The sequence below is a fragment of the Candidatus Vicinibacter affinis genome (assembly GCA_016714365.1).
In the GTDB taxonomy this organism is placed as follows: domain Bacteria; phylum Bacteroidota; class Bacteroidia; order Chitinophagales; family Saprospiraceae; genus Vicinibacter; species Vicinibacter affinis.
In genome coordinates this window covers 570,172-685,514 of the sequence record JADJNH010000005.1, presented here as the reverse complement: position 1 = coordinate 685,514, position 115,343 = coordinate 570,172, and the positions used below count along the sequence as shown (strand labels likewise).

General features: G+C 36.8%; 93 protein-coding genes (1 of these 93 running past the window's edge). 44 read left to right on the top strand and 49 right to left on the bottom strand.

Translation table 11 applies throughout. The features are described from left to right. The 3 genes from serS to frr all read left to right on the top strand — a co-directional run. Positions 1 to 1,156, top strand: the 3' portion of a protein-coding gene (gene serS / locus IPJ53_03055; GenBank protein MBK7798069.1) for a serine--tRNA ligase. Its footprint begins 125 nt before the window's first position; 1,156 of the gene's 1,281 nt are visible here — the last part of the coding sequence; its start codon lies beyond the left edge, outside the window; it ends in the stop codon at positions 1,154 to 1,156. A gap of 153 nt (positions 1,157 to 1,309) precedes the next feature. After that, on the top strand, positions 1,310 to 1,990 hold the full coding sequence (locus IPJ53_03050; GenBank protein MBK7798068.1) for a zinc metallopeptidase: 681 nt from the start codon (positions 1,310 to 1,312) through the stop codon (positions 1,988 to 1,990). 75 nt (positions 1,991 to 2,065) lie between these two features. Beyond that, positions 2,066 to 2,629, top strand: coding sequence for a ribosome recycling factor (gene frr, locus IPJ53_03045; GenBank protein MBK7798067.1), 564 nt, complete (start codon positions 2,066 to 2,068; stop codon positions 2,627 to 2,629). A gap of 108 nt (positions 2,630 to 2,737) precedes the next feature. On the opposite strand, the gene IPJ53_03040 is transcribed toward frr, so the two are convergent. Next, positions 2,738 to 4,153 carry a redoxin domain-containing protein gene (locus IPJ53_03040; protein ID MBK7798066.1) on the bottom strand — a complete coding sequence of 472 codons (1,416 nt, stop codon included), beginning with the start codon at positions 4,151 to 4,153 and terminating at the stop codon, positions 2,738 to 2,740. Between the two features lie 276 nt (positions 4,154 to 4,429). Here IPJ53_03040 and IPJ53_03035 point away from each other — a divergent pair, with 276 nt between their 5' ends. Beyond that, positions 4,430 to 5,296 (top strand): mechanosensitive ion channel, encoded by an 867-nt coding sequence (locus IPJ53_03035; GenBank protein ID MBK7798065.1) that lies wholly within the window; start codon positions 4,430 to 4,432, stop codon positions 5,294 to 5,296. Between the two features lie 50 nt (positions 5,297 to 5,346). Next, positions 5,347 to 6,057, top strand: coding sequence for a lipoprotein signal peptidase (locus IPJ53_03030; GenBank protein ID MBK7798064.1), 711 nt, complete (start codon positions 5,347 to 5,349; stop codon positions 6,055 to 6,057). A 27-nt stretch (positions 6,058 to 6,084) separates the two neighbouring features. On the opposite strand, the gene IPJ53_03025 is transcribed toward IPJ53_03030, so the two are convergent. The 4 genes from IPJ53_03025 to IPJ53_03010 form a co-directional block, all read right to left on the bottom strand. Continuing rightward, the gene (locus IPJ53_03025; GenBank protein MBK7798063.1) at positions 6,085 to 6,405 is read right to left on the bottom strand and encodes a helix-turn-helix transcriptional regulator; all 321 of its coding nucleotides are present in this window, start codon (positions 6,403 to 6,405) and stop codon (positions 6,085 to 6,087) included. 182 nt (positions 6,406 to 6,587) lie between these two features. Further along, positions 6,588 to 6,926, bottom strand: coding sequence for a helix-turn-helix transcriptional regulator (locus IPJ53_03020; GenBank protein ID MBK7798062.1), 339 nt, complete (start codon positions 6,924 to 6,926; stop codon positions 6,588 to 6,590). Between the two features lie 140 nt (positions 6,927 to 7,066). Further along, positions 7,067 to 7,765, bottom strand: a complete 699-nt coding sequence (tsaB, locus tag IPJ53_03015) for a tRNA (adenosine(37)-N6)-threonylcarbamoyltransferase complex dimerization subunit type 1 TsaB (GenBank protein ID MBK7798061.1) — start codon at positions 7,763 to 7,765, stop codon at positions 7,067 to 7,069. 1 nt (position 7,766) lies between these two features. Beyond that, the gene (locus IPJ53_03010; GenBank protein ID MBK7798060.1) at positions 7,767 to 9,395 is read right to left on the bottom strand and encodes a S41 family peptidase; all 1,629 of its coding nucleotides are present in this window, start codon (positions 9,393 to 9,395) and stop codon (positions 7,767 to 7,769) included. 346 nt (positions 9,396 to 9,741) lie between these two features. Here IPJ53_03010 and IPJ53_03005 point away from each other — a divergent pair, with 346 nt between their 5' ends. Both IPJ53_03005 and IPJ53_03000 read left to right on the top strand, forming a co-directional pair. Then, positions 9,742 to 11,871, top strand: coding sequence for an elongation factor G (locus tag IPJ53_03005; GenBank protein ID MBK7798059.1), 2,130 nt, complete (start codon positions 9,742 to 9,744; stop codon positions 11,869 to 11,871). Positions 11,872 to 11,975: 104 nt separating this feature from the next. Beyond that, a complete protein-coding gene (locus IPJ53_03000) occupies positions 11,976 to 13,034 on the top strand; it encodes a glycosyltransferase family 4 protein (GenBank protein MBK7798058.1) in 1,059 nt (352 codons plus the stop codon). An 878-nt stretch (positions 13,035 to 13,912) separates the two neighbouring features. On the opposite strand, the gene IPJ53_02995 is transcribed toward IPJ53_03000, so the two are convergent. Next, a complete protein-coding gene (locus IPJ53_02995; GenBank protein ID MBK7798057.1) occupies positions 13,913 to 16,159 on the bottom strand; it encodes a sodium-translocating pyrophosphatase in 2,247 nt (748 codons plus the stop codon). Positions 16,160 to 16,401: 242 nt separating this feature from the next. On the opposite strand from IPJ53_02995, the gene IPJ53_02990 reads away from it, so the two are divergent. Beyond that, positions 16,402 to 17,337, top strand: a complete 936-nt coding sequence (locus tag IPJ53_02990) for a substrate-binding domain-containing protein (protein MBK7798056.1) — start codon at positions 16,402 to 16,404, stop codon at positions 17,335 to 17,337. 134 nt (positions 17,338 to 17,471) lie between these two features. Beyond that, the gene (locus IPJ53_02985; protein ID MBK7798055.1) at positions 17,472 to 19,070 is read left to right on the top strand and encodes a tetratricopeptide repeat protein; all 1,599 of its coding nucleotides are present in this window, start codon (positions 17,472 to 17,474) and stop codon (positions 19,068 to 19,070) included. Positions 19,071 to 19,112: 42 nt separating this feature from the next. Here the strand turns inward: IPJ53_02985 and IPJ53_02980 are convergent, their stop codons facing one another. Both IPJ53_02980 and mqnC read right to left on the bottom strand, forming a co-directional pair. Next, a complete protein-coding gene (locus IPJ53_02980) occupies positions 19,113 to 19,943 on the bottom strand; it encodes a purine-nucleoside phosphorylase (GenBank protein MBK7798054.1) in 831 nt (276 codons plus the stop codon). 2 nt (positions 19,944 to 19,945) lie between these two features. Then, on the bottom strand, positions 19,946 to 21,088 hold the full coding sequence (mqnC, locus tag IPJ53_02975) for a dehypoxanthine futalosine cyclase (protein ID MBK7798053.1): 1,143 nt from the start codon (positions 21,086 to 21,088) through the stop codon (positions 19,946 to 19,948). Positions 21,089 to 21,106: 18 nt separating this feature from the next. Between mqnC and rimP the strand changes: the two genes are divergently transcribed. Genes rimP through infB form a run of 3 tightly spaced genes read left to right on the top strand, consistent with a single transcriptional unit; the run spans position 21,107 to position 25,602 of the window. Beyond that, a complete protein-coding gene (gene rimP / locus IPJ53_02970; GenBank protein MBK7798052.1) occupies positions 21,107 to 21,646 on the top strand; it encodes a ribosome assembly cofactor RimP in 540 nt (179 codons plus the stop codon). After that, positions 21,643 to 22,878 (top strand): transcription termination/antitermination protein NusA, encoded by a 1,236-nt coding sequence (gene nusA, locus IPJ53_02965; GenBank protein MBK7798051.1) that lies wholly within the window; start codon positions 21,643 to 21,645, stop codon positions 22,876 to 22,878. The genes rimP and nusA overlap by 4 nt, the downstream gene beginning before the upstream one ends. Positions 22,879 to 22,929: 51 nt before the next feature. Further along, on the top strand, positions 22,930 to 25,602 hold the full coding sequence (gene infB / locus IPJ53_02960) for a translation initiation factor IF-2 (protein MBK7798050.1): 2,673 nt from the start codon (positions 22,930 to 22,932) through the stop codon (positions 25,600 to 25,602). A 105-nt stretch (positions 25,603 to 25,707) separates the two neighbouring features. Here the strand turns inward: infB and IPJ53_02955 are convergent, their stop codons facing one another. From IPJ53_02955 to cphA, 3 genes are all read right to left on the bottom strand, one after another. Then, positions 25,708 to 26,163: a hypothetical protein gene (locus IPJ53_02955; GenBank protein MBK7798049.1), complete on the bottom strand. Its 456-nt coding sequence runs from the start codon at positions 26,161 to 26,163 to the stop codon at positions 25,708 to 25,710. A gap of 72 nt (positions 26,164 to 26,235) precedes the next feature. Continuing rightward, positions 26,236 to 27,696 carry a vanadium-dependent haloperoxidase gene (locus IPJ53_02950; GenBank protein MBK7798048.1) on the bottom strand — a complete coding sequence of 487 codons (1,461 nt, stop codon included), beginning with the start codon at positions 27,694 to 27,696 and terminating at the stop codon, positions 26,236 to 26,238. A 229-nt stretch (positions 27,697 to 27,925) separates the two neighbouring features. Beyond that, entirely contained in the window at positions 27,926 to 30,580 is a 2,655-nt protein-coding gene (cphA, locus tag IPJ53_02945; protein ID MBK7798047.1) for a cyanophycin synthetase, read from the bottom strand. 84 nt (positions 30,581 to 30,664) lie between these two features. Here cphA and IPJ53_02940 point away from each other — a divergent pair, with 84 nt between their 5' ends. Next, positions 30,665 to 31,555: a cyanophycinase gene (locus IPJ53_02940; protein MBK7798046.1), complete on the top strand. Its 891-nt coding sequence runs from the start codon at positions 30,665 to 30,667 to the stop codon at positions 31,553 to 31,555. Between the two features lie 2 nt (positions 31,556 to 31,557). Here the strand turns inward: IPJ53_02940 and IPJ53_02935 are convergent, their stop codons facing one another. Next, the gene (locus IPJ53_02935; GenBank protein ID MBK7798045.1) at positions 31,558 to 31,941 is read right to left on the bottom strand and encodes a DUF4783 domain-containing protein; all 384 of its coding nucleotides are present in this window, start codon (positions 31,939 to 31,941) and stop codon (positions 31,558 to 31,560) included. A 121-nt stretch (positions 31,942 to 32,062) separates the two neighbouring features. Here IPJ53_02935 and IPJ53_02930 point away from each other — a divergent pair, with 121 nt between their 5' ends. The 5 genes from IPJ53_02930 to pdxA all read left to right on the top strand — a co-directional run bounded on the left by IPJ53_02930 (position 32,063) and on the right by pdxA (position 37,960). Further along, the gene (locus IPJ53_02930) at positions 32,063 to 33,565 is read left to right on the top strand and encodes a 2,3-bisphosphoglycerate-independent phosphoglycerate mutase (GenBank protein ID MBK7798044.1); all 1,503 of its coding nucleotides are present in this window, start codon (positions 32,063 to 32,065) and stop codon (positions 33,563 to 33,565) included. 15 nt (positions 33,566 to 33,580) lie between these two features. Next, complete coding sequence (locus IPJ53_02925; protein ID MBK7798043.1) at positions 33,581 to 35,158, top strand: Ig-like domain-containing protein; 1,578 nt, start codon at positions 33,581 to 33,583, stop codon at positions 35,156 to 35,158. After that, positions 35,158 to 35,907, top strand: a complete 750-nt coding sequence (lptB, locus tag IPJ53_02920; protein ID MBK7798042.1) for an LPS export ABC transporter ATP-binding protein — start codon at positions 35,158 to 35,160, stop codon at positions 35,905 to 35,907. The genes IPJ53_02925 and lptB overlap by 1 nt, the downstream gene beginning before the upstream one ends. A gap of 222 nt (positions 35,908 to 36,129) precedes the next feature. Continuing rightward, positions 36,130 to 36,471, top strand: coding sequence for a hypothetical protein (locus IPJ53_02915; protein ID MBK7798041.1), 342 nt, complete (start codon positions 36,130 to 36,132; stop codon positions 36,469 to 36,471). A 430-nt stretch (positions 36,472 to 36,901) separates the two neighbouring features. Then, positions 36,902 to 37,960 (top strand): 4-hydroxythreonine-4-phosphate dehydrogenase PdxA, encoded by a 1,059-nt coding sequence (pdxA, locus tag IPJ53_02910; protein MBK7798040.1) that lies wholly within the window; start codon positions 36,902 to 36,904, stop codon positions 37,958 to 37,960. Positions 37,961 to 38,064: 104 nt separating this feature from the next. On the opposite strand, the gene IPJ53_02905 is transcribed toward pdxA, so the two are convergent. The 3 genes from IPJ53_02905 to IPJ53_02895 all read right to left on the bottom strand — a co-directional run bounded on the left by IPJ53_02905 (position 38,065) and on the right by IPJ53_02895 (position 42,558). Continuing rightward, the gene (locus tag IPJ53_02905) at positions 38,065 to 38,739 is read right to left on the bottom strand and encodes a glucosaminidase domain-containing protein (GenBank protein MBK7798039.1); all 675 of its coding nucleotides are present in this window, start codon (positions 38,737 to 38,739) and stop codon (positions 38,065 to 38,067) included. A gap of 172 nt (positions 38,740 to 38,911) precedes the next feature. Beyond that, positions 38,912 to 42,061, bottom strand: coding sequence for a M4 family metallopeptidase (locus tag IPJ53_02900; GenBank protein MBK7798038.1), 3,150 nt, complete (start codon positions 42,059 to 42,061; stop codon positions 38,912 to 38,914). Between the two features lie 113 nt (positions 42,062 to 42,174). Then, positions 42,175 to 42,558 carry a dihydroneopterin aldolase gene (locus IPJ53_02895; GenBank protein ID MBK7798037.1) on the bottom strand — a complete coding sequence of 128 codons (384 nt, stop codon included), beginning with the start codon at positions 42,556 to 42,558 and terminating at the stop codon, positions 42,175 to 42,177. A gap of 131 nt (positions 42,559 to 42,689) precedes the next feature. On the opposite strand from IPJ53_02895, the gene IPJ53_02890 reads away from it, so the two are divergent. After that, positions 42,690 to 44,600 carry a type IIA DNA topoisomerase subunit B gene (locus IPJ53_02890; GenBank protein ID MBK7798036.1) on the top strand — a complete coding sequence of 637 codons (1,911 nt, stop codon included), beginning with the start codon at positions 42,690 to 42,692 and terminating at the stop codon, positions 44,598 to 44,600. 78 nt (positions 44,601 to 44,678) lie between these two features. After that, a complete protein-coding gene (locus IPJ53_02885) occupies positions 44,679 to 46,169 on the top strand; it encodes an aminotransferase class V-fold PLP-dependent enzyme (GenBank protein MBK7798035.1) in 1,491 nt (496 codons plus the stop codon). A gap of 1 nt (position 46,170) precedes the next feature. Here the strand turns inward: IPJ53_02885 and IPJ53_02880 are convergent, their stop codons facing one another. The 11 genes from IPJ53_02880 to miaB all read right to left on the bottom strand — a co-directional run bounded on the left by IPJ53_02880 (position 46,171) and on the right by miaB (position 61,712). Continuing rightward, positions 46,171 to 46,581: an HIT family protein gene (locus IPJ53_02880; protein ID MBK7798034.1), complete on the bottom strand. Its 411-nt coding sequence runs from the start codon at positions 46,579 to 46,581 to the stop codon at positions 46,171 to 46,173. Next, positions 46,581 to 47,054, bottom strand: coding sequence for a transcription elongation factor GreA (gene greA, locus IPJ53_02875; GenBank protein ID MBK7798033.1), 474 nt, complete (start codon positions 47,052 to 47,054; stop codon positions 46,581 to 46,583). Before greA ends, IPJ53_02880 begins: the two co-directional genes overlap by 1 nt. A gap of 120 nt (positions 47,055 to 47,174) precedes the next feature. Continuing rightward, positions 47,175 to 48,215, bottom strand: coding sequence for a PorV/PorQ family protein (locus tag IPJ53_02870; GenBank protein MBK7798032.1), 1,041 nt, complete (start codon positions 48,213 to 48,215; stop codon positions 47,175 to 47,177). 66 nt (positions 48,216 to 48,281) lie between these two features. Then, positions 48,282 to 52,340: a hypothetical protein gene (locus IPJ53_02865; protein MBK7798031.1), complete on the bottom strand. Its 4,059-nt coding sequence runs from the start codon at positions 52,338 to 52,340 to the stop codon at positions 48,282 to 48,284. Between the two features lie 26 nt (positions 52,341 to 52,366). Continuing rightward, complete coding sequence (locus tag IPJ53_02860; protein MBK7798030.1) at positions 52,367 to 56,191, bottom strand: TonB-dependent receptor; 3,825 nt, start codon at positions 56,189 to 56,191, stop codon at positions 52,367 to 52,369. 176 nt (positions 56,192 to 56,367) lie between these two features. Next, the gene (locus IPJ53_02855) at positions 56,368 to 57,291 is read right to left on the bottom strand and encodes a phosphoglycerate dehydrogenase (protein ID MBK7798029.1); all 924 of its coding nucleotides are present in this window, start codon (positions 57,289 to 57,291) and stop codon (positions 56,368 to 56,370) included. A gap of 100 nt (positions 57,292 to 57,391) precedes the next feature. Beyond that, positions 57,392 to 57,667, bottom strand: coding sequence for a preprotein translocase subunit SecG (gene secG, locus IPJ53_02850; GenBank protein MBK7798028.1), 276 nt, complete (start codon positions 57,665 to 57,667; stop codon positions 57,392 to 57,394). A gap of 3 nt (positions 57,668 to 57,670) precedes the next feature. Further along, positions 57,671 to 58,555 (bottom strand): hypothetical protein, encoded by an 885-nt coding sequence (locus IPJ53_02845; protein MBK7798027.1) that lies wholly within the window; start codon positions 58,553 to 58,555, stop codon positions 57,671 to 57,673. 8 nt (positions 58,556 to 58,563) lie between these two features. Then, positions 58,564 to 59,049, bottom strand: a complete 486-nt coding sequence (locus IPJ53_02840) for a hypothetical protein (GenBank protein ID MBK7798026.1) — start codon at positions 59,047 to 59,049, stop codon at positions 58,564 to 58,566. Continuing rightward, positions 59,046 to 60,287 carry a sigma-54-dependent Fis family transcriptional regulator gene (locus IPJ53_02835; GenBank protein MBK7798025.1) on the bottom strand — a complete coding sequence of 414 codons (1,242 nt, stop codon included), beginning with the start codon at positions 60,285 to 60,287 and terminating at the stop codon, positions 59,046 to 59,048. The genes IPJ53_02840 and IPJ53_02835 overlap by 4 nt, the downstream gene beginning before the upstream one ends. A 6-nt stretch (positions 60,288 to 60,293) precedes the next feature. Then, a complete protein-coding gene (gene miaB / locus IPJ53_02830) occupies positions 60,294 to 61,712 on the bottom strand; it encodes a tRNA (N6-isopentenyl adenosine(37)-C2)-methylthiotransferase MiaB (protein ID MBK7798024.1) in 1,419 nt (472 codons plus the stop codon). A 343-nt stretch (positions 61,713 to 62,055) separates the two neighbouring features. Here miaB and IPJ53_02825 point away from each other — a divergent pair, with 343 nt between their 5' ends. Then, positions 62,056 to 63,246: a proline dehydrogenase family protein gene (locus IPJ53_02825; GenBank protein MBK7798023.1), complete on the top strand. Its 1,191-nt coding sequence runs from the start codon at positions 62,056 to 62,058 to the stop codon at positions 63,244 to 63,246. Between the two features lie 62 nt (positions 63,247 to 63,308). Further along, on the top strand, positions 63,309 to 64,031 hold the full coding sequence (gene recO, locus IPJ53_02820; protein MBK7798022.1) for a DNA repair protein RecO: 723 nt from the start codon (positions 63,309 to 63,311) through the stop codon (positions 64,029 to 64,031). A 10-nt stretch (positions 64,032 to 64,041) separates the two neighbouring features. Here recO and IPJ53_02815 read toward each other — a convergent pair whose 3' ends face one another. The 3 genes from IPJ53_02815 to carB all read right to left on the bottom strand — a co-directional run bounded on the left by IPJ53_02815 (position 64,042) and on the right by carB (position 68,838). After that, the gene (locus tag IPJ53_02815; protein ID MBK7798021.1) at positions 64,042 to 65,313 is read right to left on the bottom strand and encodes an ABC transporter permease; all 1,272 of its coding nucleotides are present in this window, start codon (positions 65,311 to 65,313) and stop codon (positions 64,042 to 64,044) included. After that, positions 65,310 to 65,945, bottom strand: a complete 636-nt coding sequence (locus tag IPJ53_02810; GenBank protein ID MBK7798020.1) for an ATP-binding cassette domain-containing protein — start codon at positions 65,943 to 65,945, stop codon at positions 65,310 to 65,312. Before IPJ53_02810 ends, IPJ53_02815 begins: the two co-directional genes overlap by 4 nt. Before the next feature lie 73 nt (positions 65,946 to 66,018). Continuing rightward, positions 66,019 to 68,838, bottom strand: a complete 2,820-nt coding sequence (gene carB / locus IPJ53_02805; GenBank protein MBK7798019.1) for a carbamoyl-phosphate synthase large subunit — start codon at positions 68,836 to 68,838, stop codon at positions 66,019 to 66,021. Positions 68,839 to 69,137: 299 nt separating this feature from the next. On the opposite strand from carB, the gene IPJ53_02800 reads away from it, so the two are divergent. Both IPJ53_02800 and groL read left to right on the top strand, forming a co-directional pair. Continuing rightward, positions 69,138 to 69,404 (top strand): co-chaperone GroES, encoded by a 267-nt coding sequence (locus IPJ53_02800; protein ID MBK7798018.1) that lies wholly within the window; start codon positions 69,138 to 69,140, stop codon positions 69,402 to 69,404. Between the two features lie 40 nt (positions 69,405 to 69,444). Further along, positions 69,445 to 71,079 (top strand): chaperonin GroEL, encoded by a 1,635-nt coding sequence (gene groL, locus IPJ53_02795; GenBank protein MBK7798017.1) that lies wholly within the window; start codon positions 69,445 to 69,447, stop codon positions 71,077 to 71,079. Between the two features lie 68 nt (positions 71,080 to 71,147). On the opposite strand, the gene IPJ53_02790 is transcribed toward groL, so the two are convergent. Beyond that, positions 71,148 to 72,038, bottom strand: coding sequence for a DUF3667 domain-containing protein (locus IPJ53_02790; protein MBK7798016.1), 891 nt, complete (start codon positions 72,036 to 72,038; stop codon positions 71,148 to 71,150). A gap of 436 nt (positions 72,039 to 72,474) precedes the next feature. Continuing rightward, positions 72,475 to 72,786, bottom strand: coding sequence for a hypothetical protein (locus tag IPJ53_02785; protein ID MBK7798015.1), 312 nt, complete (start codon positions 72,784 to 72,786; stop codon positions 72,475 to 72,477). A gap of 296 nt (positions 72,787 to 73,082) precedes the next feature. On the opposite strand from IPJ53_02785, the gene IPJ53_02780 reads away from it, so the two are divergent. Genes IPJ53_02780 through IPJ53_02760 form a run of 5 tightly spaced genes read left to right on the top strand, consistent with a single transcriptional unit; the run spans position 73,083 to position 76,304 of the window. After that, positions 73,083 to 73,715: a 4'-phosphopantetheinyl transferase superfamily protein gene (locus IPJ53_02780; protein ID MBK7798014.1), complete on the top strand. Its 633-nt coding sequence runs from the start codon at positions 73,083 to 73,085 to the stop codon at positions 73,713 to 73,715. A gap of 28 nt (positions 73,716 to 73,743) precedes the next feature. Then, the gene (locus tag IPJ53_02775) at positions 73,744 to 74,175 is read left to right on the top strand and encodes a hypothetical protein (protein ID MBK7798013.1); all 432 of its coding nucleotides are present in this window, start codon (positions 73,744 to 73,746) and stop codon (positions 74,173 to 74,175) included. 53 nt (positions 74,176 to 74,228) lie between these two features. Further along, positions 74,229 to 74,759 carry a 3-hydroxyanthranilate 3,4-dioxygenase gene (locus tag IPJ53_02770; protein MBK7798012.1) on the top strand — a complete coding sequence of 177 codons (531 nt, stop codon included), beginning with the start codon at positions 74,229 to 74,231 and terminating at the stop codon, positions 74,757 to 74,759. A 17-nt stretch (positions 74,760 to 74,776) separates the two neighbouring features. Further along, positions 74,777 to 75,538 carry a UDP-2,3-diacylglucosamine diphosphatase gene (locus tag IPJ53_02765; GenBank protein ID MBK7798011.1) on the top strand — a complete coding sequence of 254 codons (762 nt, stop codon included), beginning with the start codon at positions 74,777 to 74,779 and terminating at the stop codon, positions 75,536 to 75,538. Then, positions 75,513 to 76,304, top strand: a complete 792-nt coding sequence (locus tag IPJ53_02760; protein MBK7798010.1) for a hypothetical protein — start codon at positions 75,513 to 75,515, stop codon at positions 76,302 to 76,304. The genes IPJ53_02765 and IPJ53_02760 overlap by 26 nt, the downstream gene beginning before the upstream one ends. An 87-nt stretch (positions 76,305 to 76,391) precedes the next feature. On the opposite strand, the gene IPJ53_02755 is transcribed toward IPJ53_02760, so the two are convergent. Further along, on the bottom strand, positions 76,392 to 77,180 hold the full coding sequence (locus IPJ53_02755; protein MBK7798009.1) for a T9SS type A sorting domain-containing protein: 789 nt from the start codon (positions 77,178 to 77,180) through the stop codon (positions 76,392 to 76,394). Between the two features lie 352 nt (positions 77,181 to 77,532). Here IPJ53_02755 and IPJ53_02750 point away from each other — a divergent pair, with 352 nt between their 5' ends. Both IPJ53_02750 and IPJ53_02745 read left to right on the top strand, forming a co-directional pair. Continuing rightward, a complete protein-coding gene (locus IPJ53_02750; GenBank protein ID MBK7798008.1) occupies positions 77,533 to 80,886 on the top strand; it encodes a DUF4175 domain-containing protein in 3,354 nt (1,117 codons plus the stop codon). Further along, positions 80,883 to 81,269: an ATP-binding protein gene (locus IPJ53_02745; protein MBK7798007.1), complete on the top strand. Its 387-nt coding sequence runs from the start codon at positions 80,883 to 80,885 to the stop codon at positions 81,267 to 81,269. The genes IPJ53_02750 and IPJ53_02745 overlap by 4 nt, the downstream gene beginning before the upstream one ends. Positions 81,270 to 81,326: 57 nt before the next feature. Here the strand turns inward: IPJ53_02745 and IPJ53_02740 are convergent, their stop codons facing one another. The 3 genes from IPJ53_02740 to IPJ53_02730 all read right to left on the bottom strand — a co-directional run bounded on the left by IPJ53_02740 (position 81,327) and on the right by IPJ53_02730 (position 83,791). Further along, the gene (locus tag IPJ53_02740; protein MBK7798006.1) at positions 81,327 to 82,781 is read right to left on the bottom strand and encodes a M48 family metalloprotease; all 1,455 of its coding nucleotides are present in this window, start codon (positions 82,779 to 82,781) and stop codon (positions 81,327 to 81,329) included. Positions 82,782 to 82,898: 117 nt separating this feature from the next. Then, the gene (locus tag IPJ53_02735) at positions 82,899 to 83,129 is read right to left on the bottom strand and encodes a hypothetical protein (protein ID MBK7798005.1); all 231 of its coding nucleotides are present in this window, start codon (positions 83,127 to 83,129) and stop codon (positions 82,899 to 82,901) included. 68 nt (positions 83,130 to 83,197) lie between these two features. Next, a complete protein-coding gene (locus IPJ53_02730; GenBank protein ID MBK7798004.1) occupies positions 83,198 to 83,791 on the bottom strand; it encodes a sigma-70 family RNA polymerase sigma factor in 594 nt (197 codons plus the stop codon). 102 nt (positions 83,792 to 83,893) lie between these two features. On the opposite strand from IPJ53_02730, the gene IPJ53_02725 reads away from it, so the two are divergent. After that, positions 83,894 to 84,913, top strand: coding sequence for a peptide-methionine (S)-S-oxide reductase (locus IPJ53_02725; protein ID MBK7798003.1), 1,020 nt, complete (start codon positions 83,894 to 83,896; stop codon positions 84,911 to 84,913). A gap of 13 nt (positions 84,914 to 84,926) precedes the next feature. Further along, entirely contained in the window at positions 84,927 to 85,718 is a 792-nt protein-coding gene (locus IPJ53_02720) for an FkbM family methyltransferase (protein ID MBK7798002.1), read from the top strand. A 54-nt stretch (positions 85,719 to 85,772) separates the two neighbouring features. Here IPJ53_02720 and IPJ53_02715 read toward each other — a convergent pair whose 3' ends face one another. The 3 genes from IPJ53_02715 to IPJ53_02705 form a co-directional block, all read right to left on the bottom strand. Beyond that, a complete protein-coding gene (locus IPJ53_02715) occupies positions 85,773 to 85,937 on the bottom strand; it encodes a hypothetical protein (protein ID MBK7798001.1) in 165 nt (54 codons plus the stop codon). 121 nt (positions 85,938 to 86,058) lie between these two features. Then, a complete protein-coding gene (locus IPJ53_02710) occupies positions 86,059 to 86,490 on the bottom strand; it encodes a DUF2147 domain-containing protein (protein ID MBK7798000.1) in 432 nt (143 codons plus the stop codon). A gap of 66 nt (positions 86,491 to 86,556) precedes the next feature. Further along, positions 86,557 to 86,973 carry an MGMT family protein gene (locus IPJ53_02705; protein MBK7797999.1) on the bottom strand — a complete coding sequence of 139 codons (417 nt, stop codon included), beginning with the start codon at positions 86,971 to 86,973 and terminating at the stop codon, positions 86,557 to 86,559. A gap of 500 nt (positions 86,974 to 87,473) precedes the next feature. Between IPJ53_02705 and IPJ53_02700 the strand changes: the two genes are divergently transcribed. Continuing rightward, positions 87,474 to 88,016 carry a hypothetical protein gene (locus IPJ53_02700; GenBank protein MBK7797998.1) on the top strand — a complete coding sequence of 181 codons (543 nt, stop codon included), beginning with the start codon at positions 87,474 to 87,476 and terminating at the stop codon, positions 88,014 to 88,016. A gap of 25 nt (positions 88,017 to 88,041) precedes the next feature. Here the strand turns inward: IPJ53_02700 and IPJ53_02695 are convergent, their stop codons facing one another. Beyond that, positions 88,042 to 89,487 carry a polysaccharide biosynthesis C-terminal domain-containing protein gene (locus IPJ53_02695; GenBank protein MBK7797997.1) on the bottom strand — a complete coding sequence of 482 codons (1,446 nt, stop codon included), beginning with the start codon at positions 89,485 to 89,487 and terminating at the stop codon, positions 88,042 to 88,044. Between the two features lie 105 nt (positions 89,488 to 89,592). On the opposite strand from IPJ53_02695, the gene IPJ53_02690 reads away from it, so the two are divergent. Beyond that, positions 89,593 to 92,163: a gliding motility-associated C-terminal domain-containing protein gene (locus IPJ53_02690; GenBank protein MBK7797996.1), complete on the top strand. Its 2,571-nt coding sequence runs from the start codon at positions 89,593 to 89,595 to the stop codon at positions 92,161 to 92,163. Positions 92,164 to 92,195: 32 nt separating this feature from the next. On the opposite strand, the gene IPJ53_02685 is transcribed toward IPJ53_02690, so the two are convergent. The 9 genes from IPJ53_02685 to IPJ53_02645 form a co-directional block, all read right to left on the bottom strand. Then, entirely contained in the window at positions 92,196 to 93,314 is a 1,119-nt protein-coding gene (locus tag IPJ53_02685; GenBank protein ID MBK7797995.1) for an ABC transporter permease, read from the bottom strand. Further along, positions 93,311 to 94,417, bottom strand: a complete 1,107-nt coding sequence (locus IPJ53_02680; GenBank protein ID MBK7797994.1) for an ABC transporter permease — start codon at positions 94,415 to 94,417, stop codon at positions 93,311 to 93,313. Before IPJ53_02680 ends, IPJ53_02685 begins: the two co-directional genes overlap by 4 nt. A gap of 15 nt (positions 94,418 to 94,432) precedes the next feature. Continuing rightward, positions 94,433 to 95,185: an ABC transporter ATP-binding protein gene (locus IPJ53_02675; protein MBK7797993.1), complete on the bottom strand. Its 753-nt coding sequence runs from the start codon at positions 95,183 to 95,185 to the stop codon at positions 94,433 to 94,435. Beyond that, positions 95,175 to 96,104, bottom strand: coding sequence for an ABC transporter ATP-binding protein (locus IPJ53_02670; protein MBK7797992.1), 930 nt, complete (start codon positions 96,102 to 96,104; stop codon positions 95,175 to 95,177). The genes IPJ53_02675 and IPJ53_02670 overlap by 11 nt, the downstream gene beginning before the upstream one ends. Continuing rightward, the gene (locus IPJ53_02665) at positions 96,101 to 97,045 is read right to left on the bottom strand and encodes an HlyD family efflux transporter periplasmic adaptor subunit (protein MBK7797991.1); all 945 of its coding nucleotides are present in this window, start codon (positions 97,043 to 97,045) and stop codon (positions 96,101 to 96,103) included. Before IPJ53_02665 ends, IPJ53_02670 begins: the two co-directional genes overlap by 4 nt. A 1-nt stretch (position 97,046) precedes the next feature. Next, positions 97,047 to 98,321 carry a TolC family protein gene (locus IPJ53_02660; protein MBK7797990.1) on the bottom strand — a complete coding sequence of 425 codons (1,275 nt, stop codon included), beginning with the start codon at positions 98,319 to 98,321 and terminating at the stop codon, positions 97,047 to 97,049. Between the two features lie 10 nt (positions 98,322 to 98,331). Continuing rightward, positions 98,332 to 98,952, bottom strand: coding sequence for a TetR/AcrR family transcriptional regulator (locus IPJ53_02655; protein MBK7797989.1), 621 nt, complete (start codon positions 98,950 to 98,952; stop codon positions 98,332 to 98,334). A 174-nt stretch (positions 98,953 to 99,126) separates the two neighbouring features. After that, a complete protein-coding gene (locus tag IPJ53_02650; protein ID MBK7797988.1) occupies positions 99,127 to 100,440 on the bottom strand; it encodes an amidohydrolase family protein in 1,314 nt (437 codons plus the stop codon). Beyond that, positions 100,433 to 103,447, bottom strand: a complete 3,015-nt coding sequence (locus IPJ53_02645; GenBank protein ID MBK7797987.1) for an amidohydrolase family protein — start codon at positions 103,445 to 103,447, stop codon at positions 100,433 to 100,435. The genes IPJ53_02650 and IPJ53_02645 overlap by 8 nt, the downstream gene beginning before the upstream one ends. Before the next feature lie 117 nt (positions 103,448 to 103,564). On the opposite strand from IPJ53_02645, the gene IPJ53_02640 reads away from it, so the two are divergent. The 8 genes from IPJ53_02640 (at position 103,565) to IPJ53_02605 (ending at position 112,323) form a co-directional block, all read left to right on the top strand. Continuing rightward, positions 103,565 to 104,407, top strand: coding sequence for a transketolase (locus IPJ53_02640; GenBank protein ID MBK7797986.1), 843 nt, complete (start codon positions 103,565 to 103,567; stop codon positions 104,405 to 104,407). 2 nt (positions 104,408 to 104,409) lie between these two features. Continuing rightward, positions 104,410 to 105,366, top strand: coding sequence for a transketolase family protein (locus IPJ53_02635; GenBank protein ID MBK7797985.1), 957 nt, complete (start codon positions 104,410 to 104,412; stop codon positions 105,364 to 105,366). A gap of 45 nt (positions 105,367 to 105,411) precedes the next feature. Further along, positions 105,412 to 106,551, top strand: a complete 1,140-nt coding sequence (locus IPJ53_02630) for a cystathionine gamma-synthase (GenBank protein ID MBK7797984.1) — start codon at positions 105,412 to 105,414, stop codon at positions 106,549 to 106,551. Positions 106,552 to 106,576: 25 nt separating this feature from the next. Beyond that, positions 106,577 to 108,133, top strand: a complete 1,557-nt coding sequence (locus IPJ53_02625; GenBank protein ID MBK7797983.1) for a T9SS type A sorting domain-containing protein — start codon at positions 106,577 to 106,579, stop codon at positions 108,131 to 108,133. A gap of 11 nt (positions 108,134 to 108,144) precedes the next feature. Next, entirely contained in the window at positions 108,145 to 108,840 is a 696-nt protein-coding gene (gene radC, locus IPJ53_02620) for a DNA repair protein RadC (GenBank protein MBK7797982.1), read from the top strand. A gap of 25 nt (positions 108,841 to 108,865) precedes the next feature. Next, positions 108,866 to 110,617: an ABC transporter ATP-binding protein gene (locus tag IPJ53_02615; GenBank protein ID MBK7797981.1), complete on the top strand. Its 1,752-nt coding sequence runs from the start codon at positions 108,866 to 108,868 to the stop codon at positions 110,615 to 110,617. Positions 110,618 to 110,691: 74 nt separating this feature from the next. Continuing rightward, a complete protein-coding gene (locus IPJ53_02610) occupies positions 110,692 to 111,171 on the top strand; it encodes a hypothetical protein (protein MBK7797980.1) in 480 nt (159 codons plus the stop codon). A gap of 9 nt (positions 111,172 to 111,180) precedes the next feature. Continuing rightward, positions 111,181 to 112,323 carry a glycosyltransferase gene (locus IPJ53_02605; protein MBK7797979.1) on the top strand — a complete coding sequence of 381 codons (1,143 nt, stop codon included), beginning with the start codon at positions 111,181 to 111,183 and terminating at the stop codon, positions 112,321 to 112,323. On the opposite strand, the gene uvrB is transcribed toward IPJ53_02605, so the two are convergent. Further along, positions 112,320 to 114,347, bottom strand: a complete 2,028-nt coding sequence (gene uvrB, locus IPJ53_02600) for an excinuclease ABC subunit UvrB (GenBank protein ID MBK7797978.1) — start codon at positions 114,345 to 114,347, stop codon at positions 112,320 to 112,322. The two genes, IPJ53_02605 and uvrB, sit on opposite strands and share 4 nt — an antisense overlap. A gap of 27 nt (positions 114,348 to 114,374) precedes the next feature. Between uvrB and IPJ53_02595 the strand changes: the two genes are divergently transcribed. Then, positions 114,375 to 115,157: an alpha/beta fold hydrolase gene (locus IPJ53_02595; GenBank protein MBK7797977.1), complete on the top strand. Its 783-nt coding sequence runs from the start codon at positions 114,375 to 114,377 to the stop codon at positions 115,155 to 115,157. The last annotated feature ends 186 nt before the right edge of the window (positions 115,158 to 115,343 follow it).

Here is a 115,343-nt window from a genome sequence, read left to right as displayed (position 1 = left end):
ATTATCCCAAGCCAACATGGATCAAAGGCTTTCCCAAATTAACCAATTGTCCAAAGAAATTGGTTTGGCTATGAAATCAAATGATTCTGTGTCAGCCGAAAAAAACAAACTGGAAGTCTCCAGATTAAAAGAAGAAAACAAAGAATTCGAAGAATTGCTTGCCTCCAGCCTTCTCCTAATTGAAGAAAAGCTCATACAGTTACCAAACATTCCACATATTTCAGTCCCGGAAGGAAAATCAGCGGATGACAACCTAGTCTTTAAAGATTGGAATTCCGCCCTACCGGAATTACCTGAAGATGCCTTACCGCACTGGGAATTAGCAAAGAAATATAAGGTCTTTGATATGGAATTGGGTGTCAAAATAACGGGTTCAGGTTTCATATTATATCGTAATAATGGAGCCAAACTTCAAAGAGCGCTTATTAACTTTTTCTTAGATGAGGCAAGTAAATCAGGTTACGAAGAAATTCAGGCTCCATTAATGGTAAATGCTGAATCTGCAAGAGCCACCGGCCAACTCCCAGATAAGGAGGCACAGATGTATTATGTGGAAAAAGATGACCTCTACTTGATTCCAACTGCTGAAGTACCTGTCACCAACATTTACAGGGATGTGATTCTAAAGGAATCTGACTTTCCTATACTTTTAACCGGCTATACCCCCTGCTTTAGGAGGGAAGCTGGATCATATGGAGCTCATGTAAAAGGACTTAATCGGGTCCATCAATTTGATAAAGTAGAAATTGTAAGAATAGAACATCCAGAAAAATCTTATGCAGCGCTTGAACTGATGCTAAATCATGTTGAAAATCTATTGCAAAAGCTTGAACTACCTTATCGTATCCTGAGATTGTGTGGGGGTGATATGGGATTCGCTTCTGCAATTACCTATGATTTTGAAGTTTATTCCGCCGCTCAGAAGAGATGGCTTGAAGTAAGTTCAGTCTCCAATTTTGAAACTTTTCAGACCAACCGCATGAAACTCCGATTCAAAAACGAAAAGGGAGAGACTCAATTTGCTCACTCTTTAAATGGCAGCGCCCTTGCATTGGCTAGAATTGTTGCCGCTATACTTGAAAACCACCAAACTTCATCCGGTATAAAAATCCCTAAAGCTCTCCAAAGCTATTTTGGAAAGGAGTGGATTTCTTAGGTCTAAAATGGAAAGCAACAAGTACTTCTTTAATACTCCATTCAAATCACTATAATTTTTTAGTGTTTTGAAATCTTTTAGTAGTAAAATTGTTATTACTTCTGATAATTTACCTTAATCAATAATTTACATATGTTTTTCAATTCCGATTATATGATTTTTAATGTTCTGGCAATGGTAATGTCAGGAATTGGTTATTTGGTTCATACCAGGCTAAAATCAAAATTTGAATATTATGGTCAAATTGCCATCAAATCAGGGAAATCCGGCAAAGAGGTAGCTGAGCAAATGCTTTCTCATTACGGTATTTATGACGTGAAGGTTCTAGAATCAGAGGGAATGCTTTCAGATCATTACAATCCTGTCAACAAAACTGTCAATTTGAGCCCGGAAGTTTATCATGGTCATTCAATTGCATCCGCTGCTGTTTCCGCCCACGAATGTGGCCATGCAGTGCAACACGACACGGCTTATGCAATGCTGCAATTGCGTTCAAAAATAGTCCCTGTAGTTAAAATAGCCTCTCTCGCTCAACAGTTTCTTCTCGTTTTTGCATTTATGCTGGCAAATACATTTCCAACTTTATTATTGGTTACAATTGTAGCCTTTATGATCACCACCTTATTCAGTCTAATTACACTTCCTGTTGAATTTGATGCAAGCAAAAGAGCTCTTGTATGGTTGGATGAAACGGGCATTACTAAAGGACAGGAATATGAAGGGGCAAAGGATGCACTGAAATGGGCAGCTATGACTTATGTTGCTGCAGCCCTTTCTTCTCTGGTAATGCTTGTATTTCTAATTTTAAGATACATGTCTTCCAATAGGGAATAAGCTTTTTTTATATTTTTGAGCTTTAATTCAAACCAGTATAAATCAAATCTGGAATTTTATAAAAAAATCATCATTATGTCTGCAGAATTAGATTCACACATCATACAAACAAAGGCCGAATTTGAAAAAGCTATTGAGCACCTTCAGAAAGAACTAACCAGAGTGCGCACCGGGAAAGCATCCACAAATATTTTGGATGGGATCCTTGTAAACTATTATGGATCTCCCACCCCGCTCACTCAGGTGGCTAACCTAAGTCTGGCAGATTCCAGGACCATTGCAATTCAACCTTGGGAGAAAAAAATTATCGGTGATATTGAACAAGCCATATTTGCTGCAAACCTGGGATTCACTCCGCAAAATGATGGAGAAATGATCCGCATTGCGATCCCGCCTCTGACAGAAGAAAGAAGGAAAGAATTTGTCAAACAGGTGAAGCATTTTGGTGAAGAAGCAAAAGTGAGTATTCGCTCCAGTCGTCATAAAATTTTGGATTTTATTAAAAAGGAACAGAAAAATGGCCTTGCAGAAGATATTGCAAAAACAAAAGAACAATTAATTCAAAATTCTGTCACAGATTATTCTGCTAAAGTGGATAAAATCATTGAATTAAAAGAAAAGGAAATAATGACGGTATAATATGCTCAAAAGAGCTGACATCTTTTGTTGAGTAAATATTTGCAAAACCCATTTTTTTAAAATTTAAATTGCCAATATTTATTTAACTGAAAAATTTGTCGCCAAAATTTAATTTGTAATTCCCATATCCCTGTCAAGGATTATTTTTAGCTGTTCTACCTTTAGGTTTTTGCCAATAATTTTTCGGTCTTTATTCAAAACATACATTTCAGGTGTGATGTCTACATAGTATTTTGCATAAATGGAAGCATTTGTCGGATCATGCACATTAATCCAATTTTGTATCTGGTATTTTTTAATAAAATCTCTCCATTCCTGATCTTTCGCATTTAAGACAATTGCAAAAACTTCGACACCTTTATTCTTCCATTCCTCATAAAATTGTTTAAGCTTGGGTGTCTCTTCCTGACAATGTTCACATTTAGGATCGTACATGAATACAATGATATAAGGTTTCTTAATTCCGTAAATTGACTTAGTTTGTCCATTTGGATCTACTGAAACTACATCGGGACCTACTTTATTCAGTAGACTTGCACTCATTTCCCAAGCCTTTTTTCTTAAATCAGCCAACTCTTTCTCAGTTAACCAAAAGGCGCGATCCTTGGTAAAATATTTATCAATGATATGTACATAAACAGCTTCTCCATCCATAACTTTTGTCTTGGAAGGTTGATACTTCAAGGCAATATAATTTGTAAAGAATTGAAACATTTCGGGATTCTCCAGTGATTTTTGTATGACAAAATCAGCTTGACGTATAATGGAATCCGGATGTTGTACCGTGAGATCTGTGATAAAACGATTGAGTTTATTTACGATGACTGGTGTGGCCAATAATCTGTTATCCATCAAGTCTACATCATTCCAAAAATTAAGTCTGAAAAATTCTAGTTTTCTACTGATGTCAGGTTCCCCATTAGGTTTTCGAAAATCAGGTACTTCCGGATTCTGTCCAGCAATTTTAAATTTTGTAAAAAATACATTCGGATACTTTTGCTCCAAATTCTTTATGTATTCCTTTCTTTCATTGTTGATTAAATCTAGTTCTTTCTCGATTCTTTTAAGCTCATCTTGATTACCGGCATATTTAGATTTTTGTGAATTGAGTGAATCGAATTTTTTTTCATGCATGCTTTGGAGAATCATAGATTGATACAGAAGCTCATTGTCTATGGATCCGGATATCTTCATGGTGTTGATGTATTCCCCTTTATTGGACTCCATGGTAAAAAATTGTTCATCATTTATCATGATGTGAAAACTGGAGTAATCCGGAAGAATAACATAAAAATAGCCTGGTTTGAAAGGAGACTTTCTTCTAAATTCAAATTCTCCTGATTCATTCATAAAGGTGCTGTCTGCAATGTAGTTTTGATCTGCATATACACCTATCAGTTTAATCTTTCCCCCTGTAAAACCATTCACCTTAAACTTTAAATGACAACTGTCTGATTGTGCATAAAGTCCTGAAACCGAAATTCCAAAAATTATAAGATTTATCAAAAGACAAATTTGTTTCATGCGGATGTATTAAAACTACAATAAATAAATTAACTTAAAAGTGCTTTCAAACATTAACCAAAATTTTACGGGTTAGTTTAATCAACAAAAATAGTTAAATCAAGATAAAATCAATTGGCATAAAAAAAGAAATTCCAAGGGGCTAAAACGCAGATTCCAGTCAAATATTTCATAGGTAAATAAATTGATCAGACAACACTTAGAGCCTTGATTCATTTTCGATTCCTTCAAAAACTACTTTCATCGTACTTTTGGATTCGTTTAATAAATCGACTCATGCTTATATTGTTAAATCAAGCTATCAGCGGCTATACTGATTTTGCCACTCACATAGTAGCCCTTGTAGTGGATTTTATGCCCAGACTACTGGGAGCTATTTTAGCATTTATTATAGGGACAATACTTATAAGATGGATTTCAACTGTTGTTAGGCGTACATTGATGGCCAGGGATTTCGACCCTTCCTTACAATCTTTTTTAGCTTCCCTTATACGAATGTCCCTGATTCTTTTATTACTGCTGTTTGTATTTAGTATTTTAGGTGTAAACATGACTTCCTTTGCAGCTATACTTGCGGGATTAGCTGTTGGAATAGGTGCCGCACTGAATGGAACTTTAGGCAATTTTGCCGGAGGGGTGATGATGTTGATTTTTAAACCCTTCAAACTCGGAGACCACATCGAAGCTCAGGGATTTAACGGCAGGGTCATTGAACAGGGTATATTCAATACGTATTTGCTGAGTAGTGAAAACAAAACAATTATCTTGGCTAATGGGGCTCTCTCTACTGGAACAATTGTGAACCTGTCTGCATTTGGGAATATGAGGGTTGAAATATTAATGCCTTTGGATCTAAATAATGATTTTGATAAAGCTAAAGAAATTGCGCTTTCAACCGTCAGGAAAGTGGAACATGTATTGCCTGAACCTCCCCCTGAATTTCAAATTATAAAATTCACAGAAACCATGGCCACAATTGCCATCAGACCTTTTTGTAATGAAGAAGATTATTGGCAAGTATACTTTGAAACTCAGGAAAAGGTAAAACTTGCCTTTGATAAAAACCAGATCTATTTCCCTTCAGCTGAAAATAAAATTCATGTTTTGCCTGTTCCGGATAGCAATTCAAAAGATTTAGGCTAACCTAATACTCCATATTTGATATTACCTTCTTTTTCTACCTTTGCTAACATATGAAACCACGAAGCGCATATATTCTCTCCTTAGTTGTTATTTTGTTTATTTTATTCTTGGATCAAAGCAGTAAGATTTGGGTTAAAACCCATATGCACCAAGGTCAAGAAATTCTGATATTGGGACAATCCTGGGCCAGAATTCATTTTGTTGAAAATGAAGGTATGGCTTTTGGTCTAAGCTTTGGGGGGGCTGCAGGTAAGTTGGCATTGAGCATTTTTAGGATATTGGCGGTATTTTTCTTATTCTATTTATTAGGTAGACTGATTAAATCTAAAGAGAATCCTGCATTGGTGCTGGCATTTTCTATGATTTTAGCAGGAGCCCTAGGGAATATTATTGATTCTGCCTTCTACGGCATGCTATTTTCTTATTCACCTTTCCATGGAGGGGTTGCTCAACTTTTACCTCCCGAAGGAGGATATGCGCCTTTTTTGATGGGGAGAGTGGTGGACATGTTCTATTTCCCCCTAATTCAATCCACTTTCCCAACTTGGGTACCGATTTGGGGTGGTCAGGAATTTGAATTTTTTAGACCTGTTTTCAATTTTGCAGATTCCTCAATATTTGTAGGAATTTCTTTGTTTCTTATTTTTTATCGGAAATTATCTTCTGAAAATATTCACCACAACATAAAAGAAAATACTGATAATCAATTAGATATAAATAAAAAAGCTTCCGAAACTGAAGTTCCGGAAGCTGCCGAATAAAAAATTTGCCTTTTGTAAAATTTGACCTTAGGCAGATTTTTTACTGGTTCCTATAAAATTTTTGACTGCTTGTTGTGCTCGGTACACACACTCGTAATTGATTTTACAGTGCACATACTTTCCAACTTTTTCAGTCTGCAATACACCCGCAAGCTTAAGAATACTAAGATGCTGTGAAGTCACAGATTGCTCAATTTTCAAAGCATTGTAAATCTTGTTAACATTTACAATTCCTTGCTTGTCAATAAATTGCAGAATTTGCAGGCGCAGTGGATGGGCTAACGCCCTCATCAGCTCGCAGGAATAGTCGAGCTTAACTGCATTGAAAGATACCTTAGTCTTCTTCATTGAAGTTTCTTATTTTGATTTTCGTAGTTATGACCTTGACAGCACAAATATCTAAAGATATTTCTAATTTCAAAACAAAATATTAAAAAAATTTAATATTTGTTGTGTGGTCATTTAAAACAAGTAACGTAAGGTATTTGCTTTAATCAAAAAAAAAAAGACTTTACTCGGTTTTACATTTGCTATCCCGCTAGTTCTTCAACTAGTTTAGATATTTGGTTCAAACGATCACGATCCAGAGAATAGTAAATAAATTTACCCTGCCTGTCTGTTGCAACCACACCTGCCCTACGCAAAATGGCAAGATGTTGAGAGGCTACTGATTGCTCTAACCTTAGCTTAATGTAAATGTCAGTCACAGTGAGCTTGTCTTGCTCCTCCAATAGGTCAATCACCCTCTGCCTAAGCTTGTGGTTGACAGCGCGCAAAACCAATACGGCCTTCCTGAGGTCCGCATAATCGAGCTGAATTTCTTTGCCGCCCTTTTTCAGTGTAATCGTTTCGTTTTTTTTATTCCTCATGTCACAGAATTTAATAAAATGTGCAATAACGAATAAGGATTATCCAAAAATGTGCCAATTTTGGAATAACTGGGATTTATTTTAGTAGGCGAATTTTGATATGCCGGTTTATTATATACATTAATAGCTCTTATACTGTTTTAGTTCAATGAGTTAGGCAACTTTTCCTTTGGTGTTGTGATGTTTGGGTCCATCAAATATTCTGGAACTGAGTTTTGAATCGATTCAAATTGACCCATTCGAAAACAGCTGAATGCCAATTCAATTTGATGACTTGCCAATGGAATAATATTCTTCACAACACATTGAATATCTGAGATTTGAAAGCTATCTTCTACTATATTCGTTCCAACTATTAATGCCTTTTCAGGTACAATATTGTGCACCCTAAAGAATACTTCGTCGATCTTACTGGTGTGTATCTCCTGCATGTTAGAGCCATCCCTTTTATAGAGACAAACAAAATACTGATCCTTCCGCAGAGGCTTCAGCACAATAATAGTCTGAATCTCCGCAACCAAAGAGGTTTTTGCAGCTTCTGCAAGAAGCCTCATCCCATTTAACTGAATAAGAGGTTTACTTAACCCCACACACAATCCTTTGATGGTCGCAAGTCCTGCCCTAAGCGATGTATAAGCTCCAGGACCAATGTTTATACTGATCGCCTCAATTTGTTCCAACCTGAGATTAGATCCTTTCAGACAATCTCTGATACAGGAATTCAGAAATCTTACAGGGTCAGAAGCTTCCTTATTAATCTCATGAATGAGATTCCCATTATTGGAAACTGCTACTGAACAGGTCCTTCCCGAAGTCTCTACATGTAAAAGGTGATTCAAGCTATTTGGACTTTCTATTTAGGATGACATCATAATGATTTTGGTCAGCCAGGATTTTTATTCCCTCTTTGACCAAAGGATCATGCTGCAACCTGTTGAGTAACTTGCCACTTTCATAAAATTTCCTCGCAACCAACTCTTCTCCAATAACAAATCCAATGAGGTCTTTGTGCTTCTCAATTTGATTCCATTGATCTTCGTCTAGCTCCTTTTTGATATGTCCAAGTTCCTCAGTCAGGCCTTTCGAAGCATTGTCTGACGCCAATTCCAGCAATTCTTTCAGTTTTTGCTCTAAAACTGATCGGTCATCAAACTTGTTAACTCTCAGATAGTCAATAAATTCATTGATCTTTTCAAATTTATAACTTTTTGCATCTACGGGAGCTGGATTCTTCAAAAGATAATCTGTACAATAATTAAAAATCCAACTATCGTCTATTAATTTTTGAACAATCAAAGGGTAATCAGCTTCTTTTAGTTCAATATCCGGTCTGACTCCTCCCCCATCAAGTACATTTCTTCCATTTTTTGTTTTGAAGGTGGACCTTAGTGAATCTGGTAAATGAACTTTAAGGCCATTGTCATACCTGACACTTTGAATACAACGGCCAGAAGGTATATAATACTTAGAAATAGTTAACTTTACCTTGGCATTATAGCCTACATCCTTGGTATTCTGTACCAATCCCTTACCATAAGAGATTTGCCCAATAATAACACCACGATCCAGATCTTGTATGGCCCCACTAACTATTTCAGAGGCAGAGGCAGAATTCTTATTGATTAATACAACCAATGGTATATTTTCATCTACAGCGCCCGCCATGGTACTGTAATTCTGGTCGGTTTCCTTTAATTTACTCCTGGTACTTGCAATCAGTTGTCCCTGTGGAAGAAAAGTGTTACAAACATTTACAGCTTCATGCAATAACCCACCTCCATTTTCTCTAAGGTCCAAAATGACACCTTTCAGTCCCGGATTATCCTTTTTAAGCTTAACAACAGCTTCCTGAACATTTCTGCCGGCATTTTCAGTGAAGGTCGTTAAAATTAAATACCCAACTTGATCATTAACCATTCCTGAATAGGGCACATTGGGTATATTAACTTCATCTCTTACTAATTTTAATACTCGGGTTTCTTTTTCTCCAGGCCGTTGAATCTTTACGTCAACTTCTGACTTTGGAACACCTCGCATGATTTGGTACAGATCTTCACTTTCCTTGCCCTTCGCATCAAGTCCATTAACTTCCAGGACTTTGTCTCCAATCTGTAAACCAGCCTTAAAGGCTGGAAAATCTTTATAAATTTCTGTAATGGTAACATAATCGCCTATTTTTTTTGCCTTGGCACCAATCCCATTATAGCGCCCCTCCAACGCAAGGCGGTAATTTTCAATCTGGGCCTCTGAGATATAATTTGTAAATGGGTCAAGGGTATTTAGCATTGCGTCAATTCCAGCCTTCATCAATTTGGAAGGATCTGTCTCGTCTACATAGTTTGCGTTGATTTCCTTATATACATTTGCAAATATTTCAATGTTCTTGGTAATTTCGAAGTACTTGTTGTAATTCCATGCTGCCCCTAAGCACAAAATAAAAACAAATAACAATCCCAAAGGCCATTTCATTTTCTCCATTCTAACCATACCTTGTCTTTTCAATCTAAAGTACAAACGCCAAATGAAAAGGTTTAGTGCCAAATTTTCAATCCACCCCTATATTCTTTTGGGGTTTGTCAAAAAATATATAATTGGGTTCAACTTGGCAAACTTGTTTCATCATACTTTTCATTCAGACAAAATTTTATTCTTTCATGTTGCAATTAATTAGCCGCAAAGAAATTATTGTAAAATATAATAGAGAAATATAAAATTTTATACCAAATATTATTTTATCAACTAGTTTTCACATTATATTTCATAGAGAATTTCATACCTTACAACATTCAATTAAATCACATAAAACAAATCGAAAATGAGTACTGATCCCAAACACATCAGAAATGTTGTTTTGCTGGGCCACTCACATTGTGGCAAAACCAGCATGATTGAAGCAATGCTCTATGAATCCAAAGCCATCACCCGCAGAGGAACCGTGGAAGCTGGAAATACGGTTTCCGATTTTAGTGACATCGAACAAGAAAGAAGGGGTAGCTTATTCAGCAAACTCATGCATGTAAATTGGAAAGAATCTAAAATCAACATCGTGGACACCCCCGGGTCAGATGATTTTGTTGGTGAGATATTATCCTCTATGAAAGTCTCGGACCTTGGAATAATGGTCCTCAATGCCGCCCATGGTGTAGAGGTTGGAACCGAACTGATATGGGAATACAAAGAAAAGTTTCAACTCCCAGGAATGTTTGTTATCAATCAGTGTGACCATGAAAAAGCTGATTTTGACAGTACTCTTGAACAAGCCATCTCCAGATTTGGCCCAAAATTAATTCCTTTTCAATATCCCCTGAATCCAGGGAAAGGATTCAATTCAATTATTGACGCTTTAAGAATGGTAATGTATGAATTTGGTCCTGATGGTGGCAAACCCATAAAAAAAGATATTCCTGCCTCAGAATTAGATCGTGCTAATAAAATGCACAATGCCATCGTGGAGGCGGCTGCCGAAAATGATGATACCTTGATGGAACATTTCTTTGAAACTGGAAATTTGGAAGAATCTGAACTTGCGGAAGGTCTCCGAAAAGGGATCGCAAAACAGCATTTGTTTCCGGTTTTTTGTGCCTCCTCTATTAAAAATATGGGGACAGGCAGAATCATGGGATTTATCAACGATGTCTGTCCTTCTCCTGCTGACAGGCCTCTCACGAAGCTGACCAAAGGCGAATTGGCGATTTCTACTTCAGGGCCTGCCACAATTTTTATTTATAAAACCTTTAGTGAACCAAAAGTTGGAAGAATTTCATACTTCAAAGTTTATTCCGGAAAAGTAAAGGCTGGAGATGAGCTCATTAATAATTCAAATAGGGGCCACGAAAGGATCAATCAAATCTTTGTTTCCAATGGAAAAAATCGTGAATCAGTAAGTGAATTGGTCGCAGGGGATTTAGGTGCTCTGGTAAAATTAAAAGATAGCCACACGAATAATACACTCAGCGTAAAAGGTAATGACATTGAAGTTGAACCTATTCCATTTCCTGAACCAAGAATCAGGACTGCCATTCACACAGAAAATAAAAATGATTTAGAAAAACTTGTGAAGGCAATTCACGAAATTCAAGAGGAAGACCCAACACTCATTTTTGAACAATCCATGAGGCTTAAACAAAATCTTTTACATGGTCAGGGACAAATGCATCTCGATCTCGTAAAATACAGAATTGAAAAATTGCACGGGCTGCACATGGATTTTGTTAAGCCGAGAATTCCATATCTTGAAACCATTACCAAATCTTCAGATACTTCTTATCGGCATAAAAAACAATCCGGGGGATCTGGTCAGTTTGCTGAAGTCCACATGAGGGTGGAGCCTTTTTTTGATAACATGCCGGAACCTGCTGGGCTGACAGTTAGAAACAAAGAGGTCGAAGAATTGGATTGGGGTGGAAAATTTGCTTTCTATTGGTGCATCGTTGGAGGATCCATTGATGCAAAATTTTCAAACGCTATTAAGAAAGGCATTATGAATAAGATGATAGAAGGTCCTCTCACTGGTTCGTATTGTACCAATATCAGAGTATCCGTTTATGATGGAAAGATGCATCCTGTGGATTCAAACGATATGGCATTCCAGATTGCTGGCACCATGGCTTTTAAAGAGGCGTTCCAACATGCCGGGGCTCAAATAATGGAACCAGTTTATGACTTGGAAATCCTGTGCTCGGATGAAGTGATGGGAGACATTATGGGTGACTTGCAAACACGTAGGGCAATCATCATGGGTATGGATTCCGATGGCCATTACCAGAAGGTCAAAGCAAAGGTACCCTTGTCTGAAATGCATAATTATTCATCATCGCTTAGGTCGCTCTCCCAAGGTAAGGCTAAATTTTCCATGAAGATTGCAGAATATGCACCGGTATCTCCTGATATTCAGCAAAAATTATTGCAAGAGTATCAAGCTTTGCATAAAGAAGCTGAAGAATAGCCTACTTTTGTTTTAACCTTAGGAATTAACTTAGGGATTATAATAAGCATTAATCATTGGAGATATTCTTTGATGCAAAAAGGCTTTTCTACAACAAAACCGGCTTGGGTAATTATGCAAGATGGTTAATTAAATCATACTTGGAGCATCATCCGGAAGATTTTTTGTATCTCCTAAAACCGGGTCATAAATCCTCTCCTTGGCAAAAGGACTTTGAAATGGATGGGATTAAAAGTATTGAGTATTCAAATCCTTTAGGACTGACAAGAATTTTTGGATTGTCTAATATCATTTCCCAGGGCAGTATATTTCACGGGCTTAGCGGGGAGATACCTCGTCTAGATAATAAGAAATGTATAAAATCAATAGTGACCATTCACGATGTAATTTTTCGTAGCCGAAAAAATGATTATTCCATGATAGATCGCAATATCTATCACCTTAAAACCAAATATGCTGTAAATCATGCTTCTCATATCATCTCAATAAGTCAAAAAACTAAATCGGAGTTAATTAGATTTTACGACGTTGATCCAAATAATATAAGTGTGGTTTACCAAAATTGTGCATCACAGTTTTATGAACCCATTGATGCAGATTTAAGATCTCGCTTTTGCAAACAATATGGGCTGCCGTCTACATACTTTATTTCAGTCGGTAGCTTTAATCCGAGAAAAAATCAAAGGAGCATTTTAGAAGCTTTAAAAAAAACTAAGATATTAAATCGCATACCGGTTGTATTTATTGGAGAGGGTTCCATGAAAAAAGAATTCAAAGAGACTGTTTTAAAAATGGAATTAGATAAATGGTGCTTCTTTCCGGAAAAAGTTAGTACAAAAGAATTATGCGCTGCATATGCAAATGCAGTAGCATTAATTTATCCTTCATTAAATGAAGGCTTTGGAATTCCTGCAGTGGAGGCTTTAGCAATTGGAATACCTGTAATTGGACATGAACAAACAGCAGTTGAAGAAGCGGCTGGCATGGGAGGGGTTTTTATAAACACAACAGAACCTGAATTATTCGCTCAAAAATTAAATGAATTAGCTCACAATTCTGAGCTAAGAAGGGATCTTATTGCCAAAGGAAAAGCCCATATTAAAAATTTTAGTGAAAAAATAACCATGAATCAACAAAAATTTATATACGAAAACCTAAGGTAATATTTTACGTATTAATTTGTTTTTGAGTAAATTATGGATTTACATACATTATATACAATTAAAAAAAATATTATTTTTATAGAATTGGTACGGTTTTTACATAATACCTAACAGATTTCATTCTTAAAATTTTAGGTTTCATTCTCATTCATTCAGCGGCGCTAGATAAACGATTTAGCGCCGTTTTTTAGTTGTGTGAAATTTGTTATTGCATCAGTCATTAATAATAATTCAACTGTTAAAAAAAGTGCGACGCTCAACCCATTGTAAAATAGAGCACCCTACAAACACCGATGGTAAAAGTGAAATTCAATATTATAACATTAATAATTTAACGGAAAAAATATATCATTTGGTTGAATGAAAATTTACCTGTGACAATTATGGTTAATAAAATTTTCATTAATTCAACTAAGTAAGTAATCAAACAAATAAAATGTTGGAACTAATAAATATCCAATAATTCTCGAATTCATTATTCGAAACTTCTAGGCGTTCAGCAAAAAAAAATCAAATGTCAAATTAAAAATTCCACCACATTCGTCCTCCCTTAAAAATTACACATGTAGTGTTCAAAATTTACAGCAGGACACAATTTGTCAAAATAACACTGGAGTAAGTGGATCTTAAATTTACAGTAAGATAAATCAAATACCTTCGGAGTAAATTAAATTTATTAAAAATATTATATCTCTGGATATTGCCAATTCAAATAAATAAAATTATACCCAACTTATTGTTGGAAGATGTAAAATCACCAACATTGCATTTTATTGATAATAGTGAGATTTAATTTACCTAAATGTGTGTATATGTAAGGTAAATTAAATATTTGCACATTTAAAAATCAACGCCTTTCCCTAATTTATAATCAGTAATTACTTCTTTCCGTAATGCATGCCTATTTCTGTTTTTTCAGGGGTTGATAACCCAGCATGACCTTTACCGTACATCTTTCCTAAAATTGGAGCAATGGTCAAACCAACTAGACAAGTCAGCTTTATTAATATATTCATGGAAGGGCCAGATGTATCTTTGAATGGATCCCCAACTGTATCTCCAATTACCGCAGCTTTATGTGGCTCAGATCCTTTGTAATAAGTTACACCATCTATCACAACACCTGCCTCAAAAGATTTTTTGGCATTGTCCCAAGCGCCTCCTGCATTGTTTTGAAAGATAGCCCAAACTACTCCGCTGACACAAACTCCTGCCATGTATGCACCCAATGGCTCAGGTCCCATAAAGAATCCAATCAAAACAGGGACTACAATTGTGATAAGCCCCGGCAACATCATCTCACGCAAAGCTGCTTTGGTTGATATTGCTACACACTTAGCATATTCAGGTTTTCCAGTACCTTCCATAATTCCTGGAATCTCTCTAAATTGTCTCCTAACTTCGTTTACCATTTCCATCGCCGCCTTCCCCACTGATCTCATTGCCAATGCAGAAAATACAACGGGTATCATACCTCCGACAAACAAAGCCGCTAGGGCATCTGCTTTAAATATATTGATACCATCAATTCCTGTAAAGGTGACATACGCTGCAAATAAACCAAGGGCAGTTAAAGCAGCAGAGGCAATTGCAAAGCCTTTTCCAATAGCTGCAGTTGTATTGCCTACTGAATCAAGTATGTCAGTCTTCGTTCTAACCTCCTTTGGTAATTCACTCATTTCAGCAATTCCGCCTGCATTATCAGCAATTGGACCAAATGCGTCAATGGCCAATTGCATCGCTGTGGTTGCCATCATCGCGGAAGCCGCTATTGCTACTCCATAAAATCCAGCAAATGAATAAGCTCCCCAAATAGCCGCTGCAAATAGTAAAACAGGGCCGGCAGTACTGAGCATTCCTGAACTTAAACCTCCAATAATATTTGTGGCTGCTCCGGTTCCAGATTTTCTGACTATATCAAGTACAGGTCCTTTTCCTAAACCAGTGAATAATTCTGTCAACCAGGATATTGCACCCCCTACAAAAAGACCAATTAAAACGGCATAAAAAACTTCATTTGGACTGACACTTACATCCCCCTTGCCAAAGAATTTCATGGTCATGGTTTCTGGAAGCATCCATTGAATTAAAAAATAAGAAGCTACAGCAGTCAAAGCTATTGAGCTCCAGTTTCCAAGATTCAAAGCAGATTGAACCTCCTGCTCTCTTGCCTGGTCATTTTTTACTTTAACTAAAAAGGAACCTAAAATTGAAAATATTATTCCCAATCCTGCCAACAACATAGGCAATAGAATAGGACCCAATCCACCAAAATTATCCGTAGCTGTAATGTTGCCCCCCATATCCCTTATTACATAATTTCCCAAAACCATGGCAGCAAGAACTGTAGCAACGTAGGATCCAAAAAGATCTGCACCCATACCTGCCACATCTCCTACGTTGTCTCCAACATTATCCGCAATGGTTGCAGGATTTCTAGGATCATCTTCGGGAATTCCGGCTTCCACCTTACCAACTAAATCTGCTCCCACATCCGCCGCTTTAGTATAAATTCCTCCTCCTACTCTGGCAAAAAGGGCAATTGATTCAGCTCCAACTGAAAACCCAGCTAAGACTTCAAGAATAATACTCATCGCTTCAACCGGTTGGCGACTGATGCCTTTTATAGTAGCTACTTCCCAAATACCTCCCATAAAATACATAAAAAACAAAGCGAATAATCCACAGAGCCCCAACACTGCAAGTCCGGCAACACCCAAACCCATTACAGTTCCTCCTTTAAAAGAAACCTGTAAGGCCTTTCCGAGGCTGGTTCTGGCTGCTTGGGTGGTTCTGACGTTTGCCTTTGTTGCAATCTTCATACCTATATACCCTGCACTTACAGAAAAAATAGCTCCCAATACAAAAGCTACTACAATAAGCCAGTGGGTAGTATCTACCAGACTACTTAAAACTCCTAGCAATGATCCGGCAATTACTACAAAAATGGCTAAAACTCTATATTCAGCCTTTAAAAAAGCCATTGCACCTTCCGCTATATGGTCTGAAATGCCTTTCATTTTGGCATCTCCTGGATCTTGTTTTGAGACCCAATTGTATAAGTAGGCCATATATATTAAGCCAAGAATACCAAATAGAGGTATGAGGTAAACAAGATTTTCCATGGTTTTAACGTTTTTTGAGCCGCAAAGATAACGGAATTATCAAAAATCCCAACTTAAGCCGCTAATGGGTCGATCTCAACGTTCATAATAAAACTAACAATTGCTAAATTGGTCTGTTGTATTAAAAATAAAACCTAATTAACATTCTGATGGAAAGGTCAAATTGAAAATATCTATTCAATATTTATGTTAATAATTATTCATTTTCATTTCAATCAGAAAATTCAAAATTACTTTACGATATGATTTCAAAACTAAGCACAACGGTCAGTTTAATTTTCTCTGTTCTATTTATTTTATGCTCCTGCAAAAATGATACACAAAAAGAAAGTTCCCCTACATTAGGTGAGGTGAAGGTTAGTTGTGATAAGAGTTTAAAAGATCTCATTTTACAACAAGAAAATATCTTTGAAAGGGATTATCCATATGCAAAAGTGGAATTAGATTTTCTAAATGAAAATGACTTGTTCAATAAATTTTTTATTGACTCTGTTCAAACCATCATCACATGTAGAAAACTTTCAGATTCTGAAAAGGATTTCTTACATAAAAAACAAAACATTCATCCACGGGAATTCCCCTTCGCCACAAGTGCGCTCGCCTTCATTTCTTCACAAGCCAGCAGAGACAGCAACATAACTTATGAAGATATTATTAAGCTTGTAAAGGGAATAGAAAGCGACGGCTTTTTTAAAAGTCTCGTCATCGAGGATAAGCAATCTGGATTGGCAATGGATCTGTTGATTAGAGCAAATGTTACTAACCCTTCGGCACAAATGTTTGCATTGAACTCTAAAGAAGAAATATTGAATTATCTTTCAACTCATCCTCATTCACTTGGTGTGGTTGACTGGAGCGAGTGGAGTGATTCAGATGACATAAATGCCAAAAATAAAATCAAAAACTTTAAAATCATCAAGATCAGTAGACCTATAGATTCTATACAAAATGGATTCCTGGCCCCATTTCAGTATATGCTCAGTCAGGGAAATTATCCCTTTACAAGAGATCTTTTTGTGATTAGCAGATCCGGAAAGTCTGATCTAGGCTTAGGCTTTGCTTCATTTATTGCAGGCGAAATTGGTCAAAAAATTATACTGAAGGCTGGGTTGTTACCTAAGTACCAATCTGACCGTTGGATTGAACTAAAAAACTCGGACCCGAAGGTTGTAGAGTGATTTAATTTAAATTTAACATTGAATTCCGAACGATTAAGTTGTTTTTAGTGTCAAATGGTTAAATGGCAACTCGCCTGAATTCTAAATAAATTACCATGAAAACTTTTAATTTTGCCAGCTTTAAAATCAACCAAATGAATAAGAACAGAATCCTGATTTTGTCTATATTGCTGTTTTTCAATGCTTTAATATCAAATTCTCAATCTCTCCAAGATGGAATTAAACAATTGGAAAACGAAAATTATTCTGCTGCATTGAATACTTTTACCAAATTGAATGTCTCAGATCCAAAAAACCCGCTCTATGCTTATTACATTGGGGAGGTGCATTATGCGTTGGAAAACTATGAAGCCGCAAAAACAGCTTACCAAATTGGTTTAAATACAAGTTCTAAATGCGATGAATGTCGAATTGGACTTGGAAAACTTGAGTTGGACAATGCAAGAGTTTCTGAGGCCAGGAAATTATTTGATGGTGCGCTGAAGGGAAATAATAAAAATCATCAAATAATTGGACTTGTCGGAGATGCCTTCCTTTACAGCAAAAAACCAATGCCAGATGAGGCTTTAGAATATTTAACCAAAGCAAGAGACCTTGACCCTAAAATTGCCAGATATTGGATTCATTTAGGTGACGCGCAATTGGCCAAATCAGATTTGGGTGCTGCTATGACCTCGTATGAGACTGCTGTGGAAAAAGACAAAAGTAATCCTGAGACTTATGTAAAGATGGCCAGGATCTGGAGTGCCAGCAAAAAATATGATCTTGGTATTGAAAAACTAGAAGCTGCGATCGTCATTAAACCGGACTATGCAATTGCCTACAAAGAACTTTATGAGCAATACATAAAAAACAAAAATTATAGCAAAGTCCTTCCAATTTTAGAAAAATATGTTTCACTTTCCGGTGATGATGTTGGTGCAAAAGTCAGATTGGTAAAGTTCCTTTGTTTTCAGGCAAAGGATTATGAAAGAGCCATTATAGAAGGAAATAAAATAATTGCTACCAACCCTGAACAATATACTATTTATAGGTGGTTGGCCTGGTCATACAGTGAGCTTGACAAAGCTGAGGAATCATTTATCGCCAGCGAAAAGTTATTTTCAGCCGTAAGTGAGGATACAGCAAGAAAAACTTTTCCTTCTGATTATGAATATTTTGCCAAAGCCTCAGCAAAGCTTAAAAAAATGGAAATTGCTGAAAAAAACTATTTGAAAGTACTTGAACTTGATCCGTCAAGATCAAACGAAATTTATGGACTCTTAGCAAAAGCATACTATGACCAAAAGATGTACGACCGATCAGCAGACTGGTATGCAAAAAAGGAAAGTATTCAACCTCTGAACAATACTGACCAATACTATTTAGGACTTGCACTTTTCAATCAGGGCTATTATGATAAAGCAGATTCAAGTTTTGCCAAGGTATTAACTGTTACTCCAAATTATGCGAATGGATGGTTGATGAGAGCAAAATGTAACATAGAATTAGATTCAAATCAAATAAATTCTCTTGCAAAACCATTTTATGAAAAGTATATTGAGTTTGCTGTTGTTGATAAAGAAAAGATCAGTGTTAAAAAGAACCTTATAAATGCTTATAATTATTTAGGTTATAGTTCTGTACGCGATGAAAACTATGCAATGGCCAAAACATATTTCGAATTGACAACCTCTCTAGACCCTGCAGATGAAAGAGCTCTTGAAGCCCTTAAAATTCTAAATAAAAAATAAATTCTGTTGCCACATTGAAAAAACTTGACTGAATAAAATCAGTCAAGTTTTTTCATGCAACATCTGCTCAAAAACATCAAATAATTTTTCAGACGAATTTCTAATTGTTTCAATCACGCTTTCTAATGTGGTAACTTCATGCAATCCCGTTTCAGGTGATGAATTTGAAACTATCGAAGCACCCAATATTTTCATTCCACATTGATGCGCAACAATAACTTCAGGCACAGTCGACATCCCCACTATATCTGCGCCTAAAAGCTTAATCATTCTGTATTCAGCAGGAGTCTCTAGACTAGGACCTTGAAGTCCAAAATAGATCCCTTTCTTAAATTCTATTTTCAATTTTTCACAAGACCTTTTAGCGATCGCTAATTCTTCAGGGGCATAAGTGGAAGACATATCAGGAAAACGAATACCTAATCTGGGATCATAAGCCCCTCTAAGAGGATTTTCAGGATGAAAATTAATATGATCATCAATGAATACAATTTCTCCGGCATTCAAATGTGGATTCACCGACCCGCTGGCATTTGTAAGCCAAATTCTATTTACACCCAGTTCATGAAGAACGCGAATCGGATAGGTAACTTCTTGAATGGAGTAACCTTCATAATAATGAAGTCTTCCTGATAACAAAAGCAATTCAACTCCTTTCCATTTTGCAAGAATTAATTTTCCTGAATGGCTTTCTACAGTGGTTGGAACAAAATTTGGTATTACTTTATAACTAATCTCCTTTATAACTTCTAACCTGTTCACTAAATTGCCAAGGCCTGTTCCCAGGACAATAACATGTTTAGGAATGGTACTAAATCTTTCTTTAATAAATACAGAACTTTGTTGAATTTCATCAAAAAGACTTACGCTCATTCTTAATCAATTATCATCGTTTGAGGATCAAGTACCTGTTGTTCAAGTATTTTAGGAAGAGGTAAAAACTCATATTGTTGATTTCGCAATTGTGGGATAAAACCTGCCTCTTTGATTGCATCCTGAATCCCCTTTGCAGTAAACCTTTGCTGCGCTCCCGCGGCAGAGACTACATTTTCTTCTATCATAATACTTCCAAAATCATCAGCTCCTGAATGGAGACAAATTTGGGCAGTAGTCTTCCCAACTGTAAGCCAGGAGGCTTGAATATGAATGATGTTTGGAAGCATAATTCTGCTCATTGCTATCATTCGGATGTATTCATCCTGTGTGCATGCATTTCTGGCTCTTTTGAGCTTTCTTAACATGGTGCCTTCATCTTGAAAAGGCCATGGAATAAAAGCTAAAAACCCGTTTGCATCCTTAGGCTTTTCTGTCTGAACCTCTCTCAATAGAACCAAATGTTCCATTCTCTCAAGATTGGTTTCAACGTGACCAAACATCATGGTAGCGGAAGTGGTAAGCCCCAACTGGTGAGCTGCCCTCATGACATCAAGCCATTCCTTTGCACCACATTTTCCCTTAGATACTAATCGTCTAACACGGTCATTTAATATCTCAGCACCTGCTCCTGGTAAAGAATCAAGACCCGCTTTAATTAATGCTGATAAAACTTCAGTATGGTTGGTTTTTTCAAGTTTAGCTATGTGTGCAATTTCAGGAGGCCCTAATGCATGCAACTTTAAATTAGGATATAGAGATTTTAACTCTTTAAATAAATCTACATAATAACTCAAGCCCAAATCTGGATGATGCCCTCCTTGCAAAAGCAACTGCTCTCCACCAAGTTTAAACATTTCCTCGATTTTGAATTTGTATTCATCGATATTGGTTATGTAGGATTCTTTATGCCCCGGTGGACGGTAAAAATTGCAGAATTTACAGTTCGCTACACATACGTTGGTGGTGTTGGAATTTCGATCAATAATCCAGGTGACCTTATTACCCGGATTCTGCTCTTGTCTTAATTGGTTTCCCACCCACATAAGTTCAGGGGTGGAGGCATTTTCAAAAAGGAACAATCCCTCAGCGGCAGAGAGATATTCTTTATTGAGGGCCCTATATAAAAGCTGCTCTTTTTGCATACAATATTGGCCAAAAATATGTATATTTGCACTGGTTTTACAGAAAGGGAACAGAAAGTTCCCTTTTTTGTTGCCTGTAAGCAAGAAATGTATACAGAAGAAGTACATAATCTTTTATTGGAAAAGTTCAAAGAAGAAAACTTTCAAGATTGTTTTCTGGTTGCTCTTGAACAAAAAGGTAAAAATGTAGGTGTTTTCCTGGATAGTGACAGTGGAATCCAATTGGAAACCTGTCGCCAAATTAGTCGCTTCCTTGAAGAACACTTTGACCAAAATAAGTGGTTTGGTGAAGATTACGTTTTAGAGGTTTCTTCTGCCGGATTAAGCAGGCCATTAAAATTTCCTAGGCAATATGTTAAAAATATTGGCCGTGAATTAAAAATGGTTCAAATAGATGGATCCCAACTTCAAGGAAAACTAATACAAGCAGACCTTGAAAAAATTACCCTTGAGTGGGAAGAAATACGGAAAGAGAATAAAAAGAAAATTAAAGAAATAAAACAGATTCTGGTACCTTATCAACAAATTAAAGAAGCTAAAATTATTGTCAAAATATGAAATTAGTTGAAACTTTTGCTGAATTCAAAGCAGGTAAAAATATAGACCGTCCAACAATGATGAGAGTCCTTGAGGATGTGTTCCGTTCATTGATCAAAAAGAAATATGGATCAGATGATAATTTTAACGTCATCGTTAATGCCCAAAAGGGGGATCTTGAAATCTGGAGGATTAGATCGATTGTCCCAGACGGTGAGGTAACAGACGATTTAAAAGAAATAGCAATTTCCGAGGCTCTTGTAATTGATGAAGATTATGAGGTTGGTGCAGAATGCTATGAGCAAGTAAACTTGGATGATTTTGGTAGGAGGGCCATCATGGCCGCACGACAAACTTTAGTTTCGAGGGTTATGGAACTCGAAAAAGATGATGTCTTTAAAAGGTATTCTGAACGGGAAGGTGAGTTGGTTATTGGTGAAGTGAATCAGGTCCTTAAAAGAGAACTTTTAATAATTGATGATGCAACAAATAATGAATTAATTCTTCCAAGAACTGAAATGATTAAAGGTGACCATTTCAGAAAAGGAGATATCGTTAGGGCTGTAATTAAAAAGGTTGAAATGAAAAACAGTCTTCCTGTTATTCACCTCAGCAGGACAGACTCCACCTTCCTTCAAAGACTAATGGAACAAGAAGTGCCAGAAATTGAAGATGGATTGATTGCAATACGAAAAATCGTTCGAATTCCGGGAGAAAGGGCAAAAGTTGCGGTAGAATCTTTTGATGATAGAGTGGATCCTGTGGGTGCATGTGTTGGTATGAAAGGTTCCAGGATTCATGGAATCGTGAGAGAATTAAGAAATGAAAACATAGACATCGTTAATTTTACAAATAATCTTAATTTATATATTCAAAGATCCTTGACTCCTGCAAAAGTGAACAGTATTGAAATAGATGAAAAAAATAAAAAAGCCAGTGTCTATTTAAATGCCGATCAACTGTCTTTGGCAATCGGAAGAGGTGGGTCAAACATAAAGCTAGCATCTAAGCTGACCGGTTATGAAATTGATGTTTACCGTGATCAGGTGGAAGGTGAAGTGGATGATGTGGATTTGGACGAATTTAAAGATGAGATTGAAGAATGGATTATTGATGCCTTGAAAAACATAGGTTGTGATACTGCCAGAAGTGTACTTAATCTTAGTGCGGAAGAATTAATTAGAAGGACAGATTTGGAAGAAGAGACCGTTAAAGAAGTACTGGATATCCTGGCAAAAGAATTTGAAGATTAATTATCATGCTAAAAGCAGCAGATTAAAGAAGAATAAAGGTAAAAATTAAGGATGACCAAAATATTAATAAAAGTAGCCACTGAATTTAACATAGGGTTGAGTACAATAGTCGATTACCTTCAGTTGAAAGGATTTGACATTGACAACAAACCTACAGCCAAGGTTACAGATGAAATGTATAATGAGCTCCTAAAGGAGTTTCAAGGGTCTATTACTGAGAAAGAGCAAGCTGCGCAATTACAAAAAACTGTGGTGGCCCCGGTTAAGGAAAAGGTATTACCTAAACCAGAAATAAATTTGTTTGGCACCCCATCAGCACCTCCTCCTGCCCCTCCTGCTCCTAAAATAAAAAGTGAAAAAGAATCTGAAGAAATCTTCAAAGCTAAATTGGATGAGGCTGATATGCCTAAGCTAAAGGTTATTGGAAAAATTGAACTCGAAAAACCTGAACCGGAGGTAAAAGAAGTTGAAATACCTCAGCCGGAGCCGGAGGTAATTCCTCCAATTGAAGGAGAGAACGAAATTACCAGAGTAGAAACGCCTACTTTGAAAGGTTTGAAAATCCTTGGTAAAATTGATACCAACAAATTTAAAGAACCTTCAAAAAAGAAAGAAGAGCCGAAAAAAACTACAGATACTTCTGTCAAACCATCTGAATCTGCTAAAAAAGAAAGCGAGGAAGATGCCAAAAAAAGAAAGCGGAAACGCAAAAAAGTCAGTCCAACTGACTTTGGTTCAGAAAATAGAAATACGCAAACCAATAGAGGTCGAAATACTCAGGATGCTCCGGAAGTTAAGGAGGTCTCTAAAAAAGAGGTGGAAGATAAAATCAAGGCCACAATGGCTCGCCTTAATTTTAGTGGAAAAAATAAAAGGCAGAAAATCAGAAGAGACAAAAGGGATGAAATGCGTGAAAAAGCAGAATTGGCAGAATCAAATGCCCATACTGACGTCATACATCTCACCGAATTTGTAACAGTGTCTGAGATAGCCAGTTTGATGGATATACCTGTTACTGATGTCATCATGACATGCATGAATATGGGTATTATCGTGTCTATTAATCAACGATTGGATGCAGAAGTTATCGAAATTCTCGCGGAGGAATTCGATAAAAAAATTGAATTTATTTCTGCTGAAGAAACTACGGAAATAGAATCCGATGATGAAGACGCACCTGAGGATCTGATTCCAAGAGCACCTATTGTAACTGTGATGGGACATGTCGATCATGGAAAGACGTCTCTCTTAGACTACATCAGAAAAACAAATGTAGTTTCTGGTGAGGCTGGCGGAATTACCCAACATATTGGTGCTTATGAAGTAAAGGTTGGGCCGGATCAGAAGAAAATTACCTTCCTCGATACTCCCGGACACGAAGCGTTCACCGCTATGAGGGCTAGAGGGGCAAAAATCACTGATGTCGCTGTTATTATTGTGGCTGCAGATGATAGAATTATGCCGCAAACTAAGGAAGCTATTGCCCATGCTCAGGCAGCAAACGTGCCTATAGTGTTCGCAATAAACAAAATAGACAAACCAGGGGCTGATCCTGAACGAATAAAAAATGAACTGTCCCAAATGAATTTCCTTGTGGATTCCTGGGGAGGAAAATATTCTTCTCAAGAAATTTCAGCAAAAACTGGACTTGGGATTGAATCTTTATTGGAAAAAATAATTCTGGAAGCAGAAGTCCTTGACCTAAAGGCAAATCCGGATAGATTAGCTTCTGGAACAGTGGTGGAAGCATCTTTGGACAAGGGTCGCGGTTATGTGGCAAAATTACTTGTTCAAAATGGAACGCTGGAAGTGGGTGATGTAGTCATTGCTGGAGAAAACGCTGGTAAAATTAAGGCCATGTTCAATGAACGTGGACAAAAACTTAAATCAGCCGGACCTTCTTCCCCGGTCATGGTATTGGGTTTAACCGGAGCTCCAACTGCAGGAGAAAAATTCAAGGTTATGGAAGATGAGTCTGAAGCCAGACTTATTGCAACCAAAAGAGCGCAAATTAGCAGAGAGCAAGCCAATAGAGCCTCCAAGAGGATATCTTTGGATGAAATTGGGAGACGTTTGGCTTTGGGTAATTTTAAAGAATTGCGCCTGATTATTAAAGGAGACGTGGATGGATCTGTTGAAGCGCTTTCCGACAGTTTGATCAAACTTTCAGTTGAAAGTATAAAAGTATCGGTACTTCATAAAGCGGTAGGTCAAATTATTGAATCCGACATATTATTAGCATCTGCTTCAGATGCTATTGTTATAGGATTCCAGGTTAGACCTTCTCCGGCAGCAAGGACTTTGGCAGAAAAAGAAGGGGTGGAAATAAAAACCTATTCTATAATCTATGAAGCCATTGAAGAAATTAAAGCTGCAATGGAAGGTATGCTTGAGCCAACCAAAGAAGAAAAAATTGTCGGTCAGGTAGAAGTCCGGGATGTATTTAAAATCACTAAAGTTGGAACCGTTGCCGGTGGAATCGTGATAGATGGTAAAATAGCCAGGAATAATCCAATCAGGGTGATAAGGAATGGAATAGTTATTTACCCAAACAAAGAAGGGGGAATGGCCGAACTGCAATCGCTCAAGCGTTTTAAAGATGATGTTAAGGAAGTCAAAGAAAATATGGAATGCGGTATAGCCATCAAGAATTTCAATGACATCAAAGTTGGGGACATTGTGGAAGCCTACGAAATCACTGAAGTTAAGCAAACACTTAAGTAAGTTATTTCTCTATAGAATTAATCTTCCTCAAGTATCAAAAACCTGTTTCCCATTTGATACATGGGTTTTGTAGATATTCTAAAAACAAATTACCAGAGAATCATTTTATTTCTCCGTGGCCGTTTTGTATAACAGTAAGGTATCGTTTCTAAACATTGTTTCAAGTTCCATACTGTCTTTATGCTCTGACCACCTTTGAAAAGGACCAGTCTTAAGGTTTTTTACAAATTGGGCGGTAAATTTCTTGTTACCGTTTTTATAGAACAAGGTGTCTCCACCCTCCTGTAAACCATCAACAAAATACTGTACCTCCTCAAGCTCGCCCGTTTTATAAAAGTTCAAAGCTCTTCCATGCTGTTTCCCATCTTTAAATAGCCTTATTTTTTTTAATTCTCCGGTATTGTAATAATCGAACATCGTATCCTGGAACGACCCATTAACTTTATAATAGGTTCTTTTTATTTGTCCATTCTCATATTTTTCTTCATGGAAAATCCGCTTGTTTTTATCCGTACAAGCAATAAAAAATACTGCAAAAAGAAGCAATGTATACAGTTTCATAGGCAAAATTTAAAAAAAAAACCAGCTAAAATAGCTGGTCTTTTAATTTATAAGTTTATAATAAATTGTTCATTACTTTCTCCATGGAAGTGCAGAAACACGAGCTCCAACCTCTCTGCCTAATCTAACACCTTCCACACAATCAATTCGAATGTGAACACCTAAAGGTATTCTCGACAATGCATCTTCAAGCCCCAAATCACTAAAGTTATAGAAAGTTCTTGGAGATCCAATGAACTCAGTGCGATTTTCGTGACATCTATCAGTTAAGGTATAATGATCTCCCCAAACTGCGGCCAAGGCAAATGCTCCCCCACCTCCAAATGTCGAATGACCTGATGGATAGGCAGGAAAAGCAGGTGTTACCCCTTTCTGTCCGGTATAAGGGTGATCCAGTTGAGATTCCCAGGAAGGATCAATTTGATCTTTTATAAAATGCTCTGGTCTTTCGGTATTATAATACCACTTTGAATTCCAACAAACCACTGCACAGTCATTCAAAGTAATACCCATCAATGCATTGGCATATACGGCTTCTTCCAAAGTTGAATTTTGCTTCACAAAAACCTGATCCATAACAGCGACCATTCTTGGAGGAGGCGCAAAAGTTAGACCAAAGAGATCGTCAGACCAGAATTCTGCAACCCACTCGTCTTCATAACTGGCTTTGGGTGTGGTGGCTGCATAAACTTCTAAGTTATTTGCATACCATTGAGAACTTTTAGCTTCACTATAAGGCAATGGAGGTCTCGAAATTTTTTGAGAATTATTGGTAGCAAAGGTGCGAACCTGCCCCCAAAAAGGAAACATCCCCCCATCCGGGTTGTCATTTGTCGGCGCCCATTTCCCTGGGATTCTATTTCCGGATGCATCCAAACTTTTTTCCTTCCAATTGTGATATGGTGTCTTAGTTGGATCGTTGCTTAGTGGATTAAGATAAGCCTCATGACCAATTTTATCTGTTGTAGACCATTCCCAAATTGCTCTGGCAACATCCTCGCCCCAAGCCTTTGAATTAATGTACTTAGTGTTATTTATTTGGCTCTTGTATTCATTTTCAAGACTTAGTCTTAAATTCTCAATCATTTGCTGAGCTTCAGCATTATTTGCAATATGGCTTCCGGTACCGGATTGGAAAAAACTTACCTTTTCAAACATTTTACTCATCAAGAAGGCATAAGCTGCATTAACCGCTGAAGGGTAATGTAAATCTTTAGATCCGGTGAGTTCAGGAATTTTTGCTCCCTGAAAGTTAGGCAGATTTTTTAATGAATTGTACTTTGGCATCCCAGGTACGCATACCTCATAGGCGGCTATTGACATGTAAGCTAAAGCCCTTGGACCAGGTCCTGGTCTGAAACCTAAGGCATCCTTATCTATATTTAAAAATAATTCATTCCACGAATGGACAACTTTATAGTCAAAACTTGCAGCATTATTAAATTCGGTCTGGGTCTCGCTTTTTCGACAAGAAGGCATCATGAGTACTACGAAGAGAAGTAATGCGCCTAATTTTATAAAATTTGATTTCATAATTGAAAATAGGTTGATAATTCAGAATTGCTTGGTCAGTTCAGTTTAACGTGTGCAAAATTATAGATTTCGACGTGATTTTGTTAACCAAAATTGATTTTCCTTAAAAAAATATTTTATATATATAAATTTTTTTTATAGGTTGAAGATTCCACTGATGAATTGTAAAAATAGAAAAATTTTATATTAAATAATAAAATAATACGTAATTTGACATTATTATAATACTTTAGCTTCTATTTGGAATATCATTTTTGTTAAATTCATAGTATTTACTGGCTTCTTCTTCTTTGTATTTTTGAACTTGTAGGAGAGAGTCTGTGACGGAATCACTGCAAATAACGATTAATGATCCTTGTTTTGCATTCTCAATGGCGTATGAAATTGCCTCTTTTTCATTTGAGATAATGGTGATTTTTTTCTCAGGATCATATTGTTTAATACCCCTTACCATCATTTCAACAATTTCCTGCTCTGATCTTCCTCTCAGATGTTTATCCTGTCTGATAATCAGTTCATCAAAAATAGAAGCTGCTACAGATCCAATTGCTTCATTGTCTTCCTTGCGACGGTCACCTATACCGGCAATAATTCCAACTTTTGGGCTTCCATCCATTTTCTCAACTAGCTTTTTGAGGGCATTAAGTCCAGCTGCATTATGAGCATAGTCAAGAATAACATCAAAATTCTTAAAATTAAATAAATTAAGTCTACCTGGAGTTTGCGCAGGTGAAGGAATAAAACTTTCTAAACTTGAACTGAGGTCACCGAGTTCGAAACCATGTATATAACCTGCCAAAGTAGCTGGTAGTACATTCTGGATCATAAAACTTGCTTTTCCACCAAATGTTAAAGGAACGTTTACCGCTTTGGTTACCCTGAGTTTCCATTCCCCTTTGCATATAGTGATAAATCCGTTCTCATAGATGGCACATAATCCACCCTCTCTCATGTGTTTTTTAATCTTTCTGTTGTTTTCGTCCATAGAAAACAAGGCGATTTTACAATTTGCTTTTTCTCTCATAGCATAAACCAGGTCGTCATCTGCATTGAGAATGGCATATCCGTCTGGTTTAACAGACTCCACAACCACAGCCTTTACCTTGGCTAATTGTTCCAAAGTATGAATTCCTTTTAGTCCAAGATGGTCTGGTGCAATATTGGTGACAATACAAGTATCACAATTTTTAAACCCTAAACCTGCTCTAAGGATACCTCCTCTTGCAGTTTCGAAAACAGCAAAATTTACCGTTGGATCCCTTAATACAAATTCCGCACTGCCAGGTCCGGAGCAGTCTCCACTCATCATCATATGGTTTTGAACATATATTCCATCCGTAGTGGTATAACCTACCGTATATCCCTTCATTTTCACCATGTGTGCCATCAGCCTGGTGGTAGTAGTCTTCCCATTGGTTCCTGTTACTGCAACAATTGGAATTCTTGAAGGTGAACCCGGCGGATATAACATGTCAATAACCGGTGCGGCAACATTTCTTGGTAACCCCTCAGCAGGTGCTAGATGCATTCGGAATCCTGGCCCGGCATTTACTTCAAGCACTGCACCTCGTGTTTCATAAACTGGGGAACTGATATCATTTGTCATAAAATCAATTCCACAAATATCCAGATCTACTACTCTGGAAATCCTTTCTGCCATAAATACTATAGACGGGTGGACAATATCTGTTACATCCACAGAGGTTCCACCAGTAGAAAGGTTTGCAGTATCTTTTACAACTAAAATTTCTCCTTTTGAAATTATGGTGTCCAGTGTATATCCTTTCAGTTCCAGTAACTTCAAGGTAATTTCATCAATCGAAATACTTGTCAACACTTTTTCATGTCCATATCCTCTTCTGGGATCAGCATTTACCAGGTCAATTAATTGTTGAACTGTATGTTTCCCGTCGCCTATTATCCTTGCAGGCAATCTTTTAGCGGCAGCTACCATCTTGTGATTTATGACCAAAATACGGTAATCTTCACCGGTAATAAATTGTTCGACGATAACTGAAGTGGAGACCCTCTTCGCGTTGTGCAAAGCATTCACTGCCTGATCCCAACTCTGTATATTGGTAGTGATACCTCTACCATGATTTCCATTAATTGGCTTTATGACCAATGGATATTTAAGATAATTTATAGCATCCTTAAGCCCGGCCTCAGTCCGGACTATTTCACCTTTGGGGACTGGTATTTCGGCTTGATTTAACAGGTATTTAGTCTCCTCTTTGTCTTTTGCAATCTCGACACCTATGTTAGAGGTCTTATTTGTAACAGTAGCCTGAATCCTCCGTTGATTCCTTCCATAACCTAATTGACAGAGGCTATATTTATTCAATCTTATCCACGGAATTCCTCTGGCTTGAGCCTCTTCAATAATCGATCCTGTACTCGGGCCAAGGCGATTGCTTTCCCTTAATTCCCTCATTTCCTGAAGATCTGGAGACAGATCGTAGGAATTCCCTTCAACCAAAGCTTCGGCAATCCTTACAGATGCCTTGGCTGCGTAAACGCCAACTTTTTCCTCCAGATAGTCAAATACAACATGATAAACACCTTCTTCCCCGTATGTTCTGGTACGCCCAAAACCAACATCCATACCTGCCATTGTTTGAATTTCCAAAGCAATGTGCTCCACAACATGACCCATCCAGGTACCTTCCTCAATTCGTTGATAGAACCCGCCCTCGTTACCCACAGAACAACGGTGACCGTATAAACCTGGGAGCAAATCCTTTAAACGATCAAGAAATCCTGGAATATGATTGGTAGGTTTTTGTTCCAAATCTTCAAGATCCAAAACCATTACAATCAGTTTATGCCTTCGGATACTCCAATAATTGGGTCCTTTCATGACGTTTATTTCTCTTATTCGCATATTTTCATTCTGTTTTTATATTGGCCAATATTAAGAAATAAGTTTGTATTCAAAAGAGTATATTTAGTTTTGCATCGCTTAATTATGGAGAAATTAGAATTTAAAGGTACACTTATCCCAATCGGAGGAAATGAAGACAAGGGAAGTGGACCTAATGAGATGTACACCCATGACTTTATTCAACAGGGCATTTTGGCAAATGTGGTTAAAGAAAGTGGTGGGAATAAGGCTCAGATAGTGGTGATTACAACGGCCTCAAGGATTCCAATTGAGGTAGGAGATAACTATTTACAGGCTTTTGGAACCCTCGGGTGTGAATCAATTCACATAATGGACATCAGATCGAGAGATGAAGCCCAAACAAGTAATAATCTGAAGCTAATCGAAAATGCTGATTGCCTCATGTTTTCCGGAGGCGACCAAAGTGAAATCGTAAAGCAAATAGGACAAACTAAAATGCATGAACTGCTTTTTAGAAAATTATATGAAAGTAATTTTGTTTTGGCGGGAACAAGTGCCGGAGCAATGTGCATGAGCCATGAGATGATATCTGGGGGATCCAGCCCCGATGCTTTGAGAAAAGGAAATCTAAAAATGAAAACTGGAATGGGATTTGTCACTCATGCGGTGATTGATTCACATTTTATCCAGCGGGGTCGATTTGGAAGATTAGCTGAAGCCATGGCCCAGTTCCCAAATTTGCTTGGTATAGGTTTGGCTGAAGATACCGCCATTATTATAAAAAAATCAAATGAGTGCCGGGTAATTGGCTCCGGAATGGTTATCCTTTTTGATGCAAAAAAACTTACTCACAATAAATTCAATATCCTGAAAAACGACACCCCCCTTTCCATTGCTAATTTAACGACTCATATTTTAGCAACCGGAGATCGTTTTAACCTGGGTGATGGATCAATTCAAATACTTACCCAGGAGGAAGCGCTTATGTTGGAATCAAAGGGAAACCTGACCTAAGGCTATTGCGCATCAATCTTTAATTCTTGTATGTATCTGCCGTTTGTGTTTTCTTCAGCATATAAAAAGACCCTGAAATTTCGTCCGTTGGTACTTGAGAATTGTGCAATTAAATAATTTGACTCATTTCCTTTGGAAACTCCTTTATGGAGTGGAGTACATGATTTTGGGGGATTTGCATCTAAAAATGACTTTAAGGCCTTTACTACATCTGTCTTGTCGAGATAGGATATTTTTCCATTCATACAAAATTCAACCCGCTCGTCCAACTGGGCTCCCAGAGCCACCAAATCACCACGCCCTAAAGCATCGAATGCAGGATGCTTTGTCTGAGCATGGACACTCATCACACATACCAACAAAATGACAGAAATTAAGTATTTCATATTGAGAGATTTACATTGAAAACATACCTGAAGAACTGATGGTTCCACTTCTTGGTTAAATTTATGGCTATTTCTATAAATAACATGCAACTTTAACTTTTAAAATGCTGTTTTGAAAAATATGAAAAAAGCAATGCTCATGATTCTTGATGGATGGGGAATTGGCCAAAATGACTTGGCAGATGCAATCCACGCAGCTCGTACCCCATACTATGATTTGCTGATTGATAAGTATCCCAACAGTAGTCTTGTCACCTATGGACCGGAAGTTGGTCTTCCGGATGGCCAATTTGGAAATTCTGAAGTTGGGCACTTAAATTTGGGAGCAGGAAGAGTTGTATATCAGGATTTAGGTTTGATTGACAAGGCCTTCAAATCAGGAGAAATGTCGACTAATTCTGAATTCTTGGATTTAATTTCCTATTGTGAAAAACATGACAAACCTTTACATATTATTGGATTGGTCTCTGATGGTGGAGTCCATAGTCATATAAATCATCTGTTTGGATTAATAGATTTGCTGGAGGCCACAAAGGTTAAGACAATTTCAATTCATGCGATTCTTGATGGAAGGGATACTGATCCTCATTCCGGAATTCACTTTATCGAAAAAACCACAAACTATTTACAAGGAAAAAGGTCAAGAATTGTAAGCATCATTGGAAGGTATTTTGCTATGGACCGAGACAAACGTTGGGAAAGAACGAAAAAAGCATATGATCTATATATTCATGGAATTGGGAAAAAGACCAATGATTTTTGCAAAGCCATCATTGCCAGTTACGAAACGGGTACTACAGATGAATTTCTCGATGCATATTGCTCAATAAATCCTGTGAAAATAAATAACGAAGACGCAGTATTGTGTTTTAACTTCAGGACAGACAGATTGCGGCAATTAACAGAAGCTTTGACACAAAATGATTTTCCTGAATTTGATATGTCTGCGCATTCTTTGCATTATGTCACCATGACTAACTACAAAGAAGAATATAAAAATATTAGAGTTCTCTTTGGAAAACAAGATATTTTAGAGACATTGGGTGAAACACTTTCAAGATATGGATTAACGCAATTGCGGATTGCAGAAACTGAAAAATATCCGCATGTCAGCTTCTTTTTTAATGGTGGTAAAGAAAGCAAATTTGTGGGTGAGAGGAGGATCCTGATCCCTTCACCCAAAGTAGCTACCTATGATCTTCAACCTGAGATGTCAGCATCTACCTTAACCCAATCCTTATTGGAAGACATTCAAAATAATCATCCTGATTTTATTTGTATTAATTTTGCCAACGCTGATATGGTAGGACATACAGGGGTTTATAATGCGGTTGTCAAGGCAATTGAATCAGTTGACAGTTGCCTTGAAAAAATTATACCTTTTGCTCAATTAAATAATTATGAAATTATCATACTGGCCGATCACGGAAATGCTGAGTTTATGATTAATACAGATGGGAGTCCAAACACCGCCCACACCATGAATCCTGTACCTTGCATATTAATTAGTAATAATAAAACTTTAAAATTAAAAAATGGAAAATTGGCTGATATTGCCCCTACTTTGTTAAATCTAATGGAACTCCCTGTTCCGGAAAAAATGACCGGTAATTCGCTAATTTAATTAAAGAAGATCTTCATGTTTTCAATATCCAGAAAACTTTATTATATACTGTATGTCTCCGTACTTTTTGGGGGCTCTTGTGCAAATATCAAAAATATTTCCGGTGGACCGGATGATAAAATTCCTCCGAAAATTTTAATTGAAAAGTCAACACCGAATTATAGCAAAAATTTCAATAGTAAAAAAATAATCATAACATTTGACGAGTGGATCACTCTAAACAACCCAACTCAAAATATCATTATCTCACCTCCAACGACATTTCCTCTAAAATACAAGTTAAATAAAAAATCTTTAGTAATAGAGCTAAATGAAAATGAAGTGTTGAAAGATTCAACTACCTACTCGATAAACCTTGGGGAAGCAATTAAAGACCTAACTGCCCAAAATCCTGCAACGAATATTAAATATGTATTTTCCACAGGAAATGTTATAGATTCTCTCCAAATTAAAGGTAGCGTACGCGACCCTAGAACTTCAAAGGGCCAGGATAAAGCCTTGGTTTTACTTCATAGCAATTTAAATGATTCTGCAGTAAGTAAACTTAAACCGGATTACTTCAGTTGGACAGATAAAGATGGAAATTTTACTTTAGATCATATTCGACATGGAACTTATAAGATCTTCACACTCCTGGACAAGAATCAAAATTATATTTATGACCAAACTGCTGAGTCTATTGGCTTCTTGAATGAGAATTTGCAACTAAGTGATACTTCAAATAATAATATCTTACTCTGGATCTCTCAAGAAAAATTACCCCTGACTATTAAAGATTTTAGAACGAGCCAAGGGAAAGGCGTATATATTTTTAACCGAAGTTCCGGTGATCTTAAGTTAAATATAAAAAACGTATCAAATAAATTTATATGGAATGCAAAAGACAGTCTGGTATTCTGGTATGAATCTGATACCAGTTCAATTGCAATCCTTCAATATGAAAACAAATTTGATACTGCAATTCTTAAATCTAGTTTGCAAAACCAAACAAAACTGCAAAAGGAAATACTTATTCCAACATCCCGCTTCATAAAACCAGGTCAGCCTTTAAGACTCTTAAGTAAGGAGGCCATAATTTATATTGACTCTTCAAAAATTAAAACACTACCTCCATCTAACTATACAATGACCTCAAATAAGGATGATCCACGAATTGTTGAAATAAATTTCAATTTCCACAACTTGACTGAGAATACAGTTGTACTGGATTCATTTCTTACAAGGAGCATAAATGGGTTATATAATTCAGCCGATACAATAAAATTAAATCTAATTAGTGAAAGTAGTTTGTCCAAAATAAAAGTTACATTAGAAAATTTGACTAAAAGCTCACAATACATTTTCCAGATTTTGGATAAAGAAAAAGTTCTTGCTGAACGTATCTTTGTAGCTGGGAATGAAAATGAAATTATAAATTTCAAATCTGTTGACCCAGGAAAGTATAATGCCAGGTTGATACTGGACTCCAATAATAACCAGGAGTGGGATCCGGTAAATTACATCAATAAAACGTACCCGGAAAAAATCTGGAACTGGCCATTGGAAGAGCTCAGACCTGACTGGGAAATTGAAGTTACATTTAATATTAAATAATGATTTTACGAACTGAAAACTTAATCAAGAAATATGGTAACCGGACCGTTGTCAATGGTGTAAACATTAATGTCCAACAGGGAGAAATTGTTGGCTTGCTTGGTCCAAATGGTGCAGGAAAAACCACCACATTTTATATGATTGTTGGATTCATCACACCTGATGTTGGAAAAGTGTTCCTGGATGATATGGATGTTACCAAGGAAGCAATGTATATAAGAGCTAGAAAAGGTCTTGGTTATCTGCCTCAGGAACCATCTGTATTTAGAAAATTAAGTGTAGAAAACAATATAAAAGCGATACTTGAGATGGGTAATCTATCTAAAGAAGAGCAACGTTCAAAATTGGAGAGTCTCATTGATGAATTTCAATTATCGAAAGTTAGAAAAAATCCCGGGGATTCCCTTTCAGGTGGTGAAAGACGTAGAACAGAAATTGCCAGAGCTCTTGCTTCAGATCCAAGTTTTATCCTTCTGGATGAACCATTTGCAGGAATTGATCCAATTGCCGTAGAAGATATACAAAGCATCGTCGCCACTCTGAAGGGAAAAAATATTGGTATCCTGATTACAGATCATAATGTTCAGGAAACTTTGTCTATAACAGATCGAGCATATCTTATTTTTGAAGGTAGAATTTTAAAAAGCGGTACCGCCGAAGAATTGGCCGCAGATGAAAATGTGCGAAGAGTTTATTTGGGGCAAAATTTTGAACTTAAAAAAAGAAAACCAGAACGTGAAGTACTTTAGTTTTTTTATAATCTTATTTTATTTATGTGCTTGTTCAGATGTAAATTCTGAATTAGAAAATCGTTCCTTTCATTTGGCCGATAGTATTTTTAATGCCCAAAATTTGGCTTATAATCAAGAAGCTGATTCTTTGTGTAAAATTTTAGAGGAAAAGGAACTGTCTTTTTTAGTGGACAGTATTATTGAAGTACGTCGGGTTGAAATAAAGTTATTGAGAAAACTATGAAGTACTTATTATTAACAATTCTAATTTTATTAAATTTCTCCTGCCAAAATCCAGATGGCAATAAACTCGATTCTTTGGTTCAATCAAAATTAAATGAAAGAAAAGAAAAATATTTCAAAGAAAAGTTAGATGTATGTAGAAGAAATTTGATGAGTATTAGTCAATCAAAAGTTGATTCGATTTTGAAAATGGAATCAAAAAAATCAAAATTTGACAGTATTTCTGTTCCCTACGATACTTTCAGACCCATCAAACCTGAAATTTCATTTCCTAAATTTAATAAACCGAATCGACCAAAAGGAGACACTCTGCTGCCTCCAGGCCAACAAGTTAACTAATGGATTTAAAACGATATTCCCGTTTAGTTTAGGCCAAACTTATTTTTATTCTTAGTGTTAATAATTGCCTCTAATTGCATTGTTTCAATTTTATAGATTTAAAACAATTGCATTATTAAAAATTCTTCTGCCTACTTAAAAAAGATTTTACTTTACTATGATGATAAATAAACATCAAATTAATTTTGAATAAAATTTTGAATTAGTCTAGGTGACAGACTTAATAAAAATTGGACATTGACTCCTTTTAGAATGCGGTATTGTTGGAACCAATATGGCTATAATATTGCCAAATATTGTTCTTTTACTTTACTTGTGAATTATTCAACCTGATTCTAATTCATGCTCAAGATCAACCTTCGACCCTTCTTTGATGCCTCGATTTAAGTAAATGGAGTGTATATTTGCTTTCTTGATTAAAAATTGCCCAATGGAAAAAATAAAAATAGGTATTACAAGTGGTGACATAAATAGTGTTAGTCTGGAGGTTATCTTAAAATCACTTTCTCAGGAAAGCATTTTTCAATATATAACGCCCGTAATTTACGGAAATATTAAAATTGCCTCTTATCATAAAAATATTGTCAATCTGGAAAACCTTTCCCTTAATGTGATTAATCCTGGAGAAAAACCGAAATCCGGAAGAATTAATGTAGTTAATAGTTGGACCGATAACGTTACCATTAACTTAGGAAAACCTTCAGTGGAAGGAGGTAAATTTGCAATGATGGCTTTAGATAATGCCCTGGAGGATTTGAAAAACGGAACTCTTGATGCATTGGTAACCGGCCCTATTCATAAATATTCAATGAAATTAGCTGGGTTTCCTTTTACAGGACATACAGATTATTTAAAAGATAAAACCAACTCAAAGGAGGTATTAATGATGATGGTCAGTGAAAAGCTTAAAGTAGGCCTTGTTACAGATCATCTTCCATTAAGCCAGGTCACCTCACAGATCACAAAGGAATTAATTAGTCGTAAAATCCAAATAATGGAGCAATCGCTGATTAAGGATTTTGGTATTGAAAAACCACATATTGCAGTTTTGGGACTTAATCCACATGCCGGTGAAGAAGGTATGTTGGGTTCTGAAGAGGAGGAAATAATCAGACCTGCAATTATTGAAGCTAAGAAGAGTGGTGTTTTTGTGGCCGGTCCATATTCTGCAGATGGATTTTTTGGGTCCGGGCATTTTGCAAAATTTGATGGCATACTTGCAATGTATCATGATCAGGGATTGATACCATTTAAAACTCTTTCTTTCCATGAGGGCGTAAATTTTACGGCTGGACTGCCCTTTGTAAGAACCTCTCCAGACCATGGAACTGCTTTTGATATTGCTGGCCGAAACGAGGCTGATTTCAAATCAATGTTTCATGCCATTGTAAAGGCTAAAGACATTGTGGCTTTAAGAAAGGGATATGTTGAAATGAGGCAGAATGTGTTAAGAAAAAGGCCAAAGCTGTCAGAAGAAATGAGCGAGTAGGTTAGTTCACTCTATTAACATTCGTCTAGGTTTGAGATTGGTTTACTTCGACCCCGACAACCTTGGCTTCGCAAAGATAAACACATATTTCTCATATTTAGTTTTTACCTATATATCTTTTTTCTTTTCAACTTGCCATTTTTGCTTGCTGACTTTTTAGTTTGGATTTCTTTCATGGTCGGTTTTACAGGCTCTTGAACAGTTAACTTTTCTTCAATGGGTATATATTCTTGGCCTTCAGCTTGAATGACTTCTTTGTCCAGCATATACAAATCATATTTTTCTATAGTTTGTATAAGTTTGACGGGATATGATGGATCTGTTGCATATCCACACTTTTTCAAACCATATGCCCAAGAATAGTAATCACTTTTTGATAGGCTGAAAAGACATTTATATCTGGATCTTTTGGTAAGAAATTCAGTATGGTCTTTGTAAGAATCTTCCGGAGATGGATACATTCTGAAACAAGAATGAGTTAAATTTCCAAGTGAATCACGATCATCATCTACATGTAAATAAGTCTCCCCATCCCAATTGGCTTTGCATTTTATTCCAAAATGATTGTTGGCATTTTTTGCCAATTCACTTCTACCAGATTGGGATTCCATAATTCCTTGTGCCATTTTTATAGAGGCCGGAATTCCACTTCTCTTCATCTCACTCATTGCCATGTCCTTATATTGATCCATATACCGCTCTTGAACACTAATGGGACGTGTATTTAAAAACAACAAGGACTGGATCAACACAACTAGTAAAAGACCAATACGATTCATAATCTGATTTTATCAAATGGTATCGGTTCTGGTAACACAAAAATAATACCAATTTTACAAATCAGAAGGGGGGTTTAATATATATAGTCTTTATTTATCAGCTAATTACAGGTTAAATAAATATTTAATGTATATTCGATTACCCTCTAAATGTTTAGCAAAATACCCGCATTTAAATTTTGGTAAATTTCTTTAAACCTTGCTTCCCGTTACTAAGGAAATATTTTAATAGATATTGGCCTGAGGCTAAATTAACTGGTAAGTGGATTTCCTCTCTCCTTGAATTCCGAATGAATGAGCTCACGACCATTCTACCCAAAGGATCCAAAATCTGATATTGAACAATTTCTGAATCATCAAGGGACTGATTGAAAAGTACCATAGCACCGTTGGTCGGGTTGGGGACTAATAAAAGGTCTGCTACCTGTGGATCTTCAACTGAGGTTATTAACTCATCAATCACTACATCATCTAGGACCACAATATCATTCTCTAATGATATTTCTCCACTAACCGGATCAATAGCCCCATTTAAGCAAAGATTGGTTATCTCAATTTGATGCGTACCAATTGGTATTTCCACCTGTATTTGATTTACATTTTGCACCTTCTCGGCTAATTGATAAAACACTACTCCAAGTGGTCCACCAGATCTGTCCTTGAAACTTACTCTTGTAAATGCTGCTAATTTTGGATTAAGACCCATTGAATCATAATTAACTGTACCTAATTTCTGAATTAGTTTAAACCTGAGAATTGGTTTGACAAGGGCGCCAATATCTGCACATAAATAGAGAGTTGATGTAAACTTTGGGTTCACTCGAATAAAAGTATTTGGATCAGTTGCACTTACCGGGATAAAATTACCTACTGAATTGAATACATCTGATCCGGTGGTTACAAAGGCCGATGAATTTAATACAGTTTGGGTATTTATGCCCACTCTTGAAAAGGAATCTGAAAAAATCTGCACTCGCGTTGAATCATACTTGCCATTAGAGAAACTTTCAACCTCGCCTTTACCTGTATAATCAATAAATACTATTTGAAAGTTGGTCTTATTATTAGTTAATACGGTGTCTTTTTGCCAAATCAATCTTGCTTCAACTTTTTTAATTCCAAGAAAATTTCTAGGAATAACCAATCCCTGATCCCGTAGAGTGCCATTTGGGTAAACTGAAGTTCGGTTTTTAAAATTATAAGCGACCAAACTATCACCAAACTTCAATTCAAGCATAAAGTCACTAAAGGCAGGCACCACTGAACAACCGGTGTAATTTGCAATGAGTGATCCGGTATAGCGAAGGTCACCTGTTGGACAAGCTGAACCAATAAGGCTGAGACGGTTGATGGAGAAGTCATGATCCGAATTATTTGGACTTCGTGAAACCAAGATATTGTATTTGTTGTTGCTTGTGTCACTGTCATTAAGGAGGTTGATAGAAACGGCTATTCTTGAGTTTCCTGGTTTGGTGATGACCGGATTCTGTGAAAAAGTATATACAATGTGGTCTCCCGGATTTAAATCCTGATTTAGTTTTAAAATTTCTTTTACCTCAGGTAAATTTTCCAACTTATAACTCAGTTCCAGTTCTTCCCCGGCAAGAATTTTTTGTGTACAGCTGTTGTTAACAATCCGTGACTCCAGCGTAAAGAGTCCGTCCTTGCAGGCCAATAACCCATTCCGGTCATTAAATATCTGAAGGTCATTATCAAGCGGACTGTTACCCAGTCCTACTGCTTTCCAGGCTTCTGCCACATTATTATACGCCGGCGAACAAATACCCCACCATGACGCTACCATTTTCATACATGCCTCTTTTGCTTCAAGGTAGGTAGACGTAGGAGTTAAATAATTGGTTAACAGGTTATATGCGACAATAATAGAGGTATCAAAACCCATTTTCTCTACAGCAAAATCTTTATTTAATTCATTCTTACCTGTTCCTCCATTACTCAATAGGTAAAACCAATAATTTAATACTCCGCTATTAGAATGTACGCCGCCGTTATCTGAAGAACCCGTAACCCAAAAACGCCCTTTATACAATTTTGGGTTGCTAAAACGGTTTGGATCTTCCATACTTCTCAATGCAGAATTAGGATTTACGGTGACTTTACCCCCTATTAGCCAATTAAAACTTTGTTGATCATAATAATACTCAACGGATTTACCAAAAATATCGCTAAAGGCTTCATTCATTGCACCTGACTCATAGAGGTACTCTAAACCTGCGGAAAATTGGGTAACGCCATGCGTTAATTCATGACCCACAACATCTAGTGCGGTAAAAGTTTTAAAGGTTTTGTTATCCCCTAATCCAAAATTTATTGTTCTAATGGTTCCATCCCAAAAAGCATTGTTATAGGCTCCTGAATCCAACAAGATTGCATTGATCTGCATATCATTTCCATCTACGCTGGCTCGGGACAACTTACTTTTATAAAAGTCATAAGTGCTTTGAGCGCCCCAGAATAAATCGAAAGCACCATTCTTTTGCTCTACAGACCCTGCTTCCCAAATGTTATCAGAATCTGAATATACTTTACCATTTACACTTTTAACTATAATCCCTTTCCCTCTAGATAGGTCCTTGGTTACAAAGTTATCTCCTTCTTTTTCGGTAAGTACTTCTCTTGAGCCGTGATACAATGTTTCCATGGTACCCTTTTCTCCAAAACAAGTCATTAATGTATTGAATTCATGGATTACTTCACCTGTATGAGCGTCGATGAAAAACTTCTTAAATTCCAATGGCTCGTAAGAATGAAGTTCAACCAGATAAGCCAATTTCATATCACCACCTGCAAACGGATAAAGAGAATTGATCACGACAAGTTGATTTATTGAATTCTCAGATTTATGTCCATCATTATGCAAATTAGCCAACGCTCCATTTGACATCTTGCCATGGGCTATTTTTGTTGCTTCAATACTAGAAATTGCTACCAACGGATTGAAATCAATTTCTGGAATTATAAGCCCTTGTGCATGGTCAATTTTATCTTTCTTCCCATGAAGGATATAATCTGCTCCATAGACCGGATAACCTTTGTAATATTGTTTATACCTGAAGTGACTCATTCCATATTGATCCCTTGTTTCTGCACTTAATTTCATAGTAGACTCCTGATTTAGGCCAAGGGTTTTTTCAAATATTTGAAAAAAATACTTTTGCTCAATATCATCACCTTGTGGTACCGTTATAGAGGACAAATAACCGTTTGTTGGGTTTCTGGCTATAATTGTGTTGGATGACTGAGCTTCTAACCCAAAAAACAAGAACATTGATAAACAAGAAAAAAATAATTTATTTGCCATTTTATAATTTTTTACAAAAATATAACTTTTATTGGGCTATTTGGTTTAATCTTAATTCCGGACTTTGGCAATTAACCAACTAATAATTCTATTTTAAAATTTGTCCAAAGCCCTTAAATTTCATTGCCGTTAAAATTTCTTTTCTGGCTAAGACATAATGCCACAGAACCCCGTCCTCCCAATTGGGGAAATTTTTCTATCCTGCAACTGCATGAAAGGACTGGTTTGAATCTATCAAAAATGGCATCCAAAATTTTCAAGATTAGATTTTCCAATAGTTCTTCCGGAATTTCCATAATTTCTGCAACCACCGAATAGACTTTTGTGTAATCAACCGTTTCATTAAGAGTTACTCTTTGTTTTGCTGGAAGCTCAATTGTTAATTTTAAATCAACTTTAAAAGTTTGTCTTACTTCTTTCTCCAAAGGGTAAACACCATGTCTGACATAAAATTCGAGTTGATTCAACTCAATAACAGAATCTATTGATTTAGCCATAGATCAAAAGTACATGGTCAAGTAATTAGGTTCTGCAATTTCATCCAATTATTTTATAAAACTACCAAACTGATTTCAAATTAAATAATATTATAATATGTACTATATTTACAGTTTTAATTGTAAGTAATATGGCACTGCAAAACAGTTATACCGAAGAAAACATCCGATCACTTGATTGGAAAGAACATATAAGACTTAGACCCGGGATGTACATCGGTAAGCTCGGAGATGGCAGTAGTATTGATGATGGAATTTACATCCTCTTAAAAGAAGTTATCGACAACTGCATTGATGAGTATGTTATGGGTTTTGGCAGGGAAGTAGACATTGAGATTACTGATGGTTTAGTGACCGTTAGAGACTATGGAAGAGGTATTCCATTAGGGAAAGTGATCGAATGCGTTTCACAAATAAATACCGGAGGAAAATACGATTCTAAAGCTTTTAAAAAATCCGTTGGATTAAACGGAGTTGGAACGAAAGCAGTTAATGCACTGTCTTCCTATTTTAAGGTTCAATCTGTTAGAGAAGGGAAATGTAAAGCAGCTGAATTTAGTTATGGTAATCTTACTAAAGATTATAATCTTAAATCAGTGGATGAGCCCAACGGAACAACCATTATTTTCAGACCTGATGAAAAAATTTTCACAAAATTCAGATTTATTCATGAATTCATTGAAAGCAGAATTTGGCATTATGCCTATTTGAATGCAGGATTGAGAATACATTATCTCAATAAAACATACGTTTCCAAAAACGGACTAAAGGATATGCTCGAGCGAAGAACAGATGGGGAAACTATCCACTATCCGTTGATTCACTTAAAAGGGGATGACATTGAAGTGGTTATTACACATGGGCTTCAATACGGTGAACAGTATTACAGCTTTGTGAATGGTCAGTATACTTCCCAGGGTGGTACTCACTTAAATTATTTTCGAGAAGCAATCGTTAAAACGGTTCGGGAATTTTATAAAAAAGATTTTGATGTTAAAGACATACATACAGGAATCATTGGAGCTGTTTCTGTTCGTATTGAGGAACCCGTTTTTGAATCTCAGACCAAAACAAAATTGGGATCTACGACCATTTCACCTGAAGGTGCATCCTTAAGGTCATTTATCATGGATTTCATCAGCAAGGAATTAAACAACTATCTGCATAAAACTCCAGATACTGCTAAAGAAATGCTGAGTAGAATTCTTCAATCCGAACGTGAACGAAAAGAAATAGCAGGAATTAAAAAACTGGCAAATCAAAGAGCCAAAAAAGCAAATCTTCACAATAAAAAACTTAGAGACTGCAGAGTACACCTCACAGATGCTAAAATGAAATCAGAAATCAGAGACAATTCCACCCTCTTTATCACAGAAGGTGATTCCGCAAGTGGATCTATTACAAAATCAAGAAACGTAGAATCTCAAGCGGTTTTTTCATTGCGAGGGAAACCTTTGAATTGTTTTGGAATGACAAAGAAAATTGTCTACGAAAATGAAGAACTTAATCTTCTGCAACATGCCTTGGACATAGAAGATGGTATAGAAAACTTAAGATTTAACAAAGTGGTGATTGCAACAGATGCAGACGTAGATGGAATGCATATTCGACTACTTTTACTGACCTTTTTTCTGCAGTTCTTTCCAGAGTTAGTAAGAAATGGACATCTGTTTATATTGGAAACTCCCCTTTTCAGGGTAAGAGATAAAAGACAAACATTTTATTGCTACTCAGAAAAAGAGAAGCAAGAGGCGATAAAAAACTTACGTGGAAAAGCAGAAATTACCCGATTTAAAGGATTAGGTGAAATTAGTCCGGAAGAGTTTGGAAACTTCATAGGGCCGGATATAAGATTGGAACCGGTTATCTTAAATGAGGACAGTCATATCGAAACCATTTTGGGATATTATATGGGGAAAAACACTCCGGAACGTCAGGATTTCATTATCGGAAATCTCAGGGTAGATATCGACCAGTTAAAACCGGATGAGATGGACACCTTAAATGTGGGTGCTGAAATCCAGGAAGAATTAGTCTCATAAAAAATCCAGTACATTTAATCTTAAAATTTACGTACTCGAAGTCATAAACCTGAATTTAATTCTCCTTAGCTTTGTCTGATGGAGGAGTATTTTAAACAATTCAGAAAAGGAATAATTGGAATTAATCAAATTATTCAGAGTCCTTTTTCAAACGAATTAAAACTATTATATGCAGATTGGACTGCAAGTGGCAGAATGTACAGTCCAATTGAAGAACATCTGAAGGAAAATATCTATCCTTTTGTAGCCAACACACATACTGAAACAAACAGTACCGGCAAAGCAATGACCGAAGCCTACCATCAAGCTTTACACATTATTAAAAAACATGTAAATGCATCATCAGAAGATTTGATTATTTCTTCATACTCCGGGATGACAGGGGTAGTGAACAAATTTCAACGGATACTAGGACTAAGGTTGCATGAAAAATTTAAAGACCAAATAAATTTAACTGAATCAGAAAGACCTGTTGTATTCATTACCCATATGGAACATCATTCCAATCAAACCAGTTGGTTAGAGACCATTGCGGATGTTGAAATAATCCAACCAGATTCAAATGGTTTAGTTGATCTTGAGTATTTCCAATTGCTTTTAGACAAATATAAATCCCGGAAAGTAAAATTTGCTGCCGTTACATCGTGCTCTAATGTTACTGGAATCTTTACTCCTTATCACAAAATAGCAGCTATGATCCATGCTGCCGGCGGTTATTGTTTTGTAGATTTTGCTTGCAGTGCCCCCTATGTTGAAATCAATATGCATCCCATTGAACCTGATGAATATCTTGATGCAATTTATTTCTCCCCGCATAAATTCTTGGGTGGCCCCGGATCAACAGGGATTATAATTTTCAATAAGAAATTATATCAAAATAAAATCCCCGATAACCCTGGAGGAGGAACGGTTGATTGGACCAATCCTTGGGGAGAGCATAAATATCTTGATGACATTGAATCAAGAGAAGATGGGGGAACACCTGCATTTCTTCAAACAATCAGAACCGCTTTATGCATTAAGCTAAAGGAAGAAATGGGTGTTCAAAACATAAAGAAAAGAGAACAGGAAATTGTAGATATGTTGTGGTCTGAATTAAATGGGATTGAAGGCTTCAATATTCTAGAAGCCAAACATAAAGATAGACTTTGTGTAGTCTCATTTTACATTGAAGGGCTTCATTACAACCTTGGGGTTAAAATGCTAAATGATCGATTCGGAATTCAAGTGAGGGGAGGTTGTTCCTGTGCAGGAACCTATGGCCATTATATTTTGAACATTGATAAGGAATATTCCAAAATAGTTACAGAAATGATCAACGCTGGTGACTATTCTTCTAAGGCTGGATGGATCAGATTATCTCTTCATCCCACTAATACAAATGAGGAAGTTAAATTCGTTATCAAATGTCTTAAAGAATTAAGTCAGCATCATTTAGAGTGGGCAAAAGATTATACACTTGATTTAAAACGAAATGAAATTTCATTTAAAGACCCAACTGAAGATCAATGGATAGGCCAAAAAGTGAAGGATTGGTTTAATCCAAAACACCTGTATTCAAAACAATGAATTAGTTTTTAGTATTATTCGCATATGCCATCGCAATAGCGGTAGCAGTTGAAATCATTTCTTCTTGATTGATTTCAACTCTTGGATTGCTAAAATTTAAATCACTGATTTTATTTAATGGGACCAAATGAATATGAGCGTGAGCAACCTCCAGCCCAATCACAGCTACACCAACTTTAATACATGGGACTACTGAAGCGATGGACTTTGCCAAATCCTTTGCAAAAAGATTCATTTCAATAAAAAGCCCTTCTTCGATATCAAAATAATAATCAATTTCAGTTTTTGGAACTACCAAAACATGGCCTTTTGTAAGAGGTTTCACATCAAGAAATGCAAAACAATTTTTAGTTTCAGCAACCTTGTAGCAGGGAATTTCACCAGCTATAATTCTTGAAAATATACTGGACATCAGGCAGTAATTTCCAAAATTTCTAAAACCATGGTTCCTCCGGGAGTTTCGATAGAAGCCTTGTCTCCCACCTTCTTCCCTAACAATCCTTGCCCTATGGGTGAGCTTGCAGATATCTTACTTGCTTTAATGTCGGACTCGGCCTCAGAAACTATTTTGTAAATAATTTCTTTATTCACTTTATGATTTAGTAAACGCACATTGGTCATTAAAACCACTTTTGATGTGTCTATAGAACTTTCGTCGATGATTCTCACATTCATCAACTTCTTTTCAAGCTCGTTGATTTTCAACTCAAGCATTCCTTGGGCATCCTTTGCAGCATGGTATTCTGCATTTTCAGATAAATCCCCTTTTTCCCTGGCTTCAGAAATCGCTTTTGCGACATCTTGCCGGCCAACGGTTTTAAGATGATCCAATTCAATCTTCATTCTATCGTACCCTTCCTGAGTTAAATAATTCAATGTTGTCATGAGGATTTTGTTTGCTAAATAAAAAACGAAAGAACGCCCCTCGTATAAGGAAACGTTCTTTAGCTGTATAAATAAGTTATTAGATAACGATTTAAAGTCTCGTTAAGTTTCCAATTAGATTTAAAAATTCAAGCCAAGCCCAATATTATGCGTCCCGGAAAACGGATTGGTTGGTCGGTAACCATAATCAACTGCAAGTATATTATTACCCTTCTTGTCCATAGGTATATTTATACTTACACCAGCGCCTAAACCCGTATAAGCACCATCTCCGGCGCCAGCGGCATCACCAATTTCATAAACATAGGAAGCCCTTACTCCAAAAATATCTTTTATCGTCAATTCAGCACCCGCACCAATAACATCCCGACCAAAAGAGTTTGAAGTAAAATTAGCCACAGGACTGACAGTCAATAGATTACTGAAAATAAAATCGTAAGACAAACCTAAGTGTAACAAAGATGGGAGCTCAAAATTTGACAATCGAACATCATAAGTCAAAGCAGTATTTTCAGGGCTTGTCAATTGCGTGGACAATCCTTCACCACCGAATCTCATTGGACTTCCAACATTTCGAATGGCAATTCCCAGGTGAAAATTATTTTCCGGACCGGTTACATATTGCACTCCACCATCAATGGCAAAGCCAAATGCACTTAGATCTTGAATACTTTCAGATACACCTCGCACTAAAATACCAACAGACACCTTCTCGCCAAAATTATGCGAATAACCAACTCCTAAGTTGAAAAAATTAGGGCTGTATGTAGCTCCTGTACCCTCTGGGGCTGTAGTGGTCGTCACTTTTATGTCACCAAAACTCAATGACATAAGCTCAATCCCTATGGCACCATTTTTTCCCACTTTAGTGGCATAACCAAATGAATTAACGGTCACCCCACTTGGAACAAGCCATCTGGTATGCCCGGCAAGAGCTTGAGAGTGTTTTATTCTTCCAAGTCCCGAGACATTTACCCTCAAAGCTTCAACACCCTTTACATAAGAAGCATTGAGACTATTCATGGCAGATCCTCTTGCCCATGGATTAATTAATAGTTCATAAGCACCTGCTTCTCCCTGCCTGTCAGGATTTCCGGCAAAAAGAACTTCCACCGTTAAAACAAGGAAGCTTAAAATCACATATGGTAAAAATTTATTCATATCGCTTTCTTTTTAATATTTATGAAGGCGAGAGTCTGCCTTTCAACAGACTCTCACTTAAAAATTTTATAATCCAGATGGGTCAAATTTTCTCGCTACACCAAACCATTTCACAATCCTCTCAGCACCCGTATCAGGTTGCCTGATGTAAATCAGATAAGCACCACTACTCACCGGAATACCTCTGAAATTAGTCAAATCCCACTCAATATCTGGCCCAATTTGTCTTTCTGTTATTCCTCTGCCACTTACAATTTTAACCGGCTTTTCATCACGGTTGTATTCTTTGATGAACTTCCCATCAATAGAATAAATGGTAACCTGACACTTCGGAGGAACGTTGGTTATTTTGACTACATTACTAAATTGTCCAGACTCGTAATTAGAGAATCCGTAGTAAGGATTCGGTACAACGTTAACGTCGTCCAAAGCATTTTCATATGCTTCTTTTGTTGAAACCAAATCAGCTTGTTTTCCTTCAATCTTAAACCGATATAAATTGTGACCAAAATTCTCATTGGTTCCATAAGAAACCTGGTATGGATTATCCACTCTTAATCTAAAAGTAACATCGTTTGGAATTAATCCTGTGGCTTCTTTACCTAACGGAAGTAAACTTGTCTTTTCAAACATTAAAGGCATGGTACACCAGGTAATTTCCCGGATGGCGAAACTCATGTTTGTATTTGTAGGATTAGATAATCTATTTCTAAGCGCAGTACATGAATCGTATTTTTGCTTGGTCACATAAATGTAATGGTGACCCCCAAATACAAGATTTAAGAATCCTTGAAGTCCACAATTGGCTTCTCTACTGTTGGCAAAAATTTGATCAGTAGGATTCCACATCAAGTCATTACCCACCCCTTTCTGATTTTTTAAACAAGGCTGAACCAGGGCATTTTCGTTGGAATAGAAAGAATTTTCTGCAAAGAAAATATTCAATCTTTTGCCGGTTTCTACATCCAAAGCATATCCCGGAAACCAACCCATACCTGTAAGTGGTTTTCCTGCATTGTCCAAAGCTCCATCCGGATCAGCATAACCATCACCGTCTGCATCATTTTTACCAACGGAAGGAAGCTGCTTTACCGCAAAGTTTTTAAGTCCGAAGGTGGGCTCAGTTTCTGAACCATTGTTAGAGTTCCAGGATTCAATGACCACACATCTAGACCACTTTGACTTGTCGGAAGTAAATACTATGTCCACATTATTTAAAGAATCTAACTTCATAATGGATGATACAATTGTCTTGTTGAATCCTCCCATCCAGGCAGGGGTAAAATTCAGCGTATCTCCCGTTACCATTCTATAAGGATACCAAGCCCCATTGATATTTCCATCTCCAAGATTTGAAAATTTTTCCTGGGGATCAAGATTATACAATGAATTAGGGCCTAAGGCAGTTTTGATGAAATCGGTAAATGGTCCATTGTTATCAGGTTGGGCTAAAAACCAAATAGTACCATTTGGATCCTTATATTCTTGCTCTAACCCCGACTCAATAATTCCATTCGTTCCAAGCGGATCACTGCCTGCATCACCGGTTTGAACGATACCAACAGAAATTCCAAGCTCTGCGATAATCTGCTCATTGAATTTTGTGATGGAGGAATTTGACTCTATAACTTTGGCAGGATCTGCCACATTTTTTAAACTCCAGGTTACAGGCTCGTCCAACTTTCCATTATTTGGAGAAGCGTCCACAAATTTTATTTCATACTCACCATTTTGTACTTTAATTGGATTAACCACTTTTATCTCTATTGGTCCGGAACCAGCCTGATATTCAATAACTCCATTGAAACTACCATTAAGAATTTTATCATGCATTCCGTCTGCCAATCTTAAAAAATTATTTCCTGTACCATGGCCGTCCAATCGTGTGATTGGTAATCCATCACCGTAAGTTGATTTTACCAATTCGTAAATTTGAGGTCTTGGTGTAGCTCCATAAGGTTTACCATCGCCGTTAGGTCCAACATTTAATCGGCCAAGACAATATTGAACTCTTTGACCGGTATTTTCTTTTGGATTAAAATCCTCATAATTATTATAACTGTAAGCAACTACAAGGAAGTAATACTTTTTGTGGTTGATCAAAGAATTATTTATTCCGGTAGCAAATGCATCATCCTTAACACTGAAACTGTGCCTTACCCCTTCATCCAATCCGGAAACTTTTTCCACCGGATAATAAACAATCGGGTGGGTAGTACTTGGATTTGGATTTTTTATTCCATCCCAGTTATAAACCTTTTTAATTTTATTCTTAACGTCTACAGTAAATATCTCTCTGACCAAAGATGGATCGTTCAACGATTTATCTGAAAGAGAAACATCCGGACCGGACATTTGAAAAACCCTGTATCCTTCAAACCTGTACAACCCATCTCTCCCCGGTGGAACACCAAAACCGGCTTCTTCGTGGGCTTCGTTAAAATTATTAGAACTTGGATCATTGCTTAACAGAATGATAATCTCCTGATCCAATTCCACAAAGTCAACATCAGGTGCTGTAGGACCATCTTTTAACTTAAAGCAATTATCAAAAAGATCCTGGCATAATTGGTCTGCTTTCAATAATTCATCCAGACTTGGACAAGGATAAACCTGATCAGGGACCCAAGGGACCCCAATAATCAATTCATTTACAGCACCAGTTTGTAACACAAGCGGACCGGATGCCTGAATGGTACGTCGATCGCCTTCTCCGGCACCGCTACCTCCATTTGTGGTACACATACTCCAGCCAGATTGATTACTTGGTGCTCCTGGGAAGGCATATCGGGTTGAATTAGTACTTCCGGGATTGTATCCATTCCCTCCTACAGTGAGGGGAGAGCCATCTTTCCACCTTCCAGTAATATAATTGTAATATTCCTGAGAAGTGGTCGGATCAGTTGTATTAGGTGGCGGATTCCCTCCCAAGCCTAGACCATTGTAATACATAAAATAGGACATCCCTAACTCGTTACCATTTTCATCCAAAGGGCCTCTAAAATAATCTACCCCAAGAATTGGAATGTTGTTACAATAAGTATTTACATTTTGATCACAGGTACATCCATTGCTTCCATCGGATGCATCAATGTTATAGATATACATGAGGTCTCTTTGTCTGAAGGCAGAATCCTTGGCTCTGAATACTAAAGTAGTATCACATCCAACATAATCATCGCTGTAACAACCGAGATCCGGATCTATCCACATCGCAAAATAACAATCTCTTATATCCTGTGGTGCTCGATTGATCAATTTATACCTTTGGAAGGTCATATCATTCAATTCGTCTGCAGTTCTAAAGGCAAATGTCTGTACCTGAACCTCCATGCGTATAGGATCTCCCTGGGTATTGGTGTGAATACCGCCTGCATCGTTGTAAATCCAAAATATCATTTCGTCAGGAAAAATTCCAAGTGGACATCCTCGAATGTCAATGATTGGATATTCACCCATTTGCGGATCATAGGTCCCACTGGAATTCAGGTCATCAAACAAAGCAAGGCCCTGTCTGGCATCCGGTAATTTAAAGCCATATCTTGCTTCAAAGTAGGGATTTCCCTTTGCAGGCCAATAAAGTATATCAAGTGGAATTTCTGAACGATTTAACTCAGACCTTCCTTCCTTTTTGGCAGTTGCCCATGCCTTCTTCAGCTTAGTTATATTATCCCCTGAAACTTTAAAAAACTGATCCCAATTTTTGCAATCTTCCGTACAGGTTTCACCACTTTCCATCAATGGTCCTGGCCAGCAATCATTTTGGGTTGCCCTACGATAAGTTTGACCCATGAATTTCAATGCACCTGCCGGATCGTATCCTCCGACCCAAACTCCCCCTGCAAATATGGAAGAAACTTCAAGCTTGCCAGATCCTGCTTCGATCTTGGGAACGATGTATCTTCCTCTAGTCAAATCCCACCATACATCCCCGCCATTTAGTAGCCTGGCGCGCACGTTGTTGATCTCCTGATCAATTTGTTTAGTTGCGGGTGCGCAGGAACCATTTCTGGTTTGAAGAGATTTACTCTTCAAAGGTGGTTTTTGCAAATTTTTAGGGATGTGCGCAAAAACCTGGACGCTAAGCAAGAGCGATATTATAGAAATTAAAAATTTATTATTCATGTCGAATGATTTCAATAATGATTAAATTAAAATTCAAAAATGGCTCCTATATAAATCCTCCTAGGCAAAGTATAAAAGTCAGGATTCAATAAAGCCCAATTGTAGGAATCAATAAAATACTGAAGATTTTCCTGGCCATAAGTTTGTACAGCAGAATTAATGTCATTAGCACCCCTGCCGGAAGATAAATATCCATCATCAGCTGCATCAGAAGATCCCCGGTACAAACCAATCACATTTTTTGTGTTCAACAAGTTTTGAACTCTGCAGTAAACATTTAAAAATAACGGATGTTTGGCATCAGTCTTAGTCAATTGAATGTATTTATCTGCACGAAAATCTATGTTGAAATTCCAAGGTAATCTGGCACCATTTATAGAACCTCTGTACCCAGAGCCGTCATATCTTACCACATTCAAACCCGGTGAATAAGGTCTTCCTGAAGCGGTAACCAAAAGTAGGTTAACCCCTGTATTGGCTAGGATATCAAGACCACCGATTCTGGGACCGTTGTACTGTTTGCCGGAAGCATACCTGTAATCCGCACTAAATGAGAATCGATGTCTCTCATCGTAATTAAAAGGAAATATATTTCTGATATTGATACCTTTTCCGGTCAAACCTTCCTGAGATCGTGCATCAGATCCTGTTCCGTCTGCAAATTGCAAAGTATAAGCCGCATTGAATTCAAAATTATTAACTCTTCTTAAATCATAAGTGAAATTGAATCCTTTCACTGTTCCAAAGTCGAGATTTCTAAATGTGTTATAGGTTCCTACTGTAGCAACTTTACTCAGCGTAGTAATCTGAATCATATCCCTCAACTCGTTGTAGTAAGCTGAAAACACCACAGAGGATGAATTGGTAATTTTTTGTTGAAATCCAACTTCATAGTCCACTTTTCTCGATGGTCTAAGATTTCCATTGGCACTTGGAGTTCTTCCGTTTATATCCCAGTAGTAATAAGAAAGAGGAGATACAAAATTATCGGAAGTAGGTCTTTGAACCAAGATATCATAATGAGCAAAAAAGTTGGCATCATCTGAAATTGGGAAAGAGAATGCGATACGAGGCATCCAGTTGATCTGTGGCTTATAATCTTCAAAGGATTCATCGACCTTAAAATACTGACCACGTATGTCTCTGAGAGTGTCTGCAGGTTGAATATAAGCCGGATAGACAAGGTTGTTATCTCCGAAAATGGCCAAAGAGTTATTTGCCGGGGTACCATTGGCAAAATACCACTGGTCACCATCACGATAGGCCTTTACATCAGGGGCACCTTGGTCAACCAGGTAAACACTGAACTCATCTCCAATAGTGGAAGGTTTTGGTGAGCCCTTCTGATCGTGAAAGGATTTTGCACCAAGGATTCCATAAAGACTGTATGGGTCTTTTAAGACTTTGGTGTTGGCATCATAGTAATCTACTCGACCTCCAACCCTGAAGATAATATCCTTGTAAGTAAATTTATCCTGAAGATAGCCTGCTGCATATATTGGAGAAAATGGAGCAACGGCAAATGACTGCCTTCCATTAGCGTCCCGTTTAAAGAAGTCTTCAAACTTCACATTCCCTTTTAATTTGTTGCCCAGATAATCAAAGCCACTGAATCCAACAGCACTTTGCTCCGTCAATTCCGCGGCTGAAAACATATCCAGGGATAAATCTGAAGGTCTAAACCGATCCACATCCGCAAATAGATATTGAGATGAATCTAATGAGATGTTGGCAAATTGAAGTGCCCTGATTGATTTATAAAACTTCGACTCATCCTTAAGTTCGATTAATGTTCTAAAATAAGGAACTTCAACAGAATCTTGAATCTGTGGGTTAAATACTTTTGTATACCCTATAATTACATTACTATCTACACCACTTTTAATGTGACCATTCTGCAATAATCGTGCATATCTCCAGAGATTATAAGGTATCACAGTGTAGTTTCTGTTTATGCTTTGTTCCAACAGTATTCCGAACTGAATGTTATGTCTTCCTTTTTTAGAACCACCCGGTATAAAATCAAAACCACTGGTTATTTGTGCAGAATAAAGGTCGTTGTCAAATTTACTGTATCGATTGTAAACGCTGCCCACATTGGTGTGAATCCCACCCCAAGTATCATAAAAAGATGAACTTACATTTCCATTAAATGCTGGATAAGACTGAATATTAGCAGTATCCCGAATAGGTATTTTATTATAATTAGCAAATGCTGAATTGATTTCACCAGGCGTATACTTAACCACTCTATCGAGGTATCCATCATTTATCAAATTGTCATTAAATGTCGGTATCCATTCTCGTTGAAACTGACCCACGAAGCCATAATCAAAGAAATTATCCTTGTGGCGAAAATCCTGACTTAGCCCGGTTCTGTTCTGATACCCTAATTGAATGGTATAGTAAGCATTTTGTATGACGGATATTTTCTTGTTTTGCTCAGCATTGGCAAGTGCCTCAGGAGATAAGTCAGCCAATCTTCCTAATCGGTGTCTAAATCTTAAGTTAGCTCTGTAGGTATTATTTTGATTGGTAGGATTATTCACCCAATTCAGCAAGCGCCAGTTACCACCTCCTATGATATCGTCTCCAGGAACAAAACGATCACTCACATCTGAATAAGTTCCTGAAAGGGTTAAATCAATGTTCTGACTAGGCTTAATATCCAGTTTTCCTGTTACATCATAAGCAGTATTCTCATCATTCAGATTGTACTTCTTAAATTCAACATCATCTCCTTCTTTCAAAAAGAAGGCATTGGTTACAGGATTTCCCTTAAAAGAAATGACAGGATCCTGAGAGAGTCGATCAATCGTACTTTCTTTTGCAAAATAATCGCCAAACGCAGGAGGATCATCATCTTTCAATCTGGTATATTGACCAGACAAGCGAAAACCAAGAATGGAGCGATTGTTCTTTTTATAAATTGGACCGCTGATGTTTCCACTTAAAAATGTGTAACCATATGGGTCAAGGTAGTTAGAAGTTTCTCCTTCAATAGATCCGGCAAATTCTGAAGATGGGCCTTTTGTTGTCAAAGCAATAATCCCACCGGTAACATCCCCGTATTGCGGTTCAAGTCCCCCTTTAATAACCGTTACTTGTTCAATATCAACAGCGGATGGCGCTCTTCCTGTGATCCTAACCCCATCCAAAAAATAAACTGTTCCATCTGTTCGGGCTCCTCTGATCGATACATCTCCTCCATCCACACTGGATACACCTGATACAGTAGAGGCAATGGCATTAATGTTACGTGTCCCAAGCGTTTTGATGTCTTCCGCAGTGATGGTTTGATCACTGGTAGTTTTGTCTGTTTCAATAATTGGCACTTTATAGGCCTTTACTTCTACAGCTTCCAATTGAACTCCAGAAGCAATGCTAAAATCCAGCTTGTTAACTTTTCCACTATTTACCTGGACTCTTTCAATTTTTTGGGTGTTTCCCGCGTAGCTTGCTTCCACGTTATAGTTGCCGGGATCTAAGATTATACTGTAGTTCCCGTCAAAATCGGTTATTACACCCTGGTAAAGGTCCTTTCCCTTAAATACCTTAACAGCTGCATTAATTAGGGGTTCTCCTGTTTCTCTGTCTTTGACTGTTCCTTCAAGTTTGGTTTGGGCCATAAGTACTGGACCTAACGCGAAGAATGTCAGTAAAATGAATAGTAGTCTTAGCTTCATGTGGTTAGAAGTTGTTTTGTTTGTACAAAAAGTCTGCAATGTTAAGTATTTCTTAAGTTTTTTCAAAAGAACCCATTTTAACAAGGGGTCCTGAAAATATAAGAAATACCCACAGAAGTAACCATCATCGGAGCATATCTTATTGTTAGTTAATATTTTACGCATGATGTAAAATTTTAAGTGTTAGTGAATTAATTTCCATCAAAAGTGAATTTTTATTAAATAAATGTGGGTTTTGCCATTCTATTATGGATTTTCTTCCTATTGGCAAAACGCCCACCTGAACAAAGTGCTGCCCTCAGCAGCCAAATCAGGTGAACTTTAACATTTAAGGCCAGAAACTAGGTCGGCCATTTACTCAATACAGCTTGCGCAATCTTTAGCTTTGACTCAAACGTCCAACCTGCAATGTGGGGTGTGAGAATTACATTTTTACGAGAATATAGGCTAGTGTACAGTTTGTGCTCAGCTTCACTGAATGTTGATGTTTTTTCATTTTCAAAAACGTCCAGGCAAGCACCTAAAATTTTGCCTGATTGAAGTCCTTCTTCAACGTCTATTATTTTTACAACTGCCCCTCTGGAAGTATTTATTAAATAAAAAGGGCGCTTCATATCTTCGACAAATTTTTGATTAATGAGATGTCTGGTCGAAGAATTTAAATCAACGTGGAGACTGATGACTGAGCAATCAAGCAATTCATCCATGTTTTTGGCTATCACTACATTGTCATCTTCAAATGAAAGCACTTTGTTTGGATCAAAAACAATAATCCGACATCCAAAGGGTTTTAACAGGCGGATAAACGCTTGTCCGGTATGCCCGCAGCCAATAATGCCAAAGCACATGGATCCAAGTTCAAAACCTCTGTTTAGCTCTCTGTGCCAGCTAAAATTTCTCACTTCCTGATCCGCTCGAAGAATGTTGCGGGCCAAAGCAAGGAAGCTGGCAAGAGCGTGTTCTCCAACTGCCTGACAATTTGCTTCAGGTGTGTTAAAATAATAAATTCCTTTTTGGTTGAGATAGAGTGTATCCAAAGTATCCAGGCCAGACCCAAGTCTAGCAACACATTTTAGATGAATAGCTTTGTCAATCAATGCCTTATCCATTATGACCTTGGTATTCACTACAATTCCGTCATAACTTCCTATTATGTCATGCACTTCATTCAAAGTGATGGCTGGAGAGTATTCAACAAAATAACCTTTTATATTGAAACCACTAATCAGGCAGGGATGAACATCATCTGTTATCAGAATCCTCATACACTTCAATTTACATGAAGCAAGTTAGGAATAAATGCAACTTATCCTGAATTTGAAATTAGATTTTAAAAGAAGTAGCTAGAAATTTGGCAGATTCCGACTATTGAGGAGGAGGAATTGGAACTGAAGGAGCCACTTCAGCGCCAGACCCGGCCATAATAGCTACCAAAATGCACAATGCAAAAAGAATTGCAGCTAAATACCAGGTAAGTTTTTCAATAAAATCAGCTGATCTTGCAGCCCCAAACATTTGATTAGCACTTTGTCCGCCAAAAGTAGAATCTACACCTCCTCCCTTAGGATTCTGGATCAATACAACGCCAATTAAAAGTACACAATCAATGGCTATCAGTATGGTTATCAGCGTAATAAGCATGGATCAGGATTTTAGTTTTTTAATAAGGATTGCAAAGGTAGCACTTTTATCGGGAAACTTAATGGACAATTTTTCATACATTTTAATGGCTTCTTCCTTATGGCCCTGTTTATCAAGAAGTTGGGCCAATGTCTCGGAAACTACCTCCTCTTTTAGGTGTTGACTTTCTTCAACAAGCAATTGAATCTTTTCTAATCCTTTAGAGGTCTTCCTAACTTTGGTGGTTGGGTTAGATTGCTTCTGAACTTTGGTTCTTTTTGGATTCATTTCTTCCAGTAAGCTCAGCCAGGAATAAAAGCTGTCTGTGCTCTTTTCAGAACTGTTTTCAGACAATCCACTATCCGAATTACCAATTTGGCCTGCCTTTTTAGATGGTTGGGCTTGCTTTTGTGAAAGAGACTTATTGATTTTGGGCTTCTTAGATCTGGTTATAATGGTTTTTTTGGATTCCTCAACTTCAGAAGAATGTGCTTCTGATTGATCATCGTTTCGAGATTCTATTGGCTGAGCTGAATTTTCAGGGATAGACTGAATTTTCAAACCAGTTTCCATTACAGGTTCTGGTTTAAGTTCGGTCTGGACTTCAAAATCCTGTATAGTCTCTGCCGATTCAGAAATTTCAGGCTCTTCTGTACGCTCGACAATTACTGATGTCAAAACATTCTTTTTTTCTTCAGAATCTGACACATTTTGTAGATCGGGTTTACTTTGATCTGAAAATTTATTCCAATTTAAAGAATTACGGTAGAGCGTATTTTGAAAATTAAAATCTGCAGCTTCCAAATTATTTTGATCCAGATGAATAAAAAAATTATTGGCCAAAGGGTATCTACTTTTTAAGATTTCGATATCCTGAAGGTCTTCTTTTTTAATATTAATTTCTTCCATAAAAAGTATTACCAATTGGAAAATGCTTTATTAAAAATATCTTCCAGCAAGAGTTTATTGATGTTGGTTAAAAGCCTGTTTTCTTCTGTGTTCAAATTGAGAGATGCATCAAAATCCTCAAATCTAGAAAAGTTTGCATTCCAATTTGACTTTTCGTTCTTGGTGTTTTCACAAACGACTTCAAGAGTAACAGTGAGTCTGTTAATGGAGGTAAAGGATCCGGCTATAGGAGCTTGAGAGCTGACTGAGTATTGAGTAATCTTGATTTTGAATACAATGTCAGGATTGGCTGCGTTAAAAACTAACCTGGATTCTCTACGAATTTTATTGTTTAGAGCTTCAGCAAAATCATTTGGATAATAACCGGGTGCAGAAGCAGATATGTCTTTAATAGGTTCAACATTGAAGAATTGAATTTCCGGATCTATACTGGTTCCTTTAAAGGAATAGCACCCATAAAACAAACAACAAACAAGCAATATACAATGCTTCATATTTCGATGGAAAATTGCTTAATTTTTCGATACAAAGTTCGTTCCGAGATCCCTAATTCATCCGCTGCATCCTTCCTTTTTCCATTAAATTTTTTGAGCGCTTTCAGGATCATATCCTTTTCCATATCGTCCAAAGATAAATGTTCTTCTACCAATTCCACATTCTCAAATTCGTCCTTATTCTTTTGGATAATGATCGGTCTTTCGGTATGGCTTGTACTTGTATAAGATGGCCATGCAGGAGAAGAATTATTGGGAATGACTGTGATACCTTTATCCATTGATGGTGGCATTTCTAAATCATTGGCTTGTACCATTTGGACAAACATGGTTTTTAATTGGTTCAAGTCCTGCTTCATGTCAAAAAGCAGTTTATATAAAATTTCACGTTCATGGTAACCAGTAGCTTCTCCAGCCTGATCGTTACTGCCAATGGAGGGTAAGTTAGTCTGATGAATATCAGGAATGATTCGGAGTAAATCATTCGGACTTATATTTTTTCGATCTGATAGCACGGATAATTGCTCAACAGCATTGCGGAGTTCCCTTATGTTTCCGGGCCATGCATAATTTTCTATTAAAGACTCAGAGGCATCCTCCAGTTCTATCGGACTGGTCCGGTATTTTTCAGCAAAATCCTGTGCAAATTTCCTAAAGAATATTAGTATGTCCTCTCTTCTTTCCTTTAGCGAAGGCACCCTTATAGGAACTGTATTTAATCGATAATAAAGATCTTCTCTGAATTTACCACGTCGCACTTTTTCTAAAAGGTTAACATTGGTAGCGGCAATCACCCTGACGTTTGTTTTGAGTGTTTTAGAAGAACCAACACGTATGAATTCGCCGGATTCTAACACTCTCAGTAAAAAGGCCTGAGTATCTTGGGGCATTTCTCCTATCTCATCCAGGAAAATAGTTCCCCCATCAACCGTTTCAAAGTAGCCTTTTCGATCTGAAGTAGCTCCGGTAAAAGATCCTTTTTCGTGGCCAAAAAGTTCAGAGTTAATCGTACCCGCAGGAATCGCACCACAGTTCACAGCGATAAACTGATTGTGTTTTCTAGGGCTCAGGTTATGGATTACTTTTGAAAACACCTCTTTTCCTGTACCACTTTCTCCAAAAATCAAAACAGTAAGATCAGTCGTTGCTACACGAATGGCAGTGTCAAGAGCCTGATTAAGCTTATCAGATCTCCCATAAATTCCGTATCGTTGTTTAACTGCCTGAACACTTTCCATATATTTCTAGACTATCACACCGTTAAGTGTAGCACTTGATGCGGATTCAACTCTAACTGAAACATAATCCCCAACCTGAAGTCCAGCCTTTTTGGGAAATACAATCATTTTATTTTGTGAATTCCTGCCTTTAAACATTTGATCGGATCGCTTTGAATCACCTTCTATCAGAACATTGAAAATGTTACCAACATCTCTTTGATTATGCTGATAGCTTAATTGATTCTGAAGTCTGATAATTTCACTAAGCCTTCTTTTTTTAACATCCAACGAAACATCATCCTTTAATTTTTTGGCAGCAGGAGTCCCTGGTCTTTCTGAATAATGGAACATGTAAGACATACTGTAGTCTGACCATTTCATGATTGAAAGTGTATCCTGATGATCCTCTTCAGTCTCACTGCAAAATCCTGTAATTACATCAGAGGACACGGCACATTCAGGTATTATATTTTTTATAGAAGCGATACGGTTTAAATACCATTCTCGATCATAGGTTCGGTTCATCAATTTAAGGATCCTGCTGGATCCTGATTGAACAGGAAGGTGAATATATTTACAAATATTATCAAATTTTGAAATGGTATGCAACACCTCATCTGTAATGTCTTTCGGATGTGAAGTTGAAAATCTTACCCTGAGCAATGGATTTATCTCTGCAATCATTTCAAGGAGATTAGCAAAATTAATTAGTTGCCCTGTCTCCGGGTTTTCCCATTTATAGCTATCCACATTTTGTCCTAGCAAGGTTACCTCTCTAAATCCTTTGGAAAAGAGATCCTCTGCCTCAGCCATAATTGTAAAAGCACTTCTGCTTCTTTCCCTTCCACGAGTGTATGGAACCACACAAAAGGAGCACATATTATCGCATCCTCTCATAATTGAAATAAATGCAGTAATCCCATTACTGTCCAATCTCAATGGAGCTATATCTGCATAAGTTTCTTCCCTGGATAAAAAGACATTGATGGCTTTATCACCATCCATAGCTTGATTCACCAAACGTGGTAAATCTCGGTAGGCATCAGGTCCAACCACTATGTCGACAAGTTTTTCGTCTTCAAGAAATTTTGATTTCAGACGTTCTGCCATACAACCCAACACTCCAATAAGTAACTCCGGCTTACTCTTTTTGAGTTTGGCAAAGTCTTTAAGACGCTTGCGGACTGTTTCTTCAGCCTTTTCTCTGATGGAGCAAGTATTAAGCAGAATAAGCTCGGCAAGTTGAAAGTCCTTGGTGGATTGCAAGCCTTCATCTGAAAGGATGGATGCGACAATCTCAGAATCACTAAAATTCATTTGGCAGCCATAACTCTCTATATAAAAATACCGGGAGTTAGTTTGCTCACTTTCCCTTTTGTAAGCAAGAGCTTCCCCTTGGCGATTTTCTTCCAATATAGAATGGTTAGAATCTTGATGGTACATCATTTGATTTCAAAAAAAGAGGACAAATATAACTCTTTTGCAAGGAAATGACAAATTGTCAGAAACACCTAAAAGACTTGTAGGATATTTAAACATATATATATAATTAAATATCAAATACTTAAAGTTAAAAACCTAGTTTAATGGTGATTCTAAAATGTCAAGCAATTTGCATTTAACGTCATCATTCATTAAGCACCTAATTGTCAAAATTCAGATTTGAAAATAATTTTATAGGTTCTTTCAATTTGTTACAAAAGGGTGGCAAAAAAAGGCTATTTTTGAATGGTTTTTTGATTCTTAATTACATTTCATTTAACAAAATAACTGTTCAAATATATTTATGTCAGATTCTGGAGACCCGAAACTCGATTTCAACAATACGGAAATTGCATTTTCCTATAAATCAAATAAGGAGCTTATAAAAACTTACAGATTATTTCAGCTGATGAATAATCCTACTTTAGTTAAACTGGGTTCCCTCTTTGGTAACCTGGCTGCTAAGATGCCATTTGGAATAGGAGACCCTTTTATCAGAGAAACGATATTTTTTCAGTTTTGTGGTGGGACAAATCTTTTTGAATGTCAAAAAGTGGTCGACCGTCTGAATTTTAGAAACACACTTACGATTCTGGACTTTGGAGTAGAGGCTAAAGAGAAAGAAGAAGATTTTGAACATACCTTGGCGGAAAATATCAAAGCAATAGAATTTGCCTGCAGCAATCCCAATGTTCCAGTGATTTCAACAAAACTAACAGGCTATGTTTCAGTAAACTTACTTGAAAAAATACAATCAGGAGAAAATCTGAGTGAATTAGAAAAAAATCAATTTCAAAGGCTTGAAAATCGTTTTGCCCAGTTGTGTAAGAAGGCTCATGAAATGGGTGTTTCAATATTTGTTGATGCAGAAGAAAGTTGGATTCAAGATCCAATTGATCAGTTGGTTTTAAAATATATGGCCATCTATAATAAAGAGAAGCCGATTTTGTACAATACATATCAGCTGTATCGAAAGGACAGACTTAATTACCTGAAGGATAATCTAAAATTGGCAAAGGAAAATAATTTTATTTTAGGTGTTAAAATTGTCCGAGGAGCCTATATGGAGAAAGAACGGAAGAGAGCTGAGGATAAAGGGTATCCAGATCCAATTCAGCCTGATAAATCCTCAACCGATGGTGATTATAATGATGCACTTAGATTTTGCATTGATAACATTGATCAAATTAGCTTATGTAATTCCAGTCACAATTGGGAAAGTAACTTGTTGCAAGTGGACCTCATGACGCAAAATCAGATTTCAAGAGATCATCCACACATGAATTTCTGCCAATTGTATGGGATGAGTGATAATATTACATTCAATCTTTCAGCTCAGGGATATAATGTTGCAAAATATGTACCTTATGGTCCTATCAGAGAAGTTACTCCCTATCTTACAAGAAGGGCACAGGAAAACACCAGCGTTACCGGTGACATGAGCCGGGAATTAAACTTGTTGACCAAGGAAATGAAAAGAAGAGGTTTACTTTAGTAGTGTAATGATACTCCCTTACCTAATATTTTTACAGTAATGAATTTCTTACTGTCTTAAAGATGATCCGCACCAAGGGAATTGTACTTAAAGCTTTAAAATATAAGGAATCTAGCCTAATTCTTGATATTTTTACTGAAGACCAGGGATTACATTCATTCCTCATCAACAGTGTTTACAAAAAAGGAGATCAAAGGCTAGCGGCTATTCTAAGTGCAGGAAACATTATTGAATTAATTGCATATTTTAACGAACAAAAAAATCTTCATCGCTTAAAAGAAGTGCAATATGCCTATATTTATCAGGACATTAATTTCAATTTGGTAAAATCAGCAATTTCTACTTTTATATTGGAAATTTGTCGCAAAACAATAAAAGACAACCACCCTAATCCAGAGCTGTTTCAATTCATCCAAAGATGCTTAATTATTTTGGATAAACAAGAAATTGCGGATCCTGATTTTCATTTAAAATTTTTAATCAGATTAACAAAAATTCTTGGCTTCCAGCCTGCAAATAATTATTCTGGAACAGACAATTCTTTTGATTTGGAAAATGGTCAATTTTGTTCCTACATGATTCAAAGTCCTTACCACCTTGAGCCTGTTTTAAGTCAATACTTGCATGGCTTATTAAGTGAGACGGATTCCCAACAAACCATTCCAATTAAATTAAATAAATTGGATCGAAGGAAAATGTTGGACAGTCTTGCCCTGTACTACAGAATTCATATTGAAAATTTCGGGTTACTCAATTCACCTGATATTTTTAGATCTATTCTCTGAAAGTTTATACCTAATTCATCGAAGAAATAACTTTATGAATATCCTGTTTGTAAGCTTTGACAGCTGGCCATGCAGCTGAAAAGGCTCCAATTAAAAGTCCTCCAATTATAATCTTGACTTCGTCTTTTGAAAAATATCTGCCAGAAATATTAAACTTCTCTCCCAAATTAAAATACCCAGATGCAATTTCCAAACTGCCATGTGCTATAATAATTGCAATCAAAATTCCTATAATGCTGATCATCAATCCTTCGATCATCATTAAGACAAACAAATACATTTTTCCTGCTCCCCCCAATCTCATTATGGCCATCTCTATCTTTCTTTCTTCAAATGCTTGAAATAAATTGATGATGATTGCAAAAGTGGCTAACACACCAAGAATCAGTCCTATAATATTAAACAACTCGCTGGCAGAACCACTTATTTCATATAATCTGCTGATTTCTATTGCCGGATTAACTGCCATAAGTCCTGTGTTCTGATTAATATTTCTTCCAAAATTTAGAGTTTGGATATTATTGCCTTTGAACTTTAACAATAAGGCAGTTATAGCTCCACCTTTGGAATTATTCAAATCCTCCTTTGAATTAACAGTATGCTGTAGGCTATCATTCTCTGAATGAGGATGTATTTCCTGTTCCTCTTCGGCAACTTCATCATGATGCATGGACCAATAAGTGGAAATATTGGTAAAAATTAATCTGTCTTTTATAGTTCCGCTTGATTCCAAAATTCCTTTGATAGTCAGAGCCTGATCATGTTTATGCAATGCATCCTCTTTTACCAAACCATGGTTTGATTGAATTTTATCCCCAACTTTTAAATGTTGAGCTTTGGCCACTTCTGAACCAAGCACTGCATCAAAATCATTTTCAAAAAAAACTCCTTCTCCTATTTTCAGTTGCATAAATGGAAAATATTCAAAGGTGGTTCCGATAATTCTATAATCTTCATAACTATCCCCACTGGATATTGGAATACTTTGTTCGATTAATGGATGCTTAGGATTTAAAAATGGCTTTAACTCATTTGTAGAAATATTTCCAGTAGGTGCATCTACATACATAACATTGCACATAACAGATTGTAATGGGCTTCCTTTACTACATAATATGAGGTCGATGTGTTCACTACTTTTGCCCAAATGTTGACTAAATTGCTCATTCACCAAAAGGATTAATAAACCCAAACTTGCCGCAATGCTCATGAGCAATACCACAAACAGAAACCTGGCGGGTCTGAGCATTAGATTTTTCCAAGCCAGATAAAATAGATTCATCGCAAAGAGATTTGGTTAGAAAACTTTGACTTTAACCTTGCATCATGACTGACGACAACCAAAGTGGCTTTTTGATCATGGCAACTATTTAATAAGACATCGGCAATCAATTCTGCATTGACATCATCCAGTGAAGAGGTTGGCTCATCTGCAAGAATCAAATCAGGTTCTGTCACCAAAGCCCTTATAAACATAAGACGTTGTTGCTCACCAAGTGACAACGAAAATGTTTTGCGGTTTTTTAAATTAATTAAATTAAATTTCTCTAACCAATTGATTACTATTTTATGGTCGCTTACTCTTTTCTTGGCCAAATGTCTTGCTAAAATAAGATTCTCCAGAACGGTCAAGGATTTAATAAAAATAGGCCTTTGTAGACAAATTCCAATGTGCTGACCTCTGAAAAAATCCAATTCAGACTTTGATAATTTTTGGATATTTTGATTCAATATTTTTACCTCTCCGAATGAAGGATTCATAAGTCCACAGATCATGTGCAACAGACTGGTTTTTCCACTGCCTGACGGACCATGAATTAAAAGTGTTTCGCCACTTACCAAACTCAAATCTGGAAATTTCAAGGATTTCCCATTCTTAAAATCAATTCCCAATCCATGGGTATGAAGTGTCATGGCTCAAAATAATTTATTATTGATAATAAAATTGAAAATACTAAATCAACATCAACCGAATTGATAAATATTTTTATCGGGTTAGATACATATATCGTTTGGAATCTAAATCTCTAAAGAATGGGTCATGCAAATCTTTTATGTAGTAAATTGCCTCACCTGTAGATTTCATTTCTGGACCGAGACTAATATCAACACCAGGAAACTTATTAAATGAAAATACAGGAACTTTAATAGCGTACCCCTTTAATTTATGAGTGATTGAAAAATCCTTTAACTTATGCGTACCCAACATTACTTTTGTAGCAATATTCAAATAAGGCACTTCATAAGCCTTTGCTATAAATGGGGTAGTTCTTGAAGCCCTGGGATTTGCCTCAATTACATAAACCTGTTCACCTTTAATGGCAAATTGAATATTGATCAAACCTTTGATTTCTAGCTTGAAGGCAATCCTTTTTGCATATTCGATCATGGTCTCAATACTCTTTTCAGAGAGGCTGTAGGTAGGTAAAACTGCAGAACTATCACCTGAATGTATTCCAGCAGGTTCTATATGTTCCATAATTCCCATAATATGAACTTCATCTCCATCACATATTGCATCGATCTCTGCTTCCTTTGCTCGTTCAAGAAATTGATCAATGAGCACTTTATTGTCAGGCATATGTTTGAAAATAGACAGCACATGCCTTTCCAACTCTTCATCGTTAATAACAATACGCATTCTTTGTCCTCCAAGTACATATGAAGGTCTTACCAAAACAGGATAAGATATTTTACGTGCAACTTCCAGCGCTTCATCAGCATCTGTTGCAACTCCATAAATTGGATAAGGAATTTCCATTTCTTTTAGCAAGTCTGAAAATCTACCGCGATCCTCTGCTATATCCATACTGTTAAAACTTGTGCCTACCAAACGAATTCCTTTGTTGTGAATCCGCTCAGCCAGTTTTAAAGCCGTTTGCCCGCCCAATTGAACAATGATACCATCTGGTTTTTCGTGATCAATGATTTCTTCAATGTGCTCCCAATAAATTGGTTCAAAGTATAATTTGTCTGCCAGATCAAAATCTGTTGATACCGTTTCGGGATTGCAATTCACCATGATGGCTTCCATCCCCGTTTCTTTAATAGCCATCACCCCATGAACACAACAATAATCAAATTCAATACCCTGTCCTATCCTATTCGGGCCTGATCCTAAAACAATAATTTTCTTCTTATCTGTAGTAACGATGCTTTCATTTTCCTGATCATAACAGGAATAGAAATAAGGCGTTTTAGCCGGAAATTCGGCTGCACAAGTATCAACCGTTTTATAGATTCTGTGTAATCCTATTTTTTTGCGAAATTTGGTTACATCCTTATCTTCCACACGTAATATCCATGCAATTTGGGAATCAGAATAACCATTTTTCTTTAATTCAAGAAAAAAGTCCGCAGGAATATCTTCTGGAAGGTTGTACTTTAACAATTGCTCCTCCATTTGGACCAACTTTTTAATTTCCCGAATAAACCAGGGATCAATTCCCGTCAACTTTTGGACAGTTTTTTCCGGTACTCCCAGACGAAGTGCATCTTTTAGTCTGTAAATCCGGTCATCACTTACTTTTTCCAATCTTTCCAAAATATCCTGAGTATTGAACCACTCTTTTTTATCTGCTCCCAGGCCATGACGGTCATTTTCTTGACTTTGACAGGCTTTCTGGAGTGCTTCATTAAAACAACGCCCTATTGCCATGACTTCTCCTACAGATTTCATCTGCAACCCTAACCTTGAATCAGCTCCCCAGAATTTTTCAAAATTCCATCTTGGCATTTTGACAATTACATAATCTAGAGAGGGTTCGAACAATGCACTTGTTGTTCCGGTAATTTGGTTTGGTAATTCATCCAATGTATAACCCAATGAAAGTTTTGCCGCAATTTTAGCTATTGGATAACCCGTAGCCTTACTCGCCAAAGCACTTGAACGACTTACTCTCGGATTAATTTCTACTGCAATTAATTCCTCATTAGCGGGATTTTGAGCAAACTGTACATTACAGCCTCCAGAAAAATTGCCCAACGATCTCATCATAGTGATGGCATAATCTCTCATCATTTGAAATCCTGTATCAGATAAGGTCATGGCAGGTGCGACTGTAATCGAATCACCTGTATGGATGCCCATTGGGTCAAGATTTTCGACCGTACAAATGATCACAACATTATCCTTTTGATCCCTCAGTAACTCTAATTCAAATTCCTTCCATCCTAAAACAGCCTTCTCAATTAATACTTCGTGTGTTGGAGAAGCGTCCAATCCACGGCGCAAGGCGTCATCAAACTGATCTTGCTTATGTACGAAACTACCCCCTGTGCCGCCAAGTGTAAAAGAAGGCCGAATTACAAGAGGAAAACCTATGTGCTGGGCGGCCTCTTTTCCTTCAAGAAACGAATTTGCAATTTGGGATGGAGCTACTCCGATACCTAATTTTACCATGTGGGCTCTAAACTTCTCACGGTCTTCTGTAAGTTCGATGGCTTCTATATCGACTCCAATCATTCTTACATTGTATTTTTTCCAAACGTTCTGTTTATCCGCCTCTATAGCAAGATTTAAGGCCGTTTGTCCACCCATGGTTGGTAAAACAGCATCGATCTGTCTTTCCTCCAGAATCTTAATAATACTTTCAACCGTAAGTGGCCATAAATAAATGTGATCAGCCATTACTGGATCTGTCATAATGGTTGCAGGATTGGAATTAATCAAACTGACTTCAATCCCCTCTTCTCTCAAAGACCTGGCAGCCTGAGTACCTGAATAATCAAATTCGCAGGCTTGTCCTATGATGATGGGCCCGCTCCCTATGATCAGGACGGATTTAATTGAACTATCCTTGGGCATATAAAAATTTGCGCAAAGATAAGTTCTCAAGGGCATTACATATTTAAAAAATCAAATACCAAAAAATCATTTTTTGAGGCTGTTTTTTAGCAAAAAATTCTGTTTTTATAGAAACATGACAAAATGTAAGTCTATTTTTTGTTAATTATTTGCAAATAAATTAAATTTTGGATAAAAACTCTTGTTTTGACAGAAAAATCTGACAGATTTTCAACTTTATCTGATTGGCACAGTTTTAATGACTTGAGTATGTCCACCAGGGACATTTTTTGTATAACTTTTTAATAAATCTATATTTTATGAAACCAATTAATGATAGAGTGATCGTAAAACCGGCAGCGGCCGATGAAAAAACAAAAGGGGGAATAATTATTCCGGATACTGCAAAGGAAAAACCTCAGAGAGGTGAAGTTATTGCTGTTGGTCCGGGTAAGGAGGGTAATATGATGACTGTAACCAAAGGGGATGTTGTATTGTATGGAAAATATGCCGGACAGGAATTTTCCTATAAAGGTGTCGACTATCTGATTATGAGAGAAGATGACATTTTAGTGATCATAGAGTAATTTTTAAATCATTTAAACATATTATTAAATTTTATATATTATGGCAAAAGACATTAATTTCAATAGTGAAGCCAGAGAAAAGTTAAAGAGCGGAATTGACAAGCTGGCGAATGCGGTTAAAGTAACACTTGGACCTAAAGGACGAAATGTGGTGATCCAGAAATCATTTGGTGCACCTCAAATTACAAAAGACGGGGTCACAGTTGCAAAGGAAGTTGAACTTGAAGATGCAGTAGAAAACATGGGTGCACAAATGATTAAAGAAGTGGCATCTAAAACTGCTGACATTGCTGGTGATGGTACTACAACAGCAACTGTATTGGCTCAATCTATGGTAAATGCAGGTCTTAAATATGTTACCGGTGGTTCAAATCCAATGGATTTGAAAAGGGGAATTGACAAAGCTGTATTGGCCATCACTGCTGATTTAAAAAAGCAGTCAGAACAAATTGGAAACGACTTTAATAAAATTAAACAAGTTGGTTCTATTTCTGCAAACAATGATGAGGAAATCGGAGGTCTGATAGCAGATGCGATGAAAAGAGTCACTAAGGATGGTGTAATTACCGTAGAAGAAGCCAAAGGAACGCATACTTATGTTGATGAAGTAATTGGAATGCAGTTTGACAGAGGGTATCTTTCACCGTACTTCATAACGAATGCTGAGAAAATGATCGCTGAATATGATAATCCATATATTCTGATTACTGATAAAAAAATCTCCAATATGCAGGAGATCGTTCCCATTCTTGAGAAAGTAGTTTCATCAGGAAGACCTTTATTAATCGTAGCTGAGGACGTAGACAGTCAAGCACTGGGCGTTCTTGTTGTCAATAGACTTCGCGCAAATCTAAAAGTAGTAGCAGTAAAAGCTCCTGGTTTTGGAGATCGCAGAAAAGCTATGCTGGAGGATATAGCAGTTCTAACCAATGGTACTGTTATTTCAGATGAAAAAGGATATAAGCTTGAGAGTACAGAATTAGAGCACCTTGGCCAGGCTGAAAAAATCGAGGTGGATAAAGATAATACTACCCTTGTAAATGGAAAGGGCACCAAAAAAATGATTGAAGCAAGAATCAATCAAATCAAACAACAGATAGAAGGGACTACTTCAGATTATGATAAAGAAAAACTTCAGGAAAGATTAGCAAAACTTGCTGGTGGAGTTGCTGTATTATACGTTGGGGCCGCTACAGAAGTTGAAATGAAAGAGAAGAAAGATCGTGTCGATGATGCTTTGCATGCAACTCGGGCAGCAGTAGAAGAAGGAATTGTTGCCGGGGGTGGAGTAGCATTGGTGAGAGCAATTGATGCTTTGGAAAAAATCAAGAATGTAGTTAATGAAGATGAGAAATTCGGTATTGACATTGTTAGAAAAGCGTTGGAAGCACCGCTCAGAGTCATTGCAGAAAACTCAGGAGACGAAGCTTCCGTAGTGGTTATGCACGTGAAGGCTAAAAAGGGAGCTTATGGATACAATGCCCGTACGGGACAATATGAGGATCTTAAAAAAGCAGGTGTAATTGATCCTACTAAAGTTACTCGTATTGCTCTTGAAAATGCAGCTTCCATAGCCGCTATGTTATTAATGACTGAGTGTGTTATCAGTGACAAACCAAAAGAAGATAAAGGTCATGCACATGCACATCCGGGAGGGATGGATGGAATGATGTAATCTTTTATAAATTGAAGAATTCAAGTAACGGGTAGACAAAATGTTTACCCGTTTTTTTTTATTGAACTTTACACCAAAAATGCTCCTAAAAGAATAGAGATAATGAGTCCAAAAAACAATACAATAGAATAAGTTAATACTGCAACAAGAGTTTTTAAAACAGTGGTTGGAATTCTTTGATTATGCAAACACTTAAGTGCAAAATATAGATATAAAAGAAATCCCCAAAATAAATAACCGTAAACCCAATCCATACTAAAAAAAACATCCAAAATAAAAACAACAATTAAATATGTAAATACGGCTGTGTGAAAATGAATGGAAAAAATCAAGTATTCAAAATAATTTTTCCCCTTTCCCAGATACAGTAGAAATAGAATCAATCCAAAAAATGGCATTAGAAAAAACATTGCCATTGTGGTATTTTTCACGAATGTATGTATAAGATTAATTCCAAAAGTCCTGCTGTCTTTTTTTGCTTTTATGTATTGCTTCAAAAATTGTCTGTAAATAAAATTATTAGGAATTTTCTTTTCTAAAAGGATGGAATCATATTTAATTTCTTTAATGGGAAGTTTTACCAGTTCATCCAATTCATCCTCAGAAATTCTAAACTGTTGACTTAGTCCAAAATTAATATCCCCTGATTTTTCCTTATTCTTAACAGTCAATGGTGTCTGGATATAATCCGCGCTCTTAACGCTGTCCATATTTTGAATTTTAACCGAGTCTACCTCAACAACACTCGAATCGATTGACTGATTTGGCTGCTTATCCTTAAATTCAACCAATCCAGAATTACCATTATCTGCAATATCTTCGGTTACCTGGTTTGAGAATCTGTTGATGAAAATGAAAAAAATAACACTTATAAAAATATATAATCTGATTGGAGGCACAAACCGGGCGCGTTTGTTCTCAAGAAATTCACGGGTCATCCTGCCTGGATAAAACAACAAGTATTTTAGGCTTAGGAAAATTTTAGTGTCGAAATGAAATAACGACTCGAAGAACTCTAATAATAAATGCTTAAATGGCTGATTTGGAGCATGATTCTCTTGCCCACATGAAGGACAATAATTTTCTCCATGAATAAAATTATACCCACAATTGGAACAATTAATTGTTTTTATTCTTTTTCTTGCCATTTGCCCTTTACCAGCAAAATTAGGAATTAAGAATTTACTGCATGCGAAAAATATTACAAATTGAACAAGTGTGCAAGTGGAAATGAAAAATATCCCCTGGTTGCACTTACCGAATGCTTTAAAGCATGCCGAAAACCAGGGGATCAATTAGACTACTTCATCTTTATTTCATCGGCTCTCTTTAAAAAAATTCAATTGCAGTCTACAACAATATATGGCTAAAAACCACTTATGATCTTACATTTCTCTAAAAAATCTGGATTAAATCATCACTCCAGAAAGGAGTTGGCCACTTAAAGACGCTCCTTTCCGGGTCATGATTACCATCCTTAAAGATGCTATTCTGATTAAATTGTCGGCTCACAAAACTTCGCTCAGTCATGTCGCAGGCGATGGTAAACTCCTCGCTGTTATTTGGGCATAAGGATGGAGATAAAAAAACTACTCCACCACCTGCGGCATGCAAATATCCAGGTCCAGATATCTGAGCGAACGAAAAATCTAATACAAAAACTACATTTAAATAGAAGACAAAAATTAATATTTTATAGATCGGCATAATCAAATTAAATGAATGATAAAAATTTGGGTAGTGATGATATGCCGAAAGGATGTCACAATGATATGGGCATTTTGCAAACTGTGCAAATAAAAATGTACATTTAACTGAAAAATCAGGGAAAACCCATATAAAATGTTTTTTTCTTATCAGGGTAAACCCTGAGTTTTTTTCTAAATTGCGTCAAATTAGAAATTTATTTACTTGCCCTAGTTTTGGATTATTTACAAATGTTATGAATAAAACATCGGTTTGTTACTTAAAATAGTATGCCAATATTCATTCAAAAGAAAATCATGTCAGATATAAATTTCTTAATCTGGCAAATCAAAGAACCCGAAAATTTTTTTCGATCGTCTTTCCCTTGGACAGAAACTGAACTGGCCCAATTAATTGAAGTTCATCCTAAGAGAAGATTGGAATATCTGGCTTCCAGATACGTGTTGTACACTCAAACCGGAACCTCCGGGAGTCCGGAATTTATTAAAAATGAGTTTGGTAAACTAAAATTTAAAGAAGAAGGTAGCTTTCTTTCCATTTCCCATTCTGGAGAATACACCGGCTATGTAATCGGACCGAATGAGGTAGGGCTAGACATACAGATCTTTGACTTCAAGGTGATTCGCATCCTTCATAAGTATTTGAGCACAGATGAACTTGAATTTTTGAATTTGAATTTTATTAATCAGGAGGATCTTAAGGTGGCTGCAACATTGTGCTGGTGTGCCAAAGAAGCAGTTTACAAAGCTCATGGAAAGAGAGGAATTCAATTTAACAAACAAATTAACCTTGAATTACGTATGGAACAAAACCAATTGGTGATTCATTCAGCATCCTTATATTTGGGCAATGATATTATCCTGCATTATGCGATTTACCACCAAGTTGAGGCAAACTTCTGTTATCTGGTGGCCGCTAAAGACTGCTAAACTCGTTTGTTTAGGAATTTTGATAAGTTTGCCTGCCTGCCGTAATAATTCCTCAGGCACCACAGTCGGACTTGATCAAAATCTTAAGGGAAACAGTTATGAATCGCTTCCTGAGGATTTCAGGATGTTTTATGACCAGTTTCATTTAGACAGTAATTATCAAATCAACCATATTTTTTTTCCATTGGAAGGGCTTCCTAATCATGCTGATCCAGCATTTATTGGAAATGAAAAGTTTTTCTGGTCTGCAGACCAATGGATTTTCCAAAAATCAGGCTTTAAGGAGGATAATAGGTTTGAATCCAATTATCTAAATCTAAATGATGTTCTTATTGAAGAAAAAATCAAAGACATCCACAATGGACTTGTCCTGATCCGTAGATTTGCAAAGACTGGCGATGGATGGAGACTGATATATTATGCAGGAATGAATAAGTATACTAAAGTTGAAATAAGATAGAAACTATTGATCAGCCTATTTGAATAACGTATCTTTATTAAAATTTTATTTTTATGTCTATCAAAAGACCTTTCAACCTACACCAATGGATCGAAGAACACCGACATGAATTAAAACCACCGGTGGGAAACAGGAACCTATATCAGGAAGCTGGGGATTTTATTGTGATGATTGTGGCTGGACCAAATGCCAGAAAAGACTATCATTATAATGAAACTGAAGAGTGGTATTATCAAATTGAAGGAGATGTAACGGTCAGAATTCAGGAGAATGGAAAACCTGTGGATATTCCTATAAAACAAGGAGAAATGTTTTTATTGCCAGCAAACACACCCCATTCACCCATGAGACCAGAAGGCACTATTGGTTTGGTAATAGAATGCAAGCGCAAACCTGGAGAAAACGATGGGTTGCTGTGGTTTTGTGAAAAATGCAATGAAAAATTGCATGAAAGCTATTTTCCGCTGGAAAATATAGAGAAAGATTTTATTCCAAGATTTAAAGAATACTATGCCTCAGAATCTATGAGAACGTGTAAAAAATGTGGCGCAATTATGGAAACTGATCCACGATTTGTGAGCTGATTAATAAATATATTTTGATTAAAGCTTACTTCACATCCGATTTTCACCTTGGAGTTTCTGCAAAAACCCCTTCCCTGAACAGAGAAGCATTAATTGTAGAATGGATGGATTTTATATCAAAAGATGCAACCCATCTTTTTCTTGTTGGCGATGTATTTGACTTTTGGTTTGACTATAAAAGGGTAGTACCCAGAGGTTATATCAGAATTCTAGGAAAAATTGCCGAATTGAAAGATAAAGGAATTGATATTCGTTTTTTTACCGGCAATCATGACCTTTGGATGAAGGATTATTTGTGGTTGGAACTTGGAATTCCAATCTACCAAAAACCAATTCAGGAAAATTTAGGGAATAAAAAATTTTTTATTGGACACGGGGACGGCTTAGGTCCTGGCGACCATGGATATAAAAGACTTAAAAAGTTGTTTAAAAATCCATTTGCACAATGGCTATTTAAATGGATTCATCCGGATGTAGGTATTGACCTGGCCAATTACTTTTCAGGTAAAAGTAGAGAAGCACAGGCGCCCGTTCAGAATTTTTTAGGCCCAGACAAAGAATGGCTAATTCAATATGTTCATAAAAAGCATCCGGAAGTTCAAGCAGATTATTATGTATTCGGGCACCGTCACCTTCCTATAGATTACAATATCAATGGAACACAATCTCGTTATATCAATTTAGGAGATTGGTTGAATTTTCAATCATACGCAGAATTTGACGGAGAATCTCTACAATTGAAATTTTATAAAAATGATAAAGGAGTGGTTTATTCATAGCTGTGTGTTTTTTTCGCTAACCAACATCGGGATATCCCAAAAATATCTATTTCAGGACTCATTTTTACTCAATGCTTCGACCATCTATATAGACAAATTAAATCAAATATATGCTTTAGATAAAAGCAATGCTCACTTATTAAAGCTTAATGAAGATTGGTCAACCAATCAAGAGCTTTCAAGTCCATTTCTCAATGAATATGTAACACTGGATGTGAGTGATCCAATGAAAATTATTTTATTCTTTCCTTCCTATTCGAGTGTTCAAATTCTGGACGAAAGTCTAGGTACACTTTCGGATGAGCATTATTCTAATTTTAACACAGAAAGTGCCATTTGTTTTTTTAGCACAACGCAATATTGTTTTTTTGCTGAGGGTAAAATTCATTTAAAGAATATACTGGATCAAAGAATTGTCAACAGTGAGTCCATTTATTATGAGCGGGACAATGAAATTACATCCACTGTATTAAAATCAAGTGGTAAAGAAATTTTTCTGTTACTTCCCGGAATAGGACTATGGCAATTTTCCGGATTCCTTAATGAAGAATTCTCAGTAGAAGACAGCCAGATAAAATCAATTGACTTAAAAGACAACCAATTATTCTATTTGAAGGAAAATCAAATTTATCAATGGGAAAAAGGATCCAAGCCTTCTGAGCCCATCTACAAAAGTAATTTCAAAATCAATTCTTTTGCTGTAAATTCAAAGTATTTAATAATTGCTGAAAATAATCAGATCAGGAGATTTCGCTGGTTAAACTAACTTTTACTCCATCTGATCAAAAATCAGTGCTTGGCAAATAATCATTAAAGTGTCAAAACTCTAGTAAGTTAGATTAACTATTAGGAATTATTTCTTAAGAAAAGATTTTATCTGATTCCCGGAAGAAAATTTCAAAATCAAATGATAAATTCCTTGATCTAAATTTGAAACATCCACTTTATTGCCGTTGGAAATGAAACCATGTAAAACTTCTTGTCCAATAAGATCGATTATTTGATACCTTATAGGTTCTACAATATCAGACTTTAGATAGAAATAGTTTGAAACAGGGTTTGGACTTAGTGTGATGGAATTCATCAATTGCTCTTGCGATGAAGAAAGTACATTTTGAAAAAATACACTTTTAGTTCCTCTTAAAACATTGTCAAATGTATTTTTACCATTATCATTGGCCGCCATGCCCACAAAATAAAATTTAATGCTATCCCCGTTCAGGCTTGTTGGCGCCTTCCAACTGAATGAATAAACAGATTCCCCGTTGGTTAATGCTCTTGCACTTATCTGTCTGATGTATTGCCTGTTAAAAGTCCTGCCAATTGCTACACCAGAACCTGCTCCTGCTACAAATGTTCCAGATCTCATATTCAGAGCATCGAGACTTGTAATCTCAAAACCTGAGGTCAATGCATTACTCTTCTGAACAAAATTTAAATTATAAGTCTGACCTGGCTGGATGGTATCCGGGAGTCCCTCAAGATTTACTGTACCAACAAAGCTTCCACCACTATGACAATTTGATTTAGCGCAAGTTAATTCGCCGGGGGCTCCTGTGACTTCCAATTCCGGATTCCGAGGCTCCATGACCGATTGTACAAATAGAAAAACAATAAATGAGGAATAAACAATAAATTTCATATGGTCTTGAAGTTTCGAAATGAAGCGCAAATCTAATTATTTGTACTTGAATCTAATTGTTAAAATTGGAAATTACATAATCAAAGCAATTTATTAATGAATATTAAGAAATTATATTCTGTAAATTGCTTATTTAGTGTATAATATTTTAATTAGTAGTCGTTTTTTCGAGTATTACAAAATTTTTAATAAAATCAAATGATTGATTAAGACCCCATAATATCAAATATAAACTCAGTAACTTATAAACCTAAAAGAAATATAAATTGTTAATATTCGCTGGGATGTATCAATTCCTAATAAGTGAAATTATTTTTGCAAAATAAGCGTTGTTACTAATTATATCTAGGGTATGGGATGGAATCAAAGTTATTATGATTTGCTGATTTTTAAATTAGATCAGTTTACGAGGAAGTTCTACCTTAATAAGCTATTGCGGGGTTCTATTTACTTTATAGGAATGCTTACATTGGCATTTATCCTGGTTGCTCTCCTTGAGCATCAATTTTATTTTAGTAAAATTACCCGAAAGATACTTTTCTATTCATTTCTTGGTTTGACAGGTTTTGCTTTCTTCAGTTGGATTGTAAGTCCACTTCTTCATTACATGAGGTTAGGAAAAATGATCAGTCATGAGGAGGCCTCTCGTATCATCGGTACTCATTTTAAAGATGTGAAGGACAAACTGTTAAATGTACTTCAACTCAAATCCCAATCTATTAATTTTAGTGATAAGAGTCTAATCGAGGCCAGTATAAACCAAAAGGCATCAGAATTGAAACCCATACCTTTTGTAGCTGCAATAGATTTAAATAAAAACAGAAAATATCTGCGCTATGCGTTAATTCCCGTTTCGCTGTTAATGGGTATCATTTTTCTAGCGCCTAGTTTAATTAAGGATTCTACCACTCGTTTAATTCAGAACAATAAAGATTTTGCGAAAGCCGCTCCCTTTAGTTTTGGTCTTATTAATCAAAAACTTGAGGCAATACAAAATGAAGATTTCAATTTAGAAGTGTTGGTTTCGGGTAACTTTTTACCATCCGAAGCATATATTGAATACGACAATTTTCAATACCGACTCAGGCCAGGTGAAGATCCCGGGACCTATACTTATACATTTGGAAATGTCCAAAAAGATACAAAGTTCAGGATTTATTCGGGTGAGATCAAGTCAGAAGAATTTACTCTTGAAGTGATTTTAAAACCTGTCATTTCAGATTTTGAGGTCAGACTCGAATATCCTTCCTATACAGGAAGGAAAAATGAGAGTTTCAAAAATACAGGGGGATTGATTGTTCCGGTAGGCACTAAAGTTAGTTGGAATATCAACACAGAAAATACAGATCTTTTAGAATACAGGCTTTCTGAATCAAACCAGAAATCAGAAGGCAGCAGGCGTTCAGAAAATGAGTTTCAATTTTCGACCAGGATCATGAAAGACCAGAGCTACACTCTGTATTTGAACAATAATAAATTATCTAAGCCTGATACCATTCAATATCAGATAACCGCCATTGCTGATCAGTACCCATTGATAAATGCCGAATCATTTGAAGACAGCACACAGGCAGGTATTGTGTATTTCGGCGGGGAACTTTCAGATGATTATGGTTTGAAAGATCTGACTTTCAATTATCAGATAAAAAATAAATCCGGTAAAACTCTACCGGAGAAATCAGTTAAGGTAAATTTAACCAATGGCAAGGCCTCAACTTTCCGTCACGTTTTGGACATGGAAGCCTTAGGATTATTACCCGGCGATCATATTTCATATTACTTTGAGGTTTGGGACAATGATGGTGTAAACGGAAGTAAGTCCACCAGAAGTACGATTATGGAGCATCATCTTGCCAGCCAGGAAGAACTGGCGCAAAAAGAAGAAGCTAACAGTGAAGATATTAAAAAAAATCTGGAAGAGGCAGTTAAAGAAGCGCAAAAACTTCAGGACAAACTAAATGAATATCGCAATAAGTTGCGTCAGAAGAAAGACCTGGAATGGCAGAATAAAAAGGATTTTGAAAAACTTATCAAGCAACAAGAAGATATTCAGCAAAAGTTTGAAAAAGCTCAGAAAAAATTTGAAGAGAATCTTAAAAAACAGGAACAACACAGCAATCCGGATGAAAAACTTCAGGAAAAACAACAACAACTGCAGCAACATTTTAATGAGAGCATGAATAAAGAGATGCAGCAATTGATGAATCAAATCCAACAATTGATGCAAGAATTGCAAAAGGATCAAGCTATTCAAATGACTGAACAATTTCAGAATAAGAGTGAGGACATGAAAAAAGAAATGGATCGCTTGTTGGAGTTGTTTAAGCAATTGGAGCTTGAAAAAAACATTAAAGACCAAATAGATAAGTTAAGGGAATTGGCTAATGAGCAAATGGAACTTAAGGAGAAAACTGAGAAGAAATCAGAAGACGCAGCTGATCTTAAAAAACAACAGGAGGAAATAAATAAAAAATTTGAAGACCTCAAGAAAAAGCAAGACGAGATACAGAAAAAGAATCAAGAGCTTGAACAACCTAAAAAAATAGAAGATCAAAAGAAGAATGCTGAGGAGGCTAAAAAAAGTTTAGAAAATGCCAAGGATAAATTAGAAAAAAAACAAAATGATGGTGCTTCCAAAGATCAAAAAGAGGGTGCGGACAAGATGAATGAAATGGCAGACCAAATGGAAAGCCAAATGGAACAAAATGAAAAGGAGCAACAAGAAGAAGATATAAGAGTACTCAGACAGTTATTGGAAAATCTTGTAGGGCTCTCTTTCGAACAGGAACTTTTATCAAAAACATTTGAACAGACCCAAGTTCAATCGCCAAAATATGTAACCTTGGTGCAAGAACAATTTAAATTAAAAACGAATTTTAAATTAATTCAGGACACTCTTGAAGCCTTAAGTAAAAGAGTGGTTGAAATTGAGTCTTTTGTTGGAGAGAAAGTTTCAGAAATCAATGAGAATTTTGGAAAAACCATTGAAAAACTTGAAGATAGACAAATCCAAATGGCGAATACTCATCAAGGTAAGATAATGAAAAATGTAAATGATCTTGCCGTGATGTTATCCGAAACCATGAATAATAAACAAAAGGAACAAAATTCCTCTTGCAATAAGCCCGGAAGCAAATCTTGTAAAAAGCCAGGTAAAAGCAAATCCCCAAAAGGAAAAAAAGGGAAAGTGCCAATGGATAAAATTGTTGAAGGACAACAAAAGGTAGGTGAGGAAATGAAAAAGCTGGGAGAAAAAAACAAAAAGGGGGAAGGGAAACTCAGCAAAGAATTTGCGGAAATGGCTGCCGAACAAGCCAAGTTAAGGAAAATGCTTGAGGACTTTGAGAAAGAGAAAAAAGAACAAGGTTTGGGCTCACAGGAAATGAAGGAGGCTATCGAGCAAATGAATAAAACTGAGAAGGAGCTGGTGAATAAACAACTCACAAATGAGACCCTCAAACGGCAACAAGAAATAACTACACGATTGCTAGAAGCAGAACGGGCAGAGCGTGAAAGGGAGTATAAAGAAGAGCGTAAATCAGAAACTGGTACGAAAATTGAACGTAGCTTTCCTGCCGGGCTTGAAGAATATCTAAAACAGCGCCAGGCAGAAACAGAATGGTTCCAGCACGTATCTCCGGATTTGAGACCGTTTTACAAAAAACTGGTCGAAGAATATTTCAATCGTACGAAGAAGCAAGGATGATTAGAATTGCTTCCATACCGAATAATATTGTAATGATTGAAAAATACCTTATAGGTATTTTTGATGAATACAAGATTGATCAGAAGCATTATCACAATGTATTCATTTCCATCACTGAGGCGGTAAACAATGCCATAATTCATGGGAATGGAGAAGACGCAAATAAATTTGTTCACATCAACAGTGAGAAAAAAAATCGCTGTATTTCTTTTAAGATTTCAGATGAAGGACATGGATTTGACCCAAAAACTATTCCGGATCCAACTCTCCCCGAAAATTTAGAGAGATGTGGAGGCAGAGGGGTATTTTTAATGCATAAACTCTCTAACAGAGTGGTATTTTCTGATAATGGGAGGACTGTTGAAATTGAATTCGAGATTTAAGTTTAATTAATATTAATCAGCCTTTTCTTGCTCATAAATTCCTATTTTATGGTAGGCTTATTTATTAACTGTTTTAATTAAAGTTCCAACCTCTAGGACGTCAGTTTGCTTAAGACCATTAAGAATGGCTAATTCTTCATAACGTTTAGCATCCTGATTATAAAATTTCAATGCCTCCTTTAGTGTCATTCTATTTGAAATACTTTTAATGGCAAGACGATCAGGCTTTACATTGATTTTTGTCTGATCCGTTAAAGTTTTGAAACCATTCATACTTTGAATAAAATAAGATTCATAGTTTCCAAAATCATTAGGAGCAGCGGCTCCAATAAAGTTATAAATTAAGTTATCGTATTTGATTAAAGTACTGACCACTCTAAGAGTACTGGAATTTGCTGTCTGCCCCTGCGAATTTTGTTCAGGGACTTGCTCAGCTAAAAACCTGATGGCGGACATTCCATTAACTTGAATGTTTTCCTGACTGATCAAATTTAAATTATAGTTTTTGAGATTTGTCTTCACAGCTGAGGCCAAATCCTTATCCGAGGCCAATGTAAAAATCATGACTGCTTTTTGATCTTTAGACGCAAATTGAACTTGCGCTGGAGAATTTTGGTAGGTCCATTCCCTTGGCGTAGGGTATTGAAATTTTAACTCAGGATGATAAAAAATATCATTCTCTTTATAACCTTGTCTTGGATCCGCTCCATAAACCATTCCTTCCAATCGTTTGAGATAACTGTTTCTTTCCACTTTTGTGGCAGAAGTGAATTGCTTTTGAACTTCAGTAGCCAGGGCATTCACTTTTGAAAAACGATTTCCCGGATCGGGGTGGGTGGATAGAAATGATGGAATCCTTGCACCTGCAGCATCGGACACTCTTCCGAGTGTTTGAAAGAAATCTGCCATATGATGAGCATCATATCCTACTTTAGATGAGTATTCCACTCCAAGCTTATCAGATTGTGTTTCATTGTCCCTGCTAAATTTCAGAAACATCAATTGTATACCTGTATTCGCAAGATTGCCAAATTGTCTAAACTGAGGGGATAATATCATCCCTGCTGCAAATCCAATCTGAGCAAGTGTTTGCTTTGTATATTGTTCGTTGGCATGCTTAGCCGTTATGTGACCTATTTCATGTCCTAAAACTCCCATTAACTGGGCTTCATCATTAAAATGTGCCAATATTCCACGGGTGAAATATACATATCCCCCTGGTACAGCAAATGCATTTACCACCTCTGAATCAATAACTCTGAATTGAAATCCCAAAGTAGGGCGATGAGAAATTTTGGCCATAGCCTGACCTTTTTCACGAAGAAACCTTTGCCAACTTGAATCGGCATACATTCCAAACTCAGCTTGTATCTGAGGGTCAGATTCAAGCCCTAAAGCTTTCTCCTGAGATTCAGACATTAAAGAGAGTTCTTTTTTCCCTGTGACCGGGTTACGCGAACATGTGGTTAACACAAGACCTAATAGAATGAGATACAAAATTCTAAATTGCATAGTATCAGAGATAAAACTCTCAAATCGAGAGCATAGAAATTAAAAATAACTCACAAGAGTCAACACTACCAAAAACTTAACATGCAAACATTCAAAGATCCATTTTGGATATAAGAATCATCTTACAATCTTGTTTTTAATTCGATCAACTAGCCCCGGAGATAGGTGGGGACGGTGAATGTTTTCTCTTATTTTAGAACGAATCAGGCGCTCCCTAATAAGTTCATTCTGACTGTTGGGATCTTTTTGAATCTGAGTAAGAAAGCTATCCTGATCTTCGGGGCTCATGTCGTGATCTAAAAATGAGGTAATCTTTTTTCTGATTTCAGTAAAGTTAAATTGGTCCATACAAAATCGTTTATCCGACAAAAAAGCTATTATACTACTGCTCAGAAATATATCTGTGCAGCCAAATTTTATTCACTTATTTCCTGATCATCATGCCCGCCCCTATGATCCTTGTAACCCATGGTTTTAGCATAATTATTCAATTTCTCTTTCAGCATATTTCTAGCCCTGAAAAGCCTACTTCTGACTGTACCTATCGGAACATCGATGATTTTTGAGATTTCCTCGTAGCTGAAATCTTCAATATCACAGAGCAAAATGACCGTCCTAAAGTCCTCCGGCAATGAATTGATTGCTGCCGTAACCTCGTCACCCATCATGTGATCGAAAAGCTCCTCTCTCAGGTCAAAATAACTTGCCAAAGGTGCGTCATCACCATCGTGATACCCTGACACCTCTTCATAATCAACTTGAATCGGACGTTTATTCCTCTTCCGATAGTCGTTAATATATGCATTCTTCAGAATCTTAAACAACCAAGCCTTAGCATTAGTTCCCTCTTCATACTTATCTATAAATTTAAAGGCTTTAAGGTAAGTCTCCTGAACAAGGTCTGCTGCGTTCTCTTCGTTATAGGTTAGGTGGAAAGCGAAAGTATTTAAAGCCTCAATATGAGGTAAAAACTCAAGCTCAAAACGTTCATGTGGGCTAAGCTTTTTCAAATCCTAATTTTGTCCTGCAAAGAAAGTGATTTTTATCCGAAATCCTTGAATGATATCGCCAATGGGCCTTAATTTTAGGGTTACTATCAAATAAATGTTACAATGTTAAAAAGTCTGTTCATTATTTTGAGTTTTATACCCTTTGCTTCTTGCATTTTTGCCGAAAAGAACCCGGAGGAATTGGGTAAGGTTCAATGGAATAGAACCCTTGAAGAAGCTCAAAAAATGGCAATCCGGGATAAAAAACCTATTTTTATACTTTTCCAGGAAATTCCAGGGTGTGGTACATGCAAAAATTATGGTACAGAGGTTTTGTCCCATCCCTTAATTGCAGAGGCCATTGAAACCTTCTTTATTCCTTTAGCTATTCATAATAATAAAAATGGTAGTGACAAGAAAACATTAGATTATTTTGAAGAACCCTCCTGGAACAATCCAGTTGTGAGGATTGTCAAACCGGACTTAAGTCCTCTGGTAACACGGTTGAGTGGAAACTATACAGCCTTTGGATTGGTTTCAAAAATCAATGCCGCTTTATTGAAAAATGGTCAAAAAATTCCTGAATATCTTAAGTTATTGGAAGAAGAACTTTTGGCCAGAGCTGTGGGGACTGAAAAAGCTACTCTTGGGATGTACTGCTTTTGGAGTGGGGAAAAAAATTATGCTCAGTTAGATGGTGTAATAGGCACACGAGCTGGCTATGTAAAAGGCTCAGAAGTTGTAGAAGTGGAATATAACCCAAATAAAATTAGTTTGGAACAATTAGTTTCTTTTGGAGCAAAATCAAAAAATGCAGACAAAATTTACATGGTTAATGAAAATGTTTCAGGTTCAAAAAAAATAAATATACCTCATGTGAAATTGGACAACTTCAGGGTAGACCCTGAATCAAAATATTACTTGTATAAAACAACTTACAAATATGTTCCTATGAGCTCTCTCCAAGCTACCAAAATAAACAGTCTCCTGAGTGAAAATATAAATCCAGATTTTTTACTTTCCCCCAACCAGAAAAAAATCTTGGAACAAGTAAAAACCAAATCACTAAAAAAAATGCAAAACCTGATAGGATTAGATATCTATACAGCATATCAGATTTCAGAAATACAATTAAGCAAATGATAAAATATTCAAGTTGTTGTTAAGTAGATACAGGCAATTTCAAAAATATGCGGAGCCTGGTCAGTCATTCTTCGGTTTTATTATTAAATCTTTTTGGATTAATTTAATTAAAAAAAGGGTTTTCATAAATTGGGAAGATCACATCAAGTGGGTGGTGGATTCACGATTTCAGTCATCGAAAAATCCTTATTATTACAAACATCCTGAGAAAGCCGAGTTTGAAATGCTCACTAAACTTTTAAATAAAGGAGATGTCTTTTATGATATTGGTTCAAATGTAGGATTGTACAGTATATATCTGGCAGTCAAATGTAATATTAAATGCTATGCTTTTGAACCAGATGAACAGGCGGCTACCATAAACAGGCTTAATCAAGAACTTAATTCAGTAAGACACTTAGTAGAGATATTTCCATTTGCCATTAGTGATGTGAATGGTTTTTCTCAATTCACTTCAGGATTAGACATCAACAACAAAATTGATTCAATCCACGGAGTCAAAATAATCCAAACCAAGAACCTGGATTCGTTCGTTCACTTACCTAAACCTCATGCCATAAAAATAGATACGGAAGGTCATGAACTTATGATTATACGTGGGGCATCATCAATTTTAGAAAATGGGAATTTGAGATTGATAATATTAGAGTATAATCATTTAGATATCCAAGATATAATAAAAATTATGTGTAATTATCAATTTGTTCCGGTTACATTAGTTCATGGAAATATGAAATTAAATACAAATTTGCCACCCACGATTTCCGGTAATTTATTTTTTGTGAGAAGTGAACTAATTGCATAAAAAAAGCCCTGAAGTTAAATACTTAAAGGCTTTTGAAGAGCAAATTTAGCTGAGCTACTTTGCTCTTTGACTGTAGTCCCTAATTCTGTCAATGGTAACTGATTTTGGGTAGAAAAGAACATCGGGAAGAAAGCTTTTAGCCTTCTTTATGAAATTCATTTCCTCTTTAAGACCCCTATCAACCTCAGCTAGCTCTTCCAAAAGAACCTTTTCTTCCAAAGAACATTCATGATAAGAATACCGGACTAAAGAATGAAGTGTAAAGGTATCGACCATAGGCGATAATTGGTGGTTTGACTTTATAACAGTCTCTCTCACTCCTTTATTGTATAAACTTAAATTATTTTACTCTCTCCCAGGTCTGAGTGCGCCCAAAAAGGGAAATCCCCAGGTAGCCTCTTACCTTGAGATTATTTGATCCCTCCAGACTTAAAGTACAAGAATATATCTTCCCGTTTTTTGGATCTAATATTTGACCTCCCTCCCAAATGTCACCACTGGACACCATGTTCCAAATAATGTCCATACCAATAAGCGATTTTCCATTTTTCTCACCTGGGCAATTGTTGCATACTTTAGTGGTTGCAGCAGGAAGTAATTGTATCACTTTTGCAAAAAGTTTTCCAGACTTCATATATAGCTCAACATGCGATTTATCTTGATGGGTTTCATCATCAATTGTTTTCCAAACCCCCAAAATGGCACTATTTTGTCCACATACTGAATCCATCAGAAAAAAGGTACTTGCCAGAAAGAAAATAGACTTAAACATATTATAACAATTTAAAAATTAAGAATTTAATTCAATTTTGGTCATTCACATGAATCAATAAATCAATTACTGCAGTTCACCCCCAGGGTCCCAAAAGAAATCTTTCATGTTGCTCACTTTATCATTCACTACCAAAATTCCCTCAGCTGACAAAAGCTGCTCCATTTTACCATGACCAAAATATAACCTTCCACTCAGCTCCCCCTTAGCATTTACCACTCTGTGTGCCGGAACATCAACCAAGCTATCTTTAACTTGATTCAAAGCCCATCCAACCATTCTTGCTGACCCGAGAGTAAGGAAATTAGCTATTGCTCCATAAGTAGTTACTTTGCCATATGGAATCATTCTTACTACATCATAAACCTGATCATAATAATGTGTTTCCGGTCTAAAATCGCGTTGATAAAAAGCAATAGCGCGATCTTCAGCTTCCCTGATAACTTGAATTTCAATTTCAGTTTTATCCTTATAGCCCAGCATATGCAGTAGTCCATGAATCATAACCCTTAAAAGTTCCAGTTCCATACTGATTCCGTATGACTCTGCGTGTTCCTTGACCCTGTCAACGCTGATGTACAAATCAGCTACAATAGGAGATTCCTGAAAGGGAAAAGTAATGATATCTGTATAGTAATCGTGATTCAAATAACTGCGATTGATTTCCAAAATATCACTGTCTGTACAAAAGATGCAATTCAAATTTTGAATGGCCGATTTATGCATAGTGCTAATGGCGCTGAACCACTTACGAATTTTAACCTTATCCAATGGAAATTCAGGATATTGAAAATGAAACTCTATGGACTCGCCTTTTGACATGATTGAATTCAATTGGAACAAATGTAATAATAAATTGAAAATTATGGATATGTGTCTAACTTAGTTAAATTAGAATTAATTTTTCATTAAAATCGTTAATAATAAATTAAACTTAGCTGTTATTTTAAAGTCTAACCTACATTCGTACAAATTTAATAATTATGAAAGCTAAATATCTTTTTTTGTTCTTTTCATGGACCCTTATTCAATTTTCATGCAGTCGGGTTCTTTCTCCTCTGACACAAGATTTAATTGATGAAAACAAATGGACAGATAAAGAATTAACAAAGATCCAGTTCTACTTATCTGATCAAATTATATTAAGAAGGAAAGCTACGAGTGGTGCTACAGAAATTCAAAACGGAAAAATAAAAACTATTAATGGTGAAAAAATTGAAGAAATTGTTTTTGAGCAAGGGACACCAGGTGTAATGGTATTCTCTCCCAAATTAAATCGATTTGCAATTAGTTTCGAACAAGGAGACCAGCCGAAATACCTAATGTTTGGCCCCAATCCTAAAATGGGTGACAAATATGTGCTTTTAGGTAAAGATTGGGAACGAAGCGGTGGTCAGGTAACCTATAACAATGAAGTCTATTATACGCCCTCTCAATCAGCCTTTACATGCTTGCTTATTGATTTGAAACGTGCTAAAAATATTGAAAGAAAGACCTTAATTGTGAAGGGTCGCAAACTGGAATAATTTTCCATATAAAACTTCTTAATGTCTACCATTTCTTTAAAGCAAGAAAATTTTTAACCTCCGTTATCCTGGCAATACCCGTAATGAAGGCCATCAAGAAAATCAACGCAGCAGAAAGTGATAATTTGTAAAATATTGCAAAATGGCAATATTTTGCTATCACAAAATAAAGAAAGAATGCCGTAGATATGAATACAAGTTGTCGCATTATTGAGTTAAATCCAAAATTCAGTTCACTCCTTATAAAGAATATTTGGATAACAAATAATAATAACTGAACTATGAAAAATACCCAAGCCGATCCTTCTGCTTTAAGTATTGGAACGAAAATCAAATTTAATAATATAGATAAGAGTGCTAATATAAAATATATCCTTAACAGCAGTTTTTCCCGATGTATCGCCTGAAGGTATGAGCTAAATATATAGTTAATGCTTCCAGGGATAAAACAAAGCATCATAATAGATAATATTCTGACCCAGTAGGGATCTCCATTATGATATAACATGGAGTTTATTTCCATGCTGTAAAAGTATCCGGAAAAAGCAAGTAAAATTGATATTATAAGAAGTATGGATACAGATGTTTTCAACAAATTATGAAGAATGTTTTTATCCATAAAACTTCGTGAAAACATGGCGAGCAACAAACTTCCAAAGGCTAATGAAATCATAGACATAGCCTCGTAAAGTCGAAGCGAAGCCGCGAAAATTCCAGATTGAAGCTTTCCATCAGGCAAAAGTTTTACAAGCCAAATATTGTCTGATTTATAAAAAACCGCACTGGTTAAATAAATCATAGCAAAAGGTAGGCTGGCCGTCAAAATTTTCATCAGGTCTGACTTTGAAACTTTGATAATATTGAATTTAAAATGATGACTCATCAAAACGATCAAACCAGTTAAAAAGCATAAAAACAACGAAACAGTTTGAATCCAAACAAAGAAATTAATGGTAACGTTTGACTTTAAAGCTGGAGATAAAATAAAAATACCTCCCAATACAATTAGGTACAATCTGTCTAAAACCGAAATAAAACTATCTGTCTTATACAAACCCAAACCTGAAATATTTGCTCTTATAAAGAAAATGCTACTTACAAAAATTTGATTTAGACATACGTGTGCTACAAAGCGAATATTGAATTCTTCTCCATACCAAATCCAGGCAAGAAACAAGGTGAGCAAAAAATAAACTATGGATAGAATTAATTTAAAACTCAAAATTTTTGAATAAGTATTTTTGGCATTAGTACTATCCTGACTCACAAATCGACTCATGTAATTCTGTAACCCAAAATCGCTTATGAACTGAAGTATAAAAGTGAAATTCAGAATGTTTACGTAATTTCCATATGCCTCTGTCCCTACAATCAATTGTATGTTTCGATCGATACCAAATAAATAAATTGGTTTGATCAGGGCGTTCACCAGGATCAATAAAAATATATTAATTACAAATTCCTTTTTCAAAATTGCTAAATCAGGTGCTAAATTAGTTCAAATTAGTTGTGTCGCATTGGTACATATTTGAATCCTTATTATCTTGGGCATTCATTTATAATTCTCTAATCCAAAATGAAAAGATACTTGCTATTTTTCTTAACTGCGTTTATTATTATTAGTCAGGCAATTGGCCAAAATATTCAATATCAGAAGCTTTATTTCATGTCGGATTATAAGCCTGGGATTAAAAATCCGCATACCAATTTTTATGACATTCAATCCTTTTCTGATGGAGGTTTTGCGACATTAGGGTTTGTGACGGATACTTTCAACTTTTCACAAGGTATTTTAACTAAATATGACTGTACCGGAAACCCGATTTGGACCAAATTTTTAGGACCATCCGGATCACCCACCAATACTAACTTTGGAATTGTTGAAGCAGATGGTGGTGATGTAGTTTTTTCATTTAATTTGGGTACGGGGTTTTTTCAAGGATCCATACTGGCCGGAAGAATCGGGCCAAACGGACAGGTTAAATGGATGAAAAAAATTGGTAACAACAGTGAATTCGGCAGAGACATAGTTATGACCAAAGACAGTGGTTTTGTGATTGCAGGAAGTACTGCATTTTATGGCACAGACCGGACTGCTGCAGATCTTTATATAGTCAAACTTGACCGTGATGGTAAAATCCAGTGGACCAAAACTTTTGGAAATCCTAATACAACCTATGACGAAGCTTATGCCATTAAGTCAGATTCGGAAGGTAATCTTGCAATTTGTGGACGCTGTATTGATGAAGGGACCTTTAAAGCCTTTATCGCAAAGCTGTCACCGGATGGCAATCCACTTGGATTTAAAACATTTGGTTATGAAAATCAGAGAACATACTGTTTTGACATAGAAATTGATAAGGAAGATAATTACTTGATCACCGGATCGACTACTATTCTTGAAGAAAACCATCAGAGTTCGGAATATGACGTTTTCCTAATCAAAACAGATAAAAATCTTAATGCCCTTTTTACTAATGTTTATGAGACCAGCGTAGGGAATGATGCCGGCTCAATCGGTGAGGGACTGGCTGTCCTTTCTGATGGCAGTTATGCAATAGGAGTCAGTACTTTTGCTTTTACAGCACATGCTGCTTCCGGACCGAATGCACCTAACAAAAATGCACTTTATGTAATTAATAAAGATGGCTCCTTAAAAAATGCTTTTATTTATAACCGAAAGGGATCTCAATATACCCGGGTTAGGGTTTCTCCCATTGGTGGGGTAATTCTTTCGGGATTCAGCACCGCATATGCATCTAATGTCAATTTTCAAGGACTGGTTATCAAAACAAACAATGACTTCTTATCCGGCTGCAATGATATTGATGTTACCCAAGAACTCACACAATTTGAACCCAATTGGACTATAAGAGATTTTGTGTATCAAACAAAAGCGGGGCAACAGATCATCGATTATAAAAACTTTAAGGACTCCGTATTATTTTCCAAAACTATTTGCGAAACGGATTTTGAAATCAAACCATTGTTTACCGGTCCGAAGCAAGTTTGCGATGGTTCCGAAGTTGAATTCATAGATCTCTCCTCCGGGGATCCAACTGCAACTCACAGTTGGATCATCAATGGCCAGAACATTGATGGCGCCGGGAATAAAAAATATGTATTTTCTACCCCTGGAATCTACAAAATTGTTAGACTCATGCAGGTAGGATGTATTGTGCGTACATTTGAGTTGACCTTAGAAGTTTCTTCCTACATCAGTCAAAATATTTTCGCTGAATTATGCACAGGGAAATCCTTTTTATTTAATGGTAAAGAACTGGTAACACCGGGTATTTATACCGATACAATTAGAATTGCTGGAAGCTGTGATTCGATAGTGACACTGAATCTTACATCCAACAAATATGTACATCTTGGTGAAATTTATGATACTATTCGATGTGGAGAAAACAAGAGCAACTATAATATAAACTACAACAATGGCGGAAACTTTAATATAGAGATAAAAAACATAGCTGGCTGCGACTCAATTACGGGAATTTTGCATGTTACTGCCTATAAAGATGCTAAAATTAGTAAAAATATTTGCAGTGGTACAGGTTTTGAATTCAATAATAAAGTTTATTCCCAAGAAGGTGAATTTATAGATACAGTAAAAATTAATGGAACATGTTTTGAAATAACACAAATTACAATTACCAAAACTCAAGTTAGAACTGAACCAAAATTTGATACATTGTTTTGTGGCAAAGCAAAGTTGATCGATGGCATTAATTACATAAAGGAGGGCACATACAATATTCAATTAAAAGATACAGCCGGTTGTCTGGAGGCCGACTATAATTTAGTAATTGCCAGCACTATTTGTGAAGATTGTTTGATGGTACCGAATGTATTTACTCCCGAAAATGGTGATGATTTAAATAATATATTCAGACCAGTTTTGGCCCCTGATTGTAAGGCCAAACTAACCAAAATAAAATTTAGAGTGTTTAATCGATGGGGTAAACTGGTGTATGAATCTGAAGACATTAATCTCCCTGGTTGGAACGGACGATATGAAAATGAGCCGGCCCCAATTGAAACTTATTTATATCAACTAAATTATGATCTTGAATTTGGGGAAGGTCAGGGAAATTTAAGCAACTTAAAAAAGAAAGGTTCTGTAAGTTTAATAAGATAGTTCAAAAGAAAGTTCAATCTTAATCAAACTTATTAACTACGTTTTCTGTAATTTAAAATCGCCCAACTTATTAGAAACAAAGCAAATCCAAAGATTATGGCTAGATGACTGGCAATATCCCAGAATCCACTCCCCTTGATAACTACCATTCTCATTACTGCAACAAAATAGGCAACTGGATTGAACCAGGTTATCACTTTTGCCCAAAATGGCATACTGTCTATTGATGTATAAAGACCACTTAGTAAAATAAAGACCATCATTAGAAAAAATGAAACCAAAACAGCTTGTTGCTGGGTTTGAGAATAGGTCGAAATTAGTAAGCCTAATCCTAATACGGCCAACATATAAACTGCACTGAACAAATAAATCAATTCAAGATGATTTGCCACACTTATACCATAAACAACTCTGGCTACTACAAGCCCAATAGTAAGTACCACCTGGGACATTAACCAAAAGGGAATGAGCTTTCCTAAAATGAAGTGATATTTCTTTATAGGTGTGACATTGATTTGTTCAATGGTTCCAATTTCCTTTTCACGCACTATATTAAGGGATGCAAGAAACATACCGATCATGGTCAGAAGCAGAGTGAGTATGCCAGGAACCATAAAAACCGGATACAATAAATGCTGATTATACAAAAAACGATAACTGACATTAATCAGCGGCTCAGGGCTAAATCTTGGTAATTGAATCAAGCGACTTCTAATGTCCTGATTAAATTCCCGCAGAATAAGTTGTAAATATGCTGCTCCTAAACTTGCCTTAACTCCATTAATCCCATTTACTGCTATAAAAACCGTTGCTTCATTCTCACGTAAAAGATCCATCTCAAAATTTGGTGGAAAAGTAAGAATCACATCAGCTTTGTCCTGCTCCACTTCTTCAATTGCTGGTTTATAAGATTGATTGAATGAACTTAAATTAAAATATTTCCCGGCTAAAATTTTTTGCGTACATTCTCTGGTATAAGAAGAATTATCCTGATCAACGACTGCCAGTTTAATTTCTTTCACTTCATAATTTGCTGCAAAGGGAAGGACTATTAACTGAATGATGGGCATGATAAACATCATTCTCAGTATAGCAGGGTTTCTCCTGATCTGATTGAATTCCTTCTGTAGCAAAAACCTCAATGGACTCATGCTAATCTTATTTTAAATTTTCTAACAGCCAGTCCAAGAAAAATTATCATCATTCCAAATAATATACTCAGCTCCTTAAGAATGGCAGAAACACCCAGTCCCTTAATCATTATAGACTTAACTATAATATAATACCACTTTGCAGGAACGATGTTTGACATAATTCTCAAAGGCATGGGCATATTCTCAATAGGAAACATAAAGCCACTTAACATTACCGTAGGAAGAAACATTCCTACCATTGCAATAAACATGGCTGTCATCTGTGAGTCTGTAATCGTACTTATAAATAGTCCCAAGATTAGGGCAGTGATGATAAACAACATGCTACTTAAAACAAGTAAAGAGAGACTTCCTCGAATAGGTATTTCCAAAACATAAACACTGAGCAATAAAATGGTCGCAATATTTACAAGAGAAAGTACAAAATAAGGAACCGCTTTTGCACCAATTATCATAAATGGCTGAACCGGCGATGCCAATAAAATCTCCATAGTTCCCAATTCCTTTTCACGAACTATTGAAATTGAAGTCATCAAAGTACAAACCAGGAGTAAAATCATTGACATCACACCAGGTACAAAATTGAAAGCACCTTTTAATTGAGGGTTATAAAGCATCCTCAACTCTGTCTTAATTGAATATGGTAATTTATTCAAACTTAGCAATTCGTTTTGATAATCCCGTATAATAGCGGATGCATAGTTTACCAAAGTACTTGCAGTATTAGGGTCTGACCCATCTGCGATCAGTTGAATTTCCCCACTGTGATTTTTTTGAAGCTCGTTTTCAAATTTTGATGAAAAAACAACTACCATTTTAATCTTACCTGTTTTGAATGCATTATCTATATCTGTCGGATTTTGTAACTCCTGATAGATATCAAAATATTTGCTGGCTTCAATTCTCTCAATAATCTGCTTACTTGATTTATCTTTTGAAGGATTAAGGATGGCAATATTTGAATTTTTGACTTCATTGGTCAATGCAAACCCAAATATCAATATCTGGGCAATAGGCATTCCAATTAAGATGAATAAAGTTCTTTTGTCTCTCCAAATGTGAAGAGTTTCTTTATATACAAATATTGCAAATTGCCTCATGGTTTTTAGTTACATTTATGTCAATTCTGTTCTATTTGCATTTCTGGCAAGTGAGTAAAATACCTGATCCATGCTTGATGCATTAAACAGTTTTCTTAACTGGCTTGGTGTATCCAAAGCCTCAATTCTTCCATCTACCATGATACAAACTCGGTCACAATATTCCGCTTCATCCATGTAATGAGTGGTCACAAAAACGGTAGTGCCCTTGGCTGCAGCCTCATAAATCAATTCCCAAAATTCTCTGCGGGTGATAGGATCTACTCCACCTGTTGGCTCATCAAGAAATACAATTTTGGGATCGTGAAAAATAGCAACGCTGAAACTAAGTTTCTGCTTCCAGCCTAGTGGTAATGATTTAACCAAATTGTTCTGTTCTTTTTCCAACTGAAGTTGCTTCAACAATGTGTGTGTTTTCTCTTTAATTTGATTCAAAGACAAACCATAAATTCCACCATAAAATTTTAAATTTTCTGAAATGGTCAAGTCATCATACAAGGAGAATTTTTGACTCATATAACCAATTTTGGTTTTTATAAGTTCTGCCTCATTGTCAATGGAATGCCCTGCAACAATAGCTCTACCACTAGTAGGCTTACTCAGACCACATAGAATTCTCATAGCCGTAGTTTTGCCTGCACCATTTGCCCCAAGAAAACCAAAGATTTCCCCTTGCCCCACATCAAAGCTGATGTGATCCACAGCCATAAAATCACCAAATTTCTTTGTAAGGGATTCTACTGATATCATTTTGTTTTCAAACTGCATGCTCGTTTCTCATAAGGTCAATAAATACGTCTTCGATATCTGCCTTTACTTTTTCTACTTTTAAGTCCTGATGGTTCATAGATGCAAGTTCTGCATAAACTTGCTGGGGTTCCATGGGTGATTTTGTGATCAAATGGAAATATTCACCAAAGGGATATACATGTTCAGTAAATTCCCTGGAGCGTAAATCACTTAATAAAGTAATTCTTTTAGCTGATTTAATTGCAAAAATATTTTTGTGAAAATTGCCCGTAATGATTTCAGGGGTATCCATGCTTAGCACTTTGCCTTCTTGTATTAAAGCCACCCGATCGCATAAATTAGCTTCATCCATATAAGGTGTTGAAACCAAAATAGTAATGCCCTGTTTTTGCAATGATTTAAGAATTTGCCAGAATTCCTTTCGGGAAACAGCATCTACGCCTGTAGTTGGCTCGTCTAAAAATAAAACAGTTGGTTTATGAATCAATGCACAGCTCAAGGCTAATTTCTGCTTCATTCCTCCTGATAATTTTCCTGCCTTTCGATTCTTAAAGGGTTCAATCTGACCATAAATGTCCTTAATTAAATCATAATTCTTCTCAATACTTGTATTGAAAATGGTAGCAAAAAACTGTAGGTTTTCCTGCACAGTAAGATCCTGATATAAAGAAAATTTACCTGGCATGTAGCCAGTTCGCTTTCTGATTTGCTTATATTCATGAACGATGTGAAATCCATCCACCCATGCATCTCCAGAATCAGGCAACAACAACGTGTTTAAAATTCTAAACAAAGTTGTTTTCCCGGAACCATCCGGACCAATTATTCCAAACAGTTCTCCTTTTGCAACTTCAAACGAAATTGGATGAAGAGCAGTAACCATTTGCTTTTCTTTTAGAAATTTTTTAGAAACTGATTGAATGCTGACGCTGATCATTTTTGCATATTTACTCGAATCTCTCCATACATACCTAATTTTAGATATCCATCATTTTCCACCGAAACTTTAATTGCATAAACCAGATTGACTCTCTCCTCTTTGGTGTGAATTGTTTTTGGTGTAAACTCAGCCTTATCACTAATCCAACTTACTACTCCTTTGTATTCCTTCATCTGATCACCCCCATTATCTGTATAAATTGACACCTCCTGGCCTAATTTAAAGCTGCTTAATTGATTTCCACTAATGTAAGCTCTGAGAATCATGTGTTTCATATCTGCAATTTTGTAAATTGGCTTACCTGGAGCTACCACTTCGGATTCTTTTGCATATATAGAAAGTACTGTTCCATCAATCGGGTTAAGAATTTTAGCACGATTTTTTTGATCCAGCAACACCTGAATTCTTTTTTCTAAAGGTTCTTCCTCACTTAGAATCCCACGATTCTGTGTTCCGGTAGTATTCGATTGTACCTCGACCTGTTGTTGGCTCACATTCATCTGTTGCTCCAAAATATCAATTTGTGAAAGAATGTCATCTAATTGCTTTCTGGTAGCTGCATCGGATTTCACCAAGTTTACAAAACGCGTTTTTTCTCTTTGTAAACTCGCTAGTTGGACCTTCTGCACTTCCAACTGATCGCGTATCAACTTAATCTGAGGTTTAACATTTAATGTTTTGCCATACAAGGCTCGTATACTGGAATGCAACTGATCGATTTGCAGTTGCAACGGAACAGTATCAATAACGACTGACAGAATTCCGGCATCTATAGTGTCCCCTTCGTGAACAGATAATTTTACTATCCTGCCAGGTATTTCAGCAGAGACTAAAATTTCTTCCGATTCAAATGTTCCTGTGGCTTCAAAATTGTCTTTTTTCTGCCAACATGAAGTGAAGATTACAACAACCAAAAAAAGATAAAATGGATTTTTCATATTACTGACCTAAAATATATTTGTACTGAATTAATGATTGTAGATATTGTAGTTGATGAATAATTAAGCTTTGTTTGGCCTGATCTTCTGCGTTGAGTTCTCTGATATAATCGGCACTTGTTATGACCCCTTGATCCAGTTGTGCTGCTGCAGAAGTCTTAATCTTTCGTCTCAACACAATGAGTTCTTCATCCGCCTTAATTAACTCCTTATATCTCAAAAGTTCGCTCTCTGATTGACTGAGCTGAATACTGTTGTTCAAAAGAAAGTTATCCTTCTGCAGCTCAAGCATGTTTTTATTAATTTGTATGATTTGTCTTTCTTTTTTTAAATTATAGACAGCAGTAGGATTCCAAAACGCTTTTATTCCACCAATAAAAAAAGGATCAAATTCATTATTAAGGAAATTTAATCCAGGTCGACCATAACCTCCTTGAGCAAATGCGGTCAATCTTGGCATAATTCTGACCTTATTTAATTTATCCTGTTGCCTAACAGCAGCTATCTGGCTATCGAACAATGACAATTCCAGCCTTTGATTTGATTTAGAAAAATTAACTTCATCAGGTTTTGGTAAGACTATTTTGGTTTGATCGGTAATAGATTTTCCTGATAGAAGTGATAATGTATTGTATAATGAAGACCGTGCACTTATAATTTCAGTTTGCTTTTGCAAAGTGCGAATATATTCAGCCTGTAAACTATAAAGTGCGGATTTAAAGGCAACACCCTGATTGACCTGGACTTCAGCTTTGTTAATAGCTTGTCTAAGGTCCTCCTGTAACAACACAGTTTGATTATTAAGTGCATCGAGAGTATGTATTTGTACAACTAACTGAAGAATTTTTTCTTTAATTTTATACTGTTCTACTGAGATTTTTTGGAGCTCTGTAGTTGAATTAAGTGTACTTATTTTTTTTTGATTCTTTACCAACCCACCATCATATAACAACTGAGTGACCTCCATTTGAATGCGATATTGGTCTTTGGCAAGGGTGTTTATTGGAACGCCTGGTATTTTGATAGGTAGCTCAGTTACTTCTGATTGCCAACCGGCCTGTGCAGAAATATTTGCCTGCGGCAGGTAAGAGGATTGAAAAATACTCTTTTGAATTGCCAAATTTTCATCAACCAAAACGCGTTGTCTGGTTAAAGGAAATTGCTGAATAGCCATTTCATTTAATTGTTCTAGGCTGACTGTATCCTGGGCTTTGATGACATGACAAACAATTGTCCAAATAAGCAAATTGAAAAGTGAACTATTTATTATTTTCATGCTTCTGAAATTAAATTATCAAAGATTGTATCACAAAATCTGCTACCTCTCTTTTACGCATTTCTAGAATGGCCATATATTCCTTATCGTTGAGGTTTAGTAATTTTTTAAACATAGGTTTCGCGAGAAAAGGGAACACGCACATCCCCATAATATGCATCATTAATTGTATTGGATCAATGTACTTTATTTTTTGTTCTTTAATTGCACGGTCTATGGCATTTTGAAATTCACCAAAAGGTAATTTCTTAAAATCAGATAAAAGCCCTTTGTTAAAAGCGTCTGGGTTGGTATTTATCTCATTTAGAACAAACATTGGTATGAATGGATTTCTGATCACCATGTCGATGTAGGCATGAGTGAAAGCACGTATTTTATCAAAGAAATCTCCGGATGAATCACTGAATATTTCATTCATCCTTGGGATTAAAATTAGAAAAGCTTCCTTAAAAATTAGTTCAAATAACGACTCTTTATTTCGAAAATAGTAATGCACGAGGGCTTTGTTGATGCCAGCCTCGTCAGCAATATCCTGCATCCTTGCTCCAGCATGCCCTTTCCGAATCATGACCTTGCGGGCCGCTTCCAGAATTTTCTCCCTGGTATTGTCATCTTTGTCTGCCTTAACCATTTGGTTTAACCATTTAGTTAATTACAAAGGTAAACTAATTATCTTAACCAAATGAAAAAAAATATTTTTTGATTGTTACCTGTTAAATACAACCTCCTTGCAATTGGAAGGGTCTTGCTCTGAAAAGAAATTTCAAAAATATTCCTTACTTTACCTTCCTTGGAAACTACCTAATTATTGACGACTGTACTTTTCTGAATACTTCTTATACAATTGTTTGTGTAGGTTATCCAAATCTATCTGTCTTCCCAGAATAAAAGCCATGTTTATGTCTTGACTTTTAATATCAAGCGCATCGCCTTTGGAAATAAAAAATGTGGCATCCTTACCTACTTCCAAACTGCCTGTACGGTGGGCAATGCCAAGAATTTCAGCAACCGATGATGTTACAGAAGCAATTGCATCTTCATGAGATAATCCGCCCGCAACAGCCTGCCCGGCTTGAAAAGCCAAATTTCGTTGTTGCCAAAATCCTTCATCACTTATTCCAAAAAGAATACCTGCTTTTTTAAGAATTCCTGGATTCAGATAAGGTTGAAATACATTCTCATCTTCTCGAGTTGGCAGGCTATGTATCCTCCCCAATATAATAGAAATATTTCTGGCCTTCAAGAAATCAGTAATTTTCCATGCATCATCTCCACCTACAATCACAGGCTTAATTTCGAATTGCTCACAAAACAAAATTGCCTGTATAATAGCTTTTGCGTTATTGACCCTTATAAATAATTTTTTCTGATTTTTCCACAATCCCTTCATGGATTCAAAAGCAAGGTTTATCTCCCCACCTGATGATTTGCTGTATGCTTTTGCCCTTGAAAAATAATTATTCAAAGACTCAACTTCCTTGATATAATTTTCATTGGCTGTAGATTTTTGAGGTTCTCCCCACCAGCCACCATTTGAATAGTTATTTGGCCAATTCAACCAGACACCTTCGTCTTCAGAATAAGCAGCATCTTCCCAATTCCATGCATCTAACTGGACAATAGAAGACTGTCCTGAAATCACTCCACCTGTAGGGGCAATCTGAGCCAAAAGAACACCGTTTGATCTGACAGTTGGAATTACTTTAGAATCGGTATTGTATGCAATCACAGCCCTTAAGTTGGGATTCAAATTTCCCAATTCGCGGCTGTCCTGTGTAGCTTTCACAGCAGATATCTCTTCCAGACCTAAAGTAGTTCCCGCAGCAATAAAACCTGGATATATTTCCTGAGACTGAAGATCTATTGAATTTTTTACCGATTTGACTTTAGTATTATCATCTCCTACATAACTGATTTTTCCATTATTAAAAATCAGTACTCCATTGTTAATAACTGCACCCTTGCCAGTATGAATCCTTGCATTGTAAAATGCCATTTCTTCCTTTTGGACACCAACCGGGATTTGAGCTTGCAAAAAATGCGAAAATGAACCTAGTTGCAAGACCAATAATGAAAAAAATTGCATGGATTTAATTGAAATAAGCTGTATGCTATTCATGATGATGTGAATTTAAATCATTGTCAGAATTAAGAGTCTCTCCCTCAACAGAATCGCAATGATATAGTTTTTTAGTTGGTGAGCGGAATGGGGTTGTTGTTGACCCTAAAGATTTCTGTTGCAACATTTTCTGGATGATGCGTGCACGTTCTTTTCGGATGAATTCTTGTTTGTTGACTTGTTCATCTTTGTCAAAATATTTTATTCCATCAATAAATGTTTTTTCAACCAACGAATAGACCGACAAAGGATTCCCATTCCAAAGCACCACATCGGCATCCTTCCCTTCTTTAAGACTGCCTACCCGATGATCAAGATGTAATAATTTTGCAGGATTTAGCGTCACAAATTTTAAGGCCTCTGTTTCTGACAAATTTCCATATTTAATTGCTTTAGCAGATTCCTGATTCAGCCGACGAGCCATTTCTGCATCGTCACTGTTAAAAGCTGTTGTGACACCCTGGTTATGCAAGATGGCTCCATTGTATGGGATGGCTTCATATACCTCAAATTTATAAGCCCACCAGTCTGAAAATGAAGCAGCGCCAACCCCATGCTTTTTCATCTTATCAGCCACTTTGTAGCCTTCCAAAATATGTGTAAAGGTATTTACCCTGAAATTAAATCGCTCAGCAACATGCATCAACATATTGATCTCTGACTGAACATAGGAATGACAAGTTATAAATCTCTTTTTGTCCAATATTTCTGCCAACGTTTCCAAATCAAGATTTCTTCTCACCTTGTCGGGGCCAAATTTCTTTATGTCGTCACTATAAGATTTGGCACGGGTAAAATAATCAATATAAACTTGTTCTACGCCCATTCGGGTGTCTGGAAATCTTTGATTGTTGTTTCCACCAGATCGTTTTACATTTTCACCTAAAGCAAATTTGATAAAAGGGTCAGCTCCTTCAAATTTCATTTCATCCGGTGATGAACCCCATCTCAATTTGATGATTGCAGATTGGCCTCCAATTGGATTACAGGAACCATGCAGTAATTGAGAGGTTGTCACACCACCTGAAAGTTGACGATAAATATTGATGTCATCAGAATTGATCACATCTCCGATTCGTACCTCAGCAGTTGATGCTTCTGTGCATTCATTTACACCGCGCGAGATTGCGATATGGCTGTGCTCATCAATTATACCAGGAGTAAGATGTTTTCCGGAAGCATTGATGACGATCGCCGTTTCATCCGAAATACTTTTTGCTATTTTCTTAATTTTTCCATTTTCTATCAACAAGTCTGTATTACTTAGATTTCCATCTTTTTCGCAAGTCCATATTGTAGCATTTTTAATTAAATACTTTTTCTGAACAGGTTTTTCCATCCATCCATAGGCCATGAAAGGATAGGTTACCATTGATACAGTATCCGGTATGTTTGCATTTTTTTCTTTGGTGTCCACTTTAAATTCTTTCCCCAGATCATCATTAAGTTTCATCTGAAAGATCTTAACAATTCCATCAGATCCAATACTTTGACCGATGAAAATTCCTTCCTGTTCAGTTGCACTCAACAGATAAACTTGTTTATTTTCATCCGTAAACTTACCGTTCAGATAGCGACCTTCAATTTTGATTTGCAGATTAAGTTTCATTGAATCATTCGTAAGAATTGTACATTCATACTTGTCTTCTTTTTTTACCAACATTATTTCATAAGACTTAGGACCTAATTGCATTTTGTAATTACCACTATAGTTATCCGTCTCAAATCTTTTGACCACATAAGATTGTCCTTTTATCCAGTTTTCATAAATCTGCGTTTTTTCTTCAAGTAAATCTCCATTTGTAATGATCATATTTGCCCATTTCCCTTTAGCCAAACTCCCTATTACATTATCCAAACCCATCCATTTGGCTGGAGTAGTAGTTAAAGCTTCCAGCGCTTTATTTTTGCTTAAACCGAGCTTTACAGCTTTGCGTAAATTTGGCAAGAAATCTTTTTGATCTTTAAGTCCATTGGTGGTAAAACTAAACTCTACATTGTTTTTCTCAAGGAATGCAGGATTGTAAGGAGCAAGTTCCCAGTGTTTTAAATCTGCCAAATCAATTTGCTCGGCATCATATGGATCCTCCACCTCATACAATGGTGGAAATTTTAGTGGAACTATCAGTCTTGCATTTGTCTTTTTAACTTCCTCTATACGTTGATATTCATCTCCATTTGATTTGATGATAAAATTTTGATTAAATTCTTTTGCTAATTTGTCAATTCTAAGGATGTCGAATTTGTCATTGGCAGCAAAAATCTGCAACAATGATCCGTTGCGATTCCATGCTTCCAAGGAAAGATTAACTTCCTTTGGTTTTATAACTTTTTCATAATAAGCCGCATCCAGATAGGTTTGGCGTAGCAATGCCAGACATCCCATCAGAGAGCCGGGATAATCTTGTGAGGATAATCCTTTATTAAAAGTTAATTGATGTGCAACCTCTGATTTTAATATCATCTCATGCTCATTTCCTGTTCCCAAAAAAACCAAGGTGGAGCTGCCCCGCGAAATTCCATCCGGAAAGTGAGTGTTTACCATTCCAAATCCAATATCTCTGAACTTCTGCGCCTGTTCATTTTTTACGGTAAAAAATTCAGCCGCTTTAATTTCAGGCTTCAAGGCCTCATTCCAAGAAAATGCACCCTCCTTACTGCTGACCATGGCATTGTTTGAAATTGCCTTTTTGGGTTCAGGCATCCCGTAATCAGCATACAAGTCTATCAGAGAAGGATAAATGTGCATGTTTTTATAGTCTTTTATCACTGCATCTATGGGTGGTTTTAAATCTTTACCTATGGTTTCGATTTTACCGTTTCTAATGATAAGATCTGTATTTTCCAATTGAATGCCGGGTTCAGGATGCACAGTGGCCTGTCGTAAGAGAAAGCATGACTGATCCGGTTCCCTGACACCATTAACCGGAAAACTTACCTGCGCCTGACAGAGATGAATAATAGAAAAGAACGTGAGGCAAACAAAAAGATTATGGACTAATTTCATAAGAAATTTAATTAGGCACCGAAGAAACGTAAAAAAATCACAAAGGCCAAATATTATGATTTATTCGCAACAGTTTTAGCACAAGCACAGGACAATCATTACCTTTGCGGCCAAACCATGAAGACGATAGCCGAACTCACTCAAATCGCGTCACAAGTCAGACGAGACATCATCAGGCAGACCTGGATGGCAAAAAGCGGACACCCCGGAGGTTCGCTTGGCTGTGCGGATTTTTTAACTGCACTTTATTTCAACACACTGAATTACAAATTACCCTTCAGTATGGAGGGTCAAGGGGAGGATTTATTTTTTCTTTCCAATGGCCATATTTCTCCGGTGCTTTACAGTGTACTTGCCCGAACAGGTCATTTTCCAGTGGAAGAATTAAATACCTTTAGACAAATAAATTCTCGGCTTCAGGGGCATCCTGCCACACATGAGCACATTCCCGGAGTCCGGATTGCTACTGGCTCTTTAGGCCAGGGCCTGAGTGTTGCTCTTGGGGCCGCCATGGGTAAAAGAATGAGTGGTGATTCATCGCTCGTTTACGTTTTGACCGGTGACGGAGAATTGCAAGAGGGACAGAACTGGGAGGCTATTATGTGTGCTGCCCATTATAAAATAGACAATCTCATTGTAACAGTAGATTGGAATGGTCAGCAAATAGATGGTCCTAATGATGAGGTCATTTCCCTAGGTGATCTTCCCGGCAAATGGCATGCCTTCGGCTGGGAGGTAATGCATATGGAAGGAAATCAAATGGATGATGTTGTGCACATCCTTGAGATGGCCAAAAGAAAATTACATCAAGGGAAACCTGTCGTCATATTAATGAGGACTGTAATGGGTTTTGGAGTAGATTTTATGATGGGCACTCATAAATGGCATGGAGTAGCGCCTAATGATGAACAAGCAGAAAAAGCATTGGCACAATTGCCACAAACTTTAGGAGATTTTTAATTATGAGCACCTGGGATAAATATCAAAGTACTGCTAAAAAAGCTACCAGAAATGGTTTTGGAGACGGATTATTGGAAGCCGCCAGAAAGAACCCAAAAGTAATTGCCCTTTGTGCAGATCTTGCAGGATCACTGAAGATGGACCTCTTTGAAAAAGAATTCCCAGAGCGATTCATTCAGGTTGGAATTGCGGAAGCAAATATGATGGGTATGGCTGCCGGTTTGGCGACCACTGGAATGATCCCATTTACCGGTACTTTTGCTAACTTTTCAACTGGCAGGGTCTTTGACCAAATCCGACAGTCCATTGCCTATTCAGAAAAAAATGTCAAAATCGCAGCTTCTCATGCCGGTATCACTTTAGGTGAAGATGGTGCTACCCATCAGATATTGGAAGATGTTGGCTTAATGAAGATGCTTCCCGGTATGACAGTAATAAACCCTGCTGATTACGCTCAGACAAAAGCAGCCACTCAAGCCATAGCAGAATTTAAGGGTCCGGTTTATCTAAGGTTTGGAAGACCTGATTGGCCTGTTTTTCTAGAAAATGAAAAATTCGAAATTGGTAAGGCCCTTAAGCTAAAAGACGGTAAAGACGTAACCGTCATTGCTACCGGACATTTACTTTGGAATGCATTGGAGGCTGTGCGTCAACTCGATAAAGAAGGAATCAATTGCGAATTGATAAATATTCATACGATCAAACCATTGGATACAGAAGCAATCCTCAACTCTGTCAAAAAAACCGGCAGGGTAGTAAGTTGTGAAGAACATCAGCGCAACGGCGGATTAGGTGACAGTGTTGCACAATTACTCAGCATGAATTTCCCTGCACCACAAGAATATGTTGCCGTAAATGATTCCTTTGGTGAAAGCGGTAAACCTATGGAACTGATGGAAAAATATGGTCTTGGAGTCAAGGACGTACTTGAAAAAATCAGAAAAGTACTCAGTCGATAATTGATTTTTATTCTCTGAATCTTTTTCCTTTTTAAACGAAACAAAATGAAATTTGCAACCAAGCTTATCCATGCAGGTGTCCACCCTGATCCTTCCACAGGAGCAATTATGACCCCTATTTTCCAGACCTCCACCTATGTTCAAGATGGGCCTGGAAATCACAAGGGATATGAATATGCCAGAACCCAGAACCCAACCCGAACAGCCTTGCAGGAAAACTTGGCTGCATTGGAAAATGGAACTGACGCCATATGTTTTGGCAGTGGACTTGCAGCAATGGATGCCATTATTAAATTGTTGAAATCCGGTGACGGTGTGGTAGCCAGTAATGACATGTATGGTGGATCTTTCAGGTTGTTGGAAAAAATATTCAAACCCTTTGGCATTAGCAATAAACTGGTTCCCATGCAGGATCCAGATATTGTGGAAGCCGCTCTGGATGAAAATACCAAATTGATCTGGGTTGAAACCCCAACCAATCCATTGCTAAATATAGTAGATATCAAAGCCATTTGTAAGATTGCCGCAAAACGGAATATTCTTGTATGTGTTGACAATACTTTCGCATCGCCTTACCTTCAGAATCCGTTAGATCTGGGTGCCGATCTCGTGTTACATTCCGCAACCAAATATTTGGGTGGTCATAGCGATGTTGTACATGGAGCGGTCATTACTAAAAATAAGAGGCTTGCAGAGCAATTGTATTTTATCCAGAATGCCAGCGGTGCTGTTCCGGGACCTATGGACTGTTTTCTGATCCTCAGGGGAATAAAAACCCTTCATGTAAGGGTACAAAGAGCCTGTGAAAATGCTCGCAAAATTGCAGAATTTCTTATTTCCCATCCCAATGTAAACAGAGTTTTATATCCTGGATTTAGCAATCACCCGGGTCACGAAGTAGCTAAAAGTCAGATGCGTGATTTCGGAGCAATGGTTTCTTTTGATCTTAAAAATACAGATGTAGAAGCTGCCATGAAGGTCTTATCGAAAACTAAATTGTTTTCCTGTGCAGAGTCTCTGGGTGGTGTAGAATCTTTGATTGGACATCCTGCATCAATGACCCATGCCTCTTTACCAAAGGAAGAACGATTGAAATCTGGCCTAACAGATTCATTAATGCGGTTAAGTGTGGGCATTGAAGATGTGGAAGATTTGATTGAAGACTTAAGACAAGCTTTGTCCTAAAAGTTTTTTTTTGTAGAATTGCAGAATGAAAAAGTTTACAGTCCTTTTCGTTTTGTTCGCATGCATCCGGTCGAATGCTCAGGTTTTAATAAAAGATGTATATCCGGGTATACAATCCGGAGTCATGTCATCGCAGAATATAGTATTTGGCAATAAGCTATATTACCATGGCGTAGATACCGATTTCAGTCCTGGAAGTATATTTGTTTCAGATGGAACAGATGCGGGAACCCGGAAACTTTTAGGTGCAGAAAATATTACCAATTTTGGACACTTAACGAATACTGGTACCAAACTATTTTTTGATGGTTTTTTGGGGGTAAGGACATTGTTTGTTAGCAATGGTAAAGATCTTGGAACAAAAGGAGTAAGGGGTTTTGAAACAACGCCTATTGAAGCCATCATGAAAATAGACACCAACAAAGTTCTACTATTTGTTCAAGCCGACCCGCTGAAACCAAATCCTAATCAATTATGGGTAAGCGATGCTACCGTGAATGGTACTTTAAAAATTGCAGACATCAATGCCACTACCAAAAACACCTATAAATCATCCAACTTTAAGGGTGGAGCCGTCTTTTTTGACAACAGCACCAACACCACCAAGATGGCACCTATGATTTCAGATGGGACATCAGCAGGAACTCTTACTATTCAATCCTACCTTTCAAAAAATGGTCTATTTAATTTTGATAATGTTTACACTGCATATGGAGTAGATTCTTTGCTCTTTGTTGGAGGGATAAAAAATTCTGTAAAACTGACCATCGTTACAGATGGCACGTCTGCAGGCACTAAAGAAATAAGCTTGTCAAAAGAGTCCTCAAATTACCTAGATGTATTTTTTATAAATACTTCTTTTATTATCCACAATGACAAGGATATTTCAAGTTACGATTATACCAGGAATGAAGCTGTATTTTTAACTACAGATGCTGCTCCTTATGGTGCCTTCAAGGTTCATAAAGACCGTTTGTACTTTTATGCAGCAGAATCTAATGGAGACACCTATATCTGTGTTACTGACGGAACCAAAAAAGGTACTTTGAAAGTCGATAATTCTGCTTTCGGTGTAACCACAGATGCCAACATTCAAGTTCTAGGTAACAGAATTTATTTTGTGATCGAAACCATTCCTTTATTAAAAGAAATCTGGAGGTTCCATCAAGATACTCTGAAGGCAGAAAGTTATACAGATTTTGGTGGCCGCTTCAGGCCGGTAATTTTTAATACCATCCCTAACCAAATAATCCTCTCCAGATATACCAATGTCCTGGGATCAGAATTGTATAAAGTTGATAATAACTCAACTGCTTCAAGGGACTTTCAAATCCCGGATAAAATATCTGCTTTTCCGGTTCCCGCCAATAGAGAAATATTTATTGATCTTTCTAAACTTAACTGGATCCCGGATTATCTTGAAGTGTACAATTTATCTGGACAATTATACAAAAAGGTAAAATACGGATCACCTTCTGTTCAACCAATCAAACTCGATGTGCAAGAACTTCCTCAAGGCAACTACCTATTGAAATTATTTGACAAACAAAAAGTAAGCACCCTATCATTCACAAAAAAATAAATAACACACCTATGAAAACACCTACTGGCAGCAGCATTAAAAGCTGGGCACTGGATGATCGTCCCCGTGAAAAACTAGCCTTAAAAGGAAAAGAAGCGCTGAGCAACGCAGAACTACTCTCTATCCTGTTAGGATCAGGAAGCAGAAATGAAAGTGCTCTTGATCTGTCCAAAAAAATTCTAGATGCCTCAGGAAACAACCTATTCGAACTTGGGAGAATGGGGATTGCCAAACTAAAAAAATTCAAAGGTATTGGATCAGTTAAAGCCATTACTATTGAAGCGGCCATGGAACTGGCCCGTCGCCGGCAACAGGCTGAAGCCAAACCAAAGACCGGATTAAAATCCAGTCAGGAAGCTTATCAGATCTTACGTTCCAGAATGGAAGATTTACAAGTAGAAGAATGTTGGGTGGTTTTTCTCAACAGAGCTAATTTCATATTGGGCGCGGAGAAGATTAGTTTAGGAGGATTAACCGGTACGGTGGTTGATGTTCGCATCATTTTTAAGAGGGCCTTGGAACTTCAGGCTACTGCAATCATTCTTTCGCATAATCACCCATCCGGAAATCTCAAGCCAAGTCAGCAAGATATCGACCTGACACAAAAAGCAAAAAATGCAGGGATTGCCCTTGACATTAATGTGTTCGATCATCTGATAATTTCAGATCAAGGCTATTACAGCTTTGCAGATGAGGGGATGCTGTAAGAATAATTGTAATTTTGCTGGCTCAATGTCAGATTCAGGCAACAATTTTTTTATTCTCAGACGTTTGTTTGGTTTTACAAAACCATACAGATCGATACTTTGGACCTCAACATTTCTAGCAATATTGTTGGCTCCATTAAATGCATTGACCCCTTATTTAACTCATTTGATGGTGGACAACCACATCATGAAGGCAGACCTTCCTGGTCTCCAAAAAATGGCCTTACTGTTTGTATTGGTTTTAATCACGACGACGGGTTTACGTTATCTCTTTACCATCCTGACAAATACCCTTGGGCAAAATGTCATTAAAGACATCCGTAATAAAGTCTTTGCACATTTATTGGGTATGAAGCTTGCTTACTTTGACAAAACTCCGGTTGGAACCAATACCACCAGAACTGTCAATGATCTTGAATCAGTAAATGTCGTATTTGCCGAAGGCCTTATCACTATAATGGCAGATGTGCTGGGTCTTTTGACTATACTTGGCATGATGTTCTACACCAGTGTAAAATTGACCTTTATTTCTTTGGTAAGCTTTCCCCTATTGTTGATAGCCAGCTATATTTTTAAAGAAAAAGTAAAGGTTTCTTACCAACGTGTACGAACTGAAGTTGCACGAATGAATTCATTTCTTCAGGAACACATCAGCGGTATGAGGATAGTCCAAATCTTCACTGCTGAGAAAAAAATTGCAGCCAAATTCAAAAGCATCAACAAAACCTATACGCAAGCAAATCTTGATGGGATATTCTATTATGCAGTATTTTTTCCGGTGGTTGAAATTATATCCGCTGCCTCCCTTGGGTTTATGGTATGGTGGGGTGCAAAAGGTGTGCTTGGAGGTGCTGTTACCGTGGGTCAATTGGTTGCCTTTCCAATGTTTATTGCCAGATTGTTCCAACCTGTAAGAATGCTGGCTGACAAATTCAACAGCCTCCAAATGGGTTTAATTGCCGGAGGAAGGATTTTTCATACCCTGGACAATCAAGAAAAGGATTATGACTCAGGTAATATTCATCTGGATATACTGAAAGGGGAGGTTGTATTTGATCGGGTAAGCTTTTCCTATGATGGAATTACTCCGGTTTTAAATGACATTTCCTTTACTTTGGAAGCCGGCAAATCTTTAGCCATTGTAGGTAGCACCGGTTCTGGCAAGTCGACCATGATCAGTATTCTCAACCGACTTTATGAGGTGGAAAATGGAGTGATTTCTATTGATGGGATCAATATCAAAGAATATGATTTAGAAACCCTTAGAGGTAATATAGGATTGGTACTACAGGATGTATTTTTGTTTTATGGTTCGGTATATGACAATATCAGTCTCAATAATCCTAACATCAGCCATCAACAGATTGAGGAAGCCTCCAAAACTATTGGAGCCGATATTTTCTTCAAGGTGTTACCGGGTGGATATGAATATCAGGTAACAGAACGAGGCTCCAACTTATCCATGGGCCAACGCCAATTGATCTCATTTGTAAGGGCTTTGGTTTACCAACCCAATATCCTGATATTGGATGAAGCCACTTCTTCAATTGATAACCAGACAGAGGCCATAATCCAGAATGCTATTGACAAACTTACAAAAGGAAGAACTTCTATCATTATAGCCCACAGGCTTTCTACCATTAAAAATGTGGACAAGATACTTGTGCTGGAAAAAGGAAAAATTGTAGAATCAGGCAGCCAGCAGGAACTTTTAGCACATCCCAATGGTTTATTTTCCAGATTGTATTTAACCCATTTTGATCCCATTCAAGCGTAATAAGTTAATATTCAACATTAACATATTATTTATTATTTTAATGCATAAATTTGTGCTATATTTGCTTGGCGAACATGATCCAGAATAAAACATATACTTTTAATTCCGACAAGAATCTTTACCAAAGGATTATTGGCACACTCGTGTTGCTTGCCTTTGTGGGTGTATTCCTGTATTTGTTTTATCATGTATACAGGATTCTGTTTTTTTTATCCCCGATCTTTCTAATTGCAGCCGTTATTATTTATCCGAGAGTGGTAGGTAATCACATTAAAATTATCCTCCAAACCTTTAAGGCCAGCTTCATTGGTGGCATGTTGCACATCGGACTACAGCTCATTGGGCTTCCTTTGGTCTCTATTGGTTTAATTTTTAAAGCCTGGGCTTATAAAAATTTTGGGGTGATGCAACCTGAGTCTTCAGACCATGCATTCGAAGAAAAATATACAGCTTACGAAGAAGTAATGGACCCAAATGCAGGTTCCAAAGATTTAAATAAAAAGTCAGCTGAAAAGGAAAAAGCCTTGTCTGGCTACGACGATTTGTTTGAATAAACTTTTTTTGTGCTGATATTTCTCATTACCGTTGCATTTCTTTCTTTTATCTATATCATTCTTAGCCTGATCTTTCTGGTTCATTGGCGAAAACAAAAGGAATTTATCATAGATTTTGCATTTACCCCTTCAACGAAAGTAAGTGTGATTGTCCCTGCAAGAAATGAAGAAGAAAGTATTCAACAATGTACCAATTCTATTTTAGCTCAAAATTATCCCTACGATTTAATTGAACTGATTGTGGTGGATGATCAGTCAGATGATGCCACCCCTGAAATACTTGAAAACATCAAAGATCAGCGGTTAAGAGTGATGAGGTTGGGTGTTTATAAACGTACTACCATCACAGGTTCAAAGAAAAAAGCCATTTCATATGGAATCAGTCATGCCACAGGTCATTTGATGATAACTACAGATGCGGATTGCATTCATGGAGAAGACTGGCTCAGAACAATAGTCGCGTATTATGAAAAATTTAAACCCAAGCTTATTGTAGCGCCAGTATTAGTCAAAAAAGAAAAAACCTTGCTGAATTTATTTCAGGACATGGATTTTGTCAATTCTTTCATGGTGCATTTGGTAGGGATTCGCTCGGGAATGTTCTATCTTGGTAGTGGGGCAAATCTTGCTTATGAGAAATCGGTCTTTCAAGAGACAGATCCTTACGATAACAACCAACACATCGCTTCAGGAGATGATCTTTTTCTCATCCAAAAGGTAAAAAAAATCTATCCCGGCAAAGTGTATGCATTAAAATCAAATCAGGCTTCTGTTCAGACAAGCGCCATCAGAACTGTTCGAGCACTCTTATCACAACGTCTTAGATGGGCCGGAAAAATGAAGAGTGCATCCTCCTTCAACATGTTATTAGTCTCATCTTTCGTTTGGGTATTCAGATTGAGCTTGCCTGCATTTACACTTTTGGCTTTAATGTTAGAATTACCTATTTATTTATATGCTGGGTTGGGAATGTTGTTCTTACATTTTCTAATGGACTTTATTTTAATTCGACAATCTAGCATGTTTTTCAAGCGAGGATATTTATTAAAATGGATTTTACCACTTGAGCTTTTGTATACTATTTATTTTTTAGTACTTGGGTTGTTGTCTTGGTTTCCAATATCTCTTGAGTGGAAAGACAGAAAAATCTAAGCCAAACCCTGTAGTTTCTTTTTTAAGAGATTCATTTCATCTCTATGCTGTGCAGCAGTTATAAAATCAAGATCCTTGGCTGCTTGTTTCATCTTCTTTTCTGTTTCTGCAATAAGTTTTTCGATTTGTGTGCGGTTCAAATATTCTACTACAGGATCTGCAGCGATAATACCCTCTTCAGGACCTGTATAAACATTAGGTTGTTTGCCTCTCAAATCCAATATGGAGCTTTTGGCCATGATCTCCTCTCTGGTCTTGCTCAATGTCTTTGGCGTGATTCCATGTTCCATATTGTATGCCATTTGTTTAGCACGCCTCCTTTCAGTTTCTTCCATAGTTCTCCTCATGGAGTCGGTTACTTTATCCGCATAAAAGATCACCAGTCCATTGGCATTCCGTGCAGCCCGCCCAGCAGTCTGGGTCAATGAACGATCACTTCTTAGAAAACCTTCTTTGTCTGCATCCAAAATTGCAACCAGTGAAACTTCCGGAAGGTCCAATCCTTCTCTCAGTAAATTTACACCGACCAAGACATCAAAATCTCCAAGCCTGAGATCCCTGAGGATCTCCACGCGCTCCATGGTGTCAATCTCAGAGTGAATGTACTTGCAGAGCAAATTAAGACCCTGAAAATATTTTGCCAGTTCCTCCGACATTCTTTTAGTCAGCGTCGTGACCAACACCCTTTCATTCTTTGCCTTGCGTTTATGAATTTCGTCCAGCAAATCATCAATTTGATTGATAGATGGCCTGATTTCAATAGGCGGATCAAGCAAACCTGTTGGCCTCACAACTTGTTCAACAACCATTCCTTCTGTTTGTCCCAACTCATAATCTGCAGGAGTCGCACTTACATAAATAATCTGATTAATCTGCTGCTCAAATTCTTCAAAACTTAACGGCCTGTTGTCCAATGCAGAGGGTAACCTGAAGCCAAATTGTACCAAATTCATTTTACGCGCTCGGTCACCGCCCCACATGCCCCTTATCTGAGGAATGGTCACATGACTTTCGTCAATTACTAAAAGATAATCATCCGGAAAATAGTCCAACAAACAAAATGGTCGAGTACCTTTTGCTCTACCGTCAAAGAATCGTGAATAATTTTCTATTCCTGAACAGTAGCCAAGCTCACGCATCATTTCCAAGTCAAATTGAGTCCTTTCTTCAATGCGTTTCGCCTCGCTGTATTTCATTTCTGATTCGAAATACTTTTTCTGTTGGGCCAGTTCATCTTCTATATGTCGGAGGATGGATTTCAATCTATCCTTGGGTGCCACATAAAGATTCGCAGGAAAGATAGCTGCAAAGTCCATGCTGGTAATGCGCTTGCCGGAAGTAATTTCGATCTCATCGATCTGCTCAATTTGGTCCCCAAAAAAGTGGATGCGAATTCCAAAATCCACGTAAGGCAAATTGATGTCGACCGTGTCTCCTTTTACACGAAAGTTTCCACGATTCAGATCTCCTTCTGTGCGGCTGTACAAACTGTCCACCAGCCGATACAAAAAATCATTTCGGGAGATGACCTGGCCCTTTTGAATACGAATAATTCCAGCTTTATAATCCTCTGGATTCCCCATTCCGAAAATACAGGAAACCGTTGCGACTACGATCACATCCCGTCTGCCCGAAAGTATAGAAGATGTTGCCTTGAGCCTTAATTTGTCTACCTCTTCATTGATGGCGAGATCCTTCTCTATATAAGTATCTGTTACAAAAACATAAGCTTCCGGCTGGTAATAATCATAATATGATACAAAATATTCTACGGCATTGTCAGGGAAAAATTCCTTGAATTCACCGTAAAGTTGTGCGGTGAGTGTTTTGTTGTGGGAGAGGATCAGGGTTGGTTTGTTGATATTGGCAATGACATTGGCAATGGTAAATGTTTTACCAGACCCGGTCACACCGAGTAAAACTTGTGCCTTTTCTTCATTCAGCACCCCTTCAGTCAGTTGCTTGATAGCATCTGGCTGATCCCCTGAAGGCTGATAATTTGAATTAAGTATAAATTTGGACATTAATTAAGCGCAAAAGGCAAAAATACCATGCAGGAGGAGAATAACACAATTTCTTTACACTATAAAAAACTGGGTCAAGGACCGCCACTGTTGATACTTCATGGATTGTTCGGGAGTTTGGACAATTGGCAGACCATTGCAAATGCACTTGCGGATCAATTTACCATTTACTTGATCGATCTCCGGAATCATGGTAAATCTCCACATCATCCCTTGATGAATTACCATCTTATGGCTCAGGACCTCGTAAGATTTGTACATGAGCATAATCTGAGGGAAGTAAATATTATTGGGCATTCAATGGGAGGTAAGGTAGTGATGGAATTGCTAGCAACTGATGAAACCCTCGTCCACAAAGCTATGGTGGTAGACATTGGAATTAAAACCTACAAGGGAGGCCATGAAGAAATTTTCAAAGCAATGTTTTCACTCAACCTGGACAAGCTGACCAAAAGGTCAGAAGCGGAAGAAGGACTCATTCCATTCATTCCAGATTTTGGAGTCCGCCAGTTCATACTTAAGAATCTGGACCGAAAACATGATCAAAAGTTTGTGTGGAAACTCAATTTGGAAGCCATTTATCAAAATTACAATAATATAAATGAATCCCTCTCTCCCGACCATAGGATTTACATTCCTGTCTGTTTTGTTTTGGGCTCAAAATCAAATTATGTGACAAACGAAGACCGCGAAGAAATCAAAATTTATTTCTCAGAAGCAGAATTTGTTACGATAGAAAATGCAGGACACTGGATACACGCGGACCAACCGGTTAAGATGGTCGAAGTGATTAAAGAATATTTTGTCTGAGGTGTCATCATTGCATTGCTTATTAAGGTAAATAACTGAATTCTATTTTTTACCTTTTTTAAACCCAATTTTTATGACTATTGAACTTGAGCAGGAAAATCACTTTATATCATAACCTTTCGATTTCTTCAAAGCTAAACCTATTAAAGACTCAGGACTTTTCCATCCCGTAATTTGTCCATTAAC

What these genes read in the sequence shown, in the direction of transcription:
- nusA (MBK7798051.1), top strand. Translation starts at nt 21,643, where the DNA reads ATGAAATTAGTTGAAACTTTTGCTGAATTCAAAGCAGGTAAAAATATA.
- IPJ53_02870 (MBK7798032.1), bottom strand. Translation starts at nt 48,215, where the DNA reads ATGAATAAATTTTTACCATATGTGATTTTAAGCTTCCTTGTTTTAACG.
- IPJ53_03025 (MBK7798063.1), bottom strand. Translation starts at nt 6,405, where the DNA reads ATGAAGAAGACTAAGGTATCTTTCAATGCAGTTAAGCTCGACTATTCC.
- IPJ53_02665 (MBK7797991.1), bottom strand. Translation starts at nt 97,045, where the DNA reads ATGAAAAATCCATTTTATCTTTTTTTGGTTGTTGTAATCTTCACTTCA.
- IPJ53_02885 (MBK7798035.1), top strand. Translation starts at nt 44,679, where the DNA reads ATGGAGGAGTATTTTAAACAATTCAGAAAAGGAATAATTGGAATTAAT.
- IPJ53_02845 (MBK7798027.1), bottom strand. Translation starts at nt 58,555, where the DNA reads ATGGAAGAAATTAATATTAAAAAAGAAGACCTTCAGGATATCGAAATC.
- IPJ53_02760 (MBK7798010.1), top strand. Translation starts at nt 75,513, where the DNA reads ATGATAAAGGAGTGGTTTATTCATAGCTGTGTGTTTTTTTCGCTAACC.
- IPJ53_02635 (MBK7797985.1), top strand. Translation starts at nt 104,410, where the DNA reads ATGAGCACCTGGGATAAATATCAAAGTACTGCTAAAAAAGCTACCAGA.
- rimP (MBK7798052.1), top strand. Translation starts at nt 21,107, where the DNA reads ATGTATATTTGCACTGGTTTTACAGAAAGGGAACAGAAAGTTCCCTTT.
- IPJ53_03020 (MBK7798062.1), bottom strand. Translation starts at nt 6,926, where the DNA reads ATGAGGAATAAAAAAAACGAAACGATTACACTGAAAAAGGGCGGCAAA.
- IPJ53_02950 (MBK7798048.1), bottom strand. Translation starts at nt 27,696, where the DNA reads ATGAAATCAAATTTTATAAAATTAGGCGCATTACTTCTCTTCGTAGTA.
- IPJ53_02630 (MBK7797984.1), top strand. Translation starts at nt 105,412, where the DNA reads ATGAAATTTGCAACCAAGCTTATCCATGCAGGTGTCCACCCTGATCCT.
- greA (MBK7798033.1), bottom strand. Translation starts at nt 47,054, where the DNA reads ATGACAACATTGAATTATTTAACTCAGGAAGGGTACGATAGAATGAAG.
- IPJ53_02640 (MBK7797986.1), top strand. Translation starts at nt 103,565, where the DNA reads ATGAAGACGATAGCCGAACTCACTCAAATCGCGTCACAAGTCAGACGA.
- pdxA (MBK7798040.1), top strand. Translation starts at nt 36,902, where the DNA reads ATGGAAAAAATAAAAATAGGTATTACAAGTGGTGACATAAATAGTGTT.
- IPJ53_02670 (MBK7797992.1), bottom strand. Translation starts at nt 96,104, where the DNA reads ATGATCAGCGTCAGCATTCAATCAGTTTCTAAAAAATTTCTAAAAGAA.
- uvrB (MBK7797978.1), bottom strand. Translation starts at nt 114,347, where the DNA reads ATGTCCAAATTTATACTTAATTCAAATTATCAGCCTTCAGGGGATCAG.
- IPJ53_02810 (MBK7798020.1), bottom strand. Translation starts at nt 65,945, where the DNA reads ATGACACTTCATACCCATGGATTGGGAATTGATTTTAAGAATGGGAAA.
- IPJ53_02725 (MBK7798003.1), top strand. Translation starts at nt 83,894, where the DNA reads ATGTTAAAAAGTCTGTTCATTATTTTGAGTTTTATACCCTTTGCTTCT.
- IPJ53_02675 (MBK7797993.1), bottom strand. Translation starts at nt 95,185, where the DNA reads ATGCAGTTTGAAAACAAAATGATATCAGTAGAATCCCTTACAAAGAAA.
- IPJ53_02925 (MBK7798043.1), top strand. Translation starts at nt 33,581, where the DNA reads ATGTTTTCAATATCCAGAAAACTTTATTATATACTGTATGTCTCCGTA.
- IPJ53_02650 (MBK7797988.1), bottom strand. Translation starts at nt 100,440, where the DNA reads ATGAATAGCATACAGCTTATTTCAATTAAATCCATGCAATTTTTTTCA.
- IPJ53_02995 (MBK7798057.1), bottom strand. Translation starts at nt 16,159, where the DNA reads ATGGAAAATCTTGTTTACCTCATACCTCTATTTGGTATTCTTGGCTTA.
- IPJ53_02860 (MBK7798030.1), bottom strand. Translation starts at nt 56,191, where the DNA reads ATGCGTAAAATATTAACTAACAATAAGATATGCTCCGATGATGGTTAC.
- IPJ53_02745 (MBK7798007.1), top strand. Translation starts at nt 80,883, where the DNA reads ATGATTAGAATTGCTTCCATACCGAATAATATTGTAATGATTGAAAAA.
- IPJ53_02940 (MBK7798046.1), top strand. Translation starts at nt 30,665, where the DNA reads ATGGAGAAATTAGAATTTAAAGGTACACTTATCCCAATCGGAGGAAAT.
- IPJ53_02705 (MBK7797999.1), bottom strand. Translation starts at nt 86,973, where the DNA reads ATGCTGGGCTATAAGGATAAAACTGAAATTGAAATTCAAGTTATCAGG.
- IPJ53_02700 (MBK7797998.1), top strand. Translation starts at nt 87,474, where the DNA reads ATGAAAGCTAAATATCTTTTTTTGTTCTTTTCATGGACCCTTATTCAA.
- IPJ53_02955 (MBK7798049.1), bottom strand. Translation starts at nt 26,163, where the DNA reads ATGAAACTGTATACATTGCTTCTTTTTGCAGTATTTTTTATTGCTTGT.
- IPJ53_02615 (MBK7797981.1), top strand. Translation starts at nt 108,866, where the DNA reads ATGTCAGATTCAGGCAACAATTTTTTTATTCTCAGACGTTTGTTTGGT.
- IPJ53_02755 (MBK7798009.1), bottom strand. Translation starts at nt 77,180, where the DNA reads ATGAAATTTATTGTTTATTCCTCATTTATTGTTTTTCTATTTGTACAA.
- IPJ53_02840 (MBK7798026.1), bottom strand. Translation starts at nt 59,049, where the DNA reads ATGAAGCATTGTATATTGCTTGTTTGTTGTTTGTTTTATGGGTGCTAT.
- IPJ53_02780 (MBK7798014.1), top strand. Translation starts at nt 73,083, where the DNA reads ATGTCAGATATAAATTTCTTAATCTGGCAAATCAAAGAACCCGAAAAT.
- IPJ53_02660 (MBK7797990.1), bottom strand. Translation starts at nt 98,321, where the DNA reads ATGAAAATAATAAATAGTTCACTTTTCAATTTGCTTATTTGGACAATT.
- IPJ53_02815 (MBK7798021.1), bottom strand. Translation starts at nt 65,313, where the DNA reads ATGAATCTATTTTATCTGGCTTGGAAAAATCTAATGCTCAGACCCGCC.
- recO (MBK7798022.1), top strand. Translation starts at nt 63,309, where the DNA reads ATGATCCGCACCAAGGGAATTGTACTTAAAGCTTTAAAATATAAGGAA.
- IPJ53_02685 (MBK7797995.1), bottom strand. Translation starts at nt 93,314, where the DNA reads ATGAGTCCATTGAGGTTTTTGCTACAGAAGGAATTCAATCAGATCAGG.
- mqnC (MBK7798053.1), bottom strand. Translation starts at nt 21,088, where the DNA reads ATGCAAAAAGAGCAGCTTTTATATAGGGCCCTCAATAAAGAATATCTC.
- miaB (MBK7798024.1), bottom strand. Translation starts at nt 61,712, where the DNA reads ATGTACCATCAAGATTCTAACCATTCTATATTGGAAGAAAATCGCCAA.
- IPJ53_02855 (MBK7798029.1), bottom strand. Translation starts at nt 57,291, where the DNA reads ATGAGGATTCTGATAACAGATGATGTTCATCCCTGCCTGATTAGTGGT.
- cphA (MBK7798047.1), bottom strand. Translation starts at nt 30,580, where the DNA reads ATGCGAATAAGAGAAATAAACGTCATGAAAGGACCCAATTATTGGAGT.
- IPJ53_03035 (MBK7798065.1), top strand. Translation starts at nt 4,430, where the DNA reads ATGCTTATATTGTTAAATCAAGCTATCAGCGGCTATACTGATTTTGCC.
- IPJ53_02595 (MBK7797977.1), top strand. Translation starts at nt 114,375, where the DNA reads ATGCAGGAGGAGAATAACACAATTTCTTTACACTATAAAAAACTGGGT.
- IPJ53_02930 (MBK7798044.1), top strand. Translation starts at nt 32,063, where the DNA reads ATGAAAAAAGCAATGCTCATGATTCTTGATGGATGGGGAATTGGCCAA.
- secG (MBK7798028.1), bottom strand. Translation starts at nt 57,667, where the DNA reads ATGCTTATTACGCTGATAACCATACTGATAGCCATTGATTGTGTACTT.
- groL (MBK7798017.1), top strand. Translation starts at nt 69,445, where the DNA reads ATGGCAAAAGACATTAATTTCAATAGTGAAGCCAGAGAAAAGTTAAAG.
- IPJ53_02735 (MBK7798005.1), bottom strand. Translation starts at nt 83,129, where the DNA reads ATGGACCAATTTAACTTTACTGAAATCAGAAAAAAGATTACCTCATTT.
- IPJ53_02625 (MBK7797983.1), top strand. Translation starts at nt 106,577, where the DNA reads ATGAAAAAGTTTACAGTCCTTTTCGTTTTGTTCGCATGCATCCGGTCG.
- IPJ53_02710 (MBK7798000.1), bottom strand. Translation starts at nt 86,490, where the DNA reads ATGTTTAAGTCTATTTTCTTTCTGGCAAGTACCTTTTTTCTGATGGAT.
- IPJ53_03050 (MBK7798068.1), top strand. Translation starts at nt 1,310, where the DNA reads ATGATTTTTAATGTTCTGGCAATGGTAATGTCAGGAATTGGTTATTTG.
- IPJ53_02890 (MBK7798036.1), top strand. Translation starts at nt 42,690, where the DNA reads ATGGCACTGCAAAACAGTTATACCGAAGAAAACATCCGATCACTTGAT.
- IPJ53_02680 (MBK7797994.1), bottom strand. Translation starts at nt 94,417, where the DNA reads ATGAGGCAATTTGCAATATTTGTATATAAAGAAACTCTTCACATTTGG.
- infB (MBK7798050.1), top strand. Translation starts at nt 22,930, where the DNA reads ATGACCAAAATATTAATAAAAGTAGCCACTGAATTTAACATAGGGTTG.
- IPJ53_02610 (MBK7797980.1), top strand. Translation starts at nt 110,692, where the DNA reads ATGATCCAGAATAAAACATATACTTTTAATTCCGACAAGAATCTTTAC.
- radC (MBK7797982.1), top strand. Translation starts at nt 108,145, where the DNA reads ATGAAAACACCTACTGGCAGCAGCATTAAAAGCTGGGCACTGGATGAT.
- IPJ53_02915 (MBK7798041.1), top strand. Translation starts at nt 36,130, where the DNA reads ATGAAGTACTTATTATTAACAATTCTAATTTTATTAAATTTCTCCTGC.
- IPJ53_02935 (MBK7798045.1), bottom strand. Translation starts at nt 31,941, where the DNA reads ATGAAATACTTAATTTCTGTCATTTTGTTGGTATGTGTGATGAGTGTC.
- IPJ53_02785 (MBK7798015.1), bottom strand. Translation starts at nt 72,786, where the DNA reads ATGCCGATCTATAAAATATTAATTTTTGTCTTCTATTTAAATGTAGTT.
- IPJ53_02825 (MBK7798023.1), top strand. Translation starts at nt 62,056, where the DNA reads ATGTCAGATTCTGGAGACCCGAAACTCGATTTCAACAATACGGAAATT.
- IPJ53_02770 (MBK7798012.1), top strand. Translation starts at nt 74,229, where the DNA reads ATGTCTATCAAAAGACCTTTCAACCTACACCAATGGATCGAAGAACAC.
- IPJ53_02750 (MBK7798008.1), top strand. Translation starts at nt 77,533, where the DNA reads ATGGGATGGAATCAAAGTTATTATGATTTGCTGATTTTTAAATTAGAT.
- IPJ53_03010 (MBK7798060.1), bottom strand. Translation starts at nt 9,395, where the DNA reads ATGAAATGGCCTTTGGGATTGTTATTTGTTTTTATTTTGTGCTTAGGG.
- IPJ53_02655 (MBK7797989.1), bottom strand. Translation starts at nt 98,952, where the DNA reads ATGGTTAAGGCAGACAAAGATGACAATACCAGGGAGAAAATTCTGGAA.
- IPJ53_03040 (MBK7798066.1), bottom strand. Translation starts at nt 4,153, where the DNA reads ATGAAACAAATTTGTCTTTTGATAAATCTTATAATTTTTGGAATTTCG.
- IPJ53_02690 (MBK7797996.1), top strand. Translation starts at nt 89,593, where the DNA reads ATGAAAAGATACTTGCTATTTTTCTTAACTGCGTTTATTATTATTAGT.
- frr (MBK7798067.1), top strand. Translation starts at nt 2,066, where the DNA reads ATGTCTGCAGAATTAGATTCACACATCATACAAACAAAGGCCGAATTT.
- IPJ53_02990 (MBK7798056.1), top strand. Translation starts at nt 16,402, where the DNA reads ATGATTTCAAAACTAAGCACAACGGTCAGTTTAATTTTCTCTGTTCTA.
- carB (MBK7798019.1), bottom strand. Translation starts at nt 68,838, where the DNA reads ATGCCCAAGGATAGTTCAATTAAATCCGTCCTGATCATAGGGAGCGGG.
- IPJ53_02985 (MBK7798055.1), top strand. Translation starts at nt 17,472, where the DNA reads ATGAATAAGAACAGAATCCTGATTTTGTCTATATTGCTGTTTTTCAAT.
- IPJ53_02740 (MBK7798006.1), bottom strand. Translation starts at nt 82,781, where the DNA reads ATGCAATTTAGAATTTTGTATCTCATTCTATTAGGTCTTGTGTTAACC.
- IPJ53_03030 (MBK7798064.1), top strand. Translation starts at nt 5,347, where the DNA reads ATGAAACCACGAAGCGCATATATTCTCTCCTTAGTTGTTATTTTGTTT.
- IPJ53_02980 (MBK7798054.1), bottom strand. Translation starts at nt 19,943, where the DNA reads ATGAGCGTAAGTCTTTTTGATGAAATTCAACAAAGTTCTGTATTTATT.
- lptB (MBK7798042.1), top strand. Translation starts at nt 35,158, where the DNA reads ATGATTTTACGAACTGAAAACTTAATCAAGAAATATGGTAACCGGACC.
- IPJ53_02865 (MBK7798031.1), bottom strand. Translation starts at nt 52,340, where the DNA reads ATGAATAATAAATTTTTAATTTCTATAATATCGCTCTTGCTTAGCGTC.
- IPJ53_02905 (MBK7798039.1), bottom strand. Translation starts at nt 38,739, where the DNA reads ATGAATCGTATTGGTCTTTTACTAGTTGTGTTGATCCAGTCCTTGTTG.
- IPJ53_02835 (MBK7798025.1), bottom strand. Translation starts at nt 60,287, where the DNA reads ATGGAAAGTGTTCAGGCAGTTAAACAACGATACGGAATTTATGGGAGA.
- IPJ53_02645 (MBK7797987.1), bottom strand. Translation starts at nt 103,447, where the DNA reads ATGAAATTAGTCCATAATCTTTTTGTTTGCCTCACGTTCTTTTCTATT.
- IPJ53_02800 (MBK7798018.1), top strand. Translation starts at nt 69,138, where the DNA reads ATGAAACCAATTAATGATAGAGTGATCGTAAAACCGGCAGCGGCCGAT.
- IPJ53_03005 (MBK7798059.1), top strand. Translation starts at nt 9,742, where the DNA reads ATGAGTACTGATCCCAAACACATCAGAAATGTTGTTTTGCTGGGCCAC.
- IPJ53_02900 (MBK7798038.1), bottom strand. Translation starts at nt 42,061, where the DNA reads ATGGCAAATAAATTATTTTTTTCTTGTTTATCAATGTTCTTGTTTTTT.
- IPJ53_02895 (MBK7798037.1), bottom strand. Translation starts at nt 42,558, where the DNA reads ATGGCTAAATCAATAGATTCTGTTATTGAGTTGAATCAACTCGAATTT.
- IPJ53_02880 (MBK7798034.1), bottom strand. Translation starts at nt 46,581, where the DNA reads ATGTCCAGTATATTTTCAAGAATTATAGCTGGTGAAATTCCCTGCTAC.